The organism is Mesorhizobium sp. M0037, from assembly GCF_040323635.1.
Classification (GTDB): Bacteria; Pseudomonadota; Alphaproteobacteria; order Rhizobiales; family Rhizobiaceae; genus Mesorhizobium.
The window spans coordinates 54,211-166,989 of sequence record NZ_JAMYVB010000005.1; the positions used below are offsets into that span (position 1 = coordinate 54,211).

Genomic DNA, 112,779 nt, shown 5'->3' on the forward strand with positions numbered 1-112,779 from the left:
TGAGGGAAATCCAGACGCTGATCCGCCGTATGCCGGTGCCCGAAAGCGTCGTCGACGCCATCCTCAAACTGGTGCGTTCGGCGCGTCCCGGCCAGGGCAATGCCGAGGCCGACAAGCATGTCGCCTGGGGTCCCGGCCCGCGCGCCAGCCAGGCGCTGACGCTGTGCGCCCGTGCGCGCGCGCTTTATGACGGGCGGCTGGCGCCGTCGGTGGACGACATCCGCGCGCTGGCCGAACCGGTGCTGCAGCACCGCATGGCGCTGACCTTTGCCGCCCGCGCCGAGGGCACGACCGTGCGCGACGTGGTAGCGAAACTGGCCAAAGGAATCTGATGGCGCGTATCGGCGAAGTCCAGGCACCGGCAGCGACGCGCGACGCGCTCGCCAGGGGCCGCTTGCGGGCTTCGCTGGTGCCGGACCTGCTGGTCGAGGCACGCCGTATCGCCAATACGGTAATTGCCGGCTGGCATGGCCGCCGCAAGCGCGGCATCGGCGAGAATTTCTGGCAGTTCCGCCCCTATGTCGAAGGCGATTCCTCGCGCATCGACTGGCGCCGTTCGGCCCGGGACGACCACACCTATGTGCGCGACCGCGAATGGGAAGCAGCCCACACGGTGTGGCTTTGGGCCGACCCATCGCCCTCCATGCTCTACAAATCGACTGGCGCCAGCGTTTCCAAGGAATCGCGCGCGCTGGTGCTGGCACTGGCCATGGCCGAATTGCTATCTCGCAGCGGCGAGCGCATCGCCTGGCCCGGCCTGACCGATCCGTTCACCGCCCGCAACGGAGCCGAGCGCATCGCGGCGCAATTGATGCACGCCGCCGACCCGCCGGCAAAGCCTGACCTGTCCGCCATCCGCCGCTTCTGCGACATCGTCGTCGTCAGCGATTTCCTCGACCCGGTCGAGGAGACCATGGAATGGCTCGATGTGCTGGCGCGGCATGGCGTGCGTGCGCATCTGATCGAGGTTGCCGATCCGGCGGAGGAGACCTTTCCCTATGCCGGCCGCACCGAATTCACCGATCCCGAGACCGGCGACAAGCTGACCGCCGGCCGCGCCGAAATGCTCGGCGACGAATATCGCCTGCTCTACACCGCCCGTCGCCAGGAGTTGGCCAGCTGGTGCAAGCGCCTCGGCTGGAGCTACACCGTCAACCACACCGACCGCCTCGCTTCCGAGGCGTTGGTGCGCATCCACATGGCGATGACCGTCGATGGCGCATTCGTGGGAAAGGCCGGCGCATGAGCTGGCTGCCGCTCTCCTTTGGCGCTCCCATGGTGTTGTGGGGCCTGCTGGCGCTGCCGGTGATCTGGTGGCTGCTCAGGCTCACACCGCCCAAGCCGCAGTCCGAAATCTTTCCGCCGCTGAAGATCCTCGCTCGCGTGCTGAAGCGCGAGGAAACGCCGCAGCAGAGCCCGTGGTGGCTGACGCTGCTGCGGCTGTTGATGGCAGCCCTTGTCGTCGCGGCATTAGCCGAACCCGTTTTCAATCCGCGCGAAAAATTGCCGGCCGAGGGCGCCGCCCTGGCGCTCGTCATCGACAATGACTGGGCGAGTGCCGCCGACTGGGGCAAGCGCGTCGCCACCGCCCAGCGGCTGATCGCCGATGCCGGTTCGAACGGCGTACCGGTCGTCATCGCCTTCACCGCCGAAAAGCCGAACGCCGAGATCGGCCCCTTCGATGCGGCGGCTGCCCTTGACCGGCTGCGCGCCGCCAAGCCGAGGCCGATTCCGACCGACCGACCCGCTGTCTATGCCCGCGTCGCCGGCGTGCTGGAAACCTTGCCCGGCGCCAGCGTTGCCGTTCTCGCCGACGGCCTTGCGGCAAAGGGCGACGAGGCCGCCTTCAACACACTGCTGTCGAAAAACGCCGCCCGTGTCGTCTGGGCCGATTCCGACCGGCTGGCGCTGACTGGGCTCACCGGCGCCGAGAACGAGGTCGACGGCTTCGCCCTGACCGCCATCCGCGCGCCCGGCGACCCGGCGCCGGCACAAGTCACCGCCGGCGCCTTCGACGACAAGGGCCGCCGCATCGCCGACGCGACGCTGACCTTCGCGCCGGGTGAGACCACCGCCACCGGCACGATGGCGGTGCCGTTCGAACTGCGCAACGACTTCGCCTCGATCGCGCTCGACGGCGAACGCCAGGCAGGTGCGGTGCGCGTGCTCGACGAAAGCTCCAAGCGCCGCCGCGTCGGACTTTTATCGCAGGCCGAGGCCGACCAAGCGCAGCCGCTTCTGTCGCCGCTCTATTACATCAGGCGCGCGCTGCAGCCTTTCGCCGATCTGGTCGAACCGTCGAGCGTCGATCTCGCCGACGCCATCCCGCAGCTTCTCGACCAGAAGCCGGCGATGATCGTCATGGCCGATATCGGTACCATTCCGCCACAGGTCCATCAGCGGCTGGTCGACTGGGTCGACAATGGCGGCACGCTGGTGCGCTTTGCCGGTTCGCGGCTGGCCGCCGCCGGCAATGACGATGATCTGTTGCCGGTCAGGCTGCGCACCGGCGAGCGCTCGCTTGGCGGCGCGCTGTCATGGACGACGCCACAAGCGGTGACCGAATTCCCGAAGAACGGCCCGTTCGCCGACCTCGCACCGCCGGCCGAGGTCACGGTGAGCCGGCAGGTGTTGGCCGAACCGACCCCGGACATCGTCGAACGCACCTGGGCAACCCTTGCCGATGGCACCCCGCTGGTGACCGGGTTGAAGAAGGGCAAGGGCACGCTGGTTCTGTTCCACATCACCCCGGAAGCGACATGGTCGACGCTGCCGATCTCCGGCAGCTTCGTCGAGATGCTGCGGCGCATCGTGCAGCTGTCGCGCAACCAGGGTGCGGCGGTTGCCAACGCCGAAGCCGCTGCTACGTCGCTGGCGCCTTATCGCATGATAGCCGCCGACGGCACTTTGGTACCGCCGACGCCGGACGCGCGACCGCTGGTCCCCGGCGCCGGCACGCTGCCGGTGACGTTCGAGAACCCGCCCGGCCTCTACGGCTCGGAAACCGGCGTTTTCGCCCACAATCTGCTCGAACCGGCCACCGCCTTCGCGCCGCTGGTGCGCCCGCAATTCACAGTGCCGGTGACCAATATCCAGTACGCTTTCGATGAATCGCGCGACCTCAAGGGATCGCTGGTCACAGCGGCACTTGTGCTTATGCTGCTCGACACGCTGGCGGTGTTCTGGATGGGCGGGCTGATGTCGCGCCGACCGCGCCGCGGCCGATCGGCCGCAGCAACGACGGCTGCGCTGCTGCTTGGCCTCGGCATGCTGTTTGGCCATGCCGACCTCGCCCACGCCGACGACGCCAAGCCCGGCGATGCCGCGGCAATCGAGGATATTGCCAAGACCCGCATCGCCTATGTGCTGACCGGTGTGCCCGGTGACGATTCGATCAGCCGCGCCGGGCTCGAAGGCCTGACCCGCTTCCTGATCGAGAAGACCGCGCTCGAGCCGGGCGCGCCGGCGGGCGTCGATATCTCGAAGGACGAGCTTTCCTTCTATCCGCTGATCTACTGGCCGATCGATCCTTCCGCGCCGATGCCGAGCCAAGCCGCGATCGCCCGCATCGACGCCTATATGCAGCAGGGCGGCACGGTGCTGTTCGACACGCGCGACCAGTTCGCCAACGGCATCGGTGCGGATTCGGCGAGCCCGGCGACGGAACGGTTGCGCGACATTCTCGGCAATCTCAACGTGCCGCCGCTGGAGCCGGTGCCCGCCGACCATGTGCTGACCAAATCCTTCTTCATCCTGCCCGAATTTCCCGGCCGCTTCTCCGGCAGCCCGCTCTGGGTGGAAGCCTCGCTCGAGGCCAGCAATGCCGAGAATCGGCCGGTACGCGTCGGCGACGGCGTCTCGCCGATCCTGATCACCGCCAATGATTTTGCCGGCGCCTGGGCCGTCGACGGGAATGGTGACCCGCTTTTGCCGACCGTGCCATCGGATCCGATGCAGCGCATCTATGCGCTGCGCGCCGGCGTCAACATCATGATGTACATGCTGACCGGCAACTACAAATCCGACCAGGTGCACGTGCCCATCCTGCTCGAACGGTTGGGGCAATAGGATGGCAGTATTGGCTAATTTCGTCTCGATCCTGTCTGGCGCCGGCGGCGCAGCCTCACCCTCCCCCTTTTGGGGAGGGTCGGCTCGCTGTCGCAGCGAAGCGACGACAGTGGGCCGGGGTGGGGGTGCAGCGCCAGCGCTCTGTCGCCTACCCCCACCCCGCTCGGCTACGCGGATCGACCCTCCCCACAAGGGGGAGGGTAAACGGTGAACTGGTCGATTTCCTTCGAACCGCTGCTGTCCTGGCCCTTGCTGGCTTTGGTGCTCGCACCGCTGCTGGTGCTGGCGGCTGTCGGCTTGTGGTTTCGCCAGCGCGGCGCGATCTTCCGCTTCGCGGCGCTGATTGCGCTGGGCGCAGCACTCCTCAATCCGGTCTTCCTCGATGAGGAGCGCGAGGCGCTGAAGAGCGTCGTTGCCGTCATCGTCGACCGCAGCCAGAGCCAGGATATCGGCGATCGGACCAAACAGACCGACGAAGCGCTTGCCGGTTTGCAGCAGCGCCTTGGCCGCTTCAAGCAGTTCGACGTCCGCGTCGTCGAGGCCGGCAAGTCGGAAGCCGCCGACGAGCGCACCGAGACCAAGCTTTTTGCAGCGCTTGAAGGCGCCTTCCGCGACGTGCCGCCCTCGCGCATCGGTGGCGCCATCATGATCACCGATGGCGAGGTGCATGACGCACCGGCCGCCCCCGACTTCAATGCGCCGCTGCACGCGCTGATCACCGGCAACGAGCACGAGAAGGACCGCCGCATCCGCTTCGAGAACGCGCCGCGCTTCGGCCTCGTCGGCAAGCCGCTCGACATGACCTACCGCGTCATCGCCACCGACGGCGAAACCGGCCCGGTCGATGTCCGCGTCTCGGTCAATGGCGAGCAGGTCGCGGTCGAAGAGGCGACCATCGGCCAGGCGATGCCGCTGCAGGTGACCATCCCCGGCGCCGGCCGGAACATCGTTGAACTCTCCATCGACCGCGAGCCGGGCGAACTGACCGACGCCAACAACCGCGCCATCGCGCTGATCGACGGCATCCGCGAGAACTTGCGCGTGCTTTTGGTTTCCGGCGAACCGCATGCCGGCGAGCGCACGTGGCGCAATCTGCTGAAATCCGACGCCTCGGTCGATCTCGTCCATTTCACCATTTTGCGGCCGCCGGAAAAGCAGGACGGCACGCCGATCAACGAACTGTCGCTGATCGCCTTCCCGACCCGCGAGTTGTTCGTCGAGAAGATCAAGGATTTCGATCTCATCATATTCGACCGCTACCAGCACCGCGACGTGCTGCCGATCCTCTATTACGACTACATCTCCGAATACGTCGAAAAGGGCGGCGCGCTGCTGATCGCCGCCGGGCCGGAATATGCCGGCGACTCCTCGATTGCCCGCACCCCGCTAATGTCGTCGCTGCCGGCAATGCCGACCGGCGAAGTCATCGACAAGGCCTTCTATCCGCGCCTCACCGATCTCGGCCAGCGCCATCCGGTGACGCGCGGCCTCGACGGCTCGGCGACCGAGCCGCCGCGCTGGAGCCGCTGGTTCCGCACCATCGGCGTGCAGAACCCCGAAGGCGAAGTGGTGATGAAGGGCGCCGACAACCGCCCGCTGCTTCTGCTCGATCATAAGGGCGAAGGCCGCGTCGGCATGCTTCTGTCCGATCAGGGCTGGCTATGGGCGCGCGGCTTCGAGGGTGGCGGGCCGCATGTCCAGCTTTACCGCCGCATCGCCCACTGGCTGATGAAGGAACCTGAACTCGAGGAAGAGCGGCTGACCGCCGACGGCCGCGGCATGATGCTGGAAATCCGCCGCCAGACGATGAGCGACGATCCCGGCCCGGCGCAGGTGATCACCCCTTCGGGCAAGGCGCTGATCGTCAAGCTGGAGAAGTCCGAACCCGGCGTTTTCCTGGGCAGCATCGAGACCAAGGAGATCGGCCTCTACCAAATCGGCAATGGTGACCTGACCGCACTCGCCCATGTCGGCCCGGTCAACGCTCCGGAATTCTCCGACGTCGTCTCTACCGAGGACCGCTTGAAGGCTCCGACTGAGGCCACCGGCGGCAGCGTGCGCCGGCTGGCGGCCTCCTCCACCCTTGGCCAGCTCACCGGCAGCGTCGCCCTGCCCTCCATCGTCCCGGTCCGTGCCTCCGGTGCGGCCTCGGGCGCAGACTGGATCGGCCTGCGCAGCACCGACGACAGCGTGCTCAAAGCCGTCTCGCGCGTACCGCTGTTCGGCGGCTTCCTCGGCCTTTGCCTGCTGCTGCTGGCCATGGGCGCGATGTGGTACAGAGAGGGAAGGTAAGGATCCCTTCTCCGTCACTATACGGGGAGAAAGACGCTCAACCTACTCCTCCGGCTCCGTCGTAAACAGCAGCGGGTACCCCTTGGCCTTGGCCGCGTCGACGGCCCGTGTCGCCTTGGTCTCGGCGACATCCCTGGTGAAGACGGCAACGACGCAAACGCCGAGCCGGTGCGCGGTGATCATCACCCGGTTAGCCTGGTCTTCGCTGAGCTTGAACTCGCCCTTCAGCACCGTCACCACGAATTCGCGCGGCGTAAAATCGTCATTGATGAGGATGACCTTGTAGAGCTTCGGCCGCTCGGTCCGCGGCTTCGTCTTGGTGCGGGGTTTGGAACTGATTTCAGGCATCGGGAACCGGTATCGCGCGAGGGGTCGCTCTCACTTTGTCATGGGGGAAAGCCGTCGTCCATTTTGATCGGCGCGCCAAACCGGCTTCCCGGAAGTGCTGCCGTTCACAAATTTAGGAACTGTACGCTGCGGTTCAACGGCTCTGGCGATCGGCGACGCGACGAGCCTGGAATTGCCGTGCGCTGGATGCCGCATCCGGCCTTGATCCGGCCGCCTTGTATTCGACCCAGGCGACCGCGAGCCAGCCGAAGAAGCAGGCCAGCGCCGCGCCGGTGATCACGGTAAGCAGCAGGCTTTGCCATGGTGTGATGTATTGCCAGCTGCTGGAGATTGCCGGTGCAAACAGCGACGGCTCCGTGCGCCCGCTCACCGGATCGGGCACCGGGCTGGCGGTGAACTGGATCAGCACCCTGACCATTGCCGAGGCCACAAGGCCGCCGATGGCCATCGAGCGCAGAATGGATGAAAGCCGCTTCTTCATGCGGGCTATCCTACCGGACCGGCATTGCAAACGGGTTAAAGTCCTGGGTGGCCGGCACCCATCAACGGGTAATCATGCACTCACACGACAAGGCCGCTCCAGCCGGGGGGGGTGCTGGAGCGGCCTTGTTACAGACAAGCCTGTTGGCTGTCTGGATCAGGCCTTCGGGGCGTCCGTCTTGACGACCTTCTTCGCCTTCTTGTGCTTCTTGACGGGCTTCTTGGCGACGACCTTCTTCACCGGGGGCTTGGCGGTCGTGGTCGCCGGAGCGGTGGTCGTGGAAGCAGCCGGAGCAGCGGTCGTGGTGGCAGCGGCATTGCCCAGAGCCGGCATTGCGAAAGCGAGAGCGACGGCGAGACCGGTTGCGGAGAGGATGGACTTTTTCATGGCTTCATTTCCTTCTTTGTGCGGGTCGAGTTTCGAGTGTCACTGAACCGGGTCGATCGGTGTCACTCCAAGCAGCTTCAAAGCGTTCGCGAGCATCCGGATACCCTGTGCCTGTTTCTTGTTGGCGCAGAACCGGTTTCCCTTTCTTTGCAGTGCTTTCGCCGCGGTGACCTGCGTTGCCGCGGCATGGGTTTCAAGGGCTTCGTCTACCTGGCGATTGAGATCGATGCAGCGCTCGCTCCTTGTGATCGGCGTCACCTTTGCGGTTGTGGCTCCGACCGCGGCTGTGACGAGCGGAATGCTGAGCAGCGCACCCATCAAGCTGATCGTGAACCTGTGCATTGGTGATGTCCGTTACTCCGGAGACTTCGCGTCGCAGCCGATGTCCTGACCGCCACGGCACCCTTTATGCCCTTGATTTTTTTCGGGAGTTTTTCCGGACTATAGAATTTTGTTTCTGAATTGTTTCTGGCAAATCGGCTTTGCGGGCGATCATCGCCGCTGGCCAACATGTGGCCAGAATTCTATCGTGTGGGTGACGCCACAGAAGCAGACTCAGAAGGCAGCCGCCGACCGGCCGCCAGCAATGACAGGATCGCCGTGAAATCCGATGCGCACATACTGATCGTCGACGACGACAAGGGCATTCGCGACCTGCTTCAGGAATTCTTCCAGAAGCGCGGCCTGCGCACCACGGTTGCCGCCGACGGCGTCGAGATGGAAGACATACTGCGCCGCACGCAGGTAGACCTGATCGTGCTTGATGTGATGCTGCCAGGAAAGAGCGGGCTGGAGCTCTGCCGCGACCTGCGCGCCAGCTACTCGACGCCGATCATCATGCTGACGGCGGTGACCGAGACCACCGACCGCGTCGTCGGCCTGGAGATGGGCGCCGACGACTATGTGCCCAAACCCTTCGATCCGCGCGAGCTGCTGGCCCGCATCCGCGCCGTTTTGAGGCGCAATGGTGCTGCTGAGCCGAAGCGCGCCACCACCAAGCAAATCTACCATTTCGCCGGCTGGACGATGGACTGCTCGCGCCGGCGGCTGATGGCGCCGGGCGATGTCAGGGTCGAGCTGACGATGGCGGAGTTCAACCTGTTGCAGACCTTCGTCAAAAGCGCGCAGCGCGTGCTCACCCGCGACCAGCTCATCGAGCTTTCCGGCGGTGACAGCGACTATTCCTTCGATCGCAGTATCGACATCCTGGTCAGCCGTCTCAGGCGCAAGATGGAAGACGACCCCAAGACGCCGAAACTGATCCTGACTGTGCGCAGCGGCGGCTACCAGTTCCTGCCCGAGACCACCTCCGAATGAGACGTTTCCTGCCGCAAACCCTGCCGGTCTGGGTTTTGCTCATCGTCATTGCCGGCCTGCTGATCAGCCAGGTCGCCACGCTCTACATCGTCTCGCGCGATCGTGCCGTCGCCAATGACGAGGTCGATCTCTACCGGCTTAACGACCGCGCCTATTCGCTGGTGCAGCTGATGCATGACGACACGCCGGAGCAGCGCAAGCTGACGGCCTCCGGTCTGTTCAACGCCACCTATGCGCTCACCGTTTCGGACACGCCCGCGGTCACCTCGTCGATCGCCGGCGACGACGAACTGGCCGAGCTCGAGGACATTCTGGTCGGGCGGCTGTCGAAATTCGGCATCACCGACGCCCGCGTCCGGCGCGATCCGGCAACCCAGGCAGCCAACGCGCCTGGCGGTGTGGCCGTGACCAAGGATGTCGGCGCGGTGGAGCGCGACCTGTTATCGCTGGCGGCCAGCTTCGCCCAGAGCGACAAGCTGACGGCCTCTGTCCGCTTCGCCGACGGCCAATGGCTGAATTTCACCGAGCCCAACACGCCGGTCGGACCGATATTGAGCTTCGACAGCCTGCCGCTCTATTCGCTGATCGCGGCCTTGGTGGTGATCATGTCGATCTGGTCGCTGCGCCGGCTGACGGCGCCCTATCGGATGATGGAAACGGCGGTCAACCGGATCGGCACGGATCTGAAGAGCCCGCCGATCGCCGAGACCGGCAGCCGCGAAATCCGCGCCGCGGCCAAAGCCGTCAACGCCATGCAGGTCCGGCTGCGCGACTATGTCGAGGACCGCGAACATCTGGCCGCAGCGCTCGCCCACGATCTGCGCACGCCGCTGACCCGCATGCGGCTGCGCCTCGAACTGTTGCGCAGATCGACGGCGCGCGAGGCGCTCGCCCACGACCTCGCCGACATCGAGAGCATCGCCAGCTCCGTCATCGACTTCGCCACCTTCGAAGTCACCGAGGAGAAGAGCGAGCGGATCGATTTCTGGTCGCTGGTGGAATCGATCGCCGACGGTTTCGAGGACGTCACGTTCGACCATGACGGCGCCAGGCCGCGTGGCATGATCTGCATGGCGCGGCCGGTGGCGCTCAAGCGCTGCGTCAACAATCTGGTCCAGAATGCCGTGACCTACGGCAAGAAAGCCCATCTCAGCCTGCGGCAGTCGGACGGCACGGTCACGCTGGTCATCCGCGACGAGGGGCCGGGCATACCGCAGGCGCAGCTCGACCAGGTGTTCGGTTCCTTCGTGCGGCTGGAGCAATCGCGCAACCGCCAGACCGGCGGTCTCGGGCTAGGCTTGACCATTGCCCGCAACATTGCGCGTGCCGCCGGCGGCGATGTCAACCTGTCCAACCATCCCGGCGGAGGCCTGCTGACGGAGCTCAGCCTGCCGCTGGCGGCATAAGGCAGCAGACTAGCGTCTCGATGGGCACCGGGGGTGGATCAACCAACCCAACCTTGCAATAGTGCGGCCGCTCGAGCAGGAGGAGATCGCCGCATGTTTTACGCCATCCTGGCCTATCACGTCGAACAGACCATCCAGTCCCTGACGCCGCAGCAGGATGCGGCGCTGATGCACGACCTGCTCGAAGTCAACGCCAGGCTGACCCGCGAAGGCAAGCTTGGGCCGGCGGCAAGACTGGGCGCGACCGCCGAGGCCGTCACGCTGCGCGGTCCGGGCGAAGGTATCGTCATCGACGGGCCGTTTGCCGAGACCAAGGAACAATTGCTGGGTCTTTATGTCCTCGACTGCGCCACGCAGGAGGCGGCGATTGCGGCTGCGCGCGACTTGCGCCGCGTGAATCCCTCGGCAGTCTACGAAATCCGGCCGATCACATTTTACCTTCCCGGCGTGACGTTTCCCGCTACGGAGGGCGATTTAAAGGAGGCCGCCAGCGGCTGAGAACTACCCCATGGCCGGTCAGGCAGAAGCGATCTCGTTGCCCAGGCGGACCGTTTCGGCGACGAGAAGGTCGAGATCCTCGCGCCGGGTCCGGTGGTTGTTGATCGCCACCCTGAGGCAATGCCGGCCTTGCACCGTGGTATCGGAAATGGCGGCGGTTCCGTCTTCCTGAAGCCTCAGCATGATCTCGGTGTTGAGCGCCTTCGCGCGCTCGCTGTCGAGACCATCCGCGCGATAGCGGAAGCAGACGATATTGATGCTGGTCGGCGCCGTCAGTTCGAGCGCTGGATCGGCCGCGATCAGGCCTGAGAGATAGTGCCCCTGCGCAATGTTCTGGTCGATCAGGCGGCCGAATTTTTCGACGCCGTGTTCTCGCAACGCCATCCACACTTTGAGTGCCTTGAAGCCGCGTGACGTCTGCAGGCCATAATCGTGCAGCCATTGGCCGGAGGCGAGGCCGCGCGGTGTCGATTCCAGATATTCCGGCGTCACCGCGAAGGTCTTGCGATGCGCCGAGGCATCCCTGACCAACGCGCAGCCTGCCTCGAACGGCGCATGCAGCCATTTGTGCGGATCGAGCGCGATGGAATCGGCCCATTCGATGCCGGCGACGCGATGTGCATTCTCAGGCGCGATCGCGATCAGCGCGCCGATGCAGCCGTCGACATGGAACCAGAGGTCCTCCTCATGCGCCAGCTTGGCCAGCGCCTGCAGATCGTCGATGGCGCCGGTGTTGACAGTGCCGGCGTTGCCGATGATGCAGGCCGGCTTGAACCCGGCCGCGCGATCTTCCGATATCGCAGTCCTCAAACCTTCAATGTCGATGCGCAGGCCGGCGTCGCTGGCAATGCGGCGCAGCGCCTTGTTGCCGAGACCGAGCGCTTCCATCCCCTTGCGGTGACAGGAATGGACCTGGTCCGAGCCATAGAAACGCAAAGGCTTTTCGATTGCTCCAACGCCGTGCTCGCGCACGTCGATGCCGGCCTTGGTGTTGCGCGCCACGGTGAGCCCGATGATGTTGGCCATCGAGCCGCCGCTGACCAGCGTACCGCTGGCCGAAGCCGGCATGCCCATCATCTGCTTGCACCAGTCGACCACCTGGCCGTCCATCAGGGCGGCGGCATGGTTGCCGCCGCCGAGATTGGAGCCCTGGATTGCCGCCAGGAAATCGCCGATCGCGCCGGTAAAATTGCTCGACCCCATATACCAGGACCAGAAGCGCGGATGGATGTTGCCCATCGGATAGGGCATCACCTTGTCCACGACATCGCCATAGATGTCGGCAAGCGGGGTCGGCGATTGCGGCAGCGAAGCGGTGAAGAAATCCCTCACATCTCCAGGCATCTCCTGCCACACCGGCCGTTGCCTGACATCGCGCAGGTAAGCGACGGCATCGTCAACGATCCGATGCGACAGGCTTTGCACATCGGCCCAGTCCGAGGGGTCAAGCGTTTCCTCGGTACTGGTAGCCGAGTGTCCAGGCATCGCGTCCATGCAATTTGCTCCCGCGTCATCATGCCGGGAACTGGCAACCGGGCGTCGAGCGCGAGAGAGCAAGCTCTTCCGCATTCATCTCGGCCTCGATGCCGTCGAACAAAGGCGTGGTCATGTAGCGTTCACCGGTATCGGGAAGCATGCACAGGATCACCGATCCGGCCGGTGCCGTGCCGGCGATCTGGCGCGCCACGGCAAAAGCCGAACCGCCGGAAATGCCGGTGAAGATGCCTTCCTGCTGCGCCAGCGCCTTGGCCCATTTCATGCCCTCCGGCCCGGCGATCGGCATCACCTCGTCATAGAAGTTGCCATCGATGGCCTCCTGCAGGACGTGCGGGATGAAATCCGGCGTCCAGCCCTGGATCGGGTGCGGTTCGAAAGCCGGATGGCTGGCGGCCGGCGCTCCGCCGGCGCCACGCATCTGCGGCTTGCCGCTGCCGACAAGCTGCGCGTTGGCCGGTTCGGTGAGCACGATCCGGGTCTCAGGCCGCTCGCGGCGCAGCACCCGCGCCACGCCGGAGACGGTGCCGCCGGTGCCGTAGCCGGTGACGAAATAGTCGAGCCGCGAGCCGGCGAAATCGTTGACGATCTCGCGTCCCGTGGTAGCTTCATGAATGTCGGCGTTGGCCTTGGTCTCGAACTGGCGGGCCAGGAACCAGCCATTCGCTTCGGCCAGTTCCACCGCCTTCTTGTACATGCCGAAGCCTTTCTCGGCGCGCGGCGTCAGCACCACCTTGGCGCCCAGCGTCCGCATCAGCTTGCGGCGCTCGACCGAGAAACTGTCGGCCATCGTCACCACCAGCTTGTAGCCCTTCTGCGCACAGACCATGGCAAGACCGATGCCGGTGTTGCCGCTGGTCGCCTCGACAATGGTCTGTCCAGGCTTGAGCGCGCCGGTGCGTTCACCTTCCTCGATGATGTTGAGCGCCAGCCGGTCCTTCACCGACGCCGCCGGATTGAAGAACTCGGCCTTGACGTAGATGGTGGCGTGCGCCGGTCCGAGATTATTGACGCGGATGACCGGCGTGTCGCCGATGGTGTCGAGAATGCTGTCGAACAGGCGGCCGCGGCCGGCCGTGGTTCTGATTTTCTGCTGATGCAACATGGGTAAACTCCTGGTTCTTGCTCACGGGCCGGTTACACACCGGCGGTTTGGGCGGCGAGATTTCGACACCTTGCCGCACTACAGGTCCTTGACGTGCGGCAGTGTGGTAAACACCACATTCGGCGCACAAATTTTGCGAGCCGGGTGCACTTTGTCGTGCTCGGTGGTAAAGCAGGGGCCGACAGGTCAGCGTGGGAGCAGGCGTGGTATCTGGCGTGGAATCGAGCCTGGCGAGCAGCCATCAAGGTGTTGTCGTGCGCCTGTTTGGGCCGCCGACGATTGCGCGCGACGGCGTCCCGGTGGTCTTGCCGGCATCGCGCAAGCTGCGCGCGCTGCTGGCCTATCTGGCGCTGGCGCCCCATCCGGTCGGACGTGGCAAGCTCTGCGAGTTGCTGTGGGATGTTCCAAATGATCCCAGGGGTGAGCTTCGCTGGTGCCTGAGCAAGCTGCGGGCCGCGCTCGACGAACCGGGCCGCCGCAGGATCGAAACATCGGGCGATACGATCGCGCTCGACCTCGACGGCATCTCAGTCGACGTTCTGGATGTCGCGGCGGCGGCTGCCGCAGGCATCGAAACGCTCGAGCCGACGCGACTGCAGTTGCTCTCCGACCTGTTCGTCGGCGACTTCCTCGAAGGGCTGGAGATCGACCGCAGCCCTCTCTTCAACAGCTGGCTGACCGCGCAGCGCCGCCGTTTCGGTTCCTGCCAAGCTGCTATACTGGAACATCTGGTCAAGACGCTGCCGGCCGATTCCGAAGACGTCTCCGCCCATCTCGAAAAATGGCTGGAATTGACCCCGTTCGACAGCAGCGCCCATGTCGCACTCCTGGTGAGGCTGGCGCGGCGCGGCCAGTTCGGTGCCTGCGAGGACCATCTTGCCGCAGCAGCATCGCTCTTCCAATCGGAAGACCTGGATTTCGGCCCTGTGCGCCAGGCGTGGCTTGCCATTCGCGCGGAACGTCACTGCGCGACTTTGCCGGCACAGCCTGCGGTAGCGCCGGTGGCGGGCCACAGCCCGATCGCGCGTGCCCCCACCGAAGCCGCGACACCGCACAAGGCTTCGCTTGCCGTCATGCCGTTCGCCGAAGATGCCGGCGGCGTTCGTGGTGGGCTAGCCGACGGCTTGACCCATGACATCATTACCCGCCTCGCCAAGCTCAGGGATTTTTTCGTCATTGCCCGCGGCTCGGTCTTTGCGCTGGCGGAAAAGAACATCGCGCCGGAGGATGCCGGCCGCCGGCTGAATGTCGACTATGTCGCCACCGGCTCGGTGCGCAGTCTGGCGGGCCGGCTGACCGTCACCGTCGAGCTTGTCGAGGTTCGCACGGCCAGGATCGTCTGGGCCGAGACCTTCGAGCGCAAGCCCGAGGACATCTTCATTGTCCTCGACGACATCGGCAACAGCATCGTGGCCTCTATCTCATCCGAGATAGAGATGGTCGAGCGCAACCGCGCCATGCTGAAGGCGCCCAATTCGCTCAACGCCTGGGAGGCCTACCATCGCGGCCTCTGGCACATGTATCGCTTCACCCGCAGCGAGAACGACCTCGCACGGCATTTCTTCGACATTGCTGTCAGGCAGGATCCGACCTTCACCCGCGCCTATGCCGGCCTCTCCTTCACCCACTGGCAGAGCGCCTTCCAGCGCTGGGGCGGCCGCGATCAGGACAGCGCGCTTGCCTTTGAGGCAGCCGGCCAAAGCCTTTTGGTCGACGATCATAATCCCGCCGCGCACTGGGCGATGGGCCGGGCGCTGTGGCTGCGCGGCGAGGGTGATGCGTCCGTGGTAGAACTGCAAAGAGCCGTCGACCTCAGCCCGAACTTCGCGCTTGGCCACTATGCGCTGTCGTTCGTGCATTCGCAGTCGGGCGACCCGCACGCGGCGATCGGATCGTCGGATCATTCGCGCCATCTGTCGCCGTTCGACCCGATGCTGTTCGGCATGCTGGGCGCGCGCGCCATGGCGCATGTCCGCCTCGGCCAGTTCGACGAGGCAGCCGATTGGGCACTGAAGGCGGCCGCCCGCCCCAACGCCCATGTCATCATCCTGTCGATCGCCGCTCACTGCCTGGCGTTGGCTGGGCGGCTGGACGAGGCGAAAAACTTCGCCGCGGCCATCCGCAAGACGCTTCCGGATTACCGAGCCGACGACTTCATCGACACCTTCCGCTTCGACCGGGATGCCACAGCCCTGTTCAAGCTCGGCGCCGCGCGTATCGGGCTGGCTTAGCGCCGCAACACCGCGCTCAGCACGTCGCGTATGCCGATCGCCCCGACAAAGCGCGACTGGTCGTCGAACAGCGCCACGGGTGCGGTCTGCGAGCGGTGCATGGCCAGCATCACCGTCTTCAGCGAGGTCCCGGGATTGGCCCAGAACACTTGCGCCGTCTCCTCCGGCTGCGCCTCGACATCGGCGCATGAAACCCATACCGCCGGTTTGCCGTCGCGTTCCGCCGCCGCCACCAGCCCGTGCTCGTCGATCTTGAAGCGCGTCGTCTTGCGCCGGTCGAGCCACACCCAGCCATTATCGCCGTGCTCGAGGTCGCGGCTGTCGCGCATGACGTTCCAGGCGGTCAGCACCGACAACGGATTCACATTGGCGATGAAGTCGCGGACATAGTCATTGGCGGGCTTGAGCACGATGTCTTCCGGCGCCCCGGTCTGCACGATGCGACCGCCCTCCATGATGGTGATGTGGGTGCCGATCTTCAGCGCCTCTTCCAGATCATGGCTGACGAAGATGATGGTCTTCTTCAGCTCCGCCTGCAGCTGCAGCAATTCGTCCTGCAGCTTGGTGCGGATCAGCGGATCGAGCGCCGAGAACGGCTCGTCCATCAGCAGGATCGGCGCCTCGGTGGCGAAGGCACGGGCCAGGCCAACGCGCTGCTGCATGCCGCCGGACAGCTCATGCGCGTATTTCTTCGACCACTGGTCGAGATTGACCAGTTTCAGCTGGCGTTGCACGCGCTCCTTGCGCTCTTGCTCCGGCACGCCGGCGAGTTCGAGGCCGAGGCCGACATTCTCCTCCACCGTACGCCAAGGCAGCAGGCCGAACTGCTGGAACACCATCGCCACCTGCTTCTGCCGCAGCCGCCGCAGCGTCGCCTGATCGCAGGTCACGACATCGACGATATTGTCGCCGTCCTTGACCAGCACCTGGCCGCGCGACACCACGTTGAGCCGGTTGACCGCCCGCAGCAGCGTCGACTTGCCCGAGCCGGACAGGCCCATCAGCACCGAGATTTCGCCCTCATGCACGGTCAGGCTGGCGCCGGCGCAACCCAGCACATTGCCGGTCTTTTCAAGGATTTCGGCGCGCGTGGCGCCGCCATCGATCAGCGCTAGCGAACCGGCCTGGTCGGACCCGAAGACGATATCGACATTTTTGAAATCGACGGCGACGGTCATTTCTTGCCTCCAACGCCGATACGCGTCATCCGGTCGAGCACGATGGCGAGTACGACAATCGCCAGGCCCGCCTCGAGCCCGAGATCGATGCGGCGCGAGCCGAGCGCGCGGTTGATTTCAGTGCCGAGGCCGCCGGCGCCGATGAGTGCTGCAAACACCACCATCGACAGCGACAGCATGATCGATTGCGTCAGCCCGGCCATGATGGTCGGCAGCGCTGAGGGCAATTCGACCTTCCACAGCAGCTGCTGCTTGGTGGCGCCAAACGCCTCGCCGGCCTCGATGATCGACTTCGGCACCGAGACGACGCCGAGATGGGTGAGCCGGACCGCGGTCGGGATGACGAAGATGATGGTGACGATGAGGCCGGGCGCGTTGCCGAGACCGAACAGGGTCAGGACCGGGATCAGGTAGACGAAGGTCGGCAGCGTCTGCATCAGGTCGAGCACCGGCAGCATGATGCGGTAGACCTTCGGCTTGTGCGCGGCCCAGATGCCGAGCGGCACGCCGATGGCCATCGCCATGGCGGCGGCGGCCACGACCAGCACCAGCGTCTGCACCGTCTGCTTCCAGAGGTTCTGGTTGATGATGAAGATCAGGCCGAGAAAGACGCCTATGGCCAGCGGGCGCGAGCGCTGCAGCAGCCAGGCGATGATGGCGATGATCAGCGCCAGCAGCACCGGCGGCACCATCAAAAGGATGCCAACCAGCCCGTCGAGCAGGAAATTGAGGCCATTCGAGAAGGCCCTGAACACGGTGTCGAAATTGTCGGTGAGGAAACCGAAGAACGCCTTTCCCCAGGCGCCGATCGGTATCTTGTGATCGACCATGAATTTCGAAATCGGATCCATATCGCCCCTCTCATGCGAGAGACCGCCTGCTTCCGGCCTCCGCTGTCGTTAGGTCATCTTCTCACAGGATATGAAAAAGGGCAGCCTTTTCTAGATTGGCTGCCCTTCCTGGTTCGGCTTTGCCGAATTCAGTCGGCTCAGCTTCCGAGCGCGGTCTTGACCGCCGCTGCCGCATCGCCGCCATCGAAGGTGGTGACGCCGGCAATCCACGGCGCAACCGCGTCAGGGTGCTTCTTCAGCCAGTCGGCTGCGACCGTGTTGGCGTCGCCGCCCTTCAGGATCGCGTCCATCATCTCGCCTTCCATGTCCAGGTTGAACTTCAGGTTGGCGATGAACTTGCCGGCATTCGGGCATTCGGTGGTGTAGCCCTTGCGCACATTGGTGTAGACGGTGGCGGCGCCGAAGCCGCTGTCGCCCATGCCGTCGAGATAGGTGAGCTTCATGGCGCCCATCACCGGATGCGGCGTCCAGCCGAGGAACGCGATCCACTCATTGTTCTTGATCGACTGCTCGGCCTGCGTCAGCATGCCGGCTTCCGAGGACTCGACCAGCTCGAAGCCTTCGAGATTGTCCTTCGGATTCTTGATCATGTCGAGGATGATGCGGTTGCCGTCATTGCCCGCCTCGATGCCATAGATCTTGCCGTTGAACTTGTCCTTAAACTTGCCGATGTCGGTCAGCGACTTGACGCCGGCCTCCGCGACATAGGTCGGTACGACGATGCCGTAGCCGGCGCCGGTCAGGTTGGTGCCGATCGTCTCGACCGAACCATCGGCGGTGTAGTCCTTGATGTCGTTGGTCATCGACGGCATCCAGTTGCCGAGGAAGACGTCGAGATCCTTGTTTTTCAGCGACGCCATGGTCACCGGTACCGACAGCTGGATCGTCTGCGGCTCGTAGCCGAGCGCGGTGAGCAGCACCGAAGCGACGCCGGTGGTTGCCTGGATGTCGGTCCAGCCGACATCGGAAAGGCGCACCGCCTTGCAGCTCTCCGGATCGCCGGCAAGTGCAGCGCTCGTGGACAGAAAAGTCGCCAGGCCGAGGCCGGCGACGAAGGTGTTCATACGCGACATTGGCAGTCTCCCATTGTGATTCTTTGGCGAAGCGTAGTGACGGTTTCTCTGCCCGCCTTGTTTCGTCAGCCAAACACCATTCTGGTGTGGTTTCAAGCGCTAAGACAATCACGATCAACGGCGCGGACTGGCCAAACAGCGACACGCCCGCCGCTTTTTCGATTGCAGACGGCTTTTCCCATCAAATGCAGCGGTGCCCTCTCCCCGCGCCGCGCCAACTCGGCTTAAAAGGACGGCATGGCCAAGCTCTACTTCCACTATGCGACGATGAATGCCGGCAAAACGACAATGCTGCTGCAGGCGACCTACAATTATCGCGAACGCGGTATGACGACGATGCTGTTCGTCGCCGGCCACTACAGAAAGGGCGACACCGGGCTGATCTCGTCGCGCATCGGCCTGGAGACGGAGGCCGAGATGTTCCGCGACGGCGACGATCTCTACGCTCGCGTCGCCGAGCATCACGAACATACGACGGTGCATTGCATCTTTGTCGACGAGGCGCAATTTCTCGAGGAAGAGCAGGTCTGGCAGCTCGCCCGTATCGCCGACCGGCTGAACATCCCTGTGATGTGCTACGGCCTGCGCACCGATTTCCAGGGCAATCTGTTTTCCGGTTCGCGAGCGCTTCTGGCCATCGCAGACGATCTGCGCGAAGTGCGCACCATCTGCCGCTGCGGCCGCAAGGCGACGATGGTCGTGCGTCTCGGCGCTGACGGCAAGGTGGCCAGACAAGGCGAACAGGTGGCGATCGGCAAGGACGTCTATATCTCGCTCTGCCGCCGCCACTGGGAAGAGGAAATGGGCCGCGCCGCGCCCGACGATTTCATTGGCTTCACCAGAGGCTGAACGGCCGGGACAACATGAAAATTCTGCAGTTCACAGTTGATTGCCCGTTTCCGCCGGTCTCCGGCGGAGAGATCCGGAACGCCGCCAATGCACGCGCCCTGGCATCGATGGGCGAGGTCCTGACGGTAAGCCTGACTGGCGCCCCGGCACCCTCCACACCGCCGAACATCCGTCACCGGATAATCGAGGCAGCGCGCGGCAGGGCGCCCTGGAGCAGGCGCAGCCCGCACCCGACCGTGCATATGATGCCGGACGACGAGCTGGCCGAAGCCGACGCCATCTGGAGGGAATTCGCGCCCGATCTCGTGGTGATCGAGGAGATCGTGCTTTCGCAGCTGCTGACGCTGGCGCCGAAGCATCGCGCGCGCACCGTCCTTGACCAGCACAACATTGATTCCCGGACGGTGTCCGACCGGATCGCCGGCCTGACGCTGTGGCAGCAAATTCGAGACTGGCGCCAAAACAGGCGAAGGAAGGCAGAGGCGCGCGAAGCCGACAGGTGTGCGGCTGCCCTGGCCGACCAGGTCTGGGTTTGTTCGCGGGCCGACGAAGCGCTTCTGTCCGCTCTCGGCCCCGTCAACGACGTCAGGTTCGTCGCCAACCCCATTCCAGACGAGAGCGTGCTTTCCCTGCCGATTGCTGCCGAGCGCTTCAGTGAGCTCAGCCTGTGCTTCATCGGGCATCTCGGCTACTTCCCAAACATCGACGCCGTCAAGCAGATCGGCCGCGCGATGGCGCCGCGCCTCGCCGCCTCCGGCCGGCCCTGGTCGATCACCGTCGCCGGCAGAAACCCGCGCGATGTCGTGCGCGGTCTATGCACCAGGCATGGTCTGCGGTTGATCGAGAACCCACCGCATCTGCCGGAATTGCTTGGGCGTGCCGGCTATGCGCCGATCCCGCTGCGCTTCGGCGGCGGAACCCGCATCAAGGTGCTGGAGGCGATGGCGGCGGGCCTTGTCGTCGCCGCCACCGAAAAGGCCGTCGAAGGGCTTGGCCTGCAGGCGGGCAGGCATTTCCTGTCCAGCGACGATGCCGGCAAGTTGGCATTGAAAATCATCGATCTCGCGACACGCCCGCAAGCGGCCGCCGAGATGGCGGAGATCGGCCGCGCTTTCGTGCGCGACAATCATTCGTCGGCGGCGATTGAAAAGCAGGTCAAGCAGGCGGTCGCGGCGATCCCGCGCACGGATTGAGCCCGTTCTGCTATCCACCGGCATACGGCGTTTGTTAAGGCCTGCAGCCTATTTTGCCCTCAGCCAGAGCCAGCCGGGAACCGCCATGCTTCGAGCCATTTCATCAGGCCTTGTCATTTACTTGGCCGGTATCCTCGCCGCGCTGGCCGACGGCGATGCAGCACTTGGCAAGAAAGTGTTCTACCGCTGCATGGCCTGTCACGAGGCGGCAAGCGACCGCGACAAGGTCGGCCCGCATCTCCTCGGTATCGTCGGCCGCACCGCCGGCACCGCCCAGAACTTCAACTATTCGCAGGCCATGAAGGACGCCGGCGCGGCCGGCCTCGTTTGGGACGAAGCCAACCTCAAAGCCTATCTCGGCGCTCCCAAGCTGAAAGTACCCGGCAACAGGATGGGCTTCTCCGGCCTGAGCAGCGACGAGGACATCGCCAACGTCATCGCCTATCTGAAGGCCGATCCGAAGCCTTGAACGGCGCGATGCCTAGCGTGATGGCGACGGCTTCCGCCAGCTGTCTCGCGCTTGCAACTCATCGAGCCCTCTGTCGAATTCAGCACACCCACACTGTCCGAGATCGACTTCTTCGCAGCCGTCAAAGTTCAATGACAATTGAACAATACTTGGCCGGCTGGTTAATCACGCCATGACCCCGCCTTCATTGCCTTTCAAGACGACCAGGCATTTTTTTGTTTTCGGGGCGGGTCTTGTCTTGCGTCTTTCAATCCCCTGATACCCCACATATATTCGCCGCTGTTCGCAGCCAGCGACCGGAAGCCGAAGCGGGAGGCCCCTATGGCGACATTGCAGAATTTCGATGCCGAAATTGCCAAGACCAGGCAGGTCGTGCAGGACATGCGCTCCAAGATCGAGCAGTCGGGCACGGTGCTTGATACGCTGGCCACCGCCGACAAGAAGATCGGCGACGCCAATTTCGACATCGAGAATGCCCGCATCGAGGACGTGCTGAAGCAGCAGAAGGTGATGGAAGGCAACATTGCCGACCTGATCATCGGGCTGGAAGACGCCACCAACGTCTTCGGCACCGAATTCGAGAGCATGAAGAACTACACCGGCTGGGAAAGCTTCGTCGGCGTCTTCTCGGCGCAACGCAAGCAGCGCATGCGCACCGACCGCGTCCGCAACATGTCGCTGGCCGGCAATCTGCAGGAGCTTCTGGTCAAGTCCGACACCATCGTCGGCATCCTGAAAGCGCAGAAAGAGGTCCTCGACCAGCGCTACAAGACCTCGGAAAACAGCCTGTCGCAGGTGATCGAGCGCCGCAAGGTCACCATGACCAACCTCGAGGCGGTGCAGAAGCGCATCGAGGAGGTCAATCCGCTGCTGCTCGACATCGAAAACAAGATCGCCGCTTCTACCAGTCAGAAGGAGCGCACGCAGCTTGAGGGCGAGCGCTCGAAACTGGCGACCGAATACAATGAAAAGCAGGCCAAGGAGCAGGAGCTTCTGGCCGAAAGCCAGACGCTGGAACGCTACACCTCGATGTTCCAGACCTTCGTCGATTCGCTCAACAATCAGATCGCAGCGCAGTCGACGCTGATCAACAAGCTGACAATCGATACCGAGCAGCGCATCGTGCTCTACAAGGCACTGGAAGATTCCTTGAAGACCGCCGCCCAGCAGGATGTCGCCCACAAGATCAACACGCTGGGCAGCCAGGTTGACAACACCGCCGAAGAGACCATGGCCGGCATTGGCGCCGCCTCGCAAAAGCACATCGGCGATCTCCTCGAAATGCACGAGAAGAACATGGTCGCCAGCTCCGACATCCAGCGCCGCAAGAAGCTCGCCGACGACGCCTTCGCCCGCCGTTTCGACGACGTGATGAAGAAGCACAATTCGGCCAACTACGTGCAGTCGTAAGGAGCGGCTGCACGCGGGCACACCGGCATGACTCCCGAAAACGAAGCGGCGGCGCGCTATTTTTCCGCCATCACGGCGGCACTCAGCGGCCTCGAAGTGTTCATGCGCGACGACCGCTCGCCGCTTTACCGGCACGGCATCGTCGCCAAGATTGTCGCCGAATACATTGCCCGGCTGGACAAATCGTTTTCCTGCTGGCGCAACCGGCTCGGCTTCATGGACACGTTCCGCATTTCGCGCGCCGACAGCGGCTATCCCGTCTTCCAGAACCTGCTCGAACTGGAAAACGACCGCCGCCAGGCCGAGGCGCGGCTGGCCAACATTCCGCTGGCCGGCGAATTGCGCGAGGAAATGGCCGACTTCATCCTGCGCCACAAGGAATTCCCCGAAGCGCTGCAGAAGTCGATGGCCGAGCGGCTCTATCTCGAGGACGTCAAGAGCGAACAGACTTTTGGCCCGTTCTCGCTGGCGCAGACGGCCAAGGTCTCGGTCAATCCAAAGACCGGGCGCCCCTATTACCTCGTGCACTGGGCGAGCTTCGACGGCAGCGCCAACCTGCCGCTGGTCTACATGGTGACGGTGGAGGATTCCTCCGAAAGCATGATCCGGCAGCTCGTTGACAGCAGCGGCAAGCTCAATGAACGGGTCGACATCCCGCTGCCGGTGGACGGCCTGCTCAACCCCGAACTCGCCCATCGCTTCGACGATTTCACCGAGAAGAATTCCGCCTACACGCTTTCGCCCGCAACGATTGCGGTCAATCTCGACAAGGATTTCGAGCCGCTGCACCCTAAGCAGCTGCGCCGCGTCGTGCTCGGCCCCTTTTATTCCGCAGGCATTACGGACAACAATTCGACCGTGACCGAGGTGCTGGCCAAGGTGCGCAAACCGGAAAATGCCTGGCTGCTCACCTGGACCATCCAGGAGGTCTACTCCAAGGGCGAGAAACCCGGCCGCAAGGGCCTGTTTTCGAGCGAGAAGACCACGCAGGAATTCTTTATCAACACCGACGATCTCGAAGCCGCGCGCCAGGGTGTGTCGAGCTACGAGAACCACGCCCTGATCCCGCACGAAGCCTATCAAGCACTCTACGCCGCCGGCGAAGCTCAAAAGATCTTTTCCGGCTACAAGGTTCACATCCTGTCAAATGGGCAGGTGATTTCAGATGTGTAAGAGTCTCGCTTGTGACGCCAATCGCCAAGCTGAGCCGAGGCGTGGCCGATGATGCCAGCGGTCTTCGCAAAGAAGAAACAGCTTGATGCTCTGAGGAAGACTGTCCGGGCCGGCGCGCTGGAAGGTCTGGAGCACAGCCAGCGCATCGACATCACCTACACGTCCAATGCGATCGAAGGCAACACGCTGACTGCCGGCGAAACAGCCCTGGTGCTCGAGAAGGGCATCACAATCAGCGGCAAGCCCCTTAAGGACCATCTGGAGGCAGTCGATCATGCGCGAGCACTGAATTGGGTGCTGGAAATCGCCTCGCAACGCGACATGCCGATAATCGAGGCCGATATCCGTAACCTCCACCACCTGGTTGTCGCGAATTCCAGGCCCGAGATTGCAGGCAGCTATGCCGATACCGCCCGCTATGTGAATACCGATGCCGGTGTTCACAATTTTCCGACGCCGACGGAAGTCCCGGCCCTCATGGAAGCTTTTTCCCATTGGCTGGGCGTGGCACGCAACACGCCGAAGACCGCCTTCGAAGCGCATAGACGGTTCGTCGGCATTCATCCTTTCAACGACGGGAATGGTCGTACGGCACGTCTGTTGATGAACCTCATTCTGGCGCGGGCCGGCTATCCGCCGGTAGCGATTCGTCCCGAGGATCGTCCGGCCTACATTGCCGCCCTTGAGATCGATCAACGCGGCGGCGGCCATGCCGCCTTTGACAAGTTGCTTTTCGACAGGCTGGACCAGACGTTGGATATGTATCTCGACGCCGCTCGCCAGGCGCGCGATTCGTCGGCCAGCAAAAGTATTCCTATGAGGAGCTGACCATGGACACGGGCCTGACCACCATCCCGGAAGCGGCTATCGAAAAGCACCGCGCAACCGCGCAAAGCTTCATCACCCGCGTCGTCGTATTGGAAGACCCCTCGCGCGAATCCGGCACAGCGCTGGCCGGCACCAACCGCCGCTTCGTCTCCACCGTCTCGGTCGGCTCGGTGCGGCGCACACGCGAGGTCGAGCTGGTCAAGACCGTCGCCGCAATCCATCCCGACGACCAGCTGATGAGCATCCCGCAGCACACGCTGTTGTTCCGCGCCCGCCGCGGCCTGGCGATTGCGCTCGCCATCTCCGACGTCTTCGCCGAGGGCTCCGACCTCGAAAGCCTCCAGGCCAAGAACACCCGCGCGCCTCTTGAGGGCGATGAGGCGGCGACCTTCAAGAAGCTTCTGTCAGCCTCGGCTTACGTTTCAGCCTTCAGCCTCGCCTCTTACCTGTTCCAGCTGATCGACAGCGACGGCGAGGCGCCCAACGATATCCCCGAACCGGACTTCCTGTTCGACACGCCGCAGGACGCGGTGAAGTCGATCGTCGCCGGGTTGGACAAGGCGATTGCAGGCTCCAAGGACGATGGCGACCTGACGACGCGCGCGCGAGCTTTTGCACGGGTCGCCATTGATGGGCTGCTGGCCCGCAAAGGCCGCTTCGACGGCATCGGTCCGTTCGAGAACGCCCACATCCGCATCGACGCCGACGATTTCACCCTCGACGGCTTCGACGTCGCGCCCGGCAAGCGCTCGAAACCGCTGGTGATGACCTTCAAGAAGCCCGAAGAGGTCGTCGGCAATCACATCGCCAAATACCAGTCGGTCAAGCTCGCCAAGATGCTGATGGCCTATGATTTCGAGCGCGAGCTGAACCCGTTCGTCGAGCTCGGCGGCTTCCTCTTCACCTTCATCGGCGATGGCGCGCCGGGCACCGGCAAGACGACGCTGATCCAGATGATCGCCGGCCTCGTCAACAATTATTGCCAGGTTGCCGGCTATCCCTTCGCCTATGAGAATTTCGGCGTCGACCAGATCTCGTCCTACCAGGGCAAATCCGGCCAGAATTGCCGCCAGTTCATCAACAACGTCTTGAACCCACGCGTCATCGGTTTCGGCACCGTCGACGACATCGACCAGGTGGCGGCCCGCCGCTCCGACGACCGCGCCTCGGCCGGCCAACAGGAAATCACCGGCGTCTTGATGGACGCCTTTGCCGGCGCCGGCACGGTGGTGCGCGGCAATTGCTCGTTCGGCATGTTTTCCAACTATCCCGAAAATGTCGACGATGCGCTGCGCCAGCGCGCCGGCGCCCGCTGGCTGGTCGACGGCCCGCAGAGCCGCGACGACTATATCGACATCTTCGTGCTGCTTGCCGGCAAGAACCACAAGATCCCACTCGGCGACCACAAGCTCTACGCCGCGCAGGAGATCCAGCGCGCGGTGACCGAAGCCTATGAGGAGCATGAGAAGCCTCAGGAAGACGGGCTGATGAAGGTCTATGAGCGCTACATGAAGGAGAATGGCGCGCCGAAATCGATGGCCGACATCGGCACTTATCTGCACCTGATCAAGGATGCCGAGCCGCGCTTCACCGGCCGAGCCATCAAGAACGTCACCGACGCCATCAAGATGCGCGCCATGGACATCGAGCTGCCCGACGACTGGTTCGAGAAGCCGGAAGCCTTCATGCACAAGGGTTACAACGAAAAGAAAGCCATGATCGAGGAACTGCGTGGGCCGTTCTCGATGGACATGGTCATGCAGGAGATCAACCGCTACGCCGACTCGGAGTTCCGCTATTCCGACAAATCCGATGACGCCGCGGTGGAGAAGCTGCTGCGCGACGCACGCCTGCGCGAACGGGCGGGGCGCGAGATGGAGGAGATGAAGAAGAAGGGGCTCTGGAATGCGTGAGCTTCCTTCGCTGCCCGCGGGTGCTGAAAGGCTTGGCGCTAACGCTGACGCCCCCCTCTCCCCGTCCTTCACGGGGAGAGGGTAAGGGTGAGGGGCGGCGCATGCGTGGACCAGAGATCGCTACGACCATACTGGCAGCTATCGAACAGCGCCTCGATCGGCACATCCGGACCAATGATCTTCGATTTATTGACGCCAAAGGCCATGGGGAGACATGTCCTTGAATGCTAGCGCTGCCCCTCACCCTTACCCTCTCCCCGTGAAGAACGGGGAGAGGGAGGCGTCAGCGTTGGCGCTTCGCCACAACAGGCAACGCCACTCGGAACGTTCTGCATGAGCCACGCCAAAAAGCCCGACCTTCTCCGCGACAATGAGCTGATCTACGGTCGCTTGCTCACCGTCGACGAGTCGCACCTCATCCAGCGCTACAACAAGGCGCTTGTTGCCTTCGGCCTCAAGCCCACCAAGCTGAAGAGCTTCCAGATCGACCGCACCGGCTTCTCGCCCGAAGTGGCCGAGGAATGCGGCGATTACGATTATCTCGACCCCAATGAGGTCAACCGCCGCTTCATCATCCTGACGCCGTCGCAGATCGATCTGCCGGTGGTGCACACCGCCTTTTCCAACACCTCGCAGCTGATGTTCGAGTTCATGTCCAAGAACCAGCGCGCCATCGATGCGCTGACCATCAAGGATGTCATCTACGGCGAGATCGAGGATTCCGTTCCCCTGGTCAACGACATCGAGGATCTGCTGTCGATCAGCCAGGTCGAGTTCAGGGTGCTTTCGGCCGAGGACGTGCTGGGCAAGGCCGCCGAACTCGGCAAGCTGGTCGACCGGCTGAAGCAGGAGCCCGATGCCTGGCGCGACAACACCATGCTGAGCCGTATGGTGGAGCTGGCGAAGGTCTGCGGCGATATCCGTGAGAATGCGCTGGTGCCCGACCAGGTGATCTTCCGCCACAACGCCTACTGGACCAGCCATTTCGGCGGCGTCTACGTCTTCGTCGATCCTGATATGACCACCGTCATCGGCGACCCGGCCGCCCCCGGCTTTCGCCGTTCGCGGCCCTGGCAGGTCAGCTATCTCTCGATCAACGATGCCGACAAGGTGTTCAAGTTCCTGGCCAGCACCGGCCGCATCGAACTGCCCCGCGCGTCATGGGTCGAAAGCTCGGGCTATCTCGAGCATCGCGCCGAGATGGTGGTGCGCTCTCTCATCCGCGACACAGAGCCGAACCGCAATTTGACCGAGGTCGACAAGGTCTGGCTGCAGACCTGGATCCATGGCCATGCCGATCTGATCACCAAGGACGGCAATTTCCCCTTTCTCAACGCCGCCAAGCGTGAGATCGCCCAACTCGGCCATCTCAAGATCGAGGATGTGTTTCCGCAACAGCGCTTCCTGGTCGTGCGTGGCAAGCCCGACCATCCCGACGCCTGGCTGACCAACCAGCTGATCTCGGATTTCGTGCCGCAGGACTTCGTCTCGCGTTACGTCTTCAACAAGCCGGGCTTCTACAAGGACTATGACGGCTACAGCGACGCCTGGCGGTCGCATGTTGTGGACGTTCTGAAAACCACATATTTGAAAGACAAAGTGGCGTTTCGCACGCGCCTTTACGGCCTGACTGACTGAGGGGTGAACGAGAGCCATGCTTGATCCGATCGTGAATTTCTTCACCCGCATCTTCCAATGGATAGGCCGCGGCATCGGCCTCGTCATCGGCGCGATCCTGTGGCCGTTCCTCTGGGCTGGGCGCTGGTATACGCAGCGCGGCTGGATCCTGAAGGCTGTGGTCGGCCTCGCGCTTCTGGTGTTGATTGGCCTCTACGCCAATTTCTTCTACGCCACCCAGTGGTGGAACAAGTTCGATCCCAACTACGTCGACAAATACACCTTCGAGAACCGCAACATTTCCGCCGGCGAACAGGTCGCCGCCGGCGCCGGCACCGACACCGCCAAGACCTGCGGCAATTCGGGCATCGCCCAGGTGGCGGCCGACCTGACGGACTTCAACGTCAACCAGAATGCCTGGATCTCGTCGATGATCCTCTACAAACTCGGCCTGTTCGGCATCGACTGGGACAACACGCCGTTCATGGACAACAAGGCCTCGTTCCAGCGCGGCATCAACCAGGCGGTGCGGCGCACCGCCACCGAGCTTGCCGACAATCTCGGGCGTGTTCGCACCACATCGCAGATCGACGGCGACCTGCAGGATGCGCGCGGCAATCTGCAGTTCGACGAGGAGACCTGGTATTTCGGCATCAACCCGTTCGGCCCCAAGACGCCGACGCCGAGCTATTATCGCGATGCCGTCACCAAGCTGCGCTCCTTCAACGCCCGCCTCGGCAGCTGCCAGGCGACGTTCGATGCCCGCGCCGACAATCTGAAGCAGTATATCGACCGCATCTCCTCCGACATCGGTTCCACCTCCGCGATCCTCAAGGAGCGCGCCGAAAACCACAACAATGGCTGGTTCGACTTCCGCGCCGACGACCGCTTCTGGTTCGCCTATGGCCAGCTCTATGCCTATTACGGCCTGATGAAGGGCGCCCAGGCCGACTTCGAGGACGTCATCAAGGAAAAGCATCTCGGCAATCTGTGGGACACGATGGATGCGCAATTCGTCTCGGCCCTGCGCATCCAGCCCTTCATCATCGCCAATGGCCGCGAGGATGGCTGGATCATGCCGACGCACCTGACGACGATGGGTTTCTACGTGCTTCGCGTGCGCTCCAACATGGTCGAGATCAGCAACGTCCTGACTCAGTAGCGTTCACTGCTTTCCCGGCGAGCGATGGCGAATTTGCGCCGTCGCCTCTGTCGCATTCCGTGCATTGGGCGGCTGTTTTGAGACGGCGGAACGTCGCGTCCTCTGGCTTCTATACGGCGCGGCAACGGAGCCAGGAAGAACCGGCGACAGGTCGGCCGGCCGCGGAGACACTTTCTTCATAGGAAACATAGTTGCATGCAAGTTGACGCCGCGGGAGCGACAGGGTTAGAACATGCCCGCGCCCGGGTTCAACATGCCTGCGAGTGAGATCAAACCCGTCCCCTCCACCGTCCAATCCGAAGGAAAGCCGTCATGGCCGAAGTGAAGTCCGACATCGAGATCGCGCGCGGCGCCAAGAAAAAGCAAATCCAGGAGATCGGCGCCAAGATCGGCATCCCGACCGAGCACCTTTTGCCCTACGGCCACGACAAGGCGAAGATTTCGGCCGAATTCATCAAATCGGTGAAGGGCAACAAGGACGGCAAGCTGATCCTCGTCACCGCCATCAACCCGACGCCGGCCGGCGAAGGCAAGACGACCACCACCGTCGGCCTTGGTGACGGTCTGAACCGCATCGGCAAGAAGGCGATCGTCTGCATCCGCGAGGCTTCGCTCGGCCCGAATTTCGGCGTTAAGGGCGGTGCTGCCGGCGGCGGCTACGCGCAGGTCGTGCCGATGGAGGACATGAACCTCCACTTCACCGGCGACTTCCACGCCATCACCACGGCGCACAACCTTCTGTCGGCGCTGATCGACAACCACATCTACTGGGGCAATGAGCTCGGCATCGACACCCGCCGCGTCGCCTGGCGCCGCGTCATGGACATGAACGACCGGGCGCTGCGCGAAATCATCTGCTCGCTCGGCGGCGTCGCCAACGGCTATCCGCGCGAGGCCGGCTTCGACATCACCGTCGCCTCGGAAGTCATGGCTATCCTGTGCCTTTCCACCGACCTCAAGGATCTGGAAAAGCGCCTTGGCGACATCATCGTCGCCTACCGCCGCGACAAGACGCCGGTCTATGCCCGCGACCTCAAGGCCGACGGCGCCATGGCGGTGCTGCTGAAGGACGCCATGCAGCCAAACCTGGTGCAGACGCTGGAAAACAACCCGGCCTTCGTCCATGGCGGTCCGTTCGCCAACATCGCCCATGGCTGCAACTCGGTCGTCGCCACCACGACGGCGCTGAAGCTCGCCGACTACGTCGTCACCGAAGCCGGCTTCGGCGCCGACCTCGGAGCCGAAAAATTCTTCGACATCAAGTGCCGCAAGGCGGGTTTGAAGCCGGCGGCTGCCGTCATCGTCGCCACCGTGCGCGCCATGAAGATGAATGGCGGCGTCAAGAAGGAAGACCTCGGCAAGGAAAACATCGAGGCAGTCAAGAAGGGCTGCCTCAATCTGGGCCGCCACATCGAGAATGTGAAACAGTTCGGCGTGCCTGCGATCGTGGCGATCAATCATTTCACCACCGATACCGAGGTGGAAATCCAGGCGATGAAGGATTTCGTCGCCTCGCTCGGCGCCGAGGCGATCCTGTGCAAGCATTGGGCCAATGGCTCTGCCGGCATTGAGGAGTTGGCGCGCAAGGTCGTCGAGATCGCCGAATCCGGCGCCTCGCAGTTCGCGCCGCTCTATCCCGACGCAATGCCGCTGTTCGAGAAGATCAACACCATCGTCCAGCGCATCTATCGCGGCGACGAGGCGATCGCCGACAAGTCGGTGCGCGACCAGCTGCATGCCTGGGAGCAGGCCGGCTACGGGCACCTGCCGGTCTGCATGGCCAAGACCCAATATTCCTTCTCGACCGACCCGACCCTGCGTGGCGCGCCGACCGGCCACACCGTGCCGGTGCGCGAGGTCAGGCTTTCGGCGGGTGCCGGCTTCGTCGTCGTCATCTGCGGTGAGGTCATGACCATGCCCGGCCTGCCCAAGGCGCCGTCCTCGGAAAAAATCTTCCTCAACGAGATCGGCCAGATCGAAGGCCTGTTCTGAAAATTTCGAGATCGTTGCGAGATCCAAGAAGGGCGGCCACTGGCCGCCCTTTTGCTTTTCGGGGACAGATTTGCCTATGCAGCGTTGCGCGCCAGCGCGCGCTGGTTGGACGCATAGGGCGTGTCGCGTTCGGGCAAAGCACCGGTCTTCAGGCAATCGATCCATTCGGCGGTCTTGAGCACGGCCGCAAAGCGCGACTGCAGGATGATGGACACCACGCGGTGGATCTCCTCGGCCGAGGCGTAGCCGGCGCCGTTGGCGTAAGGCAGCGAACCGGTGGCGTCGGACAGGAACTCGACCGCAAAGCCGACATGCGCGGCGTGGATGATGCTCGACAGGTCGCAATTATGCGTCATGTAGCCGATCACCGTTATTGTATCGATGGTATTGGCGCGCAGCCACGCCTCGAGGTCGGTGCCGGCAAAGGCGCTAGGCAGTGACTTCTCGACATAGTGGTCGCGGCTTCGCCGGGCGATCTCGGGATGCAGTTCGCCGCCATGGCTGCCCTTGGCGAAGACTGGCGAGGTCTCGGGCGCCATCTGCTTGACGACCACCACCTTCACGCCGGCCGCAGCGGCGGCATCCATAGCGCGCGCGACATTGACGACGCTGTCGCGGAACGGCGGATACTGGATGGCGAGGTTGCCGCCGTCATAATCGTTCTGGACATCGATGACGATGAGCGCGCGGCGCGGCGTGATATTGGCGGACATGGTGTTCTCCTTCGGGCTTGAATGGGACAGGTCGAAAATAGGCGGATCGCCCGACTGCCAAAAGTGGCCCGATTGACATCATTCGAAAGAATTAGGACAATTCGCTTTTCGCTTGCTGGAAACACGCATGGCCGACCCGATCATTGCCGTTCTCGCCTTTGACGGCATCAGCCCGTTCCACCTCTCCGTGCCGTGCGTGGTGTTCGGCACCGACCGCACCAAGCTTGGCCTGCCGCGTTTCGACTTTCGCGTCTGCGCGCTCGACGATGGAGCGATCCACACCGATGCCGGGCTGACCATCGCGGTGCCGTATGGCCTTTCCGCATTCGACGATGCCGACATCGTCATCATTCCGAGCTGGAAGGATCTCGAGGCCCCACTTCCGCCGCCGCTCCTGGCAGCGCTCACCCACGCGCACCGGCGCGGTGCGGTGATCGTCGGCCTCTGTCTCGGCACCTTCGCCATTGCCGCCGCCGGGCTGCTTGCGGGCCGGCGTGCGACGACACATTGGGCCTCCACCGACCGGCTGCAAACATTATACCCGGACATCGAAGTCGACGCCGACGTGCTCTATGTCGACGACGGCGACATCGTCACCTCGGCCGGCGTCGCCGCCGGGCTCGATTGCTGCCTGCACATTGTGCGCGCCCGCTATGGCGCAGAGGTAGCGCTGCGGCTGGCCAGGCACATCGTGCTGTCGCCGCACCGGCAGGGTGGGCAAGCGCAGTTCATCGAGCGCCCGCTGGCGAAAACCCCGTCCACCGACCGCTTCACCCTGGCGCTCGACACGGTGCGGGCAACGCTCGGACAAACGCACAACCTCGACCGCGTCGCGGAGGCCGCGGGCCTGACCCGGCGCACTTTCACCCGCCGTTTCCAGAAATCGATCGGCACCAGCTTTGGCGAATGGTTGGCCGGCCAACGCATCGAACTGGCGCAACGGCTGCTGGAGGCGACGGAAAAATCGATGGACATGGTGGCCTTCGAAGCCGGCTTCGGCAGCGCCACCTCGCTGCGCCAGCATTTCGCCGCACGGCTCAAGACGTCACCGGCCCAATACCGGCGTGAATTCTCGCGGCGAGCCGGTCCGGACGAGCGCATGGCACGCACGGCTTCATACTGACCGCCCACGACGAGTTCAGCCCCGCTTGACCGCCCGCGCCGGATTGCCGACCACCGTGGTGTTGTCAGGGACGTCGCGCGTCACCACCGCGCCGGCGCCGACTATGACGCCATTGCCGATGCTGATGCCGCCGAGGATGATGGCGCTGCCGCCGATCCAGGCGTCATTGCCGATGGTGACCGGCCGGGCAATCTCCAGTCCCGACTGACGGCCCGCGGCCTCCTTGTGGTGCTCGGCGCAGTAGATCTGCACATTGGGGCCGAGAAGCGTCCGGCTTCCGATACGCACCGGCGCGGTGTCGAGGATGGTGCAGCCGGCATTGAGGAAGGCGCCGTCGCCGAGATGGATGTTGAAACCGTAGGCGCAGTGGAACGGCGCCTCGATGCGGCCGCCCTCGCCCGTGCTGCCGAGCAGCACCGATAGCGCTGGACCGATATTGCCGCGTTGCTGGGGCGGTATCGTATTATGCTCGAACACCGCATCGCGCGCGATCACCCGCAGCGCCTCCAGTTCGTCGTCGATGCAGGTGTACCATTCGCCTGCAATCATCCTTGTGCGTTCGCTATCGGCCATCACAGCGACTCCGTCCCTTCGTCGTGTTCGACTGTTTACCAAAGTACAATGCTCACTGATGGAAGAAGCACCATCGCCTACTCTCGTCAAACGCAGGACCTATGCTAGCTTGCCCTCGTGGGCCAGTCCCGGGCCTGCTTTCGAGGGGATCGACATGCTCTATTTGCTTGCACTTCTGATCGGCGTCATTGCCGGTCTTCGCGCCATGACCGCGCCGGCCGCGATCGCCTGGGGCGCGTATCTCGGCTGGCTGCCGGTGGCCGGCACCTGGGCAAGTTTCATGGGCCATTGGGCCGCCGTCGGTATCTTCACCATCCTCGCCATCGTCGAACTGGTCACCGACCAGCTGCCCTCGACGCCGAGCCGCAAGGTGCCGCAGCAATTCGGCGCCCGCATCCTGCTTGGCGCCTTCAGCGGCGCGGTGATCGGCGCCACTGCCGGTTCCACCATTGGCGGCCTGATTGCCGGCGCCATCGGTGCCGTCATCGGCACCTATGGCGGCGCCGAAGCGCGCGGCCGGTTGGCCGCCGCCTTCGGCAAGGATTTGCCTGCCGCCCTCATCGAGGACGCGGTGGCGATCATCGGCGGCCTGCTGATCGTGGCGGCGGTGGTATGACTGCCCAAGCCTCAGACGCCAAGACATACGACGCCATCATCATCGGCGCCGGACAGGCCGGCCCTCCTCTCGCCGGCCGGCTGACGTCAGCCGGCATGAGCGTGGCGCTGATCGAGCGCAAGCTGGTCGGCGGCACCTGCGTCAACACCGGCTGCATGCCGACCAAGACCATGGTCGCCAGCGCCTATGCCGCGCATCTGGCGCGGCGTGCCGCGGACTACGGCGTGACGTTCTCAGGCCCTGTCGGCGTGGACTACAAGAGGATCAAGGCGCGCAAGGACAAGGTCACCAACGACTCCCGCAGCAATCTGGAGACGTGGATCGCCGGCATGGCACGCTTTATCGCGGCCATGCCCGCTTCGAATCCGCCAACACCGTGCGTGTCGGCGACGACCTTCTGACCGCCGAAAAGATCTTCCTCAACACCGGCGGCCGCGCCTCGGTGCCCGACCTGCCGGGCGTCAACGACGTCGACTACCTCACCAACTCCTCGATGATGGATCTCGATGTTTTGCCGCGCCATCTCATCGTCGTCGGCGGCAGCTACATCTCTCTTGAATTCGCGCAGATGTTTCGCCGCTTCGGCTCTGAAGTCACCGTCATCGAGAAGAGTTCGCGCCTGACCGGCCGCGAGGACGAGGACGTGTCGGCGGCCATCCTATCGATCCTCGAAAACGAAGCCATAGAAGTCCATGTCGGCGCCGACGACATCCGCTTTGCCAGACAGGGCAAGGACATCGCCGTGACCTTCTCATCCGGCAAGCCGCCGGCGGTCGGCTCGCATGTGCTTCTGGCACTCGGCCGCACCCCCAACACCGACGATCTTGGCCTCGATAAGGCCGGCGTCGCGGTCGATCTGCGCGGCTTCGTCACCGTCGACGACCAGCTGCGCACCAGCGTGCCCGGCATCTGGGCAATGGGCGACTGCAACGGCAAGGGCGCCTTCACCCACACCTCCTACAACGATTATGAGATCGTCGCCGCCAATCTGCTCGACGACGATCCGCGCAAGGTCAGCGACCGCATCGAGGCCTATGCGCTCTACATCGATCCGCCGCTCGGCCGCTGCGGCATGACCGAGGCGGCGGTGAAGAAATCCGGGCGCAAGGCGCTGGTCGGCCAGCGGCCAATGACCCGCGTCGGCCGCGCCATCGAAAAGGGCGAGACGCAAGGTTTCATGAAGATCCTGGTCGATGCCGACACCAGGCAAATCCTCGGCTGCTCCGTGCTCGGCCCCGGCGGCGACGAGGCGGTGCACTGCGTGCTCGACCTGATGTACGCCAAGGCGCCGGTCGATACGCTGGCGCGCGCCGTGCATATCCACCCCAACGTCTCGGAGCTGTTGCCAACCATCGCCCAGGAGCTGAAGCCGCTCGCCTGACATAGCTCCGCGTCAAGCTCAGCGCTTTCTGCATTGGTGCGTTGCAGCAATGTGCATTGCGCGCGGCAAGGCTTCTCGTTCAGTCTGAATTGAACCGATTCAGTCTGGATTTTCCATGCCTTTGCCGATCCTTGCGCTTGCCATTGCGTCCTTTTGCATCGGCACCACCGAATTCGTCATCATGGGCCTGTTGCCGGAGGTTGCGGCCGATCTCGGCGTGTCGATCCCCTCGGCCGGCCTGCTGGTCACCGGCTATGCGCTGGGCGTCGTCTTCGGCGCACCCATCGTCGCCATGGCCACCGCGCATCTGCCGCGCAAGCCGGTGCTGGTCGCGCTGACGGCGATGTTCGTCGTCGGCAATCTGCTCTGCGCCATTGCGCCCAATTACTGGCTTCTGATGGCCGCGCGCGTCTTCACCGCGTTCGGTCATGGCGCCTTTTTCGGCATTGGTTCCGTCGTTGCCGCCAGCCTGGTGCCGCGCAACAAGCGCGCCAGCGCCATGGCGATGATGTTCGCGGGATTGACGCTCTCCAACATTCTCGGCGTTCCTGCCGGCACCGCGCTTGGCGAAGCCTTCGGCTGGCGCTCCACCTTCTTCGCCGTCGTCGGCATCGGCCTGATCTCTGTTGCCGCCATCGCCTGGCTGGTGCCATCCAATGTCGTCGAACCGAGCGGCGGCGGCCTGCGCAGCGAACTGCGCGTGCTGGGCAAGCTGCAGGTCTGGCTCGCCATGCTGATCGCCTCGCTGGCCTCGGCCAGCCTGTTTGCCGTCTTCACCTACATCAAGCCCTACCTTACCGATGTCTCCGGCCTGTCGACCTCCGCGGTCACCTGGGTCCTGCTGCTGTTCGGCGCCGGCATGACCATAGGCAACATCATCGGCGGCCGGCTGGCCGACTGGAAATTGATGCCGACGGTCATCGGCACGCTGCTTTTGATGGCAGTTCTGTTTGTCGGCTTCATGCAGTTCGGCGCTATCGCCAGCGTCGCCATCGGCGTCGTCTTCTTGTGGGGACTGCTGATCTTCGTCGTCGTGCCGCCGCTGCAGATCCGCGTCGTCGAAGCGGCTTCGGAAGGGCCGAACCTCGCCGCCACGCTCAACCAGGGCGCATTCAATATCGGCAATGCCAGCGGCGCCTGGATCGGCGGCGTGGCTCTGTCGGCCGGCGTTTCCTATGCTCATTTGCCGCTGGTCGGCGCGGTGCTGGCCCTGCTGGCGGTCAGCGTAGCCGTTGTCTCGCAGGCGCTCGAAGGATCGGCGCCGATAACGACGGTTCCGGCCGCCGCCGAATAATTCCATTGCGCCCATGGCGGCGCGAACTGGACCAATCGACAGCCCTTCGGCAAAAGTGCATGTGTTCTGCCTCTTATCCTGGAGGCATCCCATGCAGAAATCGATCGAACGCATCGCCGGCGACACCGAAGGCGTTTCCTACGAATTCCCGGTGTTCCGCTTCGCCGGCACTGATAAGGCCGCACCCTCGGCCTATCTGCAGGCAGCACTCCACGCCGGTGAATTGCCTGGTGTCGTCGCCATCGACGCGCTGATGCCGGCGCTGAACAAGGCCGAAGCGGAAGGCCGCATCAAGGGCAGCATCACGGTCGTGCCCTGGGCCAATCCGATCGGCCGCGCGCAATATCATTTCGGCGAGCACCAGGGCCGCTTTCATCTCGGCACCCGCAACAATTTCAACCGCGGCTTTCCGTTGCTCGCAGCACCGGACGCCAAGCTTTTGCCCGACACCACGCTTGGCACCCCCGACCAGCGATTGAAGACCCGTCTGGTGCAGCTGTCGCTCGGCCACGACATCGTGCTCGACCTGCATTGCGATGACGAGGGCCTTGCCTATCTCTACGTCCACGCCAGCCTGTGGCCGGCGATGGCCGATTGCGCCGCCGCCATGGGTATCGACGCCGTGGTGTTGTGGAGCGAGGACACCGACGGCACCTTCGAGGGCGCCACGATCATGCCCTACCAGAACGTCCCCGCCAACGTGGCGAAGCTCGACCGCCGCGTTGCCACCACGGTAGAATACCGTGGCATGCTGGATGTCGACGGCGCGCTGGCAAGTTCCGATGCCGAAGGCCTTTACCGGCTGCTGGCGGCGCGCGGCGTCATCGCCGATACCGCCCTTCCCGCACCCGGCGCGTTCAAGGGCCTCGTCGCGCCGCTCGAGAACATCGACATGATGCCGGCGCCCCGGGCCGGCGCCATCCTCTACGACGTCAAGCCCGGCGACCGAGTCGCCAAGGGCGCGCGCCTCGCCACCATCGTCCACACACCGGGCGAGGCCGGCGGCCGCACCGAAGTGCTGGCGCCGCAGGACGGCGTCATCCTGACCCGCCGCTCGCGCCGCATCATCCGCGCCGGCGAGGATCTCTTGAAGCTGGTCGGCGACAAGAAGAGCGCCGACGCGAGGTCAGGCACGCTGGAGGACTGAGCTAACCCGAAATCGCCAGCCGCGCCTTGGCCTCCAGCCATTCGGCCATCTGCCGGTACGGCACCGGGCCGTGGCTGACACGGGCAACACCAAGCTCGGCCAGGCGCTGGCGCGGCGGCACATGCGCCAGCGCGATGATGTTGACCGGCAATGCCGTCGCCTTGCACAGCGCCTCGATCAGACCCTCGTCGCCGAGTCCCGGCGCAAAGAAGCCGCTCGCTCCTGCCTTTTCATAAGCGTGCGCCCGCTCGATGGCCTGGTCGAGCAGCACGCTGTCATGCGCATCCGTCTTGGCCTTGAGGAAAATGTCGGTACGGGCGTTGATGTAGGCGGGAATGCCGGAAGCCTTCACCGCCGCCGCTGCCGCCTCGATCCGCTTCACCTGTACCGCGATGTCGTGCAGACCGGCGCCGCCGAAGATCTGGTCCTCGAAATTGAAACCGATGGCGCCGGCCTGCAGGGCACGTGTCACCGTCTGGGCGACAGTCTCCGGCTCGACGCCGTAGCCGCCTTCGAGGTCCATGGTCACGGGCAGGTCGACTGCCGCCACGATGCGCTTGATGTTGTCCAGCGCTAGCTCCAGCGGGATTTTCTCGCCATCGGCATAGCCGAAGGCGGCTGCCACCGGCCAGCTTCCGGTGGCGATCGCCTTGGCGCCCGCCCTCTCGACGATCTTGGCCGAGCCCGGATCCCAGGCATTGTAGAGAACGATCGGGTTGCCCTTGACATGAAGGGCATGGAACGTGCGTGCGCGCTCGATCTGCTCGGTCATTGCTGTCTTCCCGTCTTTCCGATGTTGGACGAACAGTCTAGGCAGGACCCCAAGCCTTGGCGATGTGCCATGGGCTGCAGAAGCGGCGGCCACAAACAGGCCTTTCAAACCTGTTGCGCATCCGGCTTTTCGCCGCTATGGATTTCGCCCATGAACATGCGCTCGATCAAGACCATTTGGTGGTGGGCTCGCTGACAGCGGCCTGTTCGAACGCGTGCGCGTGAAAATAGAGGGTGGCCGCAACGGAATGTCCGGGCGGCCATTTGTTTTTTCAAAGCCATTCCCGGGTCCGTTGCCCCAACAAGCCATATGGAGACGGCAATGACGATGAAGGCTCTGGAAAACGGCGCGGAAAGCTTCGTGACCGCAGGTGGTGTCACCATCACCCGCGAACGCCACGACAAGCCTTACGCCGGTGCGATCGATGCTTATGTCGACGGCTTGAACTCGCGCCGTGGTGCGGTGTTTTCCTCGAATTACGAATATCCGGGCCGCTACACACGCTGGGATACGGCCATCATCGATCCGCCGCTGGTGATTTCCGCGCGGGGCCGCGCCATGCGCATCGAGGCGCTGAACGGCCGTGGCGAAGTGCTGCTGCCGGTGATCGGCAAGACGCTGGCCGGCATTGCCGAGGTGACGATTGCTGAAACCTCGAAAAAGCTGATCCGCCTCGATGTCGCCAAGCCCGGCCGCGTCTTCACCGAGGAAGAGCGCAGCCGCGTCCCCTCTGTGTTTACTGTGCTGCGCGCCATCACCGCTTTGTTCAAGACCGATGAAGACGCCAATCTCGGCCTTTACGGCGCCTTCGGTTACGACCTCGCCTTCCAGTTCGATCCAGTCGACTACAAGCTCGAGCGCAAACAGAGCCAGCGCGATCTCGTGCTGTTCCTGCCTGACGAGATCCTGGTCGTCGACCATTATTCGACCAAGGCCTGGACCGACCGCTACGACTATTCCGGCGACGGTTTTTCAACCGAGGGGCTGCCGCGGGACGAAATCGCCGAACCGTTCAAGACCGCCGACCGCATCCCGCCGCGCGGCGACCATGAGCCGGGCGAATACGCCAATCTGGTGCGCAAGGCGATGGACAGTTTCAAGCGCGGCGACCTGTTCGAGGTCGTGCCCGGGCAGATGTTCTACGAACGCTGCGAGACGCAGCCTTCCGAAATCTCGCGCAAGCTGAAGTCGATCAACCCGTCGCCCTATTCCTTCTTCATCAATCTCGGCGAAAACGAGTATCTGATCGGCGCCTCGCCCGAAATGTTCGTGCGCGTCAATGGCCGCCGCGTCGAGACCTGCCCGATATCCGGCACCATCAAGCGCGGCGACGACGCCATTTCCGATAGCGAGCAGATCCTGAAGCTGCTCAACTCCAAGAAGGATGAATCCGAGCTGACAATGTGCTCGGACGTCGACCGCAACGACAAGTCCAGGGTCTGCGATCCGGGCTCGGTGCGCGTCATCGGCCGCCGCCAGATCGAAATGTATTCACGCCTGATCCACACCGTCGATCACATCGAAGGGCGCCTGCGCGAAGGCATGGATGCCTTCGACGCCTTCCTGTCGCATGCCTGGGCGGTCACCGTCACCGGTGCGCCGAAACTGTGGGCGATGCGCTTCATCGAGCAGAACGAAAAGAGCCCGCGTGCCTGGTATGGCGGCGCCATCGGCATGGTCAATTTCAACGGCGACATGAACACCGGCCTGACGCTCCGCACCATCCGCATCAAGGACGGCATTGCCGAGGTGCGAGCCGGCGCCACATTGCTCTTCGACAGCATCCCCGAGGAAGAAGAAGCCGAAACCGAACTGAAGGCATCCGCCATGCTCTCCGCCATTCGCGACGCCAAATTGGGCAATGCCGCAGGCGCCGAACGCACCACCGCGCGCGTCGGCGACGGCGTCAACATCCTGCTCGTCGACCACGAAGACTCCTTTGTCCACACACTGGCCAACTATTTCCGCCAGACCGGTGCCAATGTCTCGACCGTGCGTTCGCCGGTGCCGGAAGAAGTCTTCGAACGGCTGAAGCCCGATCTCGTCGTGCTGTCGCCCGGACCGGGCACGCCGAAGGATTTCGACTGCGCCGCGACCATCAAGAACGCCCGCGCCCGCGACCTGCCGATCTTCGGCGTCTGCCTTGGCCTGCAGGCGCTGGCCGAGGCCTATGGCGGCGAACTCAGGCAGTTGCACGTGCCGATGCACGGCAAGCCGTCGCGCATCCGCGTCTCCAAACCCGGAATCATCTTCTCCGGCCTTCCCAAGGAAGTGACCGTCGGCCGCTACCACTCGATCTTTGCCGATCCGGTGCGGCTGCCCGACGATTTCATCGTCACCGCCGAGACCGAGGACGGCATCATCATGGCCTTCGAACACCGCAAGGAGCCGATCGCCGCCGTCCAGTTCCATCCGGAATCGATCATGACGCTCGGCCACAATGCCGGCATGCGCATCATCGAAAACATCGTTGCGCATCTGCCGCGCAAGGCCAAGGAAAAGGCCGCTTAGAAACGATGGCGGCAACGGACAACATGGCGGCGATCGCAGCGAAGGCAGCGGCCAGGCAAAGGATCGCCAGCCTTGCCTTCTGGTCGATTGTCATCGCCTGCGTGGTGCTCGCGCTCAAGCTTGCCGCCTGGTACGTCACCGGCTCCGTTGCGCTCTATTCGGACGCATTGGAATCGATCGTCAACGTCATAGCCTCGGCCGCCGCCTATTGGGCGGTCCTGGTCAGCTACAAGCCGGCCGACCAGGACCATCCGTTCGGCCACCACAAGGCCGAGTATTTTTCGGCGGTGCTGGAAGGCGTGCTGATCGTGCTCGCCGCGCTTTTGATCCTCAACGAGGTCTGGCGCTCCTGGCAGACGCCGACCCCGCTCGAACAACCCTGGGAGGGCCTGGCGATCAACGGTGTCGCCACCGTCATCAACGCCTTCTGGGCCTGGACGCTGATCCGCGCCGGGCGCAGCGCAAAATCACCGGCGCTGGTCGCCGACGGCCGGCACATCATGACCGACGTCGTGACCTCGGTCGGCGTCTTCGGCGGCCTCGTCGGCGCTATCCTGACCGGTTGGCAGATCCTTGATCCGGCGCTTGCCGTCATCGTCGCACTCAACATCCTGTGGCAGGGCTGGCACGTCATCGGCTCGTCGATGAACGGGCTGATGGACCGCGCAGTGGACACGACCGAACACATGCACATTCGCGACATCATCTCGGCCAATTGCAAGGGCGCGCTGGAGGTTCATGACCTCAAGACCCGCATCGCCGGCCGCGCCACCTTCATCGAGTTCCACCTGGTCGTCGACGCCGACATGACGGTCGGCGCCAGCCACGTCATTTGCGACCGCATCGAGGACGCGCTGAAGGCCGAAATCCCCTCGGTGCGCGTCACCATCCATGTCGAACCGGACGACGAGGCGAAGCTGCCGAAAGGCACGACGGCGGTGCCGTTCGCGTGAGGCGAGTTACCACGTTTCGATAGTGAGATCTTTGATCCGCTCGAATTCGCGGATATTGCGGGTTATCAGCGCGAGGTCCCGAGCACGTGCCTGCCCGCCAATCAGCGCATCGTAGGGACCAATCGGGGTTCCCAGTGCCGCAAGCCCAGCACGAATCTCACCGGCATGTCTCGCGTCGTCTCGGTCGAATTCAAGTACCGGGAACTGCAAAGCTTCGATGCGCGCCAGATTTTGGACCTTTCGCTGGCTCTTTTCAGCGCCGTAGTACAGCTCATGCAAAACGACCGCCGAGAGAGCAAAGTCTTGTGGTGCATGCCGTTTGAGCAAAGCCAGCAGACCCTCGTCGCCCGAGATGATCGCTATGACGGCATTGGTGTCGAGCAGGTAGGTCACTTAAAGAGGTCATCCAAAGCAGGTCGATCCTGACGATCCTGACGCTCCAGCGCTCCCTGGACGAAATCGTCGTCAACCGGTGCGATGACCTGGTCGAGCCATGCCCAATCCTGCGCAAGCGGCTCCAAGATGACAGTTCGCCCATGACGACGGATCGAAACCTCGTCTGCCTCGAACCGAAACTCCTTAGGCAAGCGCACAGCTTGTGACCGGCCTGACCAGAACACCTTTGCCTTGTCCATGTGCTATCCTCAAATGAGATATAGCAAAGATATATACCAGGGTAGCGTCATAGACAAGATCGAACTCAACGAGTGCAGGCCGACTGCGGCATAGCCTCCAACCGGTAGACCTTGTCATCGGACTTGGTCTTGCCATCCGCCGAGCACAGATCGACAATCGCCAGGCTGCTATTGGGGTTGGCCAGCATCAGGGTGCCGTTGGCGCCGCGCTTGAGGAAGATTTCCTTTTGCGCGATATCGCAGGAAAAGTTGCTCATCTTCGAACTGGCCGCGCAGCGCCATTGATCCGCTTCACCCTGGCAGGAATAGGTCTGCGTGACCTTCGTCCCGTTCTTCCTGGTGGTCACCGAAACGGCGACATCGGAGCCGTCGGGCCAGTTGGCGACATCGCCTGAGGCAAAGGAGGCGAGTTCGACCGGCCCGCGGAAGACCCGGATCGACTGCGTCATCTGGTCGGGATGCGAGGAGAGATGCGCGGCATCGTAATTGCGTCCGAAGCAGAAAGGCTGGTCCGGCTTCAGCCGCTCGCGCAACGGCGCACCCAGCGCCGGATCGATCGGATCGATCTTGGCGAATTCAGCCTGGCAGGTTGCGGCCGGCATCGGGTCGAGGCGGAAATTGTCGTCCGCCGAGCCCAGAGCCTGCCGGTCATATTCGGCTTCGCCCAGTTCGTCTTCCGATCCGGCGTCGAGATAGAGATCGGACGAGACGTCGGTGAGGATCAGGCGGCCTTTGTCATCGAGCTTCAGCGACGCCATGGTGCGGTCGCAGTCCATGCCGCAGCGGATCGGACCTGACTTGCCGTCCTCGGACTCGTGATTGCACCAGCCGCCGGCCCATTGCGGCGCCTTGGCGCCGCGCACCGTGGTGGTGAGAAAACCGTTGTAGGAGGTGTCGGCGTTTGCCATCGGCTCTTCGTTCGGATGGCTCACCGGATCATGGCCATAGAGGAAGAAGATCCGCGCCACCTTCTGCTTTGGATGCGCCTTGAGGTGCGCCGCATCATAGACGCGGCCGAAACACGCATCAGCGCCATTCGGGCTGAGTTCGGGTAATTTAAGCGCATCGCCGGCAAGGGCCGAACTTGCAAGCGCGCCGAGCAGCACGCAGCCAAATCCAGCGCTGGCAACAACCTTCCACTTCCTGAACGCCATGTGACCCCTCCTCGCATCGACAGGACGTAACGTCAATTTATGCTAGTATCATGGCCGCAGCCACGCAATTTGCGGTGAGCGCAAGCCGAGAGGATGCCATGCGTCGACGCGACATGTTCCGGGCCAGCCTTGCCGGCGCCGCCGGCCTGTTCGGGCTGAGCCGGGCGGCCGCCGCTGAAGACAGACCGAAGGTCGCCTATCACCTCAGCGACCTCGATAAGGTCAACTTCGTGCTCGGCAACATCAACAACCACTATGAAGGCACCGGCGGCAATGTCGACATCGTGCTGGTCGTGCATGGTCCGGCCCTTGCCGGCTTCAAGTCGAAAGGCATATCGGCGGCGATCTCGGGACGCTTTGCCGGCCTCGTCCAGCAGGGCCTTGAGCCGCATGCCTGCGGCAACACCATGCAAGGCATGGAGATCACGCTTGCCGACCTGCTCGAGGGCTTCCACGCCGCCGACAAGGGCGGCGTCGTCAAGCTCGCCGAACTGCAGCGCCAGGGCTACGCCTATCTCCGGCCCTGAGCCGCCACTGGCTTGAACGTGAAGGCCATGAGAGCCTACGAAGGGTGGCCAAACAGCCCGAAGGAAAGTGCTCATGACCGCGACCACCCTCGTCATCCCCGATCTTGCCGGCAAGGCGGTGCTGGTCACCGGCGCCTCGACCGGCATCGGTGCCGCCCTTGCACTGGCCTACGCCGCCCAGAAATGCCGGGTCGCCCTGCACTACAATTCGAGCCGGGAGGCCGCAGAAACGCTGGCCAAAACCATCCGCGACAGCGGCGGTGAGGTGTTCCTGACACAGGGCGACTTCTCACAGGCAGCCGATGTCGAGCGGGTAGTCGAGGAGAGCGCCGAAACATTCGGGCGGCTCGACGGGCTGGTGAACAATGCCGGCGGCATGCTCGGCCGCGTGCCCTATGCGGAGCAGACCGAGGCGCACTACGACGCGGTGATGGACCTCAACGCCCGCTCGGTGCTGACGGCCTCGCGCAAGGCGATGCCATGGCTGAAGAAGCAGGGCGGCTTCATCGTCAACACCTCGTCGATCGCGGCGCGCAATGGCGCTGGCGGCGGCGCCGGGCTGTACGGTTCGGCCAAGGCCTTTGTCTCCAATGTGACGCGCGGCATGGCCAAGGAACTGATCGGCTTCGGCATCCGCGTCAACGCGGTGGCGCCGGGCACCATCGCGACACCCTTCCATGAGCGTTATTCCACCGACGAGCAGATGAAGGGCATGGTCGCCACCATTCCTCAAGGGCGTGCCGGCACGGCCGAAGACTGCGTCGGCGCCTATCTCTTCCTGTCCTCCGATCTCCTGAGTGGTTACATCACCGGCCAGGTGATCGAGGTGAACGGTGGCCAGTTGATGCCGTGAGCCGGCAATTGCATACTGCGTCTCGCAACCATGCATGTCGTGCGCACGTTTGCTGAGGTTGGAAGAAAGGGGAGAGGCAATGTACGGATTGATCGGAAAGATGCGGGCGGCGCGCGGCCAGCGCGACGCGATCATGGATGTGCTGCTCGCCTCGACCGGCGCCATGCCGGGTTGCCTGAGTTATGTCATCGCCCGCGACCCGGCCGATGCCGACGCGATCTGGGTGACCGAAGTGTGGACCGACGCCGCAAGCCACAAGGCTTCGCTGCAGCTGCCGGAGGTCCAGGCAGCGATCGCCAAGGCCCGGCCGATCATCGCCGGCTTCGAATTCCAGGTCGAGACCCATCCGGCCGGCGGTTTCGGCCTGCCCGCCATCAAGAACGAGTGACATCCCAACGCGGGGTCGGGGTCGTGAATTTCGTCCGAGACAGCGTTCGCATTTTTCTCTTCCAGGTCTAAGACCCAAACATGGACTCTTCGCCAGACCAACCGGCCGTCGAACGCATGGCGCGCATGCGTCCGGTTCGGCAGTGGCTGGTGCTGCTGATCGTCTCGCTGCTGTTCGCCGGCGCGCTGGAATACGCCGCACTGCCGGCGGCGCTGCTGATCGGCCCGATGCTGGCGGCGATCCTTGCCGGCACCAATGGCGCCACGGTGCGCGTGCCGCGGCCGCTGTTCGCCGCCGCCCAGGCCTTGGTCGGCTGTCTGGTCGCGGCGTCGATCTCCACCGACATTTTTTCGGTGTTCTACAAGGAATGGCCGCTGGTCCTTGTCGTGGTGCTGGCGACCCTTGCGGCGTCCAGCCTGCTTGGCTGGTTGATCAGCCGCTGGCGCATCCTGCCCGGCACCACCGCGGTCTGGGGCTCGTCGCCGGGTGCTGCCACTGCCATGGTGCTGATGGCCGGTGCCTTCGGCGCCGATCAGCGCCTCGTCGCCTTCATGCAGTATCTGCGCGTCATCTTCGTCTCGATGACGGCAGCACTCGTCGCCAAGATGTGGGTCGACACTTCGGGCATCGAGGTACCAGCCATCGTCTGGTTCCCGCCGATCGAACCGGCAGCCTTTGCCGCCACGCTCGGCGTGGCGCTGGTCGGCGGCCTGCTCGGCCGGTTGTGCCGGCTGCCGTCACCCTTCTTCCTCGGCACTTTCATCTTTGGCACCATAGTCCATCTCGGCTTCGGCGCGGCGATGCAATTGCCGCCATGGCTGCTGGCGCTCTCCTATGCGATGGTCGGCTGGTCGATAGGGCTGAATTTTACCCGGGCGATCCTGCGTCATGCGACACGGGCGCTGCCGCAGATCGTCGGCTCTATCGTCGTGCTGATCGCCTTTTGCGGCGGGCTAGCCTGGCTGATCAGCCACGTCCTTGGTATCGATCCGCTGACCGCCTATCTCGCGACCAGCCCCGGCGGCATGGACAGCGTCGCCATCATTGCCGCCGCCGCGCAGAACGTCGACATATCCTTCGTCATGGCCTTGCAGTCGACCCGCTTCCTGGTCGTGCTCATCGCCGGGCCGAGCATAGCGCGGCTGGTGGCGAGAGCCGTCAGGGACTGAGATTCAAATATCAAGGGAAGAGGAAAAGTGCCCATGAAACGTCGTGTGAATGCCGTCGATCTCTCAGGCCGGGTCGCCGTGGTGACCGGCGGCGCGCAAGGCATCGGCCTTGCTGTCGCCCGGCGACTGCTGTCATCGGGCGCCAGCGTCGCCATCTGGGATGTGGACGAGACCGCCATGGCGAAGGCCGTTTCCGAACTCGCCCCGCTCGGCCGGGTCGAGGGTTTGCTGTGCGATCAATCGCTGATGGAGGCCGTCGACAGCGCCGCGACCGAAACCGAGCGCTCGCTTGGTCCGGTCGATCTGCTGGTAAACAATGCCGGCATCGCCGGACCGGCAGCGACGGTGGCGGATTATGATCCTGCCGCCTGGCGTCAGATAATCGAGATCGACCTCAACGGCGTCTTCTACTGCTGCAAGCGCCTGGTGCCCGGCATGATCGCGCGCAGCTACGGCCGCATCGTCAACATCGCCTCGGTCGCAGGCAAGGAAGGCAATTCGAATGCCGCCGCCTATTCCGCCGCCAAGGCCGGCGTGCTCGCGCTGACAAAATCGCTCGGTAAGGAACTGGCCGGCCACGACATCGCCGTCAACGCGCTGACCCCATCGCCCGCCCGCACCCGCATCCTCGAACAGCTCACTGAGGCCCAGGTCGACTACATGCTGGGCAAGGTGCCGCGAGGCCGGTTCGTCGAAGTCGAAGAGGCGGCTGCGATGATCGCCTTCATGCTATCGGACGAAAATTCCTTCACCACCGGCGCGACCTTCGACCTGTCCGGCGGCCGCGCCACCTACTGAGAAGCAGAGCTATTCCTCGCTGTCTTCGTTATCGCCGTCGGCCGCGAAGGACTAATTCAAGAGCCGCTCAGCGTCGCGGCAAGCCGGTCGGGAAGGAAATCGACGAAGGCGCGAACCTTCGGCGACAAATGACGATTGGACGGCCACAACAACCGGAACTGGCCGCGGCCGTCGACATGGTCGTCCAGCACCGTGCGCAGCAGGCCGTCACGCAGCGCCTCGCGGACCAGGAAATCGGGCATCGAGCTGATGCCGAGCCCGGCCATCGTGGCGCCCTTCAGCGCCTCCGTGTTGTTGCAGGTCAGCATCGAGCGGACCTGCGGCTCGGCGCTGCCGCCGATGAACGGCCAGCCTTGCAGCTTGCCGCTGTTGGGAAAGCGGAAGCGGATGCCGTAATGGTTCACGAGATCGTCCGGGCGGCTCGGGTTGCCGTGCTGCTCGATATAGGAGGGTGCCGCACACAACAGCAGCCGGAAGGGTGCAAGCGGCCGCGCCACCAGGCGCGAATCCGGCAGGTCGCCGCTGCGGATCGCGATGTCGACGCCTTCGTCGATGAGGTCGACGATGCGGTCGTTAAAGTCGATGTCGAGTTCGATTTCGGGATAGCGCGCCATGAACTCGGACAGCACCGGGAACAGCAAATGATAGGTCACGATCGGCGTCGAAACGCGCAGCCGCCCATGCGGTGTTTCGCGGCTCCGCGACAGCATCGCCTCGGCATCGTCGATGTCGTCGAGGATGCGCCGCACCCGCTCGTTGAACAGCTTGCCCTCTTCGGTCAGGCCGATGCGGCGCGTGCTGCGCTGAAGCAACCTTACGCCGAGATCCTGCTCGAGCCTGGCGACGCTCTTGCCGACGGCCGATGCCGAGATGCCGAGCGTGCGGCCCGCAGCGATGAAGCTGCCGAACTCAGCCGTGCGGGCAAAGGCCAGGAGCCCATTGAGGCGTTCCATCGCATCTCTCCATTCGAGCGTTTCAGTCCGGTATATCTGGAGATTTAACACTATTTTTCTCGAAGTGTCGCGAGCCTATCTTCCCGTTACGACCGGCGCAGCAAGCTTGCGGCAGGCCGGCGGATCCTGGTTCAGATAGGAAATCCATGACCTCGAAGACCACAAACGGCGCGGTCGCGCCATGGCTTGTCCTGTTGTCGGTATGCCTTGCCGCCATGACAATGCCCTTGACCTTCACCGGCCCGGCCGTCGCGCTTTCCCGCATTGCGGCCGACCTCGGCGGCAGCCCGATCGCGCTCAACTGGGTGACCAACGCCTTCATGCTGACCTTCGCCGCCACCTTGATGGCATCAGGCGCGCTGGCCGACAATCATGGCCGCAAGCGGCTCTACCTTGTTGGCCTCGCCACCTATGTGCTGGCATCGCTGGGATCGATGTTTGCCCCTGATATCGTCTGGTTCGATGTGCTCAGGGCTGCGCAAGGGCTCGGCAGTGCCGCCGCCTTTGCCGGCGGCGCCTCCGCTCTCGCCCAGGAATTCGATGGGTCATTGCGGCTGCGCGCCTTCTCCTTCCTCGGCACCAGTTTCGGCATCGGCCTCGCTTTTGGGCCGATCGCGTCGGGCCTGCTCATAGATGCTTTCGGCTGGCGATCGATCTTCGTCTTGGTGGCAGTGCTCGCGATTGCAGCCGCTTTGCTCGGCCTGCGCACCATCAGGGAATCGCGCGATCCGGATGCGACCGGCCTCGACTGGGCGGGAGCCGGCACCTTTACGATCGCGCTGGCATCGCTGACCTACGGCGTGCTGCAAGCGCCGCAGAGCGGCTGGACCGATCCCCTGGCGATCGGGCTTCTCGTGGCGGCCGCCCTTTGCTTTGCCGCTTTCGTCGTCGTCGAGCGGCGCGTGCGCCGGCCGATGCTCGATCTCTCGCTGTTCCGCTTTCCCCGCTTCGTCGGCGTCCAGTTCCTGGCGGCCGCTCCCGCCTATGGCTTCGTCGTCCTGCTGGTGCTGCTGCCGATCCGCTTCATCGGCATCGAGGGGATGAGCGAGATCAAGGCGGGGCAGTTGATGATCTGCCTGTCGGGACCGCTGTTGATCCTGCCACTGCTCGCCGGCCAGGTAGCGCGCTGGATCGCTCCGGCAACGATCTGCGGTGTCGGCCTGCTTGTGGCCGCCGGCGGCCTTGTCTGGCTGAGCCTGACACCGCCTGTCGTCGCAGCGCTGGTGGCGCCGCTGATCCTCATCGGCGTCGGCATCGCACTGCCCTGGGGGCTGATGGACGGACTTGCCGTCGGCGTCGTGCCGAAAGAGCGTGCCGGCATGGCGGTCGGCATCTTCAACACCACCCGCGTCGCTTGCGAAGGCGTGGCGCTGGCGATCGTCATGGCAGTCCTGTCGGGTTTCACGGCAGCCCAACTGGCGGCTCAGGGAACGGCGACTTCCCTGGATGCAACCGCCGCCGCGCAGCTGCTGGTGACCGGCAACATCGGCGAAGCGGCAGCCCGCTTGCCGGGTGCCGGAGCCACGGTCCTGGTCCAGGCCTATGAGATCGCGTTCGACAGGCTGCTGATCGTGCTGGCGGCAATCACCATCGTCACCGCCCTTGTCGTCTTTCTCGGCTTGCGCCGTGGATGGGCGGTGGAACACGAGACCATTGCTCTGCCGGTTTGCCAGGAAGGGTAGCTGAGCCGCGTCAGGAGATGACGAGGCTCGCTATGCGGTGGCCGTCCAGCACGAAGGTCATGTCACCCTCGCCGTTGAAGCCATTGCCTTTCACGGCAATGCGGACGCGGTAGCTGCCCTCGACCTCGGCGATGCGGACAATGCGAAGATTGGACTTCACGCCGATATTGTCCGACTGGTTCCAGCGCGCGATCTGCTGGCGGCCTTGGAAGGACCGCCCCCAGTCGGTCAGGGACGCGTCGGCTGTGAACGTGTGGAGAACGGCTTCGCTATCACCCGCATTGGTGGCCTCGATAAAGCGGCGGATAGGTTCGGGTGTGGTCATCAATCGAGCCGGTGCATCAGATCATCATCCAGCCAGCGGCCGAAGAAATAGACCAGCTGCTTGTGCCACCATGGCCAGTCATGACTGACATCGCCGCCCCAATAGTCGACCCAGGCGGGAATGGATTTGTCGCGCAGGATCTGTTCCAGCCTGCGGGTCTCGACCAGCATCCGCTCTTCCCAGGCGCCCTGCCCGCAGCAGAAGATCATCCTCAGCGACTTCAGCCGGGCAAGCAGTTTTGGGTCTACGATGCCGGGCAGATAGTCGAGCGGCGAATTGTAGAAAATGTCGCCTTCCAGCACCTTGCCGAAGAAGTCGCCCGCCGAATAGACGCCCGACAGCGCGATGACGCCGCTGGCGAGTTCGGGAAAGCGAAAGACGAAGTTCGAGGAATGATAACCGCCCATCGAACAGCCGGTGAACAGCGGCTTTAATTTGCGCCCGCCATTGGCTTGCTCAGCGGTCGCCAGAAACTCCGGCAGCGCCTCCTCGCGCACATATCGGAAATAAGCCTCGTGGCGACCGATACGGTGGGCGGCGCCGGCATGCTTGTTGAAGAACGATTCCGAATCGACGCCGTCGACCGCAAACAGCTGGATGCGGCCGGTATCGATGAATTCGGCCAGCGCTCCAACCCCGCCGGAATCCTCGAACTGGTAGAACCGCCCCTGCGACGTCGGGAACACCACCACCGGCCGGCCGGCATGGCCGTAGCGCTTGTATTCCATGTCGCGGCCGAGATTGCCGGAGAAACCCTTGTGATAGGAGATGTCCATCGCGTCTAAGCCTTTTCCGCGTGGATGTAGGCGACGGCCGCGCGCAGTGCTGCTTCGTCTTTCGAGCGCATCTGGTAGGCGTAATTTCCCATGGCGCGGCTGAAAACCTCTTCAATTGGCTGATGATGGACGATCTTGTCGCGATGCGCGGCTATCACGTCCTCATGGCTGTGCAAATAGTCGAGGCGCCGCTTGCGGCTGGCATAGGCGGTGAAATATTCGCCCTCGTAAGGCCCGCCGGCGGCATCCTTCACCACCATGTCCGCCCAGGCCGCGTAGACGTCGATGTCGAACGTGTAGTTGATCGCATCGGTCATCCAGGCGCCGGGCGGCCGCATGTTGACCTCAAGCGCGATGACGCGGTCGTCCTTGGTTTCGAACAGCTCGATGTGGAAGAAGCGCTCGCGCACGTCGAACGCTTTGAGGATCTTGCGGCCGGCTTCTTCGATCGCCGGTCGGACCTTGGGAAAGCAGGTGTAGCTCATGTGGCGGTCCTTGTTGACCACTTCCATGATGCTCTGGTCGTAGCGGTGGCTGGCCGCCAGCACCACCTCGCCGTCACGGTTGACCAGCCCATCGAAGGTCACCACCAGCCCCTCGATGAACTGCTCCATGACGAAGGTCACGTCCTCGGGCTTGTCTCTGAAGAACTGGTCAAGTTCCCTGGCGTTGGAAATCTTGAAGGTGTTCGAGGCGCCGGAACCGGAATCGGGCTTCACCACCACGGGATAGCCGACGCGGCGGATGAAGGTCATGGCACCGGCCCGGTCGGAGCATTTGCGCTGGGCGATGGTGTCGACGCCGCTCTTGCGAAAGAATGCACGCATGCGGCTCTTGCGCTTCAAATTCTTCACGAAATCGAGCTTGGTTCCGTAGATGTTGAAGTCGGTGCGGATGTTGGCTTCCAGCTCCAGCCAATGCTCGTTGAGGGACTCGAAGCGCTCGATGCGGCCCCATTTGTGGATGAAATGACCCATCGCCCGGAACACCGGATCGTAGTCCTCCATGTCGGCGATGCGGTAATATTCCGACAGGGCCACCTTCAGCTTGCCGTCCAGCGCCTCATAAGGCGCATCGCCAATGCCCAGCACCGTGGCGCCGGCCTTCTTCAGCCGGTCGCAGAAATCGGCGCCGTTGGCGGGAAAATGCGGCGAGAAGAAAACGAAATTCACGGATGACCCCTCAGACGGCGAAGCATTGCGGCCCCGGCTACACGCAAGTCTGGCGCATTTGCCGCGCATGGGGAAGAGTGCTCGCGAGTGGTGGAATGGCAGCCCACTTGCCTGTCCATGGCGGCTCCTGTATGAAACCCGCCATGAACACGCGCGTCTCCTCCGTCGCTTCCCGTCCGACCGGCTTTGCCGGCGAGACCGTGCGCGCGCTGGCATCGACCCTGCTTCTTCTCGGCCTTATCGGCGATCGCCGGGTTCGCTGAAGGAGCGCCCGGCGGTCGAACCGCCGCTTACGCGCACGCTCCTTGGCCAGTTCAGAAATTGGCAATTCACATCAAGCGAACGAAAATCTGATAAGGCGCTGCTCGCCCTGGAATCCGTCCGAAGACCGATCCGCGAGCCGCCGGGAGAACAAGACGATGAACGCACGAGAAGACATCCGCGCCGGCGAAGCCGAAAGCGTAAAACGCGCGGCCGGCCACATGCCGGGCGCGGCCCGAAAATACCAGCCCTACCCGACGGTCGGTCTCACCGACCGCACCTGGCCCAACAAGGTCATCGACAAGGCACCGGTCTGGTGCTCGGTCGATTTGCGCGACGGCAACCAGGCGCTGATCGATCCGATGGGTCATGAGCGCAAGGCGCGCATGTTCGCCCTGCTGCTCGACATGGGTTTCAAGGAGATCGAGATCGGTTTCCCCTCGGCCTCGCAGACCGATTTCGATTTCGCCCGCTGGTGCATCGAGGAAGGCAATGTGCCGGCTGATGTTTCGCTACAGGTGCTGGTGCAGTGCCGTCCCGAACTCATCACCCGCACCTTCGAATCTCTGAAGGGCGCCACCAACCCGATCGTGCATTTCTACAATTCGACCAGCGAGTTGCAGCGTCGCGTCGTCTTCGAGAAGGATGTCGGCGGTATCAAGCGCATCGCCACCGACGCGGCCAAGATGATCACCGACATGGCGGCCAAGGCCGGCGGCGGTTATCGCTTCGAATATTCGCCCGAAAGCTTTACCGGCACCGAGCTCGAAGTCGCGCTGGAGATATGCAACGCCGTCACCGAGATCGTGAAGCCGACAGCCGACAACAGACTGATCATCAACCTGCCGTCGACGGTCGAGATGTCGACGCCCAACATCTATGCCGACCGGATCGAATGGATGTGCCGCAACCTGGACGACCGCGAGAACCTGCTGATCTCGCTGCACCCCCACAACGATCGCGGCACCGGCATCGCCACCACCGAGCTCGGCCTGATGGCGGGTGCGGACCGCGTCGAAGGCACGCTGTTCGGCAATGGCGAGCGCACCGGAAATGTCGACATCGTGACGCTGGCGCTCAACATGTACACGCAAGGCGTCGATCCCCATCTGGATTGCTCCGACATCAACCGGATGAAGGACGTCTACGAATATTCCAACCAGCTGAAGATCTCCGAGCGCCATCCCTATGTCGGCGAACTCGTCTACACCGCCTTTTCCGGCTCGCACCAGGACGCCATCAACAAGGGCATGAAGGCCTTGAAGAAGGCCAACACGCCGGTCTGGGAAGTGCCCTATCTGCCGATCGATCCGGCCGATGTCGGACGCAGCTACGAGGCGATCATCCGCATCAACTCGCAGTCGGGCAAAGGCGGCATCGCCTATGTACTGCAGGCCGATTACGGCCTCAATCTGCCGCGCAACCTGCAGATCGAGTTCAGCCAGGAGATCCAGGCGATCACCGACGCCGAAGGCAAGGAAGTGCCGGCAAAACGCATCCATGACCGCTTTATCGAAACCTATGTCGACCAGCCCGGCGCACGACTGAAGTTCCTCGACCATCACACCTATCCCGATACCGAGAAAAAGGGCCGGCGCGTGGTCGAGGCGGTGATCCTCGACAACGGCAAGGAGACGACAATCGCCGGCTCCGGCACCGGCCCGATCGACGGCTTCGTCGATGCGCTGTCGCGTCATGTTGGCGTCGACATGTCGGTGCTTGATTATTCCGAACATTCGCTCCAGCGCGGCTCGAACGCCTCGGCGATTTCCTATGTCGAGATGGAATATCCCGGCGGCAAGCTGTTCGGCGCCGGCATCAACACCAACATCGTCGCCGCCTCGCTGGAAGCCGTTGTTTCGGCCGCCAACCGGATAATCGGCCGCAAGGCCGGCTGATATTTTCCCGGGCGCCGAATGTCCGCGGCGCCCGGAAATCCCCCATTTGCCGAGGGAAATTCCGGTCTTTTGTGTCAACCACCGGCAACTATCCGGTGTGTTACGCGATCGCATAACATAAGCATGCTTGTATGGAAGTGCAGGCTCTATATGATTGCGCCTCAACCTGTGCCGACTTCGAGAGGATCGACACTTGCAGCATGCCACGCCTGCCGCCCCCGCAGTGCGCGAGACACTGGAGCGACTGCTCGCCAGCGAAACGTTCGGACGTTCCGAGCGCGCGCGCAAGTTGCTGCGCTATCTTGTTGAGCGCGAGCAGGCCGGCGAAGCCGACAGGCTCAAGGGTTTCTCCATCGCCATGGACGTCTTCGGGAAGGACGGCGATTTCGATTCGTCGACCGACGCCGTTGTCCGGGTGCAGGCAGGCCGGCTGCGCGAACTTCTCCAGCATTATTTCGCCAATGAAGGCATAGCCGAACCGGTTCGCATTGCCATTCCGCGCGGCGGCTACGTGCCGTCCTATGAGCTCAACGCCATACGCCTGCCGGTTGGGCAGGAGCCGCTTGCGGCGGCGGTAGCCGCCTTGCCCGGATCGCCCGACCAGGCGGCTCTTGACGCCGTTCCCGCTGCCGCGACAGCTTCGGGGGTTACAGAACCTGGGCCTTCGCTGGCGCGCCATCTCCAGTTCTTCTGGGTCGCCATGACGCTGGTCATTCTCATGCTGGGCGTGCTCATCCTGCGCCAGGGCAGCGGCGCATTGCTTGCCAGCAGCGATCCTACCGCGGTGGTCGAGACCGCGGGCGTAACGAGCAGCATCGCATCGCCGTCGATGGAGGCCCTGCCCCTCGTCTACATCGCGGTGAAGGCCACCGGCCCCGAGGCCGGCCGCGTCGCCGCTTCGCTGCGCGCCGGCCTTGCCGGTTTCGACACGATCGACTTCATCGGCCGCGACGCCGACAGCAAGCGCGATCCGAGCACCGACCCGACCAGCTTCGTTTTCGATGTCCTGCCGGGACCAATGGCAGGTGACGTGACGCTCGAACTGCAGAGCGTGGCGACCGGCCGCGTGCTTTTGTCCCGCAGTCTGACGGCCGCCGACAGCGCACCTGGCACCGTCGAGGATCGTATCGCCGCCATCCTCAGCTCGACCGTTCCCGCCTCCGGCCCGCTCTACAGCTACATCGAACAGAACGGCATTCAGACCGGGCTGACGAACTGCCTGATCCTCAACGACAGATACTATCTCGACCAGAGCACCAGGACGCACGAGGCCGCCTATCGCTGCCTGGACAACCTCGCCGGCCAGGGTGCGAAATCGTCGTTGGTCTATTCGGAACTGGCCTCCCTGACCCTTGAGGCCGCCACCGATCATTACGCCTATCCGCCTGGCGCGACGGTCGAACAAGCAATGTCTTTCGCCCATCGCGCCATCCAGATGGGACCGACCAGCCCCTATGCGCACCGCGCCTATGGCTACCTCAATTCGCGCCTCGGCAACACCGAGGAATCGATCCGCTGGATGCGCAAGGCCTATGAGCTCAACCCCTACGACCTCGGCATGGCTGCCGCTTACGGCTATGGCCTGATCTTTGCCGGCAAATATGCCGAGGGAACACCGATCCTGACCCATGCCGTCGAGACGTTCAGCGGCCATCCGACATGGTGGGATTTTGGGCTTTTCGCCGGACAGTTCATGCTGGGCGAGATGAACAAGGCCGCGATAGCCAGCGAGTCGCTGCGCACGACGGCGATGAAATCGCATTATCTGGCGGCGCGGCTGATCGGCGCCAAGGCTGCCGGCCGCGAACAGCTGGCAGCCAAGCTTCTGGATGAGCTGACCACCAAATTCCCGAAATTCGCCGCCGATCCGCGCGCGGCCTTCGCCGAGCGCAAATATCCCGCCGATCTGACCGACCGGCTGGTTGAGGCGCTGCGCGCCGCGGGCCTCGGCAACGCCAGCTAGTCTTTCCGGATCGCGAAAACTTTACTGGCCATCGGTCTGGACTGGGAGCAATCCAGCCTCGATTCGAATTTCCTCTCCAGTCTTGCAATAATCGCACATTTTCATGGTCTCATCCCTCTATGTTGCCGAGCGGGGCGCCGGGCCGAAGACGGTCGTCCTGCTGCATGGCTTCGGTGGTTGCCATGATATCTGGCGCGAGGTGACCGCGTCGCTAGGGCCCGATGTCAGGACCTTGGCCTACGATCTTCCGGGACACGGACTGTCTCTCGAATTTCCTGGCAGCGGCCCGGCCAAAACAGCGGCGCGAGCGGTTCTCGCCGATATCGCCGCACGCGGGATAGCAAGGGTGCATGTCGCCGGTCATTCGATGGGCGGCGCGGTCGCCTCCCTGATGGCGCTTGCCGAGCCTGAAAGGATAGGCTCGCTGACGCTTCTGGCGCCGGGCGGTGTTGGCCCCGAGATCAACGGACCGCTGTTGCGCCGCTACGCCGCGGCCGCCGACAGACGGGAAATCCGCGCCTGCCTTGCCGCCATGTCGGGACCGCGAAGCCCGCCGCCCGAACGCATCGTTGGCGTCCTGGCGGACCTACGCCGTCGCCCCGGCCAGTTGCGCAAGCTGATTGAGATATCGGCCGTCATGACCAGGAACGAGCGGCAGGGGGTCATACCCCGCGAACAGCTGGACACCCTCGACATGCCGGTGATGGTGGTTTGGGGAACGGACGATCCGGTGCTGCCCTTTACCCAGGCTGATTGTCTGCCGGCGCATTTTCATATTCATCACGTGCTCGATGCCGGCCATATGCTGGTCGAGGAAGTGCCTGATGTGGTCGCCCAGGCCGTGCGCCGAAACATGGCACGCCGCGGCAGGCGCCTGCGTCCGACATTCGAGGCCGCGGCGAGCTAACTTACTTGCGCCCCGCATCTCGCCAGTGCATTTTGCCGCCGCCTGTGTTAACTCGCAATTAACCATATCAGCGAGGCGACGCCGATGAAGGACACTGGCGAAAACATCACCCCCATCGACACCTCCCGCAAACTGTCCGACGCCGTTCGCGATGTGAAAAATGCCTTCGCCGATCGCGACGATGTCGTGGTCGACATGCGCGAGGCGCACCGGATGCGGCTTGATCTGCTCGCGGCCGAGCTCGCCCCGGTCTTTGCCGACGTGCCCGCCGACATGGACAATTTCGACTTCGTCGTCTCCTCCGGCCTGCAGCCCCGCCTGTGGATCGACGCCGTCAGCCATGTCGCCATGGGGCGCGACCGCCGCACCTACCGCTTTCTCAGGGATACCCGCATCGGCCGCGTCGTGCTCGCCGAATCGACCGATATGAAACCGGTCGCCGATCAGGTCACGCGCTATGTGGCGGAGCGTATCGTCGAGCGCCAGCGCATGATGGAGGGCGGTGTCGAGCCGGCCGTCGCCGACCTGAAACGCGCCGCCGTGCCGGAAGCTGAGCCGCCCTTGCAAGCAGCCGTGCCCCGCAAGGGCTGGTCGACGTTCCTTTCCGGTCTCGGCTTGGTCGCCGCCGGCGCGCTTGTTGGCCTGGCGGTGGCGGCCGCGCTGTTTTGGGATCGCCTGATGGCGATGAAGATCAGCTTCTGATCAACGATCTGGAGGCCTCGGTGTCTGCGCGCCGAGTTCAATGACCTGCAGGTCCGATGGCGGCAAGGCCGGCCCGGTCAGGCCGCGCCGCGTCAGGCGAATCAGCCAATTGCCCTTCTCCCCGTCAATATCGAGCAGATTGTACTGTGCCGCCGGGTTCTTGCTGCCTGGCGACTGCCCGGCGGCGGCGACGCCGACGACCGGAATCCTGGCGCCGCGCCCGCCGATGAAGAACAGCGACGGCAGATGCGAATGGCCGTGCAGCACGAGTTCGGCGCCATGCCTATGAACGGTCTTGTGGAAGCGGGAGATGCCGAACAGGCGCTTTTGCTGGGCGACGGCGCCGCGCACCGGCGGATGATGGATCATGATCACCCGCAACAGGCCGCGTTTGTTCGTTGCGTCGAGCACTGTCGCCAGCCTTTGCGCCTGACCTTCGAGGAAGAAGCCGTTGGCCATGAACGGCGCCGTAGCGCGCGCCGTCGAAACGCCGATCAGCGCGACATTGCCGCGTACGCGCAGATAGGGAAAAGCGTTGCGGTCGATCGGCGCAGTCACGCCGTCGCCGCTCATCCACGCCGCCCAGGAGCGGCAGACCTTGTCGAAGGCGCCCGGCACATAGGCGTCGTGGTTGCCCGGCACCACCGAGACATCCTCCGGCGAACCCAGCGTCTCAAGCCAGTGCTTGGCCATCTCGATCTCGCCGTCGAGCGCCAGATTGACCAGATCGCCGGTAACGGTGAGGTGGTCGGGTGTGCTCGCCTTCATGTCGGCGACGATGGTGTCGATGACGGCATCGTGCATATGGCGGCGGCGGTTGCGCTGCCAGTTGACGTAGCCGACGACGCGCTTGGACGCGAGTTCGCGATAGGTTACACCGGGAAGCGGCCCCAGATGGACATCGGAAATATGCGCGAGCCTGAACATCCTTCCTTCATAGGCGACGCGCTCCCCGCTTTCCACTCACTGTTTCCTGCCCATCCACGGTTTCGCTAGTCATGGCTATATCGGACCCGGAGCAGGCGTTTCGCCAGACCGGCTGGGCAGGCCTCAGGGCAAGGCTGTTCCATCTCTATTTCCTGCTGCGGCGGCCGATGACGCTGGGCGTGCGCGGCCTGATCCACGATCGCGCCTCGAACACTGTCTTCCTCATCCGCCACACCTACGTTCCCGGCTGGCAATTGCCGGGCGGGGGCGTCGAAGTCGGCGAGACGCTCGGTGAGGCGCTGGTGCGCGAACTGGCCGAGGAAGGCAACATCGCGCTGACAGCCCAGCCGGTGCTGAAATCGATGCATTTCAACCGCCGCTCCAGCCGCCGCGACCATGTCGGCCTCTATCTCATCGAAACCTTCAACCAGACCGCGCCGAAACTGCCGGACCACGAGATCGCCGAAGCAGGCTTCTTTCCGCTCGACCGCTTGCCGCATGGCACGACGCCGGCGACGCTGCGGCGGCTTGCCGAGGTTTTTGAAGGCGAGCCGGTATCGCCGTACTGGTAGGCTGTCAATCCGATGCTCACGCCGCCTGCCTGAACCGCGCCCGGTCGTGCGGCGCGCCATAGTCGAGCCCAGGCCCGACCGGCACGATGCGCGTCGGGTTGATGCTCTCGTGGCTGCCGTAATAGTGCATTTTGATGTGGTGCAGGTTCACCGTGCCGGCGATACCGGGCACCTGGTAGAGGTCGCGCAGATAGTTCGAAAGGTTCGGATAGTCGGCGATGCGGCGCAGATTGCATTTGAAATGGCCGACATAGACCGGGTCGAAACGCACCAGCGTGGTGAACAGCCGCCAGTCGGCCTCGGTGATACGCTCGCCAGTGAGATAGCGCTGTTTTGACAGTCGGCCCTCCAGCGTGTCGAGCGCCGCGAACAGCTCGCCGAACGCCTCTTCATAGGCCGCTTGCGTGGTGGCAAAGCCGGCGCGGTAGACGCCGTTGTTGACGGCTGGAAAGACCAGCGCATTGACCTTGTCGATCTCGCCGCGCAGGCCTGGCGGATAGAAATCGAGAGCGGCATCGCCCCACTCGTCGAAGGCCGAATTGAGCATGCGGATGATTTCGGCGGATTCGTTGGAGACGATGGTCTCTTCCTTCTTGTCCCACAGCACCGGCACCGAAACCCGGCCCGAATAGGCTGGATCGGCCTTGGTGTAGATCTGATGCAGGAAGTCGAGGCCGTAGAGCGTGTCGCCGGTGGCGCCATCCTCGGCCAAAAACGTCCAGCCCTCAGCACCGAGGAAATGATGCACGACTGAAACCGGGATGATGTCTTCTAGCTTCTTCAGCGCGCGAAAGATCAGCGTGCGGTGCGCCCACGGACAGGCGAGCGAGACATAAAGATGGTAGCGTCCGGGCTCGGCCTTGAAGCCGCGCGTACGACCTTGCGCTGGCGCGCCGTCGCGCGTGATCCAGTCACGCCACTGCGTCTCGGCGCGGATGAACCTGCCGCTGCTATCGACATTGGCCGGACGGTCCTGCCATTTGCCTTCGACCAGCAATCCCATACGAAATCTCCTTGCGTGCCTTGGCCAATCTAGTCGCAAGGCGGCAATGTCAAAGCCGTCATCTGCTGAACAGAGCGTCACTCGTATGAAACGCCGGATGAAAACAGCCGATTGCAGCCGCCGGAAATTGATGCTAGCGGACACTCCGCATGTTCGATCTTGGCTTGATCCGGTTTGACCGACGACGAAAGGGCGCCCGCGCTTAGAAAGCGCTGACTGGCGAACGCTGCCGCTTGCAGCAACCTTTCCTCTTTATCGGACCGCGAAGACCATGAGCCTTGCCGACGTGAAATACCTGCCGGAAACTCCGGCGCATGATCCCGAAATCGAAGCCATCAACGACGAAGCCTTTGGCCCCGGCCGTTTCGTGCTGGCCGCCTACAAGATTCGCGAGACCGGCGGCCACGAGCGCTCGCTATCCTTTGTCGCCATGAATGGCGACATCGTCGTTGCTTCGGTGCGCATGACCCGCATCGCCGCCGGCGCCGGACGCGCGCTGATGCTCGGGCCGCTCGCCGTGCGGCCCGCCTTCAAGAATCTCGGTATCGGCCGCCGGCTCGTGGCGATCGCGCTGGAGGCGGCCGCCAAGGCCGGCGCGCCGGCGGTGATCCTTGTCGGCGACGAGCCTTATTACGGCCCGCTCGGCTTCAGAAAGATCCCCCGCGGCCAGATCTCCATGCCGCGCCCGGTCGACCTCGACCGGCTGCTGTCGCACGAGATCGTGCCCGGTGCCGTGGCGCGGCTCTCCGGCGAGGTCGGCCATGCCAGCCTTGCCAGGATCGCGGAGCAGGCACCAATGATGGCCTGAGCTCCAGGATCGGTCGCGGCACCGGTCGCGATGGATCCCCATTGGTCAGGTTGCATTGGTCAGGTTGCACCATGGCGGCGACCTCCGTAGCATGACCGGAACAGCACGGAGCACGCAGCATGAACCCGAACGGCCAGATTGCGATCATAACCGGCGGCGGCTCCGGCCTCGGCGAGGCAACCGCCCGCGCGCTGGCCGACAAGGGCGCGCGCGTCGCCATTTTCGATGTCGGCATCGACCGGGCATCGAAGGTGGCGGGCGACATTGGCGGCGCCGCCATCCAGTGCGATGTGAGCAGCGCCGACAGCGGTGCGGCCGCGCTCGCCGAGGTGGAAAAGAGACTTGGGCCAGCGCGCATCCTGGTCAATTGCGCGGGCATTGCCATCGGCGTGAAGACGATCGGCAAGGATGGTCCACATCCGCTCGACCAGTACCGCAAGGTGATCGAGATCAATTTGATCGGCACCTTCAACATGATCCGCCTCGTCGCCGACCGTGCCGCCAAACTCGAACCGCTGCAGGGCGGCGAGCGCGGAGTCATCGTCAATACCGCGTCGGTGGCCGCTTATGACGGCCAGATCGGCCAGGCCGCCTATGCCGCATCCAAGGGCGGCGTCGTCGGCATGACGCTGCCGGTTGCCCGCGATCTCGCGCGCTCCGGCATTCGCGTCTGCACCATCGCGCCCGGCATCTTCAAGACGCCGATGATGGCCGGCATGCCGCAGGAGGTGCAGGATTCGCTCGGCGCGGCCGTGCCCTTCCCGTCCCGCCTCGGCGAGCCGTCCGAATATGCCGCGCTCGCCCTGCATATCGTCGAAAACCAGATGCTGAACGGCGAAACCATCCGCCTCGATGGGGCAATCCGCATGGCGCCGAAATAGACGGCCATGGCGGCCGGCGCAGTGAAGACCGGTCCGCTGGCCGGCCTGAAAGTCATCGAGATGGCTGGGCTCGGCCCGGTGCCTCTGGCCGGGCTGGTGTTGTCGGAGATGGGCGCCGAGGTGCTGCGCATCGAGCGCACCGGTTCGGACCAACCCCTGCTGCCGCTCTCCGATGCGTACAATCTCGACCGTCACGGCCGCTCCATCCTGCACGTCGACCTCAAGCAGGCCAAAGGAACGGAACTGCTGCTGCGCCTTGCCGAAAAGGCCGATCTGTTTGTCGAAGGCTTTCGCCCCGGTGTGATGGAGAGGCTTGGTCTCGGCCCGGATGCTGCATTGGCGCGCAATCCGGCGCTGATTTACGGCCGCATAACCGGCTTCGGCCAGGACGGGCCGCTCGCAGGTCGCGCCGGCCACGACATCACCTACCTCGCCTATTCCGGTGTGTTGCATGCCATCGGTCGGGAGGAAGGCCGGCCGGTGCCGCCGCTGAATCTGATCGCCGACAATGGCGGCGGCGCCATGATGCTGATCGCCGGGGTGCTTGCAGCGCTGTTCGAGCGCTCGCGCTCCGGCAAAGGCCAGGTGATCGACGCAGCGATGGTCGAGGGCGCTTCGATGCTGGCGGCCCCCATACACGCCTTCATGTCGGCAGGTCTGTGGAGCGACCGGCGCAGCGCCAACCTGCTCGATTCCGGTGCGCCCTTCTACGACACCTATGAGACGGCGGACGCACGCCACGTTGCGGTCGGCTGCCTTGAGCCGCGCTTCTTCGCCGCATTCGCAAGGCTGCTGCCGCTCGGCGAGGATTTTGTCCGCGGCCAATACGACAAGGCGTTGTGGCCGGACATGCGCGCGGCCATTGCCGACCGGTTCCGGCAGAAGACACGCGACGGCTGGGACGCGCTGTTTGCCGCAAGCGATGCCTGCGTGGCGCCGGTTCTGTCGCTGGCCGAAACCAGGGATCATCCGCACAACCGGGCGCGTCACGCATTTGTGAAAGCCGGTGCGCTCGAGCGGCCCGCACCCGCGCCACGCTTCTCGGCCTCGCAGCCGGCGCTTGCCGGCATGCCTGAAGATGACGATCAGCGACCTCAGACCGTGCTGGCGCGCTTCGGCTTTTCGACAGCCGAGATCAAAGCGCTTGTCAAAGCCGGCATGATTGGCCAATAACTGGATTTAGAAAATCAACTTACCTGGTGAGCATTTTGGACCAGCCGAAGAAGGACGTCATTCGCGCGACGGACGCCGAGGCGATCAGGCTGGCCGCAACGCTGATCCGCAGCGCCCGTTTCGGCGCCCTCGCGGTGATCGAGCCCTCGACCGGCGCACCGCTGGCCTCCAGGGTCGGAGTCGCCACCGACATCGATGGCACGCCTCTAATCCTTGTCTCGGCGCTGTCAGCCCATACCGGCGCCATCCTTGCCGAGCCGCGCTGCTCGCTGCTTGTCGGCGAACCCGGCAAGGGCGATCCGCTGGCGCATCCCAGGATAACGCTGGTCTGCCGGGCGCAGCCGCTGGAACGCGGGTCGAGCGCGCATGCCCGCGCCGAGCGGCGCTATCTCAACCGCAATCCCAAGGCAAAGCTCTATGCCGAGCTCGGCGATTTCTCGATCTTTCGCCTCGAGCCGGAGCGCGCCAGCCTGAATGGCGGCTTCGGCAAGGCCTACCTGCTCGACCGTGCCGATCTCATCACCGAGGGGTTGATCGTCGACGAGCTGGCCGCCAGCGAACAATCCGCTCTCGACCACATGAATGCCGACCATCTCGACGCCATCGCCGTCTATGCCCATCATTTCGCCAGGGTTGAAGGTGATGGTTGGACCATGACCGGCTTCGATGCCGATGGCATTGACCTGGCATCGGGCGACACCGTTTGCAGGGTCTATTTTCCGCAGCCATTGAAGACCGCGCGCGACCTGCGGTCGGTTCTGGTCGACCTGGCCAAAGCGGGTCGTGCGCCAGCTACGCAAGGATAATCGTCATGAATCAAAAGCACGTCTTGAGATTTGGGCGAAATGATCTACGATTCAGGCGACGCTGAATCAGCAGCGTGATCCATAGCTGAATTATAGCAGCCAACGCTATTTGCCCCCATAGCGTTTGGATGAGCAGGAAAACATGGGGCATCGATGGTCTCGACCAAACTAATCGCCAATGCCGAATCGGCGGCGACATTTCTGACCCTTATGGGCAACGAAAAGCGGCTCTTGATCATGAGCTATCTGGCCGACGGTGAAATGTCGGTCGGCGCCATCGCCGAAAAGGTGATGCTCAGCCAGTCCGCTTTGTCGCAACATCTGGCCAAGCTCAGGGCGCTCGATCTTGTCGAGACCCGCCGCGACCGGCAGATGATCTACTATTCCTGCAAGTCCGAAGCCGTGCGCGAACTGTTGCGCATGCTGGACGGCATTTTCGGGATAGGCGACTTGTCCCAAATGGCAACGCGTCTGCGCCGCGCCGGGACTTGACCTGCAGGGCTTGACTGGCGGCTCCGATCGCTCCTTACGTCGCTGACGATTTTTCGCCGGCCGAGGTATTGATGGATCCGATCCAGATCGACGACGCGCGCGATCCGCGGGTCGCCGCCTATCTTGACATCCGCGAGCGCGATCTCATCGGCCGCCATGGCCGGTTCGTCGCCGAAGGCAAGGTGGTGCTGGACGTCCTGCTGTCAGCCGGACGCTTTGCTGCGGAGTCGGTCCTGGTCCTCGAAAACCGGCTGGTCGGGCTCGACGACATCCTGCGCAAGGCCCCTGCCGACCTGCCGGTCTACGTTGCGGCAAGCGCCGTCATGGACAGGATCGCCGGCTTCCACATGCATCGCGGTATATTGGCGATCGGCAGCAAGGGCACGCCACAGCCCGCCGAGGCCTTGCTCGACACCTTGCCTGCCGAAGCGTTGATCGTCGTTCTCATCGGCATCGCCAACCATGACAATATCGGATCGATCTTCCGCAATGCCGCCGCCTTCGGCGCCGATGCCGTCTTCGTCGACGCCACCTGTTGCGACCCACTGTATCGCAAGGCGATCCGCGTCTCCGTCGGCGCCGCGTTGAAGGTGCCCTTTGCGTCCTTCGGCGACACTGAAGCTTTCATCGCGAAGCTCGGCGAGTTGGGCTTCGGCCAGGTCGCTTTGTCGCCGCGTGGTGAGGCTGACATTCGCGATGCCGCGCGACCGAAACGACTGGCGCTCTATCTCGGCACCGAAGGCGAGGGCCTCCCGGAGAGGCTGCTCACTCGCCTGCGGACGGTGCGGATCGCGATGTCGGAAGGGTTCGACAGCCTGAATGTTGCGGCCGCCTCAGCCATCGCGCTGCATCATTTTTCGCGCTGATAGGGGTAGTCGGGCAATTCCAAGCCGAGGCTCGAAACTCAGCTCGGCGAGTCCGCCTTCTGCAACGCCCGGACGCGATCGGCGAGGCTGGTGGTTCCTGACCGCGTTTCCTGCGGCGCCGCCAGCGCCTTGGCGATCGGTGAATCCGGTCCTTCGAGCTTGGCCGTCAAATGGACGACCTCAGCCGCCAGATTGTTCATCTGTTCGCGCAAGGCAGAACCGGCATCATTGCCATTGCCGGAGCCATTCCGGGGCTTCGCGGATCCAGAACCGCCAAGCTCCGCCTTCATCCGCTTGTTTTCGCGGGCCAGCGTCGTCAGCCTGGCTTCGAGCCGCTCTCGGTCGCCTTCGAGCTTGGCGAGCGTCTTGTCGATGTCCTCGTTCCTGGCGCGGGCACTGTCTTGCGCACCAACCAGGCCAGCAGCCGCGGCGCCTCCTGTAGCCTCGCCCTTCACCCGCTCGCGAAGCCGGGCCAGTTCCTTTTCGCGGCGATCGAGCTTGTCCTCGCGATCGGCAAGCGTGGCGAGCAGGCGCTCGAGCTTTCTGTCGAGGTCGGCGGTTCTTTTCTTTTCGGCCTTCAAGGCATCGCGCGCGGCCTTGCCTTCGGCGACGACTTCCTGATGGCGCTTGTCGGCCTCCTTGCGCTGGCCGCGCAGCACTGAAATGTCGTTGGCAAGTTTTTCCAGCTCGGATTCGCGAGCCACCAGTTCGATCTGACGATTGCTGGAGGAGAAGGACGCGTCGTCGTACATATGCTCGAGCTTTTCCAGCTCGAGCGCGCGCTTCTCCATCATGCGCTCTGTTTGTGCAAGCCTGTCCGACAGCTGTCGTATCTGCTGCTCGCGATGCAGGAGCAATTCGTTTTTTTCCCCGAGCTCCGAAAGCGCCAGCTTCTTGTCCTTGCGCTCGACCGCCAGGCCCTTCAGCGCCTCGCGCCCGCGATTGATTTCGACGAGTTGCTCATTCGCCTGCTCACGCAGCGTCTTGATGCTGATTTCGAGCCGGCGCGTCGTCATGGCGAACTCGGCCCGCAAGCTGTCCTTGTCGGCCTGGATCTCGGTCAGCGTTCGCGGCACCGACGCCTCGACACGCTTGCGTGTCAGCACAACCGCCCGCCGCCAGATGGCCGGCGCGACCAGCAGCGCCAGAAAGCCTGCGCACAGAAAGCCGAGGGCGAAGAACAGGATCGACTGAACCAAGGTGACTACCCGTTACGGGCGGGCCGCTATCCGGCAACCGCCAAGTCTGGACTTTGCCATGTTCGCATGACGCAAATCCAGCGCTGCGGCAAGGGTTTGCCGCAGCTGCACCGGGTCAGAATCTGTTGATCGGGTCGAAGTGTGGTCGGAATCGCTCAGAAAGGATTCCAGGTCGGCCTCTGCGTCAGCTTCAGATAGCCGAGATTGACGCCAAGTCGCGCGCCGACGCCGGTGCGGATCGGCACCAGCAGCACCCTGTTGTTCTGCAGCACGTTGAAGCCGACGCCGGCCACGACATAGGCCGAACCGGCAACGCCGCCGAACCGATTGTAGAGATTGCTGACGTCGTCGAGGTTATAGACGAGCATCATCACCCGCGATCCCTCGCCGCCGAAATCCCAACCGAGCGAAGGCCCTTGCCAGAACACCTTATGGTCGCCGGCATTCTTGGTGTAGAGCGTACCTTCGCCATAGGTCAGGCCCCCGATCAGCGCGCCGGATCCCTCTTCGCCGAGCAGATAGCCATTGGGCAGGCCGTAGGAGGCAAAAATCTTCTCGACGACGGTTGCGAGACCGCCCGACGTCGCGCCGAAGAACTTGTGACCGGAATCGACGATCTCCTGAGCGGTGTATTCCTGTGCCCGCGACGCAGAGGTTGAGAAAGCGAGAGCGCCCATGAGGGCAATCGCCATGAAGAAGACGCGGACAAACGTCCGGTCGTAGAATCGGGAAACCATGCTTCCAATCTCCGTCAGGGAGCACTTTCGCCGACGCCTCGCACCCCGTCCGGCTCTTTAGGCGGCCGTTAAGGATGACTGTTACGGGCAAACTATGCCGTAATCCTTTTTCAACCATTAACCTCCCACATGAACATGGCGGTTCGAAGGCTGTTTCTGACGGTCTGCGCGGGCTCCCATCCTGTGCAAAGATGCCGTTTTTCTCACAAGAATTGTGGATTGTTGCTGCACGCTCGGGCGCTGTGTATTCAGAATGCCTGGGGGGAGAGAGCGTGATTCGGGTGGTGAGCGTGGCTGTCGGCCGCGCGGCCACCAGGATGTGAATTTTAGCAGGGATTTTTCGCCGATGGCTGAGCTTTTCTCTCTCTCCGCACCCGATCTCGCAGCCTTGTTGTGCAGCCGAGTCTGCCACGACATCATTTCGCCGGTCGGCGCCATCAACAACGGCCTTGAACTCCTGGACGAGGGCGGCGCCGACGAAGACGCCATGAAACTGATCCGGCAGAGCGCCAGAAACGCTTCGGCCCGCCTGCAATTCGCCCGCATCGCCTTCGGTGCCGCCGGTTCGGCGGGCATGATGATCGACACCGGCGATGCCGAGTCCGTCGCCATCGCCTTCCTGAAGAACGAGAAGCCGGAATTGATCTGGAACGGGGTTCGCGCCCTGCTCCCCAAGAACAAGGTCAAACTGCTGCTCAATTTGCTGCTTGTCGCCAATGCCGCCATCCCGCGCGGTGGCAGATTGGTGGTCACGCTGGAAAACCTCGACACCGAGCCGCGCTTTGCGCTTGCCGCAAGCGGCCCGATGCTGCGCGTGCCGCCGAAATTCCTCGAACTCCATTCCGGCAACAAGCCCGAGGAGCCTATCGACGCCCATACCGTCCAGCCCTACTACACGCTGCTGCTGGCGCGTGAGGCCAACATGACGATCTCGATTCACGCGACCGCCGAAGAGATCGTGCTGTCCGCGGCCTGAGCGAAGCCGTTCGGCAGGACGCCGAGCATCAAGAACAATCAAGTATCTTTTCCCGCTGATATTTGCGGCAATTCAGAACAGGCAAGTTTCATTGCCGGCAACGCCCCTGCAGAATGGGGCTGCAAACGACATGTTTGTAAAAACTTTACCTAACGGCTTTTCTGCTTCTTTACCAGATCGGCCTAGTGTGCATCCCGATACCCGGATGCCGCCGGTTCGCCCCATGGCAAAGAGGACCCGGAAATGAAGCGCTGCATGTTTGTCGACGATTCGAGCGTCATCAGAAAGGTTGCAAAACGGATTCTTGGCGGCTCCGACATGGTGGTGATCGAAGCAGCAACTGGACTTGATGCTGTCGAGATGTGCGCTGCCGAGATGCCTGATGTGATTGTCGTCGACGGCGCCCTGCCGGACATGCAAGCGGTCGACGTCATTCGCCAGGTTCGCGCCATGGAGAGCACGATCAAACCGCAGATTCTGATCTCACTGGTCGAGGTCGATGTTGCCTCGATCATGAAGGCAAAGCGCGCCGGCGCCCAGGGTTATCTGTTGAAGCCGTTCAACCGGCCGCAACTGCTCGAACGTTTTCGTACCTTGAAGGTTGCCGCCTGATTCGGCTCGTTTTCGGCCAAAAAGGACAGCAAAAAACCCGGCCTGAGCCGGGTTTTTTGCATTGGTTCAATCGGATGGTGTTCGCTCAGGCGCTGACGCGGATGTCTTCCGGCTCGCGCAGCACATAGCCGCGACCCCAGACCGTCTCGATGTAGTTCTGGCCACCGGATGCTGCGTCGAGCTTCTTGCGCAGCTTGCAAATGAAGACGTCGATGATCTTCAGTTCCGGTTCGTCCATGCCACCATAAAGGTGGTTGAGGAACATTTCCTTGGTCAGCGTGGTGCCCTTGCGCAGCGAGAGCAACTCCAGCATCTGGTATTCCTTGCCGGTCAGATGCACGCGCTGGCCGCCGACTTCGACGGTCTTGGCGTCGAGATTGACCACCAGGTCGCCGGTGGTGATGACCGACTGGGCATGGCCCTTGGAACGGCGCACAATGGCATGAATGCGGGCGACCAGCTCGTCCTTGTGGAACGGCTTGGTCATATAGTCGTCGGCGCCGAAGCCCAGGCCGCGCACCTTGTCCTCTATACCGGCCATGCCGGACAGGATCAGGATCGGCGTCTTCACCTTGGACAGGCGAAGTGTCCGCAAGACTTCGTAGCCGGACATATCGGGAAGGTTGAGGTCGAGAAGAATGATATCGTAATCATAAAGTTTACCGAGATCGACACCTTCTTCGCCGAGGTCGGTCGTGTAAACATTAAAACTTTCAGATTTGAGCATCAGCTCGATGCTCTGAGCGGTTGCACTGTCGTCTTCTATCAGCAGAACGCGCATTTCATTCCCCTTTTCTGCCGCCGGACCATGTCACGACCCATCCGGGACCGGAGCAGTGATTGCCTGAACAGAGGCTGCCATCGAATGGTTAACAAAACCTAATTCCGCACCAAAGACGGTACCAGATTTTTTAACCCCTTTCTACACCCTCTTGAATCTAATGATGAATCACAGAACCAAATCGCTAATGCAACACATTAATAAGTCGGACTAAGTGACTCAAGGGACTCGCTGGCCGGCTTCCGTATCGGGAGCCGGAATTTTTACCCGGCCTTAAGTCCTCGCCCTTATGATTAACAATGCGCGTAAACGAATGGTTACCGCCGGCAAAAAACTTTAGGGATTTGTTTCCCATAGTTCGGGGAATGCCGGTGGATACGGGCGGCGCCAGGCCCTGGCGGGCGGATTGGACGATATGTGCAGGTGTGCGTTTCCGGGAGTACCGAATCATGAAGTCACGTGAAAACCTCGTTCGGCTGAAGCAATTTCAGGTGAATGAGAAGCGGCGGCAGCTGCTGCAGCTCGACATGATGATCGCCGAGTTCGAGCGCATGGCCGTTGAACTGGAGCTTCAGATCACCGCCGAGGAGAAGAAGGCCGGCATCACCGACATCAATCATTTTGCCTATCCGACCTTCGCCAAGGCGGCGCGTCTGCGCCGTGATAACCTCAGAAACTCTCAAAGCGACCTCGCCCAGCAGCGAAGCGCTGCCGAATCATTACTCGGCGAAGCTGAAGCGGAGCTTTCCAAGGCCGAGATGCTGGAATCGCGCGACACCAAGATCCGCGACGCGGAACTCGGCGGTCGCAGCGCCATGATCGGCTGACGGCAGGGTTTTAACCCGACCGGCGCCGCCTGACGCCGCGCTTTGCTTTGCGTGTAGCGCGCCAAAAGGCTCCGGCGCTGCTGATCCGGCCCGTAAGGCGGCCGCAGCTTCAGGCCCGTGCCAAATCCCTGTCCAGGTTCGCCGCTGCCCTCGCCCGCGCTTGCTTGATGTCAGGCACATGCTCTTCCGACCAGGACCGTATCTGGGTGAGCAGCCCCGCCAGGTTCTGGCCAAGTTCGGTCAATTCATATTCGACCCGCGGCGGGATCACCGGAAAGATTTCGCGCCGCACAAGCCCGTCGCGCTCGAGGACGCGCAGCGTCTGCGTCAGCATTTTAGGCGTGATGCCTTCGAGCTTACGCGCCAGTTCGCCGTTGCGCATCCGGCCACGGCGCAGCGCACAAACCGTCAGATAGACCCATTTGCTGGCCAGCATCTCGAGCACGGCGTGCGAAGGACACGTCCGCTGGAAGGCGTCATAGCCGGAGCCGCAATCATTATCACTATCCATTAGGTGCCCATATATGGAAAGGTACATACTGGACAAGGGAATATTACTATCCAAATGATAGTGGCACAGAAACCCCAGCAGGAGCCTCCCATGCGTGCCGTTGTCCAGAATTCAGTCGGCGGACCCGACGTCCTCGTCATCGCCGATCGCCCCGCGCCCTCGCCCAAGTCAGGCGAAGTGCTCGTGCGCGTGCATGCCGCCGGCATCAATCCGGTCGATGGCTCGGTGCGCGCCGGTTACTATCCTTTGCTGGGCGAACCGCCCTTCACTTTGGGCTGGGATATTTCAGGCACGGTCGAGGCGGTGGGCCCAGGCGTCGATGGCGGCCTCAAGGTCGGTGACGCCGTGTTCGGCATGCCGCATTTTCCCAAGCAGGCCGCAGCCTATGCGGAACTCGCTGTCACCCCGGCTGATGAAATCGCACCGAAGCCGCAAGGCATCGATCACTTTCATGCAGGCGCGCTGCCGCTGGCCGGCCTGACCGCCTGGCAAGGCCTTGTCCGCCATGGCGGCCTGAAGCGCGGCCAGCGCGTGCTGATCCATGCCGCGGCCGGCGGCGTCGGGCATCTGGCGGTGCAGATCGCCAAGGCGCACGGCGCTTATGTCATCGCCACCGCCAGCCCGAAGAAACTCGATTTCGTCCGCTCGCTCGGCGCCGATGAAGTGGTCGACTACACCAAGCGAGATTTCACCGCCGAGGTCAGCGACGTCGACCTGGTGCTGGAGCCGATGGGCGGCGACCATGCCGACCAATCGCTGACAGTCCTGAAGGACGGTGGCGCCCTGGTGTCGCTGCTCAATGTCCACGACACCACCCGAGCCAAGGCTGCTGCGCGTGGGATCCGCGTCGAGCGCATGTCCGTCGTGCCCGACCGTGAAGGCCTCGTCGAACTTGCCAAACTGGTCGATGCGGGAAAGCTTGCGGTCCATGTGGCAAAGGCGTTTCCGCTCGAACAGGCGGGCGCCGCGCACGCTTTTCTCGCCACTAGGCCGATCGGCAAGGTGGTGCTGACGGTCTGAAGCAGGCATTACCGACAGGCAAAAGGGCGCGGTTACCGCGCCCTTTTCTATTGTGGTCCTGGCTCTAGTGCCGGTATTGCTGGATGCGCGTCGTGCGCAGCCCGGCAAGGCCGTATTCGTCGATCGACGCTTGCCAGGACAGGAATTCCTCGGTGGTCAGCTTGTAGCGCTGGCATGCCTCGTCGAGGCTCAAAAGCCCGCCGCGCACCGCAGCAACCACTTCCGCCTTGCGCCGGATAACCCAGCGACGTGTATTCGTCGGCGGAAGATCGGCAATCGTAAGAGGGCTGCCGTCAGGCCCAATAACATATTTGACTCGCGGTCTAACAAGATCGGTCATCGTACTCTCTACTAAAAACTCAAAGACCCAATCCCCACCACATTACCGCCACAGCTTTAAAAATTGCCTAAGCGAACCCTAATGAGTAGGTAAGGATCATGAACGCCGCGTTAGTCTTTTCGTCGGCATTTGAGGCAACGGCGGGCAGGCGCGCAATTTTCCCGCAAAATCGGCACCGCCGCAAAGCTGGCGCCGCTGGTGTGGTTGACCTATATTCGCGCCACTGCCATTGAAGCGCCGCGCAGAACGAAAGAACCATGAACAGCCTCGACCTTCCCGCCAGCCCGCAAAACACCCGCATCGTCGTCGCCATGTCGGGCGGTGTGGATTCGTCTGTCGTTGCCGGCCTTTTGAAGCGCGAAGGCTATGATGTCGTCGGCGTCACGCTGCAGCTCTACGACCATGGCGCCGCAACGCACCGGGCCGGGTCGTGCTGCGCCGGCCAGGACATTGACGATGCCCGCCGCGTTTCCGAGACACTGGGCATTCCGCATTACGTGCTCGACTATGAGGAGCGCTTCCGTAAGGCGGTCATCGACCCGTTTGCCGAAAGCTACGTCGCCGGCGAAACGCCCATTCCGTGCGTCTCTTGCAATCAGACGGTGAAGTTCGCCGACCTTTTGGCCACCGCCAAGGACCTTGGCGCCGATGCGCTCGCCACCGGCCACTATATCCGCTCCGGGGCCAATGGCGCCCACCGCGCGCTATTCCGGCCCGTCGATGCCGACCGCGACCAGAGCTATTTCCTGTTTGCCACCACGCAGGCGCAGATCGACTATCTGCGCTTTCCGCTGGGTGGGCTGTCCAAGCCTGCGGTGCGGGCCATCGCCGAAGAAATGGGGCTGACCGTTGCCGCCAAGCAGGACAGTCAGGACATCTGCTTCGTGCCGCAGGGCAAATATTCCGACATCATCGCCAAGCTGAAGCCAGCTGCCGCCAACCCAGGCGACATCGTCCATATCGACGGCCGCGTGCTCGGTCGCCATGACGGCATCCTGCGCTATACGATCGGCCAGCGCCGCGGCATCGGCATCGCCTCGGGCGAGCCGCTTTACGTCGTCCATCTCGACGCCGACCGGGCCCGTGTCATCGTCGGCCCGCGCGAGGCGCTGGAGACCCACAAGATCTATCTGCGCAACATGAACTGGCTGGGCGATCGCGCGCTGTCCGACATTCCGGCCGCCGGCATGGAGCTGTTCGCCAAGGTCCGCTCGACGCGGCCGCCGCGCCCGGCCGTGCTGCATCACCGCGCCGGCAGCACCTTTGTCGAACTGGTCGACGGCGAGTCCGGCATCGCGCCCGGACAGGCCTGCGTGCTCTATTCCGACGACGGCAACGAAGCCCGCGTCTTCGGCGGCGGCTTCATCGAGCGCTCCGAGCGCGGCGCCGAGGCCGAAGCCATGCTCAGCCGGCTCGCAGCCAGGCCGGCGCAGATTCCCGCAGAGTAAACACTACCCCTCTCGGAGACAGTTTTAGTTTCGATCTGCCTTACGGGCAGAGTTTCGAAACGGTCTCAGGACTTTGTGTGCGTGACTGTACCCGCCGTCAGGATGCGGAGCACCCTGATGGCTTCCTCGCCGCTGGTGCGCGGCTCGGCCCGCGTCTCGATACACTGGATAAAGTGCTCGAGCTCGCGCGTCAGCGGCATGCCCTGGCCGACCGCGACATAGGATGGCTCGTTGGTGGTGAAGGCCCACTGGCCGCTGTCCTGCCACACCGCGTGGCGGTAGACGGCCAGCTTGCGCTCCCAGGGCTCGACATCGTCGAACACCGCCATTGCCTTGGTGCCGACCACGGTCAGCCGCCGCTCGCGATAGGGATTGAGCCGCGAGGTGAAGAGATGGCTGCGCAGCCCGTTGGGAAAACGCATGTGCAGATGCGCGAAATCGCTGAGATTGTCGAGGAGTGCCGCCCCCTCGCCCCTGACCTCGATCGGCTCGGTGCCGGTGATGGCCAGGATCATCGACAGATCGTGCGGCGCCAGATCCCACAGTGCGTCGTTCTCGGTGTGGAATTTGCCGAGGCCGAGCCGGTGCGAGTGGATGTAGCGGACCTCGCCGAGCTCGCCATTGTCGATCAGCGCCTTCAGCGTCTCGAAGGCGGGATGGAAGCGCAAGACATGGCCGACCATGAACACGCGGCCATTGTCCCTGGCCGCCTGCACGGCGCGCTCGGCGTCGGGCACGGTCAACGCAATCGGCTTTTCCACCAGCACGTCCTTGCCGGCCTCAGCGGCGCGCACGGCAAGATCGGCATGGAACTGCGGCGGCAGCGCCATGACGATGGCGTCGATATCATCACGCACGAACAGCTGGTCGGGCTCGATCGCCAGGCAGTCCTGCTCGCTGGCAAAGCCTTCGGCCCGCGCCCGATTGGCATCGGAAACCGCATGCAGCGTGCCGAGCGCCTTGAGGGTGCGGATGTGGTTGCTGCCCCAGTATCCGCAACCGAGGACTGCAATGCGCGGCTTCATCAGCTTCAAACTCTAATTTCTTGGCCGAGACATAGCGGCGTGCCCCGTCGAACTCAACCCCGGTGGCTTACCGGAGATGCCAGCCCGGCAAAGCTTTTACCGGCGACAATATGCCGGCGCCCCTCGCGCATCGATGCTTGACAGGCTCGCCCTCCCAACCTTATATCCGCGCGACCTTGGCGAACGCCTCGAAATGCCTTTCGATTTAAGGCGGATTTCGGGCCTTTCGCCGCCCTGGCGGGGTAGCTCAGTTGGTTAGAGCACGGGAATCATAATCCTGGGGTCGGGGGTTCAAGTCCCTCTCCCGCTACCAGCCCACCTTAAGCTATTGAAATAATAGCAAAGACGCGGACCTATGGTAGGCGCCCTGTCCGAAAAAGTCTTCAATGATTTTAGGACCTAGCCTGCTGCCATTGTGACGCCAACGAACGTGTTGCGACGCTTCGCAGACAACAAACTGCGCCTCGAAAGTCTCCACCTGCGGACCCATTCGGTCCCGATTCCGAGGCGCAATCGACGCGGATTTTCGAATGGCGCGCCCGTGTCGCCCGCCAAGCCCCTGACGCTCGGCGGCTTCTGCCCGAGTTATCCAGCTAAATTAAGCAGTCTCATCGGGCGGGCGCTCTGGATTCGCCGACGCCAATCCGCGTGAGCGTACGCGGATCGTCTGACAGATACGATCAGCGAGAGAAGCGAGCGCGCCCTGCACAGTGCGTGCCCCGAGAACGGATTGGAGGGTAACGGCCTGTGTTGCAAACCTATGTTTGAAGGCCTCTCCGCCACAGAGGAAATCGACCAATCCCAAGCCGTGATCAAACGACCACTGTATATACTCCGTAATCAGGACCGCACCCGGCGACGCTCGGCTAAAATCAGGGTCGTAGGTGGTAACGAATGCCATCATGACGTTGTGCTGGACGATGTTGATGGAAACCGCGACCATCGCACCATTGCATTCAAGTACGAAAATGCGCAGCACACCGGCGCGTGACAGCGCGTCCACCAGGGCGGCAAAAGCCGGCTCGCCCTCTTCGAAAAGGTCGGATTCACGCGTGTGCTTTTCCAGCCATCTGCGCTTCAGCGCCGACAGTCGCTCCAGCAATGGCTGCAGCGGCTCGTCGGCCGACAGGAGGCGGAATTTCACTTCGCCTGTTTCTTCCAGTATCTTGATGCCGCGCCGATAGTTCTGGCGCATCTTTTTCGACTGGTCCGCCAGCCACGCTGCTCCGCTGGCCCACTGTCCACCGACGCGATAACTGACTTCCTCCCGGTGATTGGCGCGAAGCTTGACGCCGCTGGAAGAGCCCGGTGTAAAAATCCTGCGGGCTGCCGCATCCGGCGACAGACGATTGATAAAAGCAAGATCGAAGCCACCCGCCGAACAGATCCGGTTCCAGAGGTTCTGGAGGGCCGATAGGGAGCATTCCGGCGCGACAAGAATATCACCATAGTCCGTATAGCTATTGGCGGCCCATTCGAGGAGCCGAAGTCCTTTTCGTCTGCCGATCGCCAGGGGAATGACAGCGACCAGCCTGTCATCGCGCCATACCAGGCCGATCCGCAGCGAGCGCCGGTCGCGGTCGAACACGGTGCTCCACCATGCCGAAACCCAGGCATGGCTCTGAAAGATCAGTGCATGGGTACGATGCCATAGGTCTACCCATTCGGCTTCGATGGCGGCCAGGCGATCCGTCGAACTGACGATTTCCAGTCGCTCCGCACCAACAGCGTCAATCGAAGCCATTTTGTTCATGGTTGGAGACGGTCCTGCGGCCGCGCGACATCGATGCGCTTTTGAAAAAGTCGCACGATATGGTTTGCCATTTTCCTGAGCGGCAGCACGTAAAGTCCAAAAAGCGACTGATAGTCGCGTACGTCGCGATCTATCAGTCCAAACTTGAGGTCTTCGTCCGGATCCGGGATGAACTGCGTTCCGAATATGCGATCCCAGAATGAAAAAAGCAGCCCGAAATTCTTGTCGTAGTGGCGAGGGTCGACACTGTGATGCACCTGGTGCCAGTGCGGACACAAGATGACGCCGTTCAACCGGCCGAAGGAAATCTTCAGATGCGTGTGGCGAACAAAGTCCATCATGAGAATGTTGCGAATGACATAGACGTTGATGCCAAATATGGCGATCTCGACCGGATTAAGCGCAATCAGGCTCCACAAGCCGAAACTGATCCCCGGTATGACGCCGTCCCAGATCCGGTTCATCAGATCGTCCAGGGGGTGAACCCGGTCCTTGGTGATCCCAACCATCACTTCGGCCGAATGATGCACCTTGTGCAATTCCCACAGGAACGGAAAACGGTGCTGGGCAACGTGATATAGGTAGTAGGAGATATCGTAAGCAACGAGCATGGTTGCGGTGAAGAGGATGATCGTCACTGGGCCGGCGGGGCCGGGTATCAGCGGTTGCGAGATGCTGAAGAGCCAGCCGACTGCCTGGTTTGTTGCATATCCCGTGGCGGCAACGAAGGTGACACCGGCGGGAATGAGCAGGAAGGGCATCACCAGTCTTTTCGTGATCCAGAACAATGCGTCCGCTCGCGCGGATGGGTGCATGATGACTTCCGCGGGAAAGGCGAAGTCGAAAAAGTCCCGGAAGGATTTCTGTTCGACCGTTCGCCAGTAGGCGACCACCGCGCTCCCCAGCGCCGTGAGCAACAGGAGACCGAGTGTCAGCAGATCGATGTGTGAGAGTTTTTCCACGATCACTCTGGCGAATTCCGAAAACATCGATGCAGTGGCTCCTAGGTGGTGAAATGGCGATCCGGCTCGTCGCGAAGCACATATTGCCAAGCCCATCATATGCTGCCGGCAACTGTGTATCGGGGTGCGACTGGCAAAACAATCATGGCCAAATTAGCAGATCAACAGTGTCAAAACCGCTAAATATCTGAACGTAATTAATGTCGAACACTGCGCCTGCAACCTGCCCGTTATCGGGTCTGCGGCGGACTTGGCGCGAGCCGGATGACTACTCCCTTTTCGCCTACTTGGCCACGCCATGCGAGGCGTTCGGCTGGCTGCCTTGCACCAAAACGCGGCGAAACCCAGCCGCCTTGGCCCGGTGTGTCGCCGCCGGAACGGATGTCGATCGCTGCGTCTGGAAAGTGGATAGTCATCAAAGGTTCAGCGCCGCGCAATATCGTGACAATGTTTCCATCCCTGTTGGCCTGGAGGTCGGCGGCGAGTTGGAAGACGATCTCAGCGACGCGGCTGCCGCCGAGCAGTTGGTCGGTCACGAGGATGCCGTCGCCATCGCGTGTCACGGCGCGTTGATGCACAACGCCGAAGCGGCCTTTGTACCCGTCATGTCGGGCACACAGCCTCCAGTGCGGCCCCGGCTCGCTCTCCACCAATGTCGCAACCGCCTTGTGCGACCAGTTGAACGCCCCGGAGATGATGCTTTGGCTTTTACCCTCTAGGTTCAGCGTGTTGTGCGCCGGCGTCGAGCGGAACCAGTCCCGCCAGCCTCCCCCCGAACCATAGAGCCATGTGCCGGGGTCGACCAGCACCGGATCGCCGTCAATGCACAGGGTGAGCGACAGCGCGTCGGCATGACCGTGCGCCGCTATCGAAAGGTAGCCCAGCGGGCCGTGGTCGTATGTCAGATGGACGTTGCGACCATTCATCTCGCCGCGCCAGACGGAGAGCCCGCCTTGCGTGAATGTATGCAATCCATTCGGCACCGGCGCCGGCCGCGGTGGCGCGCCGAAGAAAAGCGCACGAAAATCGCCAGGCTCCGGTGCGCTGCCCGGCATCCGTAGAAAACCACGGATGGCGGCCGCGACCGATCCGACATAATCGGTTTCGCCCCCCAGCGTGATCACGCGGCCTTCATCATTGTCGCCGAAGCCGCTGGTTTTCGGCGGGAGCCAGCCTGCGAAATTGGCGAAAGCGGCCAAACGCGCTTCGACGGGCTGGGGAAAAGGCAGCCCGGCCTGGCGCGCCGCCGCAGCGCACAGCAGGAAAAGTTCGGCACTGAAGGCGGCGTAGGTCGGGGTCTGCTCGGCCCCGGCGCCATCGGCCAGGATCTGTTTGAGCACCTCAGCCAGGAGCGACTCGCGAGCTACCTCGGCCCCGAAAGCCAGACCGATCAGATATTCGCCAGCCAGTTCCGCGACGAGATGGTTGTTGGCGGACGAAAAACGGGAGGGAAACCGCGGCAGCCAATAGGCGCTTGCCGCCAGTATTTCACCGACTTTTTCTCGTGTCGCCGCGCCAAGCCGGTCGCCGACGAGGTCGAGCGTGACAATCAGGCTGATGGCTCGTAGCGCGACCTCGATGCCCGAGGCCCAGCCAACGCCCCGAAATGGTGGGTTGGCGAAATGCCAGCTCTCGATCGCCGCCTCGATGGCCGCACGGGATTGATCATCGCCGGTGAGAAGCAGATGGGCAGCCAGTGGCGGCAGTTGCTGCAGCCGGTTGATTTCCCAGACATATTTTACATCGCCACGGCCGGTGGCATGGCGAAAATCGATATCGAAAGTATGGGTCTTGGGGCCTGGCCAAAGCCGGCCGGTCACCGGATCAAGGCGCCAGAGCTCGGGTGGAAAGAGAGTATAGGGGTCTCGCTGTGGCCAGGTCTGCCCAAGTGCTGAAAACTGGCCCCGAAGAGTGTTTTGCGCAGCCGCCTCGATAGCTTGCCGCTGGGCTGGTGTCGCAGCGGCCGGCACAGCATTCCGCAATCCGTGCAGCACCGGGTGCAACTGCGGCGACGCATAGCGCTGCCAGCCGTTGTCGCGGCGGCGCGAAACGGTCCTCCGGCGCTGCTCGTCCAACCGATGCAATATCTCGGCCAACTCCATGCTGCGCAATCGGTTGAAATACCACCCGACCCTCATCCGCGCTCCGCCAAGATTTTGATCCTCATACACCATCCCGTCGAAAAAGCGTGTGGCGGCATCCTCTTTTCCGTTCCCGCGGTTAATATCTTCGGCCATGACGCGGAGTTTTGCGATGAGAATAGTTGTCTACGTCATAGCGTGCGCGCTTGGCATGGCTATGTCAGCCGAGGCGGCGCCGATCCCGCTTGAGCGCGGCGTCGGCGTCCATGAATGGCTCAACTGGTCGCCGGTGGAGAAAGATGGTTCCTACAAATGGCCGCCCTATCGCAGCGAGAAGGAATGGCTTGCGGGCGGCAGGCCGCTCACCGATTGGCCGGACGGCGACCAGTTTGGTCGCATTCGATCCATGGGCTTCGACTTTGTCCGGCTGAGTGTCGACCCTGGCCCTCTGCTTGCCAGCGAGGGCGCCAAACGACAACAGGCGCTGGACATGCTTGCCGCTGCGGTGCAGCGGGTCGTTTCAAGCGGGCTCAAGGTGGTTTTCGATCTGCATGGCGTCAGCCAGGTTCCGGCTTACAGCATGGAAATGATCTATGGCGGGGCCGACAGCGAGGGTGTTGCCCGCTATCGCAAAATGGTAGTGGCGGTGGCTGCCATGCTGATCAAAATTGGCGCCGACAAGGTCGCCCTCGAGCCCTATAACGAGCCCGCCTACTACCCTTGCGATTCAAGCGGCAGCGATGACTGGCAGCGGATCATGGCAGGCACGGTTCGCGATATTCGCGCCGTCAGCAGCGAACTCACCATCGTCGCGACCGGCGCCTGCGGCGGGAGCATCGCCGGACTGGTCAACCTGGCCCCCAACTTCGACGACCCTAACGTCTATTACAGCTTCCACATGTATGATCCGCACAGCTTCACGCACCAGCGGGCCGATGACAAGAACGCTTTCTCCTCCGGCCTTCCCTGGCCTGCCGACGCCAGCACGCCCGAAGTGGTCGCCGAAACCCTCAAGGCGCAGATGGACGCCGCCGGCTTGAGCCAGATCGAAGAGGTGATGAACATGGCCTCGGCGCGTGAAACGATCGCCCGATACTTTGAGCAGAATTGGGGGCAGAGCCAGCTCGAAGCGGGTTTCCGTCAGGCGGTCGACTGGGCTGAAGCCCATGGCATAGCGAGCCGACGCCTGTTCGTGGGCGAATTCGGCGTTATCTTGATGTCTGCGGATGGCCGCATGGGAGCTTTCGATGCTGATCGCCTGCGCTATCTCATGGCAGTGCGCAGAGAGGCGGAACGTTTCGCGATGCCGTGGTCGGCCTGGGAATTCTCCAATCCTTACGGAATGAGTGTTATCCAACCCAAGGGGCCTGCGATCCCGGACCGGGAGATGTTGCGGGCACTAGGCCTGCGATAACTCGTCATCGGGTCAGGATCGGTTCGAGCGGTCTGCCTGGTTGCTGGCGATCAATTGCGTGGAAACCCAAGGACTGTCGTCTCCAGTTGCAGCCGAGAGGGCCTGATCGAACCAAATCAGGCTCATTTTTAAAATCACTCCACCGAGCAGCTATTTAATATATTCGCTGTAGATTGGTGTCCTCGATCATACGCAAACAAGGGAAAGAGGGCCAAGGGAAAGAATGTGCGGAATTGCCGGCTGGATTGGGCGCAGGGTCGAGAAGCCACAAGATCGGGCCGTCGGGATGTCGAATGCCTTGCAGCATCGTGGTCCCGATGCCGAAGGCATCGAACTCTTGGACCTGAATACAGGCGAGGACCAGTTGGCATTGGTGCATCGCCGCCTGGCGATTATTGACTTAAACGCCGATTCAAATCAGCCGATGCAGACCGAGGACGGACGGCTCCGGATTATTTTCAACGGCGAAATATACAACTACATCGAGCTGCGTGAGGAGTTGATCGGTCTCGGTCACCGTTTTCGCACACGCTCCGACACGGAAGTGCTGCTCAGGGCTTATGACCAGTGGCGCCTGGCCATGTTCGACCGATTGAGCGGGATGTTCGCTTTTGCGCTATGGGACGCTCAACGGCGCGAATTGATCCTCGCTCGCGACCCCTTTGGAAAAAAACCCCTTTACCTCATGCAAGGCAGAAATTTGCTGTCGTTTGCCTCGGAGATCAGCGCGTTGTTGTCTGCGCAGCCGGATGGCCAGCAGCTCGATCTGGATGGAGTGCGCGAGTATCTGACCTGGCGTTACGTGCCTGGACCGCGGACGCTTTTCAAACAGATCCGTAAGCTCAACCCGGGAAGCTACGCTGTGTGGTCGCAAGGGGAAGTAACGGAAACGCGCTATTATGCGCCCCCGGATCAGACCGATCTGACAGCGGATATCGATCCAGGAACCGCCAAGCGACGATTTCTGGAATTGCTCGACCGTTCTGTCGAGATCAGGATGCGCAGTGATGCGCGGTTTGGCGCCTTTCTATCCGGGGGGCTCGACTCGTCGGCAATCGTTGCCCTGATGACCAGGCACAGCGACAACCCGATTCGTACGTTTTCGGTCGGTTTCAGCGAACAGGCTTACAGCGAGCTTCCATTCGCCCGGCGCGTCGCCGATCATTTCAAGACCGATCATTGCGAAATCGTCATCCAGGCGGATGACCTGATGAATCATCTGCCTAAGATGGTCCGCCATCGGGGGGCACCTGTTTCACAAAGTACGGACATTCCAATTTACCTGATGTCGGTTCGAGCCTCGCGGGACGTCAAGATGGTGCTTACGGGCGAAGGGGCGGACGAGATTCTCGGCGGCTACCCCAAACATCGCGCAGAGTCTCTGGCGGGTGTCTACCGGTCACTTGTTCCAGCGTCGCTTCACAACAATCTCCTCGCCCCTTTGATGCGCGCATTGCCCGGCGCATCGGCCAAGTTCGACATATTTGCCCGAAGCGCGGGTGAACGGGACTTTGCAACCCGGATGATCTCCTGGTTTGGAGCCATGACGGCGCGGGAACGCGATTCGCTCCTCGGTGGGTTGGCCACTTGCGGCCATGACCGCAACGATTTCCCGTTCTCTTCGAGTGTGACGGAATCCCATCTGCGCCGTGTGTTGTTTTTTGATCAGACATCGTGGTTGCCCGACAACCTCTTGGAACGGGGCGACCGGATGATGATGGCCGGTTCAATCGAGGGGCGAATGCCATTCCTTGATCGCGATCTGGTTTCCTTCGTCAGCCAGCTGCCCGATCGTTACAGGCTCGGCCTCCTGGGCAGCAAACAGATCCTGCGCGACGGCATGGCCGGCATGGTTCCCGACGAGGCCCTCAACCGGCCAAAGATCGGCTTCAAGGTGCCCGTCGCCGAATGGTTCCGCGGGTCGATGAGCGATTATGTACGAGACCATCTGTGTTCGTCCCATTCGGTCATCCGTAGCTATTTGAGCGCCAAGAAGCTGGACCAGATTGTCACGGAGCACGCCGAGCGCGCCGCGGACCACGAAAAACTGATATGGGCGCTTTTGAACCTGGAGATATTCCACCGCGAATTCGCGCTTGGCCCGCCGCAGTGACGACAATGAAGGACAGCGTCAGCGCTTGACCGATCGCGCCTCGGACGCGACCGATCTCCAGACAACGCAGATCGCGTCGACAAACGGTGCAAGCTCAAGCCTTTCCCGGTGCACCGCCATGGCGGCGGCGCCAAGCCGCGCGCGCAGCGCCGTATCCTCGACCAGCCGAGTTAACGCCTCGGTCAACGCCGCCACATCGCCGGGCGGCACCAACAGACCGGATTGTTCGTGGGTGATGATGTCCTCGACCGCGCCAACCGGGGTGGCCACGACAGCCAGGCCGGCAGCCATGCCTTCGATCACCGACATTGGCAGATTTTCGGCGAACGAGGGGAGCACCAGAATATCGGCCGAAGCGATCAGTGATGCGACCTCGTCAGGTCCCACCCAGCCCGGAAAAGCAATACGGTCGGCAATCCCTAGAGCGACCGACCTCGCTCGTGCCGGCTCGACCTCACCATCGCCGGCGATCGTGGCACGCCAACCCCTGAGATGTTTCATCCGCTCCAGCGCCTCGCCCAACTGCGGCACGCCCTTTCGCTCGCCGATGCGGCCGAGGAACAGGATGTGCACGTGATCGCCTCCGCCGACATGCGCCAGGGAAGGAACTGCCGTGGCGTTGGGAACGATGACAATATTGCCGCCGTTCGCCGGTGCCCGGCTGGCGACGAAATCGCGCCAAAGCCCCCCGAGGACAATCACCCGGCCGGCATGCTCGAACAGAGCCCTGATACGGCGGCTCATGAAACTATGATCATCTTTCCAGAATGTCTGATACTGCGCCCCATGCAGATGAAGGACATATGGTATGGACAACAGCCTGGCGCAGGCGGCGATCATCATCTTGCGATAGGTGCTGCCGGAGACCGATATATTGATGTGAATGACGTCGGCGCGTCTGTCGAGGCGGGCCGCAAGCATCCGCGCGCAAAAACCAAGCATGTAGAAGATCGAAAGCCCGACATGTCCCGGGCCACGGCTGGAAAGAAAGCGCAGATCGATGTCGGCGATCTCTTGCCGTTCGAACTCCTGCTTCAGCGCCCCCATGATCCGGTCGATGCCGCCTTGTCCCGAAACGCCCGAGGGCGTTGCGACCAGGACATGTATTTTTCTATTGTGGGCGAGACGCTGCAACATGACACCATTTGGATTGCGGATGCCGGGTGACCGTAAAGCAAAGGTTCCAAAAAAGGTTTACGACAAATCTTTTGGTTCAAACTGTATCCGTTCACCCTTTGCCGTCATCATGCTGGAATTCCCGTCGGTCAACGATTAATCGACGGCAAATTTTCCGGGAACAACCCTTTGCTGCTCCGTTCCACACTCATCTATGGCCCAGCTATTCTGCTGACGCGGGTTTCCGCTCTGCTCCTGCTGGTCGTCATGACGCGGCTGATCGACCAGACCGAGTATGGCCTGCTGACCCTGGTGGTCACCGTGGGCGAAATGACGGATGTTGCCGTTACCAACTGGCTGCGCATTGCCTTGCTGCGGCTTGGCGGAAAAGGCGACGTCAGCCGTGGCAGCCTGATGCTTGCCGGACAGGTATTGCTTGTCACCACGGTGCTGGCCCTGATCATATCCGTGATCGCCTCGGCGGTGATCGTGCCGGAGCGCTGGATCGAATTTGCAATCGCCGTCTGCAGCTATCTGATTGCCGGCTCCATCAGCCGGTTCGCGTTGACGGTGCTGCAAATGCAGCAGCGTCATTCCCTCTATTCGATGCTTGAATATCTGCGCGGCCTGCTGCAACTCGCCTTGCCGATCGCCGCCATCCTTATCTTCCAACGCTCGTTTCTGACGGTATCGCTCGGCTCGAGCCTCGCCGTGCTGATTGCCGGCATCGTGGCGTGCGTGGTGGCATCCGGGCGCGTTATTGGCGGCCCGCCGCGCTTCACCCACAAGGAGTTTTTTGCCCTCGGCGTGCCCCTCGTCATCATGGCGCTGGTCGGTTTCGGTCTCAACAGCGCTGAACGCGTCTTCCTCAAGCTCTACTACGATGCCGGCGCGGTGGCTGTCTTCGCAGCCGCCTACGCATTGGCTCGGCAGCCGATTGATATGGTCGCCAACGCAATCAACATGGGCGCATTTCCAGAAGTGGTCAGCCGCTTCGACGAAGAGGGATCCGAGGCGTCCGGGCGGTTGTTGTCGCAACTCATGGCCTTGATGATACGCCTTTGCCTGCCGGTCGCAGCAATGCTTATCGCGCTCAGCGGCGACATCACGCGACTCCTGCTGCCCGCGGAATATCATGGTCGCTTCGGTCTGCTGTTTCCGATCATCGCCTTCAGCGTTCTTTGTGCCAATCTCACAAGCTTCGTTTATGGCGTCGTGGTGCACGCACATAAGCGGCCGTGGTTGCTGATCATCGCCAATTCCTTCGGCTCGGTGGCAACGATTTCACTGTCTTTTATGTTGATTCCCACCATGGCGGAGGTTGGCGCGGCGTTGGCGTTGGCGGGCGGATCGCTGGCAGGTCTTGCAGCCTGCATCGTCATCGCCGAGAGGCTCACGCCGGTGCCGGTTCCCTGGCGCGACATCGCTGTCTCGGCCATCATTTCTATCTGCACCGGACTGGCCGCCAGCCTTGCCAGCACTGCGCTGGGCAATATGCCGGCGATCTTTCCGCTCGCGGCGGGCGGTGTCGCCGGCGCTGCGGCTTTCCTGGGACTGACCTGGTTGTTTCACCCCGCGGCCGTGACGCAGTTCATCGGCAAGCTAAGGGCACGGCTCCGGATCGCATAAATCCCGCGCAATGAGGCATGCTTGTCTGAAAGTCGCGAGCCTACGGATTGACGTTTCGGCGTCCCCGGCGAGACCAGAACTCACGCCACAGCAGCAGTGCATAGGCGGTGTTGGTATCGTAGTAGCGGCGCCACAAGCGTCGCGGCTCCTGCGCCACGCGAAACAGCCACTCCAGGCCCGCCGCCTGAACCAGTTTCGGTGCCCGGGCGACCTTTCCACCATAGACGTCGAAGCTGCCGCCCACGCCCATGACGAAACTCGGAGCGAGTACGTCGCGATAGCGCTTGAGAAAGCGCTCCTTGCTCGGCGTCGGCATCGCCACAAACAGGCAGTCGGCACCTGAAGCGTTGATGGCCTCGACGATCGCGGCCTCTTCCTCCGCCTTGAAATACCCATTGCGCCGGCCGGCAATGGCCAGGCTCGGATGATCTCTGGCAAGTCGGCTTTCAACTGCGTCGAGAATGTGCTGTTCAGCGCCCAAAAGGTAGGGGCGATAGCCACGCTTGGCGCACAGCGCAAGCAGGTTGATCATGACGTCGACGCCGGTCACACGCTCCGGCAACTCGACGCCGCAGAGCCGCGCGCCCCAAAGCACGCCTTTGCCGTCGACATTGACCATATCCGCCCCGACGACATCCTCGCGCAGTTCGGCATTCTTGCGCATGTTCACAAGCTTGGCGACGTTCACGACAACATGATGAAGCGGTCGCCGCGTCGCCATCGCCTCGTCTGCGATGGCCAGCGTCTCGGCCATGGTCAGCGCATGGATGGTCGCACCGAGAAACTCGCGGCGGCGTGATGCCAATAGGGAGTGTTGCGCCCATGCCGGGTCATGCGAGTTCATGCCGCTTCTCCGGTGCGAGCGAGAGACTGCGAGCGTTCCATTTCGGATTTCTTGCCTTCGATGCGGGCGTCGGGCTTGCGCGCCTTGCGCCAGGTCCACAGGCCCCGTGTGTCGACGAGCTTCTTGTCCTTGAGCGCTTCGGGATCGATCAGATTGAATTGTCGATGGTCGACCAGCAGGACGACGATATCGGATTGGTCAATAGCGGAAAGTGCATCGGTGAACATGACGCCGCTGCCCTCGAGCTCGTGTGGCAACTGACGCGCATTGGGCTCGGCAGCGACGATCTTGATATTGGGAATCTTGGACAGAAGCTTAACAACCTCGACAGCCGGGCTCTCGCGCATATCGTCGATATTGGGTTTGAAGCTGAGGCCAAGACAGGCGATCGTCTGCTTGCGGGTCGGGTCGAGCAATGCCTCGATGTCCCTGACCACCGACAAGGGTCGCTCGGAATTGATGCGCCGTGCCGAACTGATCAGCCGCGTATTGTTCGGTGCGGCGTCGATGATAAAATACGGATCGATCGCAATGCAGTGGCCGCCCACGCCCGGGCTCGGCTGCAGGATGTTCACGCGAGGATGCCGGTTGGCGAGATCGATTACCTCCCAGACGTTGAGCGACAGATCCTGGCACACCGCCGCAAGCTCATTGGCGAAGGCGATATTGACATCGCGGAACGCATTTTCGGTCAGCTTAACCAGTTCCGCGCTTTCGGCCTGGGTTATGAACAGGTCGCCGGCGACGAAGCTTGAATAGAGTGCCGCTGTCCGCTCCGAAGACTTTCGGGACAGCCCGCCGATCGAGCGATCATTGTTGATCAGTTCGGTCAGCACCTTTCCCGGCAGCACGCGCTCGGGAGAGTAGGCGACCAGGACGTCAGCTTCCTCGCCATGTGCGACGGGAAATTTGAGATCGGGTCGCAGTTCCGCGAGCAGCGCTGTCATGACACGCGTCGTACCGACCGGCGATGTTGATTCCAGCACCACCAGGTCGTCCCGTTTTAGCACCGGAGCGATGCTTCGCGCTGCCGCAAGCACGTAGCTGACATCCGGCTTGCGGTCCGGGGTGATCGGAGTTGGAACGGCGATAATATAGGCATCGGCCGGCTGAGGCGTACTGAATGCCTTGAGCTTGCCATTGGCGACGACTTTCTGGATCAAACCATCCAGGTCCGGTTCGATGATGTGGATTTCGCCGCGGTTGACCTTCGCGACCACCGCCTCGTTGATATCGACACCGATGACATCGAGTCCGCGGCTGGCAAAAATGGCACAGGTCGGCAGGCCGATATAGCCCATGCCGATAACGGAAACGGTTTTGATTTCAGCCATGATTCAGCAATTCCTCAACGATCCGGCTCGCAGCTTGGCCATTGCCGTATGGATTGTGCCTCTCCGCCATGCCGCGATAGACGCTCTCATCATCGAGCAGGCTATTGGCATTGGCCAGAATTTTTTCGATATCGGTGCCGACCAGCCGGGCAGTACCAGCGGCGATCCCTTCGGGTCGCTCCGTGTTTTCCCGCATCACCAGCACCGGCTTGCCGAGTGAAGGCGCCTCTTCCTGCACGCCGCCGCTGTCGGTCAACACCAGGTAGCTCTGTTTCTGCAGGTACAGGAACGGCAAATAGTCCTGCGGGTCGATCAGGTGGATGTTCGGCACCGTCCCGATTTCGGCCTCGACCACGGAGCGCACATTCGGGTTGGGATGGACCGGGTAGATGATCTGCACATCCCTGCGCGCCGACAATGCCTTCAGCGCGGTGCAGATTCTCTGGATGCCGCCATCGAAATTCTCACGGCGATGACCGGTGACGAGTATCATTTTCTTGGTCGGATCGATGAAGGGGAAACGAGCGGCGAGCTTGGCGTTCATCAGCTTGTCGGCATCGATCTCGCTGGAGAAATGCAGCAGCGTGTCGATCACGGTATTGCCGGTTACGAAGATGGTGTTCGCAGCCTTTCCTTCGGCGATGAGATTGTCGCGCGCCTCGGTGGTCGGCGCAAAATGCCAGGTGGCGATGTTGCCGGCAATCTTGCGGTTCAGTTCCTCCGGAAAGGGAGAGTTGATGTTGTGGCTGCGCAATCCCGCCTCGATATGGGCAACCGGAATCCGCTTGTAGAAGGCAGCTAGAGCCGCGGTCATCGCGGTGGTTGTGTCGCCCTGGACGACGACGATGTCCGGCTTCGCCTTCTCCAGCACCCCCGCCATTCCGAGGAGCACGCGCGAGGTCACGTCGAACAACGTCTGACCTGGCTGCATGATGTTGAGATCGTAGTGCACCGGCAGGCCCGTTAGTTCAATGACCTGATTGACCATCTCGCGATGCTGGCCCGTCACACATATTTCCGTGGTGAAGCCTGGATGGGCGAGCGCGGCCCGCGCCACCGGAAAACATTTGAGCGCCTCCGGCCTCGTGCCGAACACGATCAGCAGTTTTCGCCTTGAGGGCAAGTTCGGATGTGAAACGGCGTTCATGGTTGACCCTGGTCACCGAAAGCGTGGGCGCCCGGCTGACATGTGCTTTCAGCCTAACAATAGCGCCCTGAACCGCCTTCGTATTCAAAAAAATTAACGTATGATTAACGCTAGAGTCCGCAGCCCCCCTTGGGCAACCCTTGCCAGGAACTGTGGGGAAAGATACCAGAGCAAAGCCATTTTTTGCTTTAACGAGAATAACTTGGGTTGACTAATATTTTAATCATCGGCCACGCCGTCGCATCCCGGCGCTGGGAAAATGAGCTTTTCATGCGGTTGGGTGCGGCAGGTTATGAGGTCTCGAGTTGCCACGCGCCGGCGCCGGCGCCAACCGCTCGGGGGCTGGACACTGTCTTGGCGATCGAGAGCCGGCGTTTCGGTCCCTCGCTGGCGGGCCAGTCCGAGCCGTTGCCGCCCATCGATCGCGGCCCTCCGGACCTCGTCATAGATCTCACTGCCAGGGCAACGGGGCAAGACGCGCCAGTCCTGAGGCTCGAATTTTGCGGTCGCAACAGCTTTCCAGCCGGCGTTGCCGCAATGTTGGCGAGCGGACAATTGCCTGAACTTGGCGCTCGCCTCGATGGCGTTGTCGTGGCCCAGGCTAGACCGATGCTGGCAGACAGGCTCTGGCTATCTCGAAGCTGCAACGATCTGCTCGCCGGCGCCATGTCGCTGATCATGCAAACCGTCGCCCGCTTCTTTGCGGGCAAGCTTGTGCCGGTAAGCGACAACCCGGTGCCGATCCTGAAGAACGACAGTTTTGTTCGACACTATGTGCCCTTTTTTGGCAGGGCTTTGATCGATCGCGCCGTGCAAAAAATCAGGCGGGGACGACGCCCCTTCTATTGGCAGGTTGCCTATCGGGTGATCGACGGACCAGGCATCGCCGAAACCGGGCAACTCGACGGCAAACCGTTCACAGTCCTGCCGGACGATGGCCAACGCTTCTATGCCGACCCGTTCGTCTTCGAGGCCGACCGCCGCCATCATCTGTTTGTCGAGGAATTCCCCTACGCGACGAGTCGCGGCGTGATTTCCGTCGCCGAGCTCGGTGACGATGGCACTTTCGGTGTTCCAAGTGTTGTATTGGAGGAAGCGCACCACCTGTCGTATCCGCAGGTGTTCGCACACGATGGCGAGATTTTCATGATCCCCGAAAGTGGTTCGGCTCGCGAACTTGTGCTCTATCGCGCGGCGCAGTTTCCCGACCGCTGGGTCCGCGACACGGTGCTGATGACGGACAGGGATTTCAACGACGCGACGCTGCTCGAATCCGACGGTCGCTTCTGGCTGGTTGGAACGGAGCGGTTCGGCTACGGCAGCGCGTCGGACACGATGGCGGTCTATTGCGCGCCCTCGCTGCGCGGGCCATGGGTCGCCCATCCGCTCAATCCCATTGCCGTCGATCATTCGGCCACCCGGCCGGGCGGCGCCTTTATCCGCCAGGACGATGCCCTGGTGCTGCCGGTGCAGAACGGATCGAGGGCCTATGGCGGTGGTCTGGGGCTGATGCAGCTTGAGCGACTCGACGCGTCCGATGTCCGCTTCGCCTCGCCCCGGCCGATCGGCGCGGGTCCGGCATGGGCACGCACGGGCATTCATACGCTTAACCGCGCCGGCAATGTCGAGGTCGTGGACAGCGCGGGCTGACTGAAGCGCTGAAAGCCGTGACCGTCCCGTTGCGTGGCCTGCTTATTTGTTCTCCGTGGCAATATGAGGAAGCGGTGTGTTTCTCGTCTTCCTTTTGCCGTTCAGGGTCTGAAGAATCGGCTTCTCGATCATCTCGTAAATCACCAGACTGACGAGGCAGGCTGCCACGATGCTGACCACCGACACCAACAATACCGTTGTCGGATGCTCGTATCCGACGGTGCGTCTGGCCAGGTACGCCACAGCGCCGATCACGAAGATATGCGACAGATAAAGCGCGTAGGAAGCGTCGCCCAACTGCTCGAGAAGGCTCCAGTGCTTGAGTTTCGGCTCCAGAATGAGGCTGAGATGAAGTAGGCCCGCCGCCCACATTGCTTGTCCCGCGAAGCTGACCTGACCCAAGAGCGGCGTACCGTCATCGACGAATGAAAGCACCCCGCCCGCAGCGGTCATTACGCCGAATATCCAAGCATGGCGTATGTCGGAAGTGAAATCACCGTCCAAATAGCGCCGCCCTATCCACATACCGATGACGAATGCCACCGGAGAAGGGTTGAGATAGAACTGGATAACAGGGTTGGTGGGAGCCAGCCACAGCCCGGCTATCCACATCGCAATGAAAAAGACCGTCAGCACAAATACGCGCGAGGTCACGGACAGGAATGCGAACACCGCAAAAGCGATATAGAAAAATACCTCGTAATTGAGCGTCCAGCCGAGTGAGAGTATTGGACTGGCGCTATCCCGTCCAGGCGCTTCGTGAACAATGAAGAGGAGCGACTGAAGATAGTGGGGCCACGTAAAGACGGTCTTCTGGAAGAGACTTGGCGCGAGCGCCGCCAGAACCGCGGCGAGGCTGGTGAAAAGCCAGTAAAGGGGGATGATCCGGATTGCTCGGCGTTTCAGGAAGGTGGCAGCGGAAAACGGACCATCTCCCGTAATATGGACCATTATGAAACCGCTGATGACAAAGAACAGAACGACGCCCAGCCGGCCCGCCGTCACAATAATCAGATTGTCCACGCCAATCTGATAGGAAAAGGCGTGTGCGAACAGAACCAGCAAGGCGGCGCAGGCGCGAAGATACTGAATCGAATAGAACTTCTTCACCTTGATCTCCTGCGCTTTGCCGGCGCCTGATGCCATTGTGCCGTCCACAGGCAGCGCGTCGGGCGCCGTGCAAAGCATCGCCATCAATACGACCGGCCAATTAAGTGTGGGTTACCGACTTCATGAAATAGCCCATGCCGGGCATCGCCACTGTTAAGATCGGGTTATCCATATTCCTTTACGTTCTTGCAGGAAAATGTACCCGGGGGTGCGTTCGTCCCCTGCCATCTCAATCGCAAGCCGCAACGCTGGTCAGATAATCGTGAGTGTCACCCCCACAGAGCAACAGTTCGTGACCGCGCAGGCCAGCCGCCAAGACGCCCTCACACTCCTGTTCTTTCTCCTCGCGGCCTTCGCTTTCCTGCTCCGCTCGACCATCTCTCCGCAATTGATGAATATGGTGATGTCCTATTCGACGGAGGGGGGGTCGTTTCCCGAAAAGCTGCATATCGGGACCTATGCCATCTTTCTGCTGCTTGTCGTCATCGCCACGACCCGGCCAATTCGGCTCGAAGGCGATGAAGTCAGGCTGTTCAAGGCGACATTGTTATATTCGCTGCTGCTGTTGTGGCTGGTGCCTTATCTCTTCGTGATAGGCCGTGCCGGCTCGGCCGGCTTCATAATCGATTCCTATCTGGTCTCTTGTGCCGCGGCGATGATCATGCTTGCCCTGGGTGACCATGTGCGCAGGGCGCTTGGCAATGTCATCGTCGGTATGATTGTCCTCAGCGCCATCATCGGAACGATCGAGGCCGTCACCCAGCATCGATTCCTGCCCTATCCCCTCGTTGAGCTGGACTTTCGGCCGATCGGACTGTCGGCCCATCCGCTGGCGCTGGGCGCGCTTTGCACCACCGCCATAGGTTTCGTTGCATTGACGCGGTGGCGTATCTGGGTGTGCGCGCTTTGCATCTTCATTCTCTTCATCGGCACGGCCGCTTCGGGCGCGCGCACCGCCCTGCTGCTCGCTTGCGGCGAGATCCTGTTCCTGCTCGTGTTCCTGCCTTGGCCGGACTTGTCACCCAGACATCAACGCCAGGCCAAACTCCTGGTGCTGATGCTGACGCTGGCCGGTGGCGCCATACTGATTGCGATACTCTTTTCGGCGGGGCTGCTGAACCGCTTCAGCAACACGCTCTTTGATCAAAATTACGACGCGCGCGTCAAGATCTACGATGTATTCAAGTTCGTTGAATGGAGGGACATCCTGCTTGGCATGAATCCCAACGAGTTGTTGAAGATCGTCAACGAAAAGCTCAACCTCCCCTTCATCGAAAGCACGCCGGTCGTTCTTACGCTTTTGTTCGGCCTGCCGATCGCCCTGCTCTTCGCGTTTGCTTTCTTCCGGTTCCTTTTCAAGCTCCTGCGCAATACGCCTCGGGCCGCCCATATCGCAGCGGCCGCGTCCATTCTCGCGGCATTGTCAAACAATGCCCTCTCTTCGAAGGCGCCGGATATCATGCTGCTCGTCATCTTGTTGCTCGCTTATCGAAAGCCGGATGGGCGCCAAACCGGCACGCCCGTTCAAGGCCAACCAGCATCAACAGCGACATGACGCCAAAGCCCGTCCTTGTGGGTGCCCTCGCGACGACCTCTTGCATTTCCATTTGAAACGCCTGCACGCTTTGCCAGGCTACGACGGGCGTGGCAGAATACCGACCAAGGGTGGATAGATCGCTGTTCCAGAACGCGCCTGACACGCCTGGAAAATGAAATATTAACGATGTTTCCGTAAAGCAGGCTGTGCGTATTGAATATTAAAGGGTTAGCATGATGTCCGCCGCTTCCGGTCCTCCTCCAACCGCGGCCGCCGCCGGCATTAGCCCCTATGAACGGATCGAAAATGCGCGGCGCGCCAGCAGGCCAAAGCCGCAACAAACCGCGCCGATCATGGCACATGCGGCGGCACCCGCTGTAACGTCGGCCCCTGTGTCGCCTGCACCCGTGGCGCCGCCTGTAGCCGAGCCCGTCACGACGGTGACGCTCAACAAGATCGGAACCTTTCTCGAACTCGATTTCGGGCGTCTGTTTGTCTGGCTGCGCGCCGGCCTCGCTCTGGTATGCCTGCTGGCAATCGTCGGCGGGATCATCGGCGGTGCCTACGCTCTGCTGAGCAAGCAGCGCTACACCGTGACCACGGACATCCTCATCAATCCCGCCAATCTTCAGGTTGTTCCGAATGATCTTTACCCGCAATCGGCCCAGGTCGATGGACAGCTGCTCAGCGCGCGCAGCAAAGAGCGCATCTTGACCTCGGGCAGCGTGCTTTCACGTGTTGTAGACGATCTTGACCTGGCCAGTGACCCGGAGTTCTTCGACGCGGACCGTAGCCGCACAGGGACGGACGGCGCCAAACCCGATCCGAAGCTTACCGCCCTGAAGAACCTGGCGGAACGGGTTAGCAGCATCGCGGATGAAAAGTCGTTTGTCACGACCTTGATGGTATCGGCGGAAACCCCCGCTAAGGCGATCCTGATTTCGCAGGATATCGTCAAGACTTTCCAGGAAGAGCTGGCCAGCGCCGAGGCTTCCGGCGCCAGCCGTGCCGCGGCCGCGCTGGACGGGCGGCTGGGCCAGCTCAAGAGCGATGTGCAGGCGGCTGAAGAGAAGGTCGAGGCCTATAGGCGCAGCCACAATCTGGCCACCAGCAATGGGCAGCTTGTTTCCTCGCAAACCATGACCCAGCTCAACGGCCAGATCGTGGAGACGCAATCGCGCGTCATCGCCGCGCAGGCAAGTTACGACGCCCTGCTTGCCGCCGGCGCAAACGGCACCAATTCCGGTCCCGCCACGTCGGAAGCGCTTGTGGCGCTGCGCGCAACGGCCAATGGCCTGCGCCAGCAGATCGATTCGCAGTCGATGACCTTTGGCCCCCGTCATCCGTCGATCGTCAGGCTGAAGACGGAGTACAACACGGTCAGCGCGCAACTCAGCGCCGAATACGCGCGCACCCTGCGCCTGGCGAAGGTCAATCTCGATGCCGCCAAAACCTCGTCGGCCTCCCTCAATGCCAAGATGAATGACTTGAAGGGCAACGTGTTCTCGGATAGCGATTCCGAGGTCGCCTTGCGTGAGCTTGAACGTGACGCCGCGTCGAAGACGGCTATCTATGAGAGCTTCCTGTCGCGCGCACGCCAGATAACCGAGCGCGAACAGATCGACAGCACCAATGTGCAGGTAATTTCAACCGCAGTGCCGCCAAAGGGCCGTTCATGGCCCCCGCGCACCGTCGTGATGATCGGCCTGGGGGCCATTGGCGGCATCATCCTTGGCATGTTGCTCGCCATTACCCTGGGTATCGTGCGCGACATGCGTCTTCCGCCGAACCGCCCGGACGTCATTGCCAGCCGCGCCTGAAATGGCGAAGCGGATTGTCTTTCACATTGCCAGCCTCAGGGGCGGCGGCGCCGAGCGCGTGTTCGTCCTGATGGCGAACGAACTGGCATCGCGCGGCCACAACGTCACGCTTTTTACCTGGAACGCGCAGGGGCCCAATGCCGCCCTGCTTTCGCCTGCCGTGCATCTGGTCGATTTCGGCCTCCCCATTCGCGGCGAGGGTTATGGCAAGTGGGCGACATTGAAAGGCATCGTGCGAAGCGCGGGCCTGCTTGGCCGCGTTTCTCCCGACGCGATCTACAGCGCCCCGGAATTCGCCAATCTGGTCGTGGCGCTGGCGCTTTGCCTCGCGCGAAGCAAGGCGCGGTTCTTCCCGAGTTTCCACGCCGCCGCCTCACTGCCTTCCGGCACCCTTGGCGCGAAAATGGCGGTCTGGCTTTCGGCCCTGGTTGCGGCCCGTGCCGACAGGGCCATCGCGGTTTCTGAGGGCGTCGGCGGCGATCTTGTGGCCCGAGGCTTCCCGAAATCCAAGGTCGTGGTCATCAACAACCCGCTGCCGCCGGCTGCGGCATCCCAGCAACGCTCCTACGCCTGGCAGGCAGAGCTCGCGGCGCTGGGCGACGGCCCCGTCATCATCACCGCCGGACGCCTGGTGCCGGTTAAGGATCATTGGACGTTGCTGCGGGCCTTCGCTGTGCTGCGCGCCGGCCGCCGGGCTCGGCTTGTCATCTTCGGCGAGGGTCCGCTGGCCGACGAGCTGCGCGCCTATGCCGAAGAATCCGGTATCGGCGCAGACGTTCTGTTTGCGGGCTATGTCAATGATCTGGCGGCCTGCTACGCCGTAGCTGACTTGTTCGTCCTATCATCGACCAGCGAGGGCTTCGGCAATGTTCTGGTCGAGGCCATGGCAGCGGGGATTCCGGTGGTCTCCACGGACGCGCCGCACGGCCCGCGCGAAATACTTGATGACGGCCGCGTCGGCGCCCTGGTGCCGGTCGGCGATGCCGGGGCTCTGGCAGTGGCGATGGCCGGAATGCTCGACCAGCCGACAACCGCCGCGATCCTGAAAAGCAGGGCGGCGGATTTCGAAATTGAAAAGATCGGAGACCGGTACGAGGCGTTGCTCTGAATTAGCGCATGGATCGGCTTGCGGCAGCACAGGAATTCGCCATTGATGGGACAGGACGCCGCCAACATAGGCCGGTTACTCCCAATCCAATCATGATCTTTAACATCAATTTACCCGGAGTTGGTAACAACAGGGAACCCGCGTTTTATCCTCAGGATAGGGATTTTCCTTGCCGCAGCATCACAGCCTTCCTGCCGGCCGTGCAAACGATCGCAATTGGCCGCGATTGCACCGCTTCATGCGGGTTGAGCTGGAACTCGCGCCTGACGTCCTGGTGCCGCGAGCCGAAACGGAACTGCTTGGCCGGACGGCCGCGGCCATTCTTGGCGAACAGGCGCACGAAACGATCCTGATCGACATGTGCTGCGGCAGCGGCAATCTTGCCGTGGGCATCGTCAGCGAATGTCCTCGGGCTCGGGCATGGGCGGCGGACCTGACCGACAGCACGGTTTCGCTTGCCCGCCGTAATGTTGTGCGCCTCGCCCTGCAGGACAGGATCAAGGTCCGGCAAGGCGACCTATTTGCCGCGATCGAGGGTGACGGCCTCCACGGCGCTGCCGACATGGTTTTGTGCAACCCGCCCTATATTTCCTCATCCCGTCTCGATAGCGAAAGCGCGCATCTGTTGGAGAACGAACCTCGGGAAGCTTTCGACGGCGGCCCTTACGGTATTTCGATCCTCCAAAGGCTGGTCCGGGATGCCGCAGCTTTCCTCAAGCCAGGCGGATGGCTGCAATTTGAGTTCGGCGAAGGTCAAGATCGGCAGATAGCAACCCTTTTATCGAGAACGAAATCCTACGAAACCCCAACCTTTGCCGTGACGGCCGACGGCCAGCCCCGTGTCGCCATGGCGCGCAAACATGGTGGCCGGGTTCCCGGAACCGGGAGCCCGGCGTGAGCGTCGTCCGCGCCCTCGATCAGGCCGACCTTGCGGCCGTCGCGGGCATGTTTCAACGCATGCTGCGCAAGAAGCGGGGGCCAGCGCCGGCCTCCCTCGTCGATTACATGAGGCGGTTTTATCTGGAGGCACCCGACTGGGGCAGCGGGCTCCGTTCGCTTGTCCATGTCAATGACGCCGGCCAGGTTTCCGGGTTCGTCGGCGTTCATGCGCTGCCAATGAAATTCAACGGCCGGCAGCTCTACGCTGCCATCTGCAGCTCGCTGATGGTCGAGGATCACGAGACCGATCCGATGGCCGGTGCCCGCCTGTTGAAGGCCTTCCTCGATGGTCCGCAGGACATCTCCTTCAGCGAAACCGCCAATGATACGTCCGTGAAACTGTGGACGCGGCTTCGCGGCGTTGTGCTGCCGCAATACAGCCTTGACTGGGTTCGCGTGATGCGGCCGGCGACCTTCATGCTCAGCCTTTTTGCCAGTCACATGAAGCTTGCCTGGATGTTAAACCCGCTCGCCCGGATGGTCGACCGGCTCTACCTTCGCAAAATGGAGGGCGGTCAACGACGCTGGACCGGCGTCGTCGCCAACGCATCGAGCCGGGGGGCATTTCGGACCTCCGAGATCGACAGCGGCAGCTTTGCGGGGCTGCTGGAGCCGCTTTGCGCCCAGTTTCCGCTACGTCCGCAGTGGGCGGAAGGTCAGCTCAACCATATTCTGGGCGATGCGGCGCAAAAGCCGGATTTCGGAGAGCTTGTCTGCGTGTCGGTGGCATCGCCGAACGGCGCCAATGTCGGCGCTTTCGCCTACTACGCTCGACCGGACGGGATCGGCCGCGTGCTGCAGGTCCTCGCTCTTCCCGGCCAGGCCGGGCCGGTGATCGATTGCCTGGTCGAGCATGCCGCCCGGCGCGGTGTCTCCGGCTTGCGCGGCCGCGTCCAGCCCGCACTTCTGGAGGCCATGCTTGTAAGACGCATAGCCTTCATACCGGTCGCCTCGACCGTCGTGCATTCACGCGATCCCGAGCTTCTGGATGCCATGAAGAACGCGCAGGTCTTTCTGAACGGGCTTGCGGGCGAGCAGTGGAGCCAGTTGATCGGCGGCCGCTTCACCTGAAGCGTTCCGCCTAGAGCAATTCCAGGAAAAAGGTGCGCGGTCCATCCGGAATCGCGTAAAACAAGAGCTTAGAGCGCCTCGCATGAAATCGGGTTCATGCGATGCGCTCTAGGTTTTTCTTTGATGCATGTCGTATCGCAAACCGGATCACTTTTGCTCGATATGCATCAGGTCAGGAGCCGACTTCGTCCACGCCGTCAACGAGCTGCGGGCGCAGGTGCAGATAGCGCGTTGCCTTTCGCTTGGCGGCGATGTCGGCCCAGACGCGTTCGATCTGTGAGGCGGCCAATCCCGCCGCTTGCCCTACCACCTCGGCGGACACGCCGTTGTTGAGGCCGTAGAGACACAGATCCATCCGATCGTAAGGCAGGGAGAAGTAGAATTCTTCCTGCGTCTGCGCCAGCGAGTAGGTGTCGGTGGTCGGCGGCCGGTTGCGGACCTCTTCCGGAATGCCGAGATAGGCGGCTAGCGCATAGACCTGCGTCTTGTAGAGATGCGCGATCGGCTTAACGTCGGCGGCGCCGTCGCCGTTCTTGACGAAGAACCCCTGGTCGTATTCCAGCCGGTTCGGTGTGCCGAGCACGGCGAAGTTCAGCCGGTCGGCATGATAATATTCGAGCTGCTTGCGGGTGCGCTGCTTCATGTTGGTGGCGGCAACGATGCCGAGATAGACCGCCACCGGCATCCGCAGTTTCGTCTGCTTGCCTTGCGGGTCCTGCACCACCAGCGACGAGATGTTGTAGCCCTCGCCTTCGAGCACGTTCGCGATCACGATCTTTGAGGCCCAGCCCTTGCCATAGTCCGGGACCATTTCGCGGATGAAGGCGTCGCGGCGTTCATAGCAGCCCATTGCCCGCAGGGTCGGCCCGATATCCTCCACAACGGCCTCGACGCCGAAAGTGTCGGCGACCAGATGGCCGAGCCGCAGGCTTTCGGGGTCGGAATCGCTTTCCGGCATGAGCACGCACAGCACATTCTGGTGGCCGACGGCCCGCGCGGCCAATGCAGCCGAAACGCTGGAATCTATACCGCCCGAAAGACCGAGCACGAGGCCGCGCTTGCGAATGCCGCGCAACTGCTCGCGCAGGGCCGCCACGATCCTGTCCGTTTCGGCGGCGGGATCGATGACCAGGGCTTGCGTGAAGGCCGGCGCATCCTGGGTTGAGCCGATGTTCATTGCTCGGCCTCCATCATCTCAGCCGCGAGCCGGCGGCTGACCTTGCCCGACTCCGTCTTCGGTAATTCGCTGCGGAACTCTATGATTTTGGGGACCATGAAATCCTCCAGGTGGCGCGCGCAGTGACGAATGATGTCCTTTCCGCCAAGCGCCGGATCGGACCGCACGACGAGCGCGCCAATCGCATGCCCCAGCACCGGATCCGGCACGCCGACGACCACCGCTTCCGCGATACCTGGATGGGCGTGGAGCACTGCCTCCACTTCCTTGGGGGCGACCTTCTCGCCACGCGTCTTGATGATATCGTCCTTACGCCCGACAAAATAGAGAAAGCCGTCCTCGTCGGTCTGGAACAGGTCGCCCGTATAGAGCACCTTTTCCCAAGGGTTAGGCCCCGGCCGGAGCGCTCGTTCCGTCGCGGCCTGGTTGCGCCAATAGCCCTGCATGACGTGCGGACCGCGGATAACGAGCTCACCTGCCACGCCCGCCGGCACGCGTTGTCCAAGGTTGTCGACGACAAAGGCTTCCGTGTTGGGGATGGCTATGCCGACCGACCCTGGCCGGCGGTCAAGTTCCTCGGGTGGCAAATAGGTGCAGCGCTTGCATTCGGTCAGCCCATACATCGAATAGATCCGGACGCCGGGCAGCAGCGAGCGCAGGCGTTCTATGTGGGCTGGCGGCAAGGCGGCCGCGGTGTTGGAAATATAGCGGAGGCTGGGCAGGAAACCCGGCGCCAGATCACGCATCTGCAGGATCATCGCCGCCATGGTAGGCACCAGCGGAAGGCCGGTGACGCCCTCTTTGCGGATGCGTTCGAAGATCTCGTGCGGGAAGGCGAAGGACTTCTCGAGCACCAGCGTGGCCCCGAGCCTGACTGCCATCAGCAACTGGTAGAGGCCATAGTCGAAGGCAAGCGGGAGGACGTTCAGGATGATGTCGTCCGGCGCGTTGCGCAGATAGGTGGCGATCGACCCCGCGGCAGCGTCGCAATTGCGATGCGTCATCATCACACCCTTGGGCCGGCCGGTCGAACCTGACGTGTAGATCAGCATCGCAAGGTCGACGTCGATGCCGCGATGGTTCACCTCCGCGCCATCGAACGTCAGGCAGTCAGTCAGGGACGCGGCCCCTGCCGGGCATTGCCCATCGGCCCCAGGGGTGGAAGCCACGAAGATGCCGGTCTTGCCTTGCGATGCGCAGGCTTCGGTGACCACGGGCACCAGCTTCGCCTGCGTCAGGACCGCCCTGGCGTCGCAATCGGCGATGACGTAACCGAGCTTGTCGGCCTTTGTGGAGGGGTTGATCGGACTGAAGGTCGCACCTGCCTTGAGTGCGGCAAAGATCGATACGGCGGCCTCCCAGCAATTGTCCATGAAGATCAGGACGCGGTCGTCGCGCCTGATCCCATTCATGAAGAGAGCGGTGGCCAGCCGGCTCGAAAGGTCGTCGAGTTCTTCGTAGCTCAGCCTTTTGCCCCTGGTGACCAATGCCGTCTTGGCCGGGTGGGCAGCAGCCTTCGCCACCAGAAAATGCTCGATCCGCACGGGACGTTCCTCGCCGTTGGCGCTTACGCTGCCAGCGTTTGTGCTCTCGCCTCGATGAAGGACGAGATGCGGTCAAGCGAGTCCAGGTTGGTCGGAACGATGTCGGCATCCACCATCGCGATGCCGAAATTGTCCTCGATGAAGGCCACCAGCTCAAGCACCGCAGTCGAGTCGATAATGTCGTTCTCGATCAGCGAGGCTGAATCCGACAGTTTGTAGGAGGTGTCGCCGAACAGGAAGTTGTCGACGATAAAGCTTCTGACCCTGTCCTTGATTGCCGTCATCGTGTCTTTCCTTTTCCTCGCCGTCTCAGGCCGCTCTTGCCGCGCCGACCGCTTGGCCGGCGAAATTCTTCTGCCACAGCTGCGTCGACAGAATGCCGACGAAGGCGGCGTTGTCGCGAAATCCGGTCGCGGTCTCCATGCGGCATTTCTCGTGGAGCTTGGCCACCGCCTTGGCGTTGAACAGGCCGCCGGCGGTAATGCTCGCCTCGCCCAGGCAGTCACGAACATAGTCTAGTTCCTCCGCCCCGACGAAGGAGCGGGCCTCCGGGGCGCGGTAAGGTTGCTTGGTGCGTTTACCGATCGCCGCCGGAAGGTGGTGCCTGGCCACCTTGCGCAATATGTGCTTCTCCATCAAGCCTTTCAGTTTCATCTCCGGCGGAAGTCTTGCCGCGAACTCTACCACGCGATGATCCAGGAAAGGAAACCGCCCTTCGATGCCGTGCGCCATGGCCATCCGATCGCCTTGGCTGGAGAGGATGTAGCCGGGCAGGAGGAAGCGGGTTTCGAGATATTGCGCCTGATGCAGCGGATGCCATAGGGAAAACGCCTCGGGTAGGCGGCTGGTCAGCTCTTCAGCTGCGTCATAACCCTTCAACGTCGCGCGCAGGTCGCCGGAAAAGAAGATTTTCGCCGCCGCCGTGGTCTTGAAGCGTGGCCGATGCGAGAACAGCGGATCGTCGAGGGCAGCGTTGCTGGTGCCGAAGAAGGCAGCCAGATACTCCACCGATTGCTGTTGCAGGCCCGGCAGATACGGGTAAAGCCGGCGGAACAGCTGCGGCCTCATGCGCGATGTGGGCTGCCGCCCGCAGAACCGGCGGACACGCGCCTCCTTGAAGACGTCGTAACCGGCGAAGACCTCGTCGGCGCCTTCACCCGTCAGCACCACCTTCAGGCCGGCCTGGCGAACCAGGGCGGACAATTTGTAGAGTGGCGCTGGCGCCGTGCGGATAATCGGCCGCTCGGCAAAGCGGATGACCTCAGGAAAGACGCTGGCGATATCGCGGGCGCCGCATTCTATGGCGTGGTGGCGCGTGCCGAGCGCCGAGGCCATTTCGGTCTGAAAGGCGCTTTCGTCATGCTCGGCGCTGTCGAAGGTTACGGAAAATGTCTCCAGTCTCCGAGGAGTCATGCCGGCGGCAAGCGCCGAAACGAGCGACGAATCGAGCCCTCCGGAAAGATAGGAACCGACCGGCACGTCGGCCCGCATGCGAAGCCTCACCGCATCGGTCAGAAGGGCTTGCAACTCCTCTGCCGCGTGGTCCTCGTTCGTGATCTTCGACGGCTCATCACGATGCGGATAGTCCAGGTGCCAGTATCGTCTGACCGTGACCTGCCCCTGCGTCGCGATCATCACACTTGCCGGTTCCAACTCGTGGATATTGCGGAACGCCGTGCGCGGAGCGATCGGCGCCCACAGCGTAAAGATCTGATCCAGCGCAATCGGATCAATTTCAGCGGAGACGCCCGGGACCTTCAACAGGGCTTTGATCTCCGAGGCAAAGTAAAGCACCCCGTCATTACTTGTGTAGAAGAGCGGCCGGACACCCATCCGGTCTCGTGCAAGCACCATTCGTCGCTGCCGATTGTCCCATATCGCCAAGGCGAAATCACCGTTCAGGAGAGACAAGCAGTCTTCGCCCATCTCCTCATAGAGCTGAAGGATGACCTCTGTGTCGCTCGACGTCCGAAAGTGTCGGCCCTTGGCGATCAGCCCTTCGCGCAGTTCTATGTAGTTGAAAATCTCACCGTTGAACGCAATCGTCAAATTGCCGGCCTCGTCGGACATCGGTTGCTGGCCATCGCCGATGCCGATCACCGACAGCCGCGCATGCCCGAGCCCGGCATCGGGTGCTACGAATTTCCCTTGCTCATCCGGCCCACGATGGGCAATTGCGGCTACCATGTGCGTGAGCAAAGCTTCCGCATCCCGGATTGACCCGAAATAACCCCCGAATCCACACATCCCTTGAACTCATATTGAACGCTAAGGAACGGAACATAACCTCGATAGTGGCATCTGAGGTTAATCCGATATTTTCACCGAGCATGTGGTTAACAAGAAGTTTGCCACGATGTGGTCTTCGTGGCTAGGACGCGATGGCTCTCCTTCACCTCGCGGTTGCGGCCGTAATAGCCGGAACGATAGCCCAGGCTCGCTCTAGGCCTTTTTTCCGGGTTGGCATGGCTGGACACGGGCAGCTAAGGCTGGAAATGTGATTGCACGTCTTCGCTGCCGGGGGGCTGGCCGGAGGACGAGGAGGATGGCGCTGAATTTCGAATATATTGCCGGCCATCCGGCGCTGCACCGTCATGTCGAGGCGCAGTCGAAGGCGCTGCTGCATATCTATGAAACGAGCCCACGCCTGGCCGCCGTGTTCGCCACGCAACAGCGCTGGTTGCTGGCTCACACCGGCCTAGCCCTGCATTTCGCCCGCGACCCGCGCGATCCCCGCACGGAACTGACACTGGCCCGCTTCATCGATGCCGTGCTTCACTATTCCGTCGCCAGCCGCAACACGGCCGAAGCCTTCATCAAGGAGATGCTGTACTATCACATCATCGAATACCTGCCGCACACCGGTGATGGACGAGCCCATCCCTTTCAGGTGACGGCAGCGACGCTGAAGGAATTCGATGGCTGGGTGGTTGCGCATCTGCGCACGCTCGACGGTCTCGACGGCGGCGACCGCCTCGCCGCCTTTCTCGAGCAGCACGGCATGATTGCCAGGCTGCAGCCGCTGGTGGCGGAAGGCCTGCTCTCCTCCAACCCTGTGCGTGAGCCCAAGCAGACGTTTTCGCTGTTCATCTGGCTCAACAATGGCGGCATCGTCATGGATTGGCTGATGTCCGGCATCGATCCCGACAATGCCGGCCTCGACCGGATCCCGACCAGCGTGGTTTCGATCGGCGAATTCGCCAGTTGGCTAAAACTCTCGCGCACCCATCTTGCGCGCAAATTGCGCGACGCCGAAAAGCTCGGCAGCGTCGGCTGGCTAGGCCAGCGCGGGCATTCGGTGATGTGGGTGTCGAACAGCTTCTACCAGGAATACATGACCGTCCAGGCCGCCAAGCTTGCCGTTATCGATGCCGCGTTCGAAGCCTGCCGACCGGCGTCGCCGCACGCTGGCTGAACGTTCGGCGCAGACGCTGTTGCGCAGCCGGTCGTGCCGACCGCGAGGACCCGTCCGGGCGCATGGCCGAGGTGGCCTTTCCGCCGTCGGGATACGGACATCTGGACAGCGGGGGCGAAGCCTGAAAGCGGAACGATCCGCGCGAGCGGCAGCGATCCGCCCGAGGGGTTCGGGTGGATCAACTGGTCAAAAGCCGGGCGCAGCATCTCAATCGATGTCGAATGACACGCCCTGCGCCAGCGGCAGCGCCTTGGAATAGTTCACCGTGTTGGTGGCGCGGCGCATATAGGCCTTCCAGGCATCGGAGCCGCTCTCGCGGCCGCCGCCGGTTTCCTTCTCGCCGCCGAAGGCGCCGCCGATCTCGGCGCCCGACGTGCCGATGTTGACGTTGGCGATGCCGCAATCCGAACCATCGACGCCGAGGAAGCGCTCGGATTCCTGCAGGTCGCGGGTGAAGATCGACGACGACAGTCCGGCGCCGACCGCATTGTGCTCGTCGAGCACGGCATCGAAATCGGAATATTTCATCACATAGAGGATCGGCGCGAAGGTTTCTTCGGTGACAGGAGCCACCTGCTTCGGCATTTCGACCAGCGCCGGATGCACGTAATAGGCATCGGGATGGCCATTCTCGACCCGCGAACCGCCGGTCAGCTTGCCGCCGTGAGCGGTGGCTTCCTTGAGCGCCTTCTGCATGGCGTCGAAGGCCGCCTTGTCGATCAGCGGCCCGACGAGCGAAGACGTCTCCAGCGGATTGCCGACCGAGACGCTCTCATAGGCCTTCTTCAGCCGCGGCAGCAGCGCGTCATAGACGCTGTCATGCACGAACAGGCGCCGCAGCGTCGTGCAGCGCTGGCCGGCGGTGCCCATGGCGCCAAAGGCGATGGCGCGCAGCGCCATGTCGAGATCGGCGGTCGGGCAGACGATGCCGGCATTGTTGCCGCCGAGTTCGAGCACGGCGCGGGCAAAGCGCTTGGCCAGACGCGGGCCGACATGCCGGCCCATGCGGGTCGAGCCGGTGGCAGAAACCAGCGCCACCTTCGGGTGGTCGACCAGGATCTCGCCGACGGAGCGGTCGCCAATCAGCACCGGTGCCAGGCCCTGCGGCGCATCCGCGCCGAAGCGCTTGACCGCGCCGGCAAAAATCGCCTCGCAGGCGAGCGCCGTCAGCGGCGTCTTTTCCGAAGGCTTCCACACCACGGCGTCGCCGCAGACCAGCGCCAGCGCCGCGTTCCACGACCACACCGCGACCGGGAAATTGAAGGCCGAAATGACGCCGACGACGCCGAGCGGATGCCAGGTCTCCATCATGCGATGTCCCGGACGCTCGGTGGCGATGGTTAGACCGTAGAGCTGGCGGGAAAGGCCGACGGCGAAATCGCAGATGTCGATCATTTCCTGGACTTCGCCGAGGCCTTCCGACGGGATCTTGCCGACCTCGATCGACACCAGCCGGCCAAGCTCGGTTTTGTGCGCGCGCAACTCCTCGCCGAGCAGCCGCACCAGTTCGCCGCGCCGGGGACCCGGCACCATCCGCCAGGCCTGGAACGCCGTGTGCGCGGCATCGATGGTCTTGGCCGCATCGGCCGGCGAAATCGTCTTCAGCGCCGCGATCTGTTCACCCGTCACCGGGCTGCGCACGACGAGGTCGCCGCCGGTCAGCGCGTCCTTGGCCACACCCAGTTTCGCCAGAAGTTCGGCCGTTTCCTTCGCTATCGTCATTTTTATCCCTTTCAGATCCGCTCGCCATCATAGGGCGGCGGTCGAGCCTTGGCGCCATTATCGCCCGCATGCCGCGGGCGCTGTCATGGCGTGCCATTACTCGTTTCAGGGGAAAATCGCCACCCCGGCATGGTCCAAGCCGGGATTGCACGATTGAGCCAGAGGAGGAACAGGCTTAGTGCGCTGTCTTCGCCGGCGCCTTCACGGCTCCGTCCCGCATCAGCCGGTCGATATGCATGCGGATATGGGCGGCTTCCGCTGCCGTGTTGGCCAACGCAATGGCGCGATCGAAGGCGACACGCGCCTCTTCGCCACGGCCGAGCTGCATCAACAGACCGCCCTTGAGGCCGAAGAAGTGGAAATAGCCGGACAGCCTCTCGCCAAGCGGCTCGATCATGGCAAGGGCAGCTTCCGGCCCGCGCACCTTGGCGACCGCAACGGCACGGTTCAGCGTCACCACCGGCGAAGGTTGCATCGCCTCCAGCAGGCTGTAGAGCAGGTCGATCTCTGTCCAGTCGGTCTCCTCGGGGGTTGCCGCCCGCGCATGAAGGGCGGCGATCGCCGCCTGCACCTGGTAGGGTCCGGGCTTCTGGTGGCGCAGGGCCTTGTCGACCAGCGCCAGGCCTTCGTCGATCATCTTGCGGCTCCACAGCGAGCGGTCCTGGTCGTCGAGCAGCACGATCTCGCCATTCTCGTCGAAGCGGGCCGGCGCGCGCGCATGCTGCAGCAAAAGCAATGCCGTCAGGCCCATGATCTCCGGCTCGGTCTGGAACAGCCGCAGCAACAGGCGCGCCAGCCGGATCGCCTCCTCGCAAAGCGGCGCACGCGCCGGCGCCTCGCCGCTGTTGGTGGAATAACCTTCGTTGAAGATCAGATAGACCATGGCGGCAACGGCGCCGAGCCGCTCCGAGCGCTCGACCGCGCCGGGCGTCTCGAACGGCACGCCGGCATCGGCAATGCGCGCCTTGGCGCGCGTGATGCGCTGTTCCATGGCGCTTTCGCCGACCAGGAACGCACGCGCGATCTGCTTGACGGTGAGACCGGAGACGATGCGCAGCGCCACCGCGATCTGCTGCGTAGGCGGCAGATCCGGATGGCAGCAGATGAACAAGAGCCGCAATATGTCATCGCGGTAGTGCGCGCCGTCCAGCCGTTCGGCGATATCGCTCTCGGCATCTTCCAGGTCCGAGATCTGGTCCTCTTCCGGCATCGGCGCCTGCTTGGCGCGCTTGCGCACCGCGTCGATGCCGGTGTTGCGGCCGACAAAGATCAGCCAGGCCGCAGGATCGCGCGGCGGCCCGTTCTGCGGCCAGTTCTTGAGTGCCCTCAGGCACGCGTCCTGGAAAGCTTCCTCCGCCGTATCGAGATTGCGGAAATAGCGCAGCAGCGCACCCATAGCCTGCGGGCGGGCAGCGCTGATCGCCGAGCTTATCCAGGCGAGGTCTGTCATGTGGCTACTCTGGTTGGGTTGAAGACGGAAACCGGTCGGATCTCATAGGATCCGCCGCTGGGATTGACCTCGGAAAGCTCGCGCGCGAAGTCGACGGCTTCGTCGAGATCGGCGCATTCCAGCGTGTAGAAGCCGAGGAACTGTTCCTTGGTCTCGGCAAACGGGCCGTCGATGACGACCGATTCGCCCTTGACCTTGCGCAGCGTCGTCGCGGCGGTGGTGGGCAAAAGCCGCGCCACCGGCCCAAGCCGGCCGGCTTGAGCGTATTTTTCCTGCACATGCATGAGCTTTGCCATGACCTCGTCATCCTGTGCCTTGCTCCAGGAGGAGACGACATCTTCGGAGGCATAGCAGAGGATAGCGTAGAGCATGGGACGTCCTTTTCTGTCTCAAAGGACGAAACAGTAGGGCCTATGCCGACATGGCGTCGACAAAAAAGTTACGCCATTTTTGTCAGCCTTCGCTTGCCTTCAACCATCTCAGCACAAGAGCCTCTTCATCATCGAGACCGTCTATCGATCGCTTGCGCTTGTTGGCCTCGGTCATTTCGCTAAGCAGCCGCCCTTCCACCCAGGCTTCGAAAACCTGTGGATGGATGTAGCATTTGCGGCAGACGGCGCGTGTGTTGCCGAGCCGCTCGGCCACCTTGTCGATGACGGCGTTCATTACACGCTTGGTCTGCGCCTGGCTTTCGGGAAGCTCCGTCCGCGCAAACAGCGACGCGGCATGGATGGTGCCGCCCCAGGTGCGGAAATGCTTGGAGCTGAAATTGGCGCCGATCGCGTCGCGGATATAGCGGTTGACATCGTCGGAGCGCACTCCATGCCTCTCGCCATCCTCGTCGAGATATTGGAACAGTTGCTGCCCCGGAATATCCTGCGCGCCGCGCACGACCCGGGCGATGCGGCGGTCGACCAGCTTCAATTTCCATTCCTTGCCGGACTTGCCCTTGAAGGCAAAGCGCAGGCTCGATCCCTTGATGTCGACGTGGCGGTCGCGTAGCGTCGTCAGCCCAAAGCTCTTGTTGTCGCGGGCATAGGCGGCATTGCCGACCCGGATCATCGTGTTGTCGAGCAGCCAGACAATTGCCGCCACGACGCGCTCGGCCGGCAGGCCACGGCGGCGCAGATCGGCATCGATCCGGCGGCGCAGCTCCGGCAGGCTTTCGGCAAAGGCGACAAGGCTGGAGTATTTGGCGCCGTCGCGCTCGGCGGCCCACAGCGGATGGTATCGGTACTGTTTGCGCCCGCGCTGGTCGCGGCCGGTCGCCTGGATGTGGCCGGCGGGATCGGGCGAGATCCACACATCCGTCCATGCCGGCGGAATGGCCAGCGCCTTGATGCGGGCAATGGCTGCCGCGCCGACGGCCTGTCCTTTCGCGCCCTTGTAGGAAAAGCCTTCGCCCGCCTTCAGGCGCCGGATCCCCGGCTCGCTGTCGCTGATATAGGTGAGCGAGGCCTGTTCGGCAGCGGTCTGCGCGCCGTTCTTCGGCGCTCCATCGTCCCCCCGTCCGGCAGCCGACCGGCCGGATGGCGTCCCAGATTTGTCAAGCATGCCCGCTCCACGAAATTTTTCTCGTAGATAAGCGCCAAGCCGACTGCTGGTTCCACCCCGTTGCTATGGAATGTGGTCGGGTCCACCAATGGTGGCACCAGCCGGCACGGCCATCCAGAGGCCGCCATCGTCGACGTGAGGCGGATGGTAGTCGCGCCCGGGCGGAATCTGTTCGAACACGGCCCCTGCCTCATCGGCAAGGTAGTCATAGCCCACATCCTGCAGGAGCCCCTTTGGATCAAGGTGGTGGTAGAGATTGCGGCGGGCGATCCGCCGCTTCGGCTCCATCATCTTTAAATGATAGAGGTTGAGCCCGCTGTTGCGGGCCTTGAAACCAAGATCGGGAGGATACCAGAGCCCGTGCAGGTCCTCTGGTCGGTACTTCGCCGGATCGTAGGCTCTGAACAGACGATACTGGAACTTTTCGGCCCACAGCCCGTCGACCCGGTACTCGGTCGGCGAATACAATTCGCGGAGCCGGAACCCCCAGGCCATGCGCCTGTAATCCCCCGTCAGCTGTCCGATCCGCTCCGCGGTACCGCGTTCCAGCCGCTCATCGGGATCAATAGCCAGGATCCAGTCGGCGGCAGCTTCATGCGCTGCGTCGAGTAAGATCCGCCGCCGCTGCGGCTCGCTGCTGAACACGCCGGTCGCCCCGCGATCGTCATAGGCAATCCAGCCGTCAACGACCGGATCGATATTGGTGATCAGATCGGCAACCAGATGCGCGTCATAACGATAGCTGAAAACTGCGACCGTTCTCTGGCGCGTCCAGAACAGTCGGCTCCGTCGCCAGCGTCGAGGCTTGATTTGGCTCGTTATCATTTTCTTGTTGCCGCTTTCACGCGATTTCGCACGCCAATATAGACACCCACGGATTTGACCAGCAGGGCAAGCCAGACAATTGGCATCGACATCATCGCGAAAGTTCGATCCCGATCGGAAAGCCCGATCTTCGCCAGCTTGCGGGCATTCCGCCGATCGCGAAACGTGTCGCGAAAACACCGAAACGGAGTGTTCAGGGCGGACGCTGCGAGGTAATCGCCGCGGCGACAGCCGCGCCTGTACTGATCGGCAAGCAATCTGGACAGCCGGGTTTCGTTGCGATGAACGGTTTGCACCTTAGGCTCCCACACCGGCTGCAGTTCCTGCGGCAGCCGCCCCAGGAATTCGGTGTCTTCGGCAGCAGGCATGGTTTCATCGAACAAGCCAAATTCATCGAACAGCCGCCGATCGAACGACACGCCGTAACGCAGCGCACGATCCGACGGCAGACCGGGAAGCCGTCGCATGAACATGATCAGATGAGCCGCACAGGCGATCAGATTGCGCGGATGGCTATTCACCATCGCGCTCGCCACGGCGCGGTCGCCAGCCAGATGCCGCTGCATCCGTGCCTCGGCCCAGCCCGAACAGGCGAGGCAATCATCGGCAAGAAAGGCAACGAAAGGCGCTTTGGTGGCCGCAATGCCGAGATTGCGGGCTGCGCCTACAAACAGCCTTCGACCGACCTCGATCACTGGCACCTTGACCCCGGCGCCGGTCAGCAGCGCCATGACCTCGCCTCCGCCCGAGTTGACCACCATGATCTCGAGCGGCTCATCCTGATCCAGCAGGGATGTCACCGCCTCGACGATTTGAGCCGGCGCGCGATAGCCGATGACAATGACGGCAAGCTGCGGCGGGGCTGATTCAGGCACGTTGCAACTGGACGCGCGGAGAGGAAAACCAGCGCCGCAGCGCCAGCTTCAGCTGGTAGCGCCTGCAGCGCCAGGTGTTCGACCGCACCTTCGGCGCCGCCGCCGCGATCCTCAGGAACCGCGCCGCCGTCTCCAGATCACCGCGCGCATAGTGAACCCGGGCGATCTTGAGGGCGACCAGCCCCTCCCTGGTCTTTAGCGACGACAGTGGGATGCCACAGTCAGTCAGCTCGCGCAGCGCCAGCCGCCAGTCGAGAAAGCGGCGCACCGGCCTGGTGATGAAGCGATCATCGGAACGCACTGCCGAAACGTGGTAGATCATGACGGGATGCACGATCAGGGCAAGCGACGCCCTGCCCATCAGCCTGGACCAGAACAGCGTGTCCTCGTCATAGGCAAGCCCGGTCGGGAAGCGCGTGTCGCCGACGACCCGCCGGGAAACCAGCGCACTGCCCACGGCGATCGAGCGAATGTGACCTTCCAGATAGGCCGAGGCATTGGCTATACCGTCTTCTATGTAGCCGGCTGGAAGCTTGAGGTTCCGGTTCTCGCCATCGGTGCGCCGACGGTAGGCGCCGATCACCATGTCGGCGGCCGGTTGCTCCCCCGCCCGGACCAGCATCGACCGCAGCCCGCCCTCCAGATGCAAGTCGTCGGCGTCGATCAGGTAGATCCAGGAGCATTGCGCCTGCGCCAGCGCCACATTGCGGGAGCCGCCCGCGTCCCGGCAGCTGCTCTTGAGCACGCGCAACGGCAACGAGAATTGCGTGGCGGCATTCAGCGCGGCTTCTGCCGTCCCGTCCGAGGAGGAATCGTCGACCAGCAGCACCTCGCCGATAACCTCGGCTTCGGAACGAAGCGAGGCCAGCGTGGCCGCAATGGTTGCCGCCGCATTGTGCGCCGGGATGATGACACTGATTGCCGTCAATACCGAACTCCGCATCAGCATGCCTGCCGACCGATCCTCCCCGAAGTTTCGACCGAGCATAACGGGCATGGCCGTT

At 62.7% G+C, this 112,779-nt stretch carries 103 protein-coding genes, 1 tRNA gene and 1 pseudogene (1 of these 105 only partly in view); 58 read left to right on the plus strand and 47 right to left on the minus strand.

The window, feature by feature from the left end:
• The 4 genes from NKJ78_RS10290 to NKJ78_RS10305 form a co-directional block, all read left to right on the plus strand.
• Positions 1–332: the final stretch of an AAA family ATPase gene (locus NKJ78_RS10290; RefSeq protein ID WP_352459844.1), read on the plus strand. 673 nt of this gene lie to the left of the window's left edge; 332 of the gene's 1,005 nt are visible here — the last part of the coding sequence; its start codon lies off the left edge, out of view; its stop codon occupies positions 330–332.
• On the plus strand, positions 332–1,246 hold the full coding sequence (locus NKJ78_RS10295; protein WP_352459843.1) for a DUF58 domain-containing protein: 915 nt from the start codon (positions 332–334) through the stop codon (positions 1,244–1,246). Before NKJ78_RS10290 ends, NKJ78_RS10295 begins: the two co-directional genes overlap by 1 nt.
• Complete coding sequence (locus NKJ78_RS10300) at positions 1,243–4,068, plus strand: DUF4159 domain-containing protein (protein ID WP_352459842.1); 2,826 nt, start codon at positions 1,243–1,245, stop codon at positions 4,066–4,068. Before NKJ78_RS10295 ends, NKJ78_RS10300 begins: the two co-directional genes overlap by 4 nt.
• Positions 4,069–4,275: 207 nt before the next feature.
• Positions 4,276–6,360, plus strand: coding sequence for a membrane protein (locus NKJ78_RS10305; protein ID WP_023754937.1), 2,085 nt, complete (start codon positions 4,276–4,278; stop codon positions 6,358–6,360).
• A 42-nt stretch (positions 6,361–6,402) separates the two neighbouring features.
• Here NKJ78_RS10305 and clpS read toward each other — a convergent pair whose 3' ends face one another.
• The 4 genes from clpS to NKJ78_RS10325 form a co-directional block, all read right to left on the minus strand.
• Positions 6,403–6,708 (minus strand): ATP-dependent Clp protease adapter ClpS, encoded by a 306-nt coding sequence (gene clpS, locus NKJ78_RS10310; RefSeq protein WP_023670006.1) that lies wholly within the window; start codon positions 6,706–6,708, stop codon positions 6,403–6,405.
• A gap of 133 nt (positions 6,709–6,841) precedes the next feature.
• Positions 6,842–7,189, minus strand: a complete 348-nt coding sequence (locus NKJ78_RS10315; RefSeq protein WP_023670005.1) for a hypothetical protein — start codon at positions 7,187–7,189, stop codon at positions 6,842–6,844.
• Positions 7,190–7,345: 156 nt separating this feature from the next.
• Positions 7,346–7,576: a hypothetical protein gene (locus tag NKJ78_RS10320; RefSeq protein WP_023670004.1), complete on the minus strand. Its 231-nt coding sequence runs from the start codon at positions 7,574–7,576 to the stop codon at positions 7,346–7,348.
• Positions 7,577–7,615: 39 nt separating this feature from the next.
• The gene (locus NKJ78_RS10325; protein ID WP_023683677.1) at positions 7,616–7,918 is read right to left on the minus strand and encodes a hypothetical protein; all 303 of its coding nucleotides are present in this window, start codon (positions 7,916–7,918) and stop codon (positions 7,616–7,618) included.
• Positions 7,919–8,176: 258 nt separating this feature from the next.
• On the opposite strand from NKJ78_RS10325, the gene NKJ78_RS10330 reads away from it, so the two are divergent.
• The 3 genes from NKJ78_RS10330 to NKJ78_RS10340 all read left to right on the plus strand — a co-directional run bounded on the left by NKJ78_RS10330 (position 8,177) and on the right by NKJ78_RS10340 (position 10,797).
• Positions 8,177–8,893, plus strand: a complete 717-nt coding sequence (locus NKJ78_RS10330) for a response regulator (RefSeq protein ID WP_023670002.1) — start codon at positions 8,177–8,179, stop codon at positions 8,891–8,893.
• Complete coding sequence (locus NKJ78_RS10335; protein WP_352459841.1) at positions 8,890–10,299, plus strand: ATP-binding protein; 1,410 nt, start codon at positions 8,890–8,892, stop codon at positions 10,297–10,299. The genes NKJ78_RS10330 and NKJ78_RS10335 overlap by 4 nt, the downstream gene beginning before the upstream one ends.
• Positions 10,300–10,392: 93 nt before the next feature.
• Positions 10,393–10,797, plus strand: coding sequence for a YciI family protein (locus NKJ78_RS10340; protein WP_023823393.1), 405 nt, complete (start codon positions 10,393–10,395; stop codon positions 10,795–10,797).
• A gap of 18 nt (positions 10,798–10,815) precedes the next feature.
• Here NKJ78_RS10340 and NKJ78_RS10345 read toward each other — a convergent pair whose 3' ends face one another.
• Both NKJ78_RS10345 and NKJ78_RS10350 read right to left on the minus strand, forming a co-directional pair.
• Positions 10,816–12,291 carry a pyridoxal phosphate-dependent decarboxylase family protein gene (locus NKJ78_RS10345; RefSeq protein ID WP_352459840.1) on the minus strand — a complete coding sequence of 492 codons (1,476 nt, stop codon included), beginning with the start codon at positions 12,289–12,291 and terminating at the stop codon, positions 10,816–10,818.
• 19 nt (positions 12,292–12,310) lie between these two features.
• Entirely contained in the window at positions 12,311–13,396 is a 1,086-nt protein-coding gene (locus NKJ78_RS10350; RefSeq protein WP_352562429.1) for a PLP-dependent cysteine synthase family protein, read from the minus strand.
• A gap of 203 nt (positions 13,397–13,599) precedes the next feature.
• Here NKJ78_RS10350 and NKJ78_RS10355 point away from each other — a divergent pair, with 203 nt between their 5' ends.
• Positions 13,600–15,627, plus strand: coding sequence for a transcriptional regulator (locus tag NKJ78_RS10355; protein ID WP_352459838.1), 2,028 nt, complete (start codon positions 13,600–13,602; stop codon positions 15,625–15,627).
• On the opposite strand, the gene choV is transcribed toward NKJ78_RS10355, so the two are convergent.
• From choV to NKJ78_RS10370, 3 genes are all read right to left on the minus strand, one after another.
• Entirely contained in the window at positions 15,624–16,805 is a 1,182-nt protein-coding gene (gene choV / locus NKJ78_RS10360) for a choline ABC transporter ATP-binding protein (protein WP_023669996.1), read from the minus strand. The genes NKJ78_RS10355 and choV overlap by 4 nt on opposite strands.
• A complete protein-coding gene (gene choW, locus NKJ78_RS10365; RefSeq protein ID WP_023669995.1) occupies positions 16,802–17,656 on the minus strand; it encodes a choline ABC transporter permease subunit in 855 nt (284 codons plus the stop codon). Before choW ends, choV begins: the two co-directional genes overlap by 4 nt.
• Before the next feature lie 137 nt (positions 17,657–17,793).
• The gene (locus NKJ78_RS10370) at positions 17,794–18,729 is read right to left on the minus strand and encodes a choline ABC transporter substrate-binding protein (RefSeq protein ID WP_023686157.1); all 936 of its coding nucleotides are present in this window, start codon (positions 18,727–18,729) and stop codon (positions 17,794–17,796) included.
• 237 nt (positions 18,730–18,966) lie between these two features.
• On the opposite strand from NKJ78_RS10370, the gene NKJ78_RS10375 reads away from it, so the two are divergent.
• The 7 genes from NKJ78_RS10375 (at position 18,967) to NKJ78_RS10405 (ending at position 26,564) form a co-directional block, all read left to right on the plus strand.
• A complete protein-coding gene (locus NKJ78_RS10375) occupies positions 18,967–19,578 on the plus strand; it encodes a thymidine kinase (protein ID WP_352562430.1) in 612 nt (203 codons plus the stop codon).
• A 14-nt stretch (positions 19,579–19,592) separates the two neighbouring features.
• Positions 19,593–20,771, plus strand: coding sequence for a glycosyltransferase (locus NKJ78_RS10380; protein ID WP_352459837.1), 1,179 nt, complete (start codon positions 19,593–19,595; stop codon positions 20,769–20,771).
• 85 nt (positions 20,772–20,856) lie between these two features.
• A complete protein-coding gene (locus tag NKJ78_RS10385) occupies positions 20,857–21,240 on the plus strand; it encodes a c-type cytochrome (RefSeq protein ID WP_023669991.1) in 384 nt (127 codons plus the stop codon).
• A gap of 321 nt (positions 21,241–21,561) precedes the next feature.
• Positions 21,562–22,650: a hypothetical protein gene (locus tag NKJ78_RS10390; RefSeq protein ID WP_023669990.1), complete on the plus strand. Its 1,089-nt coding sequence runs from the start codon at positions 21,562–21,564 to the stop codon at positions 22,648–22,650.
• A 27-nt stretch (positions 22,651–22,677) separates the two neighbouring features.
• Positions 22,678–23,823, plus strand: coding sequence for a hypothetical protein (locus NKJ78_RS10395; protein WP_023669989.1), 1,146 nt, complete (start codon positions 22,678–22,680; stop codon positions 23,821–23,823).
• Positions 23,824–23,871: 48 nt separating this feature from the next.
• Positions 23,872–24,651: a Fic family protein gene (locus NKJ78_RS10400; RefSeq protein ID WP_352459836.1), complete on the plus strand. Its 780-nt coding sequence runs from the start codon at positions 23,872–23,874 to the stop codon at positions 24,649–24,651.
• A gap of 2 nt (positions 24,652–24,653) precedes the next feature.
• Complete coding sequence (locus tag NKJ78_RS10405; RefSeq protein ID WP_352459835.1) at positions 24,654–26,564, plus strand: ATP-binding protein; 1,911 nt, start codon at positions 24,654–24,656, stop codon at positions 26,562–26,564.
• A 68-nt stretch (positions 26,565–26,632) separates the two neighbouring features.
• Here NKJ78_RS10405 and NKJ78_RS10410 read toward each other — a convergent pair whose 3' ends face one another.
• Positions 26,633–26,770 carry a hypothetical protein gene (locus NKJ78_RS10410; RefSeq protein ID WP_023749803.1) on the minus strand — a complete coding sequence of 46 codons (138 nt, stop codon included), beginning with the start codon at positions 26,768–26,770 and terminating at the stop codon, positions 26,633–26,635.
• A 127-nt stretch (positions 26,771–26,897) separates the two neighbouring features.
• On the opposite strand from NKJ78_RS10410, the gene NKJ78_RS10415 reads away from it, so the two are divergent.
• The 3 genes from NKJ78_RS10415 to NKJ78_RS10425 all read left to right on the plus strand — a co-directional run bounded on the left by NKJ78_RS10415 (position 26,898) and on the right by NKJ78_RS10425 (position 31,335).
• Positions 26,898–28,202 (plus strand): DUF6638 family protein, encoded by a 1,305-nt coding sequence (locus tag NKJ78_RS10415; RefSeq protein ID WP_023683664.1) that lies wholly within the window; start codon positions 26,898–26,900, stop codon positions 28,200–28,202.
• 16 nt (positions 28,203–28,218) lie between these two features.
• Positions 28,219–29,343 (plus strand): DUF2333 family protein, encoded by a 1,125-nt coding sequence (locus NKJ78_RS10420; protein WP_352459834.1) that lies wholly within the window; start codon positions 28,219–28,221, stop codon positions 29,341–29,343.
• A 312-nt stretch (positions 29,344–29,655) separates the two neighbouring features.
• Positions 29,656–31,335, plus strand: coding sequence for a formate--tetrahydrofolate ligase (locus NKJ78_RS10425; protein WP_352459833.1), 1,680 nt, complete (start codon positions 29,656–29,658; stop codon positions 31,333–31,335).
• Between the two features lie 74 nt (positions 31,336–31,409).
• Here NKJ78_RS10425 and NKJ78_RS10430 read toward each other — a convergent pair whose 3' ends face one another.
• Positions 31,410–32,048: an isochorismatase family protein gene (locus tag NKJ78_RS10430; RefSeq protein WP_352459832.1), complete on the minus strand. Its 639-nt coding sequence runs from the start codon at positions 32,046–32,048 to the stop codon at positions 31,410–31,412.
• Positions 32,049–32,175: 127 nt separating this feature from the next.
• Here NKJ78_RS10430 and NKJ78_RS10435 point away from each other — a divergent pair, with 127 nt between their 5' ends.
• Positions 32,176–33,171, plus strand: coding sequence for a helix-turn-helix domain-containing protein (locus tag NKJ78_RS10435; protein WP_352459831.1), 996 nt, complete (start codon positions 32,176–32,178; stop codon positions 33,169–33,171).
• Positions 33,172–33,186: 15 nt separating this feature from the next.
• Here the strand turns inward: NKJ78_RS10435 and NKJ78_RS10440 are convergent, their stop codons facing one another.
• Complete coding sequence (locus NKJ78_RS10440) at positions 33,187–33,744, minus strand: sugar O-acetyltransferase (RefSeq protein WP_352459830.1); 558 nt, start codon at positions 33,742–33,744, stop codon at positions 33,187–33,189.
• A gap of 154 nt (positions 33,745–33,898) precedes the next feature.
• On the opposite strand from NKJ78_RS10440, the gene NKJ78_RS10445 reads away from it, so the two are divergent.
• The 4 genes and pseudogenes from NKJ78_RS10445 (at position 33,899) to NKJ78_RS10460 (ending at position 38,182) form a co-directional block, all read left to right on the plus strand.
• Positions 33,899–34,360 carry a membrane protein gene (locus NKJ78_RS10445; protein ID WP_023695827.1) on the plus strand — a complete coding sequence of 154 codons (462 nt, stop codon included), beginning with the start codon at positions 33,899–33,901 and terminating at the stop codon, positions 34,358–34,360.
• Positions 34,357–35,741 (plus strand): annotated as a pseudogene (locus NKJ78_RS10450) (FAD-containing oxidoreductase). Before NKJ78_RS10445 ends, NKJ78_RS10450 begins: the two are co-directional and overlap by 4 nt.
• Positions 35,742–35,856: 115 nt before the next feature.
• Positions 35,857–37,035, plus strand: a complete 1,179-nt coding sequence (locus tag NKJ78_RS10455) for an MFS transporter (protein WP_023737782.1) — start codon at positions 35,857–35,859, stop codon at positions 37,033–37,035.
• Between the two features lie 91 nt (positions 37,036–37,126).
• Positions 37,127–38,182: a succinylglutamate desuccinylase/aspartoacylase family protein gene (locus NKJ78_RS10460; protein WP_023737781.1), complete on the plus strand. Its 1,056-nt coding sequence runs from the start codon at positions 37,127–37,129 to the stop codon at positions 38,180–38,182.
• Position 38,183: 1 nt separating this feature from the next.
• Here the strand turns inward: NKJ78_RS10460 and NKJ78_RS10465 are convergent, their stop codons facing one another.
• On the minus strand, positions 38,184–38,954 hold the full coding sequence (locus NKJ78_RS10465) for an isocitrate lyase/PEP mutase family protein (protein ID WP_023705936.1): 771 nt from the start codon (positions 38,952–38,954) through the stop codon (positions 38,184–38,186).
• Between the two features lie 321 nt (positions 38,955–39,275).
• On the opposite strand from NKJ78_RS10465, the gene NKJ78_RS10470 reads away from it, so the two are divergent.
• Positions 39,276–41,465, plus strand: a complete 2,190-nt coding sequence (locus NKJ78_RS10470; RefSeq protein ID WP_023741042.1) for an anthranilate synthase — start codon at positions 39,276–39,278, stop codon at positions 41,463–41,465.
• A 5-nt stretch (positions 41,466–41,470) separates the two neighbouring features.
• A complete protein-coding gene (locus NKJ78_RS10475; protein WP_023683651.1) occupies positions 41,471–42,418 on the plus strand; it encodes a cation diffusion facilitator family transporter in 948 nt (315 codons plus the stop codon).
• A gap of 6 nt (positions 42,419–42,424) precedes the next feature.
• On the opposite strand, the gene NKJ78_RS10480 is transcribed toward NKJ78_RS10475, so the two are convergent.
• From NKJ78_RS10480 to NKJ78_RS10490, 3 genes are all read right to left on the minus strand, one after another.
• Positions 42,425–42,811 carry a type II toxin-antitoxin system VapC family toxin gene (locus NKJ78_RS10480; RefSeq protein WP_023669975.1) on the minus strand — a complete coding sequence of 129 codons (387 nt, stop codon included), beginning with the start codon at positions 42,809–42,811 and terminating at the stop codon, positions 42,425–42,427.
• Positions 42,808–43,053 carry an antitoxin gene (locus NKJ78_RS10485; protein ID WP_027049879.1) on the minus strand — a complete coding sequence of 82 codons (246 nt, stop codon included), beginning with the start codon at positions 43,051–43,053 and terminating at the stop codon, positions 42,808–42,810. Before NKJ78_RS10485 ends, NKJ78_RS10480 begins: the two co-directional genes overlap by 4 nt.
• Before the next feature lie 65 nt (positions 43,054–43,118).
• The gene (locus NKJ78_RS10490; RefSeq protein ID WP_027049878.1) at positions 43,119–44,207 is read right to left on the minus strand and encodes a hypothetical protein; all 1,089 of its coding nucleotides are present in this window, start codon (positions 44,205–44,207) and stop codon (positions 43,119–43,121) included.
• A 98-nt stretch (positions 44,208–44,305) separates the two neighbouring features.
• Between NKJ78_RS10490 and NKJ78_RS10495 the strand changes: the two genes are divergently transcribed.
• The 5 genes from NKJ78_RS10495 (at position 44,306) to NKJ78_RS10515 (ending at position 47,942) form a co-directional block, all read left to right on the plus strand.
• Complete coding sequence (locus tag NKJ78_RS10495; protein WP_023669972.1) at positions 44,306–44,734, plus strand: DsrE family protein; 429 nt, start codon at positions 44,306–44,308, stop codon at positions 44,732–44,734.
• A gap of 73 nt (positions 44,735–44,807) precedes the next feature.
• The gene (locus NKJ78_RS10500; RefSeq protein WP_027049877.1) at positions 44,808–45,587 is read left to right on the plus strand and encodes an SDR family NAD(P)-dependent oxidoreductase; all 780 of its coding nucleotides are present in this window, start codon (positions 44,808–44,810) and stop codon (positions 45,585–45,587) included.
• 79 nt (positions 45,588–45,666) lie between these two features.
• Positions 45,667–45,975 (plus strand): putative quinol monooxygenase, encoded by a 309-nt coding sequence (locus tag NKJ78_RS10505; RefSeq protein ID WP_023691624.1) that lies wholly within the window; start codon positions 45,667–45,669, stop codon positions 45,973–45,975.
• Positions 45,976–46,055: 80 nt separating this feature from the next.
• The gene (locus tag NKJ78_RS10510) at positions 46,056–47,144 is read left to right on the plus strand and encodes an AbrB family transcriptional regulator (RefSeq protein WP_352459829.1); all 1,089 of its coding nucleotides are present in this window, start codon (positions 46,056–46,058) and stop codon (positions 47,142–47,144) included.
• Positions 47,145–47,189: 45 nt separating this feature from the next.
• Positions 47,190–47,942 (plus strand): SDR family NAD(P)-dependent oxidoreductase, encoded by a 753-nt coding sequence (locus NKJ78_RS10515; RefSeq protein WP_352459864.1) that lies wholly within the window; start codon positions 47,190–47,192, stop codon positions 47,940–47,942.
• A 56-nt stretch (positions 47,943–47,998) separates the two neighbouring features.
• On the opposite strand, the gene NKJ78_RS10520 is transcribed toward NKJ78_RS10515, so the two are convergent.
• Entirely contained in the window at positions 47,999–48,895 is an 897-nt protein-coding gene (locus NKJ78_RS10520) for a LysR family transcriptional regulator (RefSeq protein WP_023669967.1), read from the minus strand.
• Positions 48,896–49,041: 146 nt separating this feature from the next.
• On the opposite strand from NKJ78_RS10520, the gene NKJ78_RS10525 reads away from it, so the two are divergent.
• On the plus strand, positions 49,042–50,577 hold the full coding sequence (locus NKJ78_RS10525; RefSeq protein WP_352459828.1) for an MFS transporter: 1,536 nt from the start codon (positions 49,042–49,044) through the stop codon (positions 50,575–50,577).
• Positions 50,578–50,587: 10 nt separating this feature from the next.
• Here the strand turns inward: NKJ78_RS10525 and NKJ78_RS10530 are convergent, their stop codons facing one another.
• Genes NKJ78_RS10530 through NKJ78_RS10540 form a run of 3 tightly spaced genes read right to left on the minus strand, consistent with a single transcriptional unit; the run spans position 50,588 to position 52,850 of the window.
• A complete protein-coding gene (locus NKJ78_RS10530; protein ID WP_031192978.1) occupies positions 50,588–50,902 on the minus strand; it encodes a nuclear transport factor 2 family protein in 315 nt (104 codons plus the stop codon).
• Positions 50,902–51,678: an esterase family protein gene (locus NKJ78_RS10535; protein ID WP_352459827.1), complete on the minus strand. Its 777-nt coding sequence runs from the start codon at positions 51,676–51,678 to the stop codon at positions 50,902–50,904. The genes NKJ78_RS10530 and NKJ78_RS10535 overlap by 1 nt, the downstream gene beginning before the upstream one ends.
• A gap of 5 nt (positions 51,679–51,683) precedes the next feature.
• Entirely contained in the window at positions 51,684–52,850 is a 1,167-nt protein-coding gene (locus NKJ78_RS10540; protein WP_352459826.1) for an ATP-grasp domain-containing protein, read from the minus strand.
• Between the two features lie 482 nt (positions 52,851–53,332).
• Between NKJ78_RS10540 and leuA the strand changes: the two genes are divergently transcribed.
• From leuA to NKJ78_RS10560, 4 genes are all read left to right on the plus strand, one after another.
• Positions 53,333–55,009, plus strand: coding sequence for a 2-isopropylmalate synthase (leuA, locus tag NKJ78_RS10545; RefSeq protein ID WP_023683640.1), 1,677 nt, complete (start codon positions 53,333–53,335; stop codon positions 55,007–55,009).
• Positions 55,010–55,202: 193 nt separating this feature from the next.
• Positions 55,203–56,972, plus strand: a complete 1,770-nt coding sequence (locus NKJ78_RS10550; protein ID WP_352459825.1) for a tetratricopeptide repeat protein — start codon at positions 55,203–55,205, stop codon at positions 56,970–56,972.
• A 103-nt stretch (positions 56,973–57,075) separates the two neighbouring features.
• A complete protein-coding gene (locus NKJ78_RS10555) occupies positions 57,076–57,879 on the plus strand; it encodes an alpha/beta fold hydrolase (protein ID WP_023686188.1) in 804 nt (267 codons plus the stop codon).
• Positions 57,880–57,963: 84 nt separating this feature from the next.
• The gene (locus NKJ78_RS10560; RefSeq protein ID WP_023683637.1) at positions 57,964–58,581 is read left to right on the plus strand and encodes a hypothetical protein; all 618 of its coding nucleotides are present in this window, start codon (positions 57,964–57,966) and stop codon (positions 58,579–58,581) included.
• On the opposite strand, the gene NKJ78_RS10565 is transcribed toward NKJ78_RS10560, so the two are convergent.
• The gene (locus NKJ78_RS10565; protein WP_023683636.1) at positions 58,582–59,508 is read right to left on the minus strand and encodes a metallophosphoesterase family protein; all 927 of its coding nucleotides are present in this window, start codon (positions 59,506–59,508) and stop codon (positions 58,582–58,584) included.
• 71 nt (positions 59,509–59,579) lie between these two features.
• On the opposite strand from NKJ78_RS10565, the gene NKJ78_RS10570 reads away from it, so the two are divergent.
• Positions 59,580–60,080, plus strand: a complete 501-nt coding sequence (locus tag NKJ78_RS10570; protein WP_031195394.1) for an NUDIX domain-containing protein — start codon at positions 59,580–59,582, stop codon at positions 60,078–60,080.
• A 16-nt stretch (positions 60,081–60,096) separates the two neighbouring features.
• Here NKJ78_RS10570 and NKJ78_RS10575 read toward each other — a convergent pair whose 3' ends face one another.
• On the minus strand, positions 60,097–61,083 hold the full coding sequence (locus tag NKJ78_RS10575) for a glutathione S-transferase family protein (RefSeq protein WP_352459824.1): 987 nt from the start codon (positions 61,081–61,083) through the stop codon (positions 60,097–60,099).
• A 271-nt stretch (positions 61,084–61,354) separates the two neighbouring features.
• Between NKJ78_RS10575 and NKJ78_RS10580 the strand changes: the two genes are divergently transcribed.
• The 6 genes from NKJ78_RS10580 (at position 61,355) to NKJ78_RS10605 (ending at position 66,109) form a co-directional block, all read left to right on the plus strand.
• Positions 61,355–61,891 (plus strand): GNAT family N-acetyltransferase, encoded by a 537-nt coding sequence (locus NKJ78_RS10580; protein WP_352459823.1) that lies wholly within the window; start codon positions 61,355–61,357, stop codon positions 61,889–61,891.
• Between the two features lie 119 nt (positions 61,892–62,010).
• A complete protein-coding gene (locus NKJ78_RS10585) occupies positions 62,011–62,772 on the plus strand; it encodes a 3-hydroxyacyl-CoA dehydrogenase (RefSeq protein WP_027049868.1) in 762 nt (253 codons plus the stop codon).
• Between the two features lie 6 nt (positions 62,773–62,778).
• A complete protein-coding gene (locus tag NKJ78_RS10590; protein ID WP_352459822.1) occupies positions 62,779–63,945 on the plus strand; it encodes a CaiB/BaiF CoA transferase family protein in 1,167 nt (388 codons plus the stop codon).
• Between the two features lie 35 nt (positions 63,946–63,980).
• A complete protein-coding gene (locus NKJ78_RS10595) occupies positions 63,981–64,751 on the plus strand; it encodes a HugZ family pyridoxamine 5'-phosphate oxidase (protein WP_352459863.1) in 771 nt (256 codons plus the stop codon).
• Positions 64,752–64,904: 153 nt separating this feature from the next.
• Positions 64,905–65,243 carry an ArsR/SmtB family transcription factor gene (locus NKJ78_RS10600; RefSeq protein ID WP_023669951.1) on the plus strand — a complete coding sequence of 113 codons (339 nt, stop codon included), beginning with the start codon at positions 64,905–64,907 and terminating at the stop codon, positions 65,241–65,243.
• 71 nt (positions 65,244–65,314) lie between these two features.
• Positions 65,315–66,109 carry a TrmH family RNA methyltransferase gene (locus NKJ78_RS10605; RefSeq protein ID WP_352459821.1) on the plus strand — a complete coding sequence of 265 codons (795 nt, stop codon included), beginning with the start codon at positions 65,315–65,317 and terminating at the stop codon, positions 66,107–66,109.
• Between the two features lie 38 nt (positions 66,110–66,147).
• Here NKJ78_RS10605 and NKJ78_RS10610 read toward each other — a convergent pair whose 3' ends face one another.
• Together NKJ78_RS10610 and NKJ78_RS10615 are read right to left on the minus strand one after the other, a co-directional pair.
• A complete protein-coding gene (locus NKJ78_RS10610; RefSeq protein WP_352459820.1) occupies positions 66,148–67,308 on the minus strand; it encodes a coiled-coil domain-containing protein in 1,161 nt (386 codons plus the stop codon).
• Positions 67,309–67,463: 155 nt separating this feature from the next.
• Positions 67,464–68,000, minus strand: coding sequence for a DUF1134 domain-containing protein (locus NKJ78_RS10615; protein ID WP_245259859.1), 537 nt, complete (start codon positions 67,998–68,000; stop codon positions 67,464–67,466).
• A gap of 391 nt (positions 68,001–68,391) precedes the next feature.
• On the opposite strand from NKJ78_RS10615, the gene chpT reads away from it, so the two are divergent.
• Positions 68,392–69,021 carry a histidine phosphotransferase ChpT gene (chpT, locus tag NKJ78_RS10620; protein ID WP_023669947.1) on the plus strand — a complete coding sequence of 210 codons (630 nt, stop codon included), beginning with the start codon at positions 68,392–68,394 and terminating at the stop codon, positions 69,019–69,021.
• Between the two features lie 243 nt (positions 69,022–69,264).
• Positions 69,265–69,633, plus strand: a complete 369-nt coding sequence (locus NKJ78_RS10625; RefSeq protein WP_023669946.1) for a response regulator transcription factor — start codon at positions 69,265–69,267, stop codon at positions 69,631–69,633.
• An 85-nt stretch (positions 69,634–69,718) separates the two neighbouring features.
• Here NKJ78_RS10625 and ctrA read toward each other — a convergent pair whose 3' ends face one another.
• Positions 69,719–70,414, minus strand: a complete 696-nt coding sequence (gene ctrA / locus NKJ78_RS10630; protein ID WP_006203583.1) for a response regulator transcription factor CtrA — start codon at positions 70,412–70,414, stop codon at positions 69,719–69,721.
• A 449-nt stretch (positions 70,415–70,863) separates the two neighbouring features.
• On the opposite strand from ctrA, the gene NKJ78_RS10635 reads away from it, so the two are divergent.
• Positions 70,864–71,241: a flagellar export protein FliJ gene (locus tag NKJ78_RS10635; RefSeq protein WP_023669945.1), complete on the plus strand. Its 378-nt coding sequence runs from the start codon at positions 70,864–70,866 to the stop codon at positions 71,239–71,241.
• 109 nt (positions 71,242–71,350) lie between these two features.
• Here the strand turns inward: NKJ78_RS10635 and NKJ78_RS10640 are convergent, their stop codons facing one another.
• Complete coding sequence (locus NKJ78_RS10640) at positions 71,351–71,752, minus strand: winged helix-turn-helix transcriptional regulator (RefSeq protein WP_023691645.1); 402 nt, start codon at positions 71,750–71,752, stop codon at positions 71,351–71,353.
• 90 nt (positions 71,753–71,842) lie between these two features.
• Here NKJ78_RS10640 and NKJ78_RS10645 point away from each other — a divergent pair, with 90 nt between their 5' ends.
• Positions 71,843–72,772, plus strand: a complete 930-nt coding sequence (locus NKJ78_RS10645) for an NADP-dependent oxidoreductase (protein WP_023737768.1) — start codon at positions 71,843–71,845, stop codon at positions 72,770–72,772.
• A gap of 64 nt (positions 72,773–72,836) precedes the next feature.
• Here NKJ78_RS10645 and sciP read toward each other — a convergent pair whose 3' ends face one another.
• Complete coding sequence (gene sciP / locus NKJ78_RS10650; RefSeq protein ID WP_013529904.1) at positions 72,837–73,112, minus strand: CtrA inhibitor SciP; 276 nt, start codon at positions 73,110–73,112, stop codon at positions 72,837–72,839.
• Positions 73,113–73,369: 257 nt separating this feature from the next.
• On the opposite strand from sciP, the gene mnmA reads away from it, so the two are divergent.
• Positions 73,370–74,560: a tRNA 2-thiouridine(34) synthase MnmA gene (gene mnmA, locus NKJ78_RS10655; RefSeq protein ID WP_023683624.1), complete on the plus strand. Its 1,191-nt coding sequence runs from the start codon at positions 73,370–73,372 to the stop codon at positions 74,558–74,560.
• A gap of 65 nt (positions 74,561–74,625) precedes the next feature.
• Here the strand turns inward: mnmA and NKJ78_RS10660 are convergent, their stop codons facing one another.
• Positions 74,626–75,585, minus strand: coding sequence for a Gfo/Idh/MocA family protein (locus tag NKJ78_RS10660; RefSeq protein ID WP_023737767.1), 960 nt, complete (start codon positions 75,583–75,585; stop codon positions 74,626–74,628).
• 236 nt (positions 75,586–75,821) lie between these two features.
• On the opposite strand from NKJ78_RS10660, the gene NKJ78_RS10665 reads away from it, so the two are divergent.
• Positions 75,822–75,898: transfer RNA gene (locus tag NKJ78_RS10665), tRNA-Met, on the plus strand.
• A gap of 285 nt (positions 75,899–76,183) precedes the next feature.
• On the opposite strand, the gene NKJ78_RS10670 is transcribed toward NKJ78_RS10665, so the two are convergent.
• The 3 genes from NKJ78_RS10670 to NKJ78_RS10680 form a co-directional block, all read right to left on the minus strand.
• Complete coding sequence (locus NKJ78_RS10670; protein WP_023737712.1) at positions 76,184–77,338, minus strand: GNAT family N-acetyltransferase; 1,155 nt, start codon at positions 77,336–77,338, stop codon at positions 76,184–76,186.
• The gene (locus NKJ78_RS10675; RefSeq protein ID WP_023737711.1) at positions 77,335–78,327 is read right to left on the minus strand and encodes a sterol desaturase family protein; all 993 of its coding nucleotides are present in this window, start codon (positions 78,325–78,327) and stop codon (positions 77,335–77,337) included. The genes NKJ78_RS10670 and NKJ78_RS10675 overlap by 4 nt, the downstream gene beginning before the upstream one ends.
• 203 nt (positions 78,328–78,530) lie before the next feature.
• Positions 78,531–80,537: a heparinase II/III family protein gene (locus NKJ78_RS10680; RefSeq protein ID WP_352459819.1), complete on the minus strand. Its 2,007-nt coding sequence runs from the start codon at positions 80,535–80,537 to the stop codon at positions 78,531–78,533.
• Between the two features lie 16 nt (positions 80,538–80,553).
• Here NKJ78_RS10680 and NKJ78_RS10685 point away from each other — a divergent pair, with 16 nt between their 5' ends.
• Positions 80,554–81,795, plus strand: coding sequence for a glycoside hydrolase family 5 protein (locus tag NKJ78_RS10685; RefSeq protein WP_352459818.1), 1,242 nt, complete (start codon positions 80,554–80,556; stop codon positions 81,793–81,795).
• A 223-nt stretch (positions 81,796–82,018) separates the two neighbouring features.
• Positions 82,019–83,908 carry an asparagine synthase (glutamine-hydrolyzing) gene (asnB, locus tag NKJ78_RS10690; RefSeq protein WP_352459817.1) on the plus strand — a complete coding sequence of 630 codons (1,890 nt, stop codon included), beginning with the start codon at positions 82,019–82,021 and terminating at the stop codon, positions 83,906–83,908.
• Positions 83,909–83,926: 18 nt separating this feature from the next.
• Here asnB (NKJ78_RS10690) and NKJ78_RS10695 read toward each other — a convergent pair whose 3' ends face one another.
• On the minus strand, positions 83,927–85,045 hold the full coding sequence (locus NKJ78_RS10695; protein WP_352459816.1) for a glycosyltransferase family 4 protein: 1,119 nt from the start codon (positions 85,043–85,045) through the stop codon (positions 83,927–83,929).
• Between the two features lie 168 nt (positions 85,046–85,213).
• Between NKJ78_RS10695 and NKJ78_RS10700 the strand changes: the two genes are divergently transcribed.
• Entirely contained in the window at positions 85,214–86,653 is a 1,440-nt protein-coding gene (locus NKJ78_RS10700) for a lipopolysaccharide biosynthesis protein (protein WP_352459815.1), read from the plus strand.
• A 40-nt stretch (positions 86,654–86,693) separates the two neighbouring features.
• Here NKJ78_RS10700 and NKJ78_RS10705 read toward each other — a convergent pair whose 3' ends face one another.
• From NKJ78_RS10705 to wecB, 3 genes are read right to left on the minus strand one after another with little or no spacing between them, the layout of a single operon-like run.
• The gene (locus tag NKJ78_RS10705) at positions 86,694–87,497 is read right to left on the minus strand and encodes a WecB/TagA/CpsF family glycosyltransferase (RefSeq protein WP_023725122.1); all 804 of its coding nucleotides are present in this window, start codon (positions 87,495–87,497) and stop codon (positions 86,694–86,696) included.
• Positions 87,494–88,831: a UDP-N-acetyl-D-mannosamine dehydrogenase gene (gene wecC / locus NKJ78_RS10710; protein WP_023686301.1), complete on the minus strand. Its 1,338-nt coding sequence runs from the start codon at positions 88,829–88,831 to the stop codon at positions 87,494–87,496. The genes NKJ78_RS10705 and wecC overlap by 4 nt, the downstream gene beginning before the upstream one ends.
• Positions 88,824–89,978, minus strand: coding sequence for a non-hydrolyzing UDP-N-acetylglucosamine 2-epimerase (gene wecB / locus NKJ78_RS10715; protein ID WP_023686302.1), 1,155 nt, complete (start codon positions 89,976–89,978; stop codon positions 88,824–88,826). The genes wecC and wecB overlap by 8 nt, the downstream gene beginning before the upstream one ends.
• A gap of 735 nt (positions 89,979–90,713) precedes the next feature.
• Here wecB and NKJ78_RS10720 point away from each other — a divergent pair.
• The gene (locus tag NKJ78_RS10720) at positions 90,714–91,628 is read left to right on the plus strand and encodes a glucosamine inositolphosphorylceramide transferase family protein (RefSeq protein ID WP_352459814.1); all 915 of its coding nucleotides are present in this window, start codon (positions 90,714–90,716) and stop codon (positions 91,626–91,628) included.
• A 42-nt stretch (positions 91,629–91,670) separates the two neighbouring features.
• On the opposite strand, the gene NKJ78_RS10725 is transcribed toward NKJ78_RS10720, so the two are convergent.
• Positions 91,671–92,774 carry an acyltransferase family protein gene (locus NKJ78_RS10725; RefSeq protein ID WP_352459813.1) on the minus strand — a complete coding sequence of 368 codons (1,104 nt, stop codon included), beginning with the start codon at positions 92,772–92,774 and terminating at the stop codon, positions 91,671–91,673.
• A gap of 256 nt (positions 92,775–93,030) precedes the next feature.
• Here NKJ78_RS10725 and NKJ78_RS10730 point away from each other — a divergent pair, with 256 nt between their 5' ends.
• The 5 genes from NKJ78_RS10730 (at position 93,031) to NKJ78_RS10750 (ending at position 99,213) form a co-directional block, all read left to right on the plus strand.
• A complete protein-coding gene (locus NKJ78_RS10730) occupies positions 93,031–94,293 on the plus strand; it encodes a VpsF family polysaccharide biosynthesis protein (protein ID WP_023703943.1) in 1,263 nt (420 codons plus the stop codon).
• A 218-nt stretch (positions 94,294–94,511) separates the two neighbouring features.
• The gene (locus NKJ78_RS10735; RefSeq protein WP_352459812.1) at positions 94,512–96,095 is read left to right on the plus strand and encodes a GumC family protein; all 1,584 of its coding nucleotides are present in this window, start codon (positions 94,512–94,514) and stop codon (positions 96,093–96,095) included.
• A gap of 1 nt (position 96,096) precedes the next feature.
• Positions 96,097–97,203 carry a glycosyltransferase gene (locus tag NKJ78_RS10740; RefSeq protein ID WP_352459811.1) on the plus strand — a complete coding sequence of 369 codons (1,107 nt, stop codon included), beginning with the start codon at positions 96,097–96,099 and terminating at the stop codon, positions 97,201–97,203.
• 169 nt (positions 97,204–97,372) lie between these two features.
• Entirely contained in the window at positions 97,373–98,101 is a 729-nt protein-coding gene (locus tag NKJ78_RS10745; RefSeq protein WP_502901622.1) for a N5-glutamine methyltransferase family protein, read from the plus strand.
• Positions 98,098–99,213: a hypothetical protein gene (locus NKJ78_RS10750; protein WP_023737702.1), complete on the plus strand. Its 1,116-nt coding sequence runs from the start codon at positions 98,098–98,100 to the stop codon at positions 99,211–99,213. The genes NKJ78_RS10745 and NKJ78_RS10750 overlap by 4 nt, the downstream gene beginning before the upstream one ends.
• 172 nt (positions 99,214–99,385) lie before the next feature.
• Here the strand turns inward: NKJ78_RS10750 and nadE are convergent, their stop codons facing one another.
• The 4 genes from nadE to asnB (NKJ78_RS10770) are packed head-to-tail and all read right to left on the minus strand — an operon-like array spanning position 99,386 to position 104,181.
• Entirely contained in the window at positions 99,386–100,390 is a 1,005-nt protein-coding gene (gene nadE / locus NKJ78_RS10755) for an NAD(+) synthase (protein WP_023737701.1), read from the minus strand.
• Positions 100,387–101,934, minus strand: coding sequence for a class I adenylate-forming enzyme family protein (locus NKJ78_RS10760; RefSeq protein WP_023737700.1), 1,548 nt, complete (start codon positions 101,932–101,934; stop codon positions 100,387–100,389). The genes nadE and NKJ78_RS10760 overlap by 4 nt, the downstream gene beginning before the upstream one ends.
• Positions 101,935–101,957: 23 nt before the next feature.
• The gene (locus tag NKJ78_RS10765) at positions 101,958–102,218 is read right to left on the minus strand and encodes an acyl carrier protein (RefSeq protein ID WP_023686311.1); all 261 of its coding nucleotides are present in this window, start codon (positions 102,216–102,218) and stop codon (positions 101,958–101,960) included.
• A gap of 25 nt (positions 102,219–102,243) precedes the next feature.
• Complete coding sequence (gene asnB / locus NKJ78_RS10770) at positions 102,244–104,181, minus strand: asparagine synthase (glutamine-hydrolyzing) (protein ID WP_023737699.1); 1,938 nt, start codon at positions 104,179–104,181, stop codon at positions 102,244–102,246.
• A 298-nt stretch (positions 104,182–104,479) separates the two neighbouring features.
• Here asnB (NKJ78_RS10770) and NKJ78_RS10775 point away from each other — a divergent pair, with 298 nt between their 5' ends.
• The gene (locus tag NKJ78_RS10775) at positions 104,480–105,349 is read left to right on the plus strand and encodes a hypothetical protein (protein ID WP_023737698.1); all 870 of its coding nucleotides are present in this window, start codon (positions 104,480–104,482) and stop codon (positions 105,347–105,349) included.
• A 207-nt stretch (positions 105,350–105,556) separates the two neighbouring features.
• Here the strand turns inward: NKJ78_RS10775 and amaB are convergent, their stop codons facing one another.
• The 7 genes from amaB to NKJ78_RS10810 form a co-directional block, all read right to left on the minus strand.
• Complete coding sequence (gene amaB, locus NKJ78_RS10780) at positions 105,557–107,071, minus strand: L-piperidine-6-carboxylate dehydrogenase (protein ID WP_023737697.1); 1,515 nt, start codon at positions 107,069–107,071, stop codon at positions 105,557–105,559.
• 175 nt (positions 107,072–107,246) lie between these two features.
• Entirely contained in the window at positions 107,247–108,521 is a 1,275-nt protein-coding gene (locus NKJ78_RS10785) for an RNA polymerase sigma factor (RefSeq protein ID WP_023683451.1), read from the minus strand.
• A complete protein-coding gene (locus NKJ78_RS10790; RefSeq protein ID WP_023671781.1) occupies positions 108,518–108,892 on the minus strand; it encodes a YciI family protein in 375 nt (124 codons plus the stop codon). Before NKJ78_RS10790 ends, NKJ78_RS10785 begins: the two co-directional genes overlap by 4 nt.
• Before the next feature lie 82 nt (positions 108,893–108,974).
• Positions 108,975–110,075, minus strand: coding sequence for a DNA topoisomerase IB (locus NKJ78_RS10795; protein WP_023683452.1), 1,101 nt, complete (start codon positions 110,073–110,075; stop codon positions 108,975–108,977).
• A 63-nt stretch (positions 110,076–110,138) separates the two neighbouring features.
• Positions 110,139–110,900: a hypothetical protein gene (locus NKJ78_RS10800; protein WP_023686315.1), complete on the minus strand. Its 762-nt coding sequence runs from the start codon at positions 110,898–110,900 to the stop codon at positions 110,139–110,141.
• Positions 110,897–111,775: a glycosyltransferase family 2 protein gene (locus NKJ78_RS10805; protein ID WP_023725134.1), complete on the minus strand. Its 879-nt coding sequence runs from the start codon at positions 111,773–111,775 to the stop codon at positions 110,897–110,899. Before NKJ78_RS10805 ends, NKJ78_RS10800 begins: the two co-directional genes overlap by 4 nt.
• Positions 111,768–112,703, minus strand: a complete 936-nt coding sequence (locus NKJ78_RS10810) for a glycosyltransferase family 2 protein (protein WP_023686317.1) — start codon at positions 112,701–112,703, stop codon at positions 111,768–111,770. Before NKJ78_RS10810 ends, NKJ78_RS10805 begins: the two co-directional genes overlap by 8 nt.
• Between the last annotated feature and the right edge of the window lie 76 nt (positions 112,704–112,779).

What these genes read in the sequence shown, in the direction of transcription:
- NKJ78_RS10295 (WP_352459843.1), top strand. Translation starts at nt 332, where the DNA reads ATGGCGCGTATCGGCGAAGTCCAGGCACCGGCAGCGACGCGCGACGCG.
- NKJ78_RS10300 (WP_352459842.1), top strand. Translation starts at nt 1,243, where the DNA reads ATGAGCTGGCTGCCGCTCTCCTTTGGCGCTCCCATGGTGTTGTGGGGC.
- clpS (WP_023670006.1), bottom strand. Translation starts at nt 6,708, where the DNA reads ATGCCTGAAATCAGTTCCAAACCCCGCACCAAGACGAAGCCGCGGACC.
- NKJ78_RS10315 (WP_023670005.1), bottom strand. Translation starts at nt 7,189, where the DNA reads ATGAAGAAGCGGCTTTCATCCATTCTGCGCTCGATGGCCATCGGCGGC.
- NKJ78_RS10320 (WP_023670004.1), bottom strand. Translation starts at nt 7,576, where the DNA reads ATGAAAAAGTCCATCCTCTCCGCAACCGGTCTCGCCGTCGCTCTCGCT.
- NKJ78_RS10325 (WP_023683677.1), bottom strand. Translation starts at nt 7,918, where the DNA reads ATGCACAGGTTCACGATCAGCTTGATGGGTGCGCTGCTCAGCATTCCG.
- NKJ78_RS10335 (WP_352459841.1), top strand. Translation starts at nt 8,890, where the DNA reads ATGAGACGTTTCCTGCCGCAAACCCTGCCGGTCTGGGTTTTGCTCATC.
- NKJ78_RS10340 (WP_023823393.1), top strand. Translation starts at nt 10,393, where the DNA reads ATGTTTTACGCCATCCTGGCCTATCACGTCGAACAGACCATCCAGTCC.
- NKJ78_RS10345 (WP_352459840.1), bottom strand. Translation starts at nt 12,291, where the DNA reads ATGGACGCGATGCCTGGACACTCGGCTACCAGTACCGAGGAAACGCTT.
- NKJ78_RS10350 (WP_352562429.1), bottom strand. Translation starts at nt 13,396, where the DNA reads ATGTTGCATCAGCAGAAAATCAGAACCACGGCCGGCCGCGGCCGCCTG.
- choV (WP_023669996.1), bottom strand. Translation starts at nt 16,805, where the DNA reads ATGACCGTCGCCGTCGATTTCAAAAATGTCGATATCGTCTTCGGGTCC.
- choW (WP_023669995.1), bottom strand. Translation starts at nt 17,656, where the DNA reads ATGGATCCGATTTCGAAATTCATGGTCGATCACAAGATACCGATCGGC.
- NKJ78_RS10370 (WP_023686157.1), bottom strand. Translation starts at nt 18,729, where the DNA reads ATGTCGCGTATGAACACCTTCGTCGCCGGCCTCGGCCTGGCGACTTTT.
- NKJ78_RS10375 (WP_352562430.1), top strand. Translation starts at nt 18,967, where the DNA reads ATGGCCAAGCTCTACTTCCACTATGCGACGATGAATGCCGGCAAAACG.
- NKJ78_RS10380 (WP_352459837.1), top strand. Translation starts at nt 19,593, where the DNA reads ATGAAAATTCTGCAGTTCACAGTTGATTGCCCGTTTCCGCCGGTCTCC.
- NKJ78_RS10385 (WP_023669991.1), top strand. Translation starts at nt 20,857, where the DNA reads ATGCTTCGAGCCATTTCATCAGGCCTTGTCATTTACTTGGCCGGTATC.
- NKJ78_RS10390 (WP_023669990.1), top strand. Translation starts at nt 21,562, where the DNA reads ATGGCGACATTGCAGAATTTCGATGCCGAAATTGCCAAGACCAGGCAG.
- NKJ78_RS10395 (WP_023669989.1), top strand. Translation starts at nt 22,678, where the DNA reads ATGACTCCCGAAAACGAAGCGGCGGCGCGCTATTTTTCCGCCATCACG.
- NKJ78_RS10400 (WP_352459836.1), top strand. Translation starts at nt 23,872, where the DNA reads ATGATGCCAGCGGTCTTCGCAAAGAAGAAACAGCTTGATGCTCTGAGG.
- NKJ78_RS10405 (WP_352459835.1), top strand. Translation starts at nt 24,654, where the DNA reads ATGGACACGGGCCTGACCACCATCCCGGAAGCGGCTATCGAAAAGCAC.
- NKJ78_RS10410 (WP_023749803.1), bottom strand. Translation starts at nt 26,770, where the DNA reads ATGGCCTTTGGCGTCAATAAATCGAAGATCATTGGTCCGGATGTGCCG.
- NKJ78_RS10415 (WP_023683664.1), top strand. Translation starts at nt 26,898, where the DNA reads ATGAGCCACGCCAAAAAGCCCGACCTTCTCCGCGACAATGAGCTGATC.
- NKJ78_RS10420 (WP_352459834.1), top strand. Translation starts at nt 28,219, where the DNA reads ATGCTTGATCCGATCGTGAATTTCTTCACCCGCATCTTCCAATGGATA.
- NKJ78_RS10425 (WP_352459833.1), top strand. Translation starts at nt 29,656, where the DNA reads ATGGCCGAAGTGAAGTCCGACATCGAGATCGCGCGCGGCGCCAAGAAA.
- NKJ78_RS10430 (WP_352459832.1), bottom strand. Translation starts at nt 32,048, where the DNA reads ATGTCCGCCAATATCACGCCGCGCCGCGCGCTCATCGTCATCGATGTC.
- NKJ78_RS10435 (WP_352459831.1), top strand. Translation starts at nt 32,176, where the DNA reads ATGGCCGACCCGATCATTGCCGTTCTCGCCTTTGACGGCATCAGCCCG.
- NKJ78_RS10440 (WP_352459830.1), bottom strand. Translation starts at nt 33,744, where the DNA reads ATGGCCGATAGCGAACGCACAAGGATGATTGCAGGCGAATGGTACACC.
- NKJ78_RS10445 (WP_023695827.1), top strand. Translation starts at nt 33,899, where the DNA reads ATGCTCTATTTGCTTGCACTTCTGATCGGCGTCATTGCCGGTCTTCGC.
- NKJ78_RS10455 (WP_023737782.1), top strand. Translation starts at nt 35,857, where the DNA reads ATGCCTTTGCCGATCCTTGCGCTTGCCATTGCGTCCTTTTGCATCGGC.
- NKJ78_RS10460 (WP_023737781.1), top strand. Translation starts at nt 37,127, where the DNA reads ATGCAGAAATCGATCGAACGCATCGCCGGCGACACCGAAGGCGTTTCC.
- NKJ78_RS10465 (WP_023705936.1), bottom strand. Translation starts at nt 38,954, where the DNA reads ATGACCGAGCAGATCGAGCGCGCACGCACGTTCCATGCCCTTCATGTC.
- NKJ78_RS10470 (WP_023741042.1), top strand. Translation starts at nt 39,276, where the DNA reads ATGACGATGAAGGCTCTGGAAAACGGCGCGGAAAGCTTCGTGACCGCA.
- NKJ78_RS10475 (WP_023683651.1), top strand. Translation starts at nt 41,471, where the DNA reads ATGGCGGCAACGGACAACATGGCGGCGATCGCAGCGAAGGCAGCGGCC.
- NKJ78_RS10485 (WP_027049879.1), bottom strand. Translation starts at nt 43,053, where the DNA reads ATGGACAAGGCAAAGGTGTTCTGGTCAGGCCGGTCACAAGCTGTGCGC.
- NKJ78_RS10490 (WP_027049878.1), bottom strand. Translation starts at nt 44,207, where the DNA reads ATGGCGTTCAGGAAGTGGAAGGTTGTTGCCAGCGCTGGATTTGGCTGC.
- NKJ78_RS10495 (WP_023669972.1), top strand. Translation starts at nt 44,306, where the DNA reads ATGCGTCGACGCGACATGTTCCGGGCCAGCCTTGCCGGCGCCGCCGGC.
- NKJ78_RS10500 (WP_027049877.1), top strand. Translation starts at nt 44,808, where the DNA reads ATGACCGCGACCACCCTCGTCATCCCCGATCTTGCCGGCAAGGCGGTG.
- NKJ78_RS10505 (WP_023691624.1), top strand. Translation starts at nt 45,667, where the DNA reads ATGTACGGATTGATCGGAAAGATGCGGGCGGCGCGCGGCCAGCGCGAC.
- NKJ78_RS10510 (WP_352459829.1), top strand. Translation starts at nt 46,056, where the DNA reads ATGGACTCTTCGCCAGACCAACCGGCCGTCGAACGCATGGCGCGCATG.
- NKJ78_RS10520 (WP_023669967.1), bottom strand. Translation starts at nt 48,895, where the DNA reads ATGGAACGCCTCAATGGGCTCCTGGCCTTTGCCCGCACGGCTGAGTTC.
- NKJ78_RS10525 (WP_352459828.1), top strand. Translation starts at nt 49,042, where the DNA reads ATGACCTCGAAGACCACAAACGGCGCGGTCGCGCCATGGCTTGTCCTG.
- NKJ78_RS10530 (WP_031192978.1), bottom strand. Translation starts at nt 50,902, where the DNA reads ATGACCACACCCGAACCTATCCGCCGCTTTATCGAGGCCACCAATGCG.
- NKJ78_RS10535 (WP_352459827.1), bottom strand. Translation starts at nt 51,678, where the DNA reads ATGGACATCTCCTATCACAAGGGTTTCTCCGGCAATCTCGGCCGCGAC.
- leuA (WP_023683640.1), top strand. Translation starts at nt 53,333, where the DNA reads ATGCCGGGCGCGGCCCGAAAATACCAGCCCTACCCGACGGTCGGTCTC.
- NKJ78_RS10555 (WP_023686188.1), top strand. Translation starts at nt 57,076, where the DNA reads ATGGTCTCATCCCTCTATGTTGCCGAGCGGGGCGCCGGGCCGAAGACG.
- NKJ78_RS10560 (WP_023683637.1), top strand. Translation starts at nt 57,964, where the DNA reads ATGAAGGACACTGGCGAAAACATCACCCCCATCGACACCTCCCGCAAA.
- NKJ78_RS10565 (WP_023683636.1), bottom strand. Translation starts at nt 59,508, where the DNA reads ATGTTCAGGCTCGCGCATATTTCCGATGTCCATCTGGGGCCGCTTCCC.
- NKJ78_RS10570 (WP_031195394.1), top strand. Translation starts at nt 59,580, where the DNA reads ATGGCTATATCGGACCCGGAGCAGGCGTTTCGCCAGACCGGCTGGGCA.
- NKJ78_RS10575 (WP_352459824.1), bottom strand. Translation starts at nt 61,083, where the DNA reads ATGGGATTGCTGGTCGAAGGCAAATGGCAGGACCGTCCGGCCAATGTC.
- NKJ78_RS10580 (WP_352459823.1), top strand. Translation starts at nt 61,355, where the DNA reads ATGAGCCTTGCCGACGTGAAATACCTGCCGGAAACTCCGGCGCATGAT.
- NKJ78_RS10585 (WP_027049868.1), top strand. Translation starts at nt 62,011, where the DNA reads ATGAACCCGAACGGCCAGATTGCGATCATAACCGGCGGCGGCTCCGGC.
- NKJ78_RS10590 (WP_352459822.1), top strand. Translation starts at nt 62,779, where the DNA reads ATGGCGGCCGGCGCAGTGAAGACCGGTCCGCTGGCCGGCCTGAAAGTC.
- NKJ78_RS10600 (WP_023669951.1), top strand. Translation starts at nt 64,905, where the DNA reads ATGGTCTCGACCAAACTAATCGCCAATGCCGAATCGGCGGCGACATTT.
- NKJ78_RS10605 (WP_352459821.1), top strand. Translation starts at nt 65,315, where the DNA reads ATGGATCCGATCCAGATCGACGACGCGCGCGATCCGCGGGTCGCCGCC.
- NKJ78_RS10615 (WP_245259859.1), bottom strand. Translation starts at nt 68,000, where the DNA reads ATGGCGATTGCCCTCATGGGCGCTCTCGCTTTCTCAACCTCTGCGTCG.
- chpT (WP_023669947.1), top strand. Translation starts at nt 68,392, where the DNA reads ATGGCTGAGCTTTTCTCTCTCTCCGCACCCGATCTCGCAGCCTTGTTG.
- NKJ78_RS10625 (WP_023669946.1), top strand. Translation starts at nt 69,265, where the DNA reads ATGAAGCGCTGCATGTTTGTCGACGATTCGAGCGTCATCAGAAAGGTT.
- ctrA (WP_006203583.1), bottom strand. Translation starts at nt 70,414, where the DNA reads ATGCGCGTTCTGCTGATAGAAGACGACAGTGCAACCGCTCAGAGCATC.
- NKJ78_RS10635 (WP_023669945.1), top strand. Translation starts at nt 70,864, where the DNA reads ATGAAGTCACGTGAAAACCTCGTTCGGCTGAAGCAATTTCAGGTGAAT.
- NKJ78_RS10640 (WP_023691645.1), bottom strand. Translation starts at nt 71,752, where the DNA reads ATGGATAGTGATAATGATTGCGGCTCCGGCTATGACGCCTTCCAGCGG.
- NKJ78_RS10645 (WP_023737768.1), top strand. Translation starts at nt 71,843, where the DNA reads ATGCGTGCCGTTGTCCAGAATTCAGTCGGCGGACCCGACGTCCTCGTC.
- sciP (WP_013529904.1), bottom strand. Translation starts at nt 73,112, where the DNA reads ATGACCGATCTTGTTAGACCGCGAGTCAAATATGTTATTGGGCCTGAC.
- mnmA (WP_023683624.1), top strand. Translation starts at nt 73,370, where the DNA reads ATGAACAGCCTCGACCTTCCCGCCAGCCCGCAAAACACCCGCATCGTC.
- NKJ78_RS10660 (WP_023737767.1), bottom strand. Translation starts at nt 75,585, where the DNA reads ATGAAGCCGCGCATTGCAGTCCTCGGTTGCGGATACTGGGGCAGCAAC.
- NKJ78_RS10670 (WP_023737712.1), bottom strand. Translation starts at nt 77,338, where the DNA reads ATGAACAAAATGGCTTCGATTGACGCTGTTGGTGCGGAGCGACTGGAA.
- NKJ78_RS10675 (WP_023737711.1), bottom strand. Translation starts at nt 78,327, where the DNA reads ATGTTTTCGGAATTCGCCAGAGTGATCGTGGAAAAACTCTCACACATC.
- NKJ78_RS10680 (WP_352459819.1), bottom strand. Translation starts at nt 80,537, where the DNA reads ATGGCCGAAGATATTAACCGCGGGAACGGAAAAGAGGATGCCGCCACA.
- NKJ78_RS10685 (WP_352459818.1), top strand. Translation starts at nt 80,554, where the DNA reads ATGAGAATAGTTGTCTACGTCATAGCGTGCGCGCTTGGCATGGCTATG.
- asnB (WP_352459817.1), top strand. Translation starts at nt 82,019, where the DNA reads ATGTGCGGAATTGCCGGCTGGATTGGGCGCAGGGTCGAGAAGCCACAA.
- NKJ78_RS10695 (WP_352459816.1), bottom strand. Translation starts at nt 85,045, where the DNA reads ATGTTGCAGCGTCTCGCCCACAATAGAAAAATACATGTCCTGGTCGCA.
- NKJ78_RS10705 (WP_023725122.1), bottom strand. Translation starts at nt 87,497, where the DNA reads ATGAACTCGCATGACCCGGCATGGGCGCAACACTCCCTATTGGCATCA.
- wecC (WP_023686301.1), bottom strand. Translation starts at nt 88,831, where the DNA reads ATGGCTGAAATCAAAACCGTTTCCGTTATCGGCATGGGCTATATCGGC.
- wecB (WP_023686302.1), bottom strand. Translation starts at nt 89,978, where the DNA reads ATGAACGCCGTTTCACATCCGAACTTGCCCTCAAGGCGAAAACTGCTG.
- NKJ78_RS10725 (WP_352459813.1), bottom strand. Translation starts at nt 92,774, where the DNA reads ATGGCATCAGGCGCCGGCAAAGCGCAGGAGATCAAGGTGAAGAAGTTC.
- NKJ78_RS10735 (WP_352459812.1), top strand. Translation starts at nt 94,512, where the DNA reads ATGTCCGCCGCTTCCGGTCCTCCTCCAACCGCGGCCGCCGCCGGCATT.
- NKJ78_RS10740 (WP_352459811.1), top strand. Translation starts at nt 96,097, where the DNA reads ATGGCGAAGCGGATTGTCTTTCACATTGCCAGCCTCAGGGGCGGCGGC.
- nadE (WP_023737701.1), bottom strand. Translation starts at nt 100,390, where the DNA reads ATGAACATCGGCTCAACCCAGGATGCGCCGGCCTTCACGCAAGCCCTG.
- NKJ78_RS10765 (WP_023686311.1), bottom strand. Translation starts at nt 102,218, where the DNA reads ATGACGGCAATCAAGGACAGGGTCAGAAGCTTTATCGTCGACAACTTC.
- asnB (WP_023737699.1), bottom strand. Translation starts at nt 104,181, where the DNA reads ATGTGTGGATTCGGGGGTTATTTCGGGTCAATCCGGGATGCGGAAGCT.
- NKJ78_RS10775 (WP_023737698.1), top strand. Translation starts at nt 104,480, where the DNA reads ATGGCGCTGAATTTCGAATATATTGCCGGCCATCCGGCGCTGCACCGT.
- amaB (WP_023737697.1), bottom strand. Translation starts at nt 107,071, where the DNA reads ATGACGATAGCGAAGGAAACGGCCGAACTTCTGGCGAAACTGGGTGTG.
- NKJ78_RS10785 (WP_023683451.1), bottom strand. Translation starts at nt 108,521, where the DNA reads ATGACAGACCTCGCCTGGATAAGCTCGGCGATCAGCGCTGCCCGCCCG.
- NKJ78_RS10790 (WP_023671781.1), bottom strand. Translation starts at nt 108,892, where the DNA reads ATGCTCTACGCTATCCTCTGCTATGCCTCCGAAGATGTCGTCTCCTCC.
- NKJ78_RS10795 (WP_023683452.1), bottom strand. Translation starts at nt 110,075, where the DNA reads ATGCTTGACAAATCTGGGACGCCATCCGGCCGGTCGGCTGCCGGACGG.
- NKJ78_RS10800 (WP_023686315.1), bottom strand. Translation starts at nt 110,900, where the DNA reads ATGATAACGAGCCAAATCAAGCCTCGACGCTGGCGACGGAGCCGACTG.